This window comes from Paenibacillus sp. 1011MAR3C5 (assembly GCF_003591485.1).
Lineage (GTDB): Bacteria > Bacillota > Bacilli > Paenibacillales > Paenibacillaceae > Pristimantibacillus.
The window spans coordinates 1-115,343 of record NZ_QZCF01000012.1 but is presented as its reverse complement, the minus strand read 5'-3'; the positions used below and the strand labels follow the sequence as shown (position 1 = coordinate 115,343).

General features: G+C 48.0%; 111 protein-coding genes, 1 rRNA gene, 2 pseudogenes and 3 riboswitches (1 of these 117 running past the window's edge). Of the genes and pseudogenes, 7 read left to right on the top strand and 107 right to left on the bottom strand.

Translation table 11 applies throughout. The features are described from left to right. Both D3P07_RS25105 and D3P07_RS25100 read right to left on the bottom strand, forming a co-directional pair. On the bottom strand, positions 1–802 hold the 5' portion of the coding sequence (locus D3P07_RS25105) for an acyltransferase family protein (protein ID WP_119803506.1). The gene continues 245 nt to the left of window position 1, outside the view; only the first 802 of its 1,047 coding nucleotides appear in the window; it begins with the start codon at positions 800–802; the stop codon falls past the left edge of the window. A 994-nt stretch (positions 803–1,796) separates the two neighbouring features. Continuing rightward, positions 1,797–2,600, bottom strand: a complete 804-nt coding sequence (locus tag D3P07_RS25100) for a transglutaminase-like domain-containing protein (RefSeq protein WP_119803504.1) — start codon at positions 2,598–2,600, stop codon at positions 1,797–1,799. 13 nt (positions 2,601–2,613) lie between these two features. Further along, positions 2,614–2,692: riboswitch (cyclic di-GMP riboswitch) on the bottom strand. Positions 2,693–2,771: 79 nt separating this feature from the next. Further along, a riboswitch (cyclic di-GMP riboswitch) is annotated at positions 2,772–2,850 on the bottom strand. Between the two features lie 272 nt (positions 2,851–3,122). Between D3P07_RS25100 and D3P07_RS27725 the strand changes: the two are divergent. Together D3P07_RS27725 and D3P07_RS27720 are read left to right on the top strand one after the other, a co-directional pair. Beyond that, positions 3,123–3,311: pseudogene (locus D3P07_RS27725) on the top strand (helix-turn-helix domain-containing protein); the annotation flags it as partial. Between the two features lie 74 nt (positions 3,312–3,385). Beyond that, positions 3,386–4,270 carry an IS3 family transposase gene (locus D3P07_RS27720; RefSeq protein WP_119803500.1) on the top strand — a complete coding sequence of 295 codons (885 nt, stop codon included), beginning with the start codon at positions 3,386–3,388 and terminating at the stop codon, positions 4,268–4,270. A gap of 65 nt (positions 4,271–4,335) precedes the next feature. On the opposite strand, the gene D3P07_RS27245 is transcribed toward D3P07_RS27720, so the two are convergent. From D3P07_RS27245 to D3P07_RS27240, 50 genes and pseudogenes are all read right to left on the bottom strand, one after another. After that, entirely contained in the window at positions 4,336–4,503 is a 168-nt protein-coding gene (locus D3P07_RS27245; RefSeq protein ID WP_182914508.1) for a hypothetical protein, read from the bottom strand. 45 nt (positions 4,504–4,548) lie between these two features. Further along, positions 4,549–4,633, bottom strand: a riboswitch (cyclic di-GMP riboswitch). A 158-nt stretch (positions 4,634–4,791) separates the two neighbouring features. Beyond that, on the bottom strand, positions 4,792–5,754 hold the full coding sequence (locus tag D3P07_RS25085; protein WP_119803498.1) for a copper amine oxidase N-terminal domain-containing protein: 963 nt from the start codon (positions 5,752–5,754) through the stop codon (positions 4,792–4,794). A gap of 33 nt (positions 5,755–5,787) precedes the next feature. After that, entirely contained in the window at positions 5,788–6,540 is a 753-nt protein-coding gene (locus tag D3P07_RS25080; protein ID WP_147384573.1) for a hypothetical protein, read from the bottom strand. A gap of 137 nt (positions 6,541–6,677) precedes the next feature. Then, positions 6,678–7,204 (bottom strand): annotated as a pseudogene (locus tag D3P07_RS25075) (UDP-glucose 6-dehydrogenase family protein); the annotation flags it as partial. Positions 7,205–7,315: 111 nt separating this feature from the next. Next, complete coding sequence (locus tag D3P07_RS25070) at positions 7,316–8,740, bottom strand: lipopolysaccharide biosynthesis protein (RefSeq protein ID WP_119803494.1); 1,425 nt, start codon at positions 8,738–8,740, stop codon at positions 7,316–7,318. Next, entirely contained in the window at positions 8,733–9,692 is a 960-nt protein-coding gene (locus tag D3P07_RS25065; protein ID WP_119803492.1) for a hypothetical protein, read from the bottom strand. Before D3P07_RS25065 ends, D3P07_RS25070 begins: the two co-directional genes overlap by 8 nt. A gap of 518 nt (positions 9,693–10,210) precedes the next feature. Beyond that, positions 10,211–10,594 carry a hypothetical protein gene (locus D3P07_RS25060; RefSeq protein WP_147384572.1) on the bottom strand — a complete coding sequence of 128 codons (384 nt, stop codon included), beginning with the start codon at positions 10,592–10,594 and terminating at the stop codon, positions 10,211–10,213. A 344-nt stretch (positions 10,595–10,938) separates the two neighbouring features. Then, the gene (locus D3P07_RS25050) at positions 10,939–12,072 is read right to left on the bottom strand and encodes a glycosyltransferase family 4 protein (protein WP_119803486.1); all 1,134 of its coding nucleotides are present in this window, start codon (positions 12,070–12,072) and stop codon (positions 10,939–10,941) included. 24 nt (positions 12,073–12,096) lie between these two features. Beyond that, positions 12,097–13,410 (bottom strand): nucleotide sugar dehydrogenase, encoded by a 1,314-nt coding sequence (locus D3P07_RS25045; RefSeq protein ID WP_119803484.1) that lies wholly within the window; start codon positions 13,408–13,410, stop codon positions 12,097–12,099. Between the two features lie 253 nt (positions 13,411–13,663). Continuing rightward, positions 13,664–14,884, bottom strand: coding sequence for a nucleotide sugar dehydrogenase (locus D3P07_RS25040; RefSeq protein ID WP_119803482.1), 1,221 nt, complete (start codon positions 14,882–14,884; stop codon positions 13,664–13,666). Further along, a complete protein-coding gene (locus D3P07_RS25035; protein ID WP_259391687.1) occupies positions 14,877–16,262 on the bottom strand; it encodes a glycosyltransferase family 4 protein in 1,386 nt (461 codons plus the stop codon). The genes D3P07_RS25040 and D3P07_RS25035 overlap by 8 nt, the downstream gene beginning before the upstream one ends. A gap of 416 nt (positions 16,263–16,678) precedes the next feature. Then, positions 16,679–17,266, bottom strand: a complete 588-nt coding sequence (locus D3P07_RS25030) for a sugar transferase (protein ID WP_310732578.1) — start codon at positions 17,264–17,266, stop codon at positions 16,679–16,681. A gap of 70 nt (positions 17,267–17,336) precedes the next feature. Further along, positions 17,337–18,452: a DegT/DnrJ/EryC1/StrS family aminotransferase gene (locus tag D3P07_RS25025; protein WP_119803480.1), complete on the bottom strand. Its 1,116-nt coding sequence runs from the start codon at positions 18,450–18,452 to the stop codon at positions 17,337–17,339. A 348-nt stretch (positions 18,453–18,800) separates the two neighbouring features. Beyond that, a complete protein-coding gene (gene galU / locus D3P07_RS25020) occupies positions 18,801–19,685 on the bottom strand; it encodes a UTP--glucose-1-phosphate uridylyltransferase GalU (RefSeq protein WP_397334622.1) in 885 nt (294 codons plus the stop codon). A gap of 35 nt (positions 19,686–19,720) precedes the next feature. Next, on the bottom strand, positions 19,721–20,314 hold the full coding sequence (locus tag D3P07_RS25015; RefSeq protein WP_119803475.1) for a hypothetical protein: 594 nt from the start codon (positions 20,312–20,314) through the stop codon (positions 19,721–19,723). A gap of 37 nt (positions 20,315–20,351) precedes the next feature. Further along, positions 20,352–22,175 carry a polysaccharide biosynthesis protein gene (locus D3P07_RS25010; protein WP_119803473.1) on the bottom strand — a complete coding sequence of 608 codons (1,824 nt, stop codon included), beginning with the start codon at positions 22,173–22,175 and terminating at the stop codon, positions 20,352–20,354. A 36-nt stretch (positions 22,176–22,211) separates the two neighbouring features. Further along, on the bottom strand, positions 22,212–22,904 hold the full coding sequence (locus tag D3P07_RS25005; RefSeq protein WP_119803471.1) for a CpsD/CapB family tyrosine-protein kinase: 693 nt from the start codon (positions 22,902–22,904) through the stop codon (positions 22,212–22,214). Continuing rightward, positions 22,885–23,652, bottom strand: coding sequence for a YveK family protein (locus D3P07_RS25000; protein WP_119803469.1), 768 nt, complete (start codon positions 23,650–23,652; stop codon positions 22,885–22,887). The genes D3P07_RS25005 and D3P07_RS25000 overlap by 20 nt, the downstream gene beginning before the upstream one ends. A gap of 99 nt (positions 23,653–23,751) precedes the next feature. After that, positions 23,752–25,863, bottom strand: a complete 2,112-nt coding sequence (locus D3P07_RS24995; protein WP_119803467.1) for an S-layer homology domain-containing protein — start codon at positions 25,861–25,863, stop codon at positions 23,752–23,754. Between the two features lie 113 nt (positions 25,864–25,976). Continuing rightward, entirely contained in the window at positions 25,977–26,762 is a 786-nt protein-coding gene (locus tag D3P07_RS24990) for a tyrosine-protein phosphatase (RefSeq protein ID WP_119803465.1), read from the bottom strand. A gap of 361 nt (positions 26,763–27,123) precedes the next feature. Then, on the bottom strand, positions 27,124–28,635 hold the full coding sequence (lysS, locus tag D3P07_RS24985) for a lysine--tRNA ligase (protein ID WP_119803463.1): 1,512 nt from the start codon (positions 28,633–28,635) through the stop codon (positions 27,124–27,126). Between the two features lie 76 nt (positions 28,636–28,711). Further along, a complete protein-coding gene (gene greA / locus D3P07_RS24980) occupies positions 28,712–29,188 on the bottom strand; it encodes a transcription elongation factor GreA (RefSeq protein WP_119803461.1) in 477 nt (158 codons plus the stop codon). A gap of 285 nt (positions 29,189–29,473) precedes the next feature. Then, entirely contained in the window at positions 29,474–30,502 is a 1,029-nt protein-coding gene (dusB, locus tag D3P07_RS24975) for a tRNA dihydrouridine synthase DusB (protein ID WP_119803459.1), read from the bottom strand. An 8-nt stretch (positions 30,503–30,510) separates the two neighbouring features. Beyond that, entirely contained in the window at positions 30,511–30,723 is a 213-nt protein-coding gene (locus D3P07_RS24970) for a helix-turn-helix domain-containing protein (protein ID WP_119803457.1), read from the bottom strand. Continuing rightward, positions 30,675–31,229 carry a 2-amino-4-hydroxy-6-hydroxymethyldihydropteridine diphosphokinase gene (folK, locus tag D3P07_RS24965; protein WP_119803455.1) on the bottom strand — a complete coding sequence of 185 codons (555 nt, stop codon included), beginning with the start codon at positions 31,227–31,229 and terminating at the stop codon, positions 30,675–30,677. Before folK ends, D3P07_RS24970 begins: the two co-directional genes overlap by 49 nt. Further along, positions 31,207–31,593, bottom strand: coding sequence for a dihydroneopterin aldolase (gene folB, locus D3P07_RS24960; protein ID WP_119803453.1), 387 nt, complete (start codon positions 31,591–31,593; stop codon positions 31,207–31,209). The genes folK and folB overlap by 23 nt, the downstream gene beginning before the upstream one ends. Positions 31,594–31,649: 56 nt before the next feature. Beyond that, entirely contained in the window at positions 31,650–32,498 is an 849-nt protein-coding gene (gene folP, locus D3P07_RS24955; RefSeq protein ID WP_119803451.1) for a dihydropteroate synthase, read from the bottom strand. 79 nt (positions 32,499–32,577) lie between these two features. Then, positions 32,578–33,480: an aminotransferase class IV gene (locus D3P07_RS24950; protein ID WP_119803449.1), complete on the bottom strand. Its 903-nt coding sequence runs from the start codon at positions 33,478–33,480 to the stop codon at positions 32,578–32,580. Next, the gene (pabA, locus tag D3P07_RS24945) at positions 33,477–34,058 is read right to left on the bottom strand and encodes an aminodeoxychorismate/anthranilate synthase component II (RefSeq protein ID WP_119803447.1); all 582 of its coding nucleotides are present in this window, start codon (positions 34,056–34,058) and stop codon (positions 33,477–33,479) included. The genes D3P07_RS24950 and pabA overlap by 4 nt, the downstream gene beginning before the upstream one ends. Before the next feature lie 25 nt (positions 34,059–34,083). Then, positions 34,084–35,700 carry an anthranilate synthase component I family protein gene (locus tag D3P07_RS24940; protein ID WP_119803445.1) on the bottom strand — a complete coding sequence of 539 codons (1,617 nt, stop codon included), beginning with the start codon at positions 35,698–35,700 and terminating at the stop codon, positions 34,084–34,086. Between the two features lie 131 nt (positions 35,701–35,831). Further along, complete coding sequence (gene cysK / locus D3P07_RS24935) at positions 35,832–36,770, bottom strand: cysteine synthase A (protein ID WP_119803443.1); 939 nt, start codon at positions 36,768–36,770, stop codon at positions 35,832–35,834. Positions 36,771–36,909: 139 nt separating this feature from the next. Next, positions 36,910–37,872 (bottom strand): peptidylprolyl isomerase, encoded by a 963-nt coding sequence (locus D3P07_RS24930; protein WP_182914507.1) that lies wholly within the window; start codon positions 37,870–37,872, stop codon positions 36,910–36,912. Between the two features lie 19 nt (positions 37,873–37,891). Then, positions 37,892–38,794: an Hsp33 family molecular chaperone HslO gene (gene hslO / locus D3P07_RS24925; RefSeq protein WP_119803439.1), complete on the bottom strand. Its 903-nt coding sequence runs from the start codon at positions 38,792–38,794 to the stop codon at positions 37,892–37,894. A gap of 3 nt (positions 38,795–38,797) precedes the next feature. Further along, positions 38,798–39,568 (bottom strand): type III pantothenate kinase, encoded by a 771-nt coding sequence (locus D3P07_RS24920; protein ID WP_119803437.1) that lies wholly within the window; start codon positions 39,566–39,568, stop codon positions 38,798–38,800. Further along, positions 39,565–40,449, bottom strand: coding sequence for a carboxylating nicotinate-nucleotide diphosphorylase (nadC, locus tag D3P07_RS24915; protein WP_119803435.1), 885 nt, complete (start codon positions 40,447–40,449; stop codon positions 39,565–39,567). The genes D3P07_RS24920 and nadC overlap by 4 nt, the downstream gene beginning before the upstream one ends. Further along, entirely contained in the window at positions 40,442–42,055 is a 1,614-nt protein-coding gene (gene nadB, locus D3P07_RS24910; RefSeq protein WP_119803433.1) for an L-aspartate oxidase, read from the bottom strand. The genes nadC and nadB overlap by 8 nt, the downstream gene beginning before the upstream one ends. A 75-nt stretch (positions 42,056–42,130) precedes the next feature. After that, the gene (nadA, locus tag D3P07_RS24905) at positions 42,131–43,069 is read right to left on the bottom strand and encodes a quinolinate synthase NadA (RefSeq protein WP_119803431.1); all 939 of its coding nucleotides are present in this window, start codon (positions 43,067–43,069) and stop codon (positions 42,131–42,133) included. Positions 43,070–43,356: 287 nt separating this feature from the next. Next, positions 43,357–43,749 carry a VOC family protein gene (locus tag D3P07_RS24900; protein ID WP_119803429.1) on the bottom strand — a complete coding sequence of 131 codons (393 nt, stop codon included), beginning with the start codon at positions 43,747–43,749 and terminating at the stop codon, positions 43,357–43,359. A 14-nt stretch (positions 43,750–43,763) separates the two neighbouring features. Continuing rightward, on the bottom strand, positions 43,764–44,237 hold the full coding sequence (locus D3P07_RS24895; RefSeq protein WP_119803528.1) for an SRPBCC family protein: 474 nt from the start codon (positions 44,235–44,237) through the stop codon (positions 43,764–43,766). A 106-nt stretch (positions 44,238–44,343) separates the two neighbouring features. Continuing rightward, entirely contained in the window at positions 44,344–44,661 is a 318-nt protein-coding gene (locus D3P07_RS24890) for an ArsR/SmtB family transcription factor (protein WP_259391686.1), read from the bottom strand. Positions 44,662–44,849: 188 nt separating this feature from the next. After that, the gene (locus tag D3P07_RS24885; RefSeq protein ID WP_119803425.1) at positions 44,850–45,812 is read right to left on the bottom strand and encodes an ABC transporter permease; all 963 of its coding nucleotides are present in this window, start codon (positions 45,810–45,812) and stop codon (positions 44,850–44,852) included. Position 45,813: 1 nt separating this feature from the next. After that, a complete protein-coding gene (locus tag D3P07_RS24880) occupies positions 45,814–46,896 on the bottom strand; it encodes an ABC transporter permease (protein WP_119803423.1) in 1,083 nt (360 codons plus the stop codon). Positions 46,897–46,901: 5 nt separating this feature from the next. Further along, positions 46,902–48,437, bottom strand: a complete 1,536-nt coding sequence (locus D3P07_RS24875; protein ID WP_119803421.1) for an ABC transporter ATP-binding protein — start codon at positions 48,435–48,437, stop codon at positions 46,902–46,904. Positions 48,438–48,569: 132 nt separating this feature from the next. Continuing rightward, on the bottom strand, positions 48,570–49,610 hold the full coding sequence (locus D3P07_RS24870) for a BMP family lipoprotein (protein ID WP_119803419.1): 1,041 nt from the start codon (positions 49,608–49,610) through the stop codon (positions 48,570–48,572). Positions 49,611–49,860: 250 nt separating this feature from the next. After that, entirely contained in the window at positions 49,861–51,876 is a 2,016-nt protein-coding gene (gene ftsH / locus D3P07_RS24865) for an ATP-dependent zinc metalloprotease FtsH (RefSeq protein ID WP_119803417.1), read from the bottom strand. 99 nt (positions 51,877–51,975) lie between these two features. Further along, on the bottom strand, positions 51,976–52,515 hold the full coding sequence (hpt, locus tag D3P07_RS24860; RefSeq protein WP_119803415.1) for a hypoxanthine phosphoribosyltransferase: 540 nt from the start codon (positions 52,513–52,515) through the stop codon (positions 51,976–51,978). A 50-nt stretch (positions 52,516–52,565) separates the two neighbouring features. Then, positions 52,566–53,981 (bottom strand): tRNA lysidine(34) synthetase TilS, encoded by a 1,416-nt coding sequence (gene tilS, locus D3P07_RS24855; RefSeq protein ID WP_119803413.1) that lies wholly within the window; start codon positions 53,979–53,981, stop codon positions 52,566–52,568. Positions 53,982–54,001: 20 nt separating this feature from the next. Next, complete coding sequence (locus D3P07_RS24850; RefSeq protein ID WP_119803411.1) at positions 54,002–54,931, bottom strand: serine/threonine protein kinase; 930 nt, start codon at positions 54,929–54,931, stop codon at positions 54,002–54,004. Beyond that, entirely contained in the window at positions 54,915–55,649 is a 735-nt protein-coding gene (locus D3P07_RS24845; protein ID WP_119803526.1) for a vWA domain-containing protein, read from the bottom strand. The genes D3P07_RS24850 and D3P07_RS24845 overlap by 17 nt, the downstream gene beginning before the upstream one ends. 5 nt (positions 55,650–55,654) lie before the next feature. Continuing rightward, a complete protein-coding gene (locus D3P07_RS27240) occupies positions 55,655–55,825 on the bottom strand; it encodes a hypothetical protein (protein WP_182914506.1) in 171 nt (56 codons plus the stop codon). 130 nt (positions 55,826–55,955) lie between these two features. Between D3P07_RS27240 and D3P07_RS24840 the strand changes: the two genes are divergently transcribed. Next, the gene (locus D3P07_RS24840; RefSeq protein ID WP_119803409.1) at positions 55,956–56,555 is read left to right on the top strand and encodes a DJ-1/PfpI family protein; all 600 of its coding nucleotides are present in this window, start codon (positions 55,956–55,958) and stop codon (positions 56,553–56,555) included. Positions 56,556–56,643: 88 nt separating this feature from the next. On the opposite strand, the gene D3P07_RS24835 is transcribed toward D3P07_RS24840, so the two are convergent. Together D3P07_RS24835 and D3P07_RS27235 are read right to left on the bottom strand one after the other, a co-directional pair. After that, entirely contained in the window at positions 56,644–56,895 is a 252-nt protein-coding gene (locus tag D3P07_RS24835) for a hypothetical protein (protein WP_119803407.1), read from the bottom strand. Between the two features lie 13 nt (positions 56,896–56,908). Next, a complete protein-coding gene (locus D3P07_RS27235; protein WP_182914505.1) occupies positions 56,909–57,067 on the bottom strand; it encodes a hypothetical protein in 159 nt (52 codons plus the stop codon). A 185-nt stretch (positions 57,068–57,252) separates the two neighbouring features. On the opposite strand from D3P07_RS27235, the gene D3P07_RS24830 reads away from it, so the two are divergent. Next, positions 57,253–57,477, top strand: a complete 225-nt coding sequence (locus D3P07_RS24830; RefSeq protein ID WP_119803405.1) for a helix-turn-helix domain-containing protein — start codon at positions 57,253–57,255, stop codon at positions 57,475–57,477. A gap of 191 nt (positions 57,478–57,668) precedes the next feature. Here D3P07_RS24830 and D3P07_RS24825 read toward each other — a convergent pair whose 3' ends face one another. From D3P07_RS24825 to D3P07_RS24630, 42 genes are all read right to left on the bottom strand, one after another. Further along, complete coding sequence (locus D3P07_RS24825; protein WP_119803403.1) at positions 57,669–58,454, bottom strand: hypothetical protein; 786 nt, start codon at positions 58,452–58,454, stop codon at positions 57,669–57,671. Beyond that, entirely contained in the window at positions 58,438–58,962 is a 525-nt protein-coding gene (locus D3P07_RS24820; RefSeq protein WP_119803401.1) for an RNA polymerase sigma factor, read from the bottom strand. Before D3P07_RS24820 ends, D3P07_RS24825 begins: the two co-directional genes overlap by 17 nt. A gap of 175 nt (positions 58,963–59,137) precedes the next feature. Continuing rightward, a complete protein-coding gene (locus tag D3P07_RS24815; protein ID WP_119803399.1) occupies positions 59,138–59,422 on the bottom strand; it encodes a hypothetical protein in 285 nt (94 codons plus the stop codon). A 19-nt stretch (positions 59,423–59,441) separates the two neighbouring features. Continuing rightward, positions 59,442–60,479 carry an RHS repeat-associated core domain-containing protein gene (locus D3P07_RS24810; RefSeq protein ID WP_310732577.1) on the bottom strand — a complete coding sequence of 346 codons (1,038 nt, stop codon included), beginning with the start codon at positions 60,477–60,479 and terminating at the stop codon, positions 59,442–59,444. Positions 60,480–60,645: 166 nt separating this feature from the next. Continuing rightward, on the bottom strand, positions 60,646–61,044 hold the full coding sequence (locus D3P07_RS26770) for a hypothetical protein (RefSeq protein WP_147384571.1): 399 nt from the start codon (positions 61,042–61,044) through the stop codon (positions 60,646–60,648). Positions 61,045–61,805: 761 nt separating this feature from the next. After that, a complete protein-coding gene (locus tag D3P07_RS24805; protein WP_119803395.1) occupies positions 61,806–62,447 on the bottom strand; it encodes a hypothetical protein in 642 nt (213 codons plus the stop codon). Between the two features lie 86 nt (positions 62,448–62,533). After that, positions 62,534–67,078: an RHS repeat domain-containing protein gene (locus tag D3P07_RS24800; RefSeq protein ID WP_119803393.1), complete on the bottom strand. Its 4,545-nt coding sequence runs from the start codon at positions 67,076–67,078 to the stop codon at positions 62,534–62,536. 12 nt (positions 67,079–67,090) lie between these two features. After that, positions 67,091–70,282, bottom strand: a complete 3,192-nt coding sequence (locus tag D3P07_RS24795) for a glycoside hydrolase family 78 protein (RefSeq protein WP_119803391.1) — start codon at positions 70,280–70,282, stop codon at positions 67,091–67,093. A 440-nt stretch (positions 70,283–70,722) separates the two neighbouring features. Beyond that, a complete protein-coding gene (spoIIE, locus tag D3P07_RS24790) occupies positions 70,723–73,197 on the bottom strand; it encodes a stage II sporulation protein E (RefSeq protein WP_119803389.1) in 2,475 nt (824 codons plus the stop codon). Positions 73,198–74,195: 998 nt separating this feature from the next. Beyond that, positions 74,196–74,690, bottom strand: coding sequence for a S1 domain-containing RNA-binding protein (locus D3P07_RS24785; RefSeq protein ID WP_119803387.1), 495 nt, complete (start codon positions 74,688–74,690; stop codon positions 74,196–74,198). 231 nt (positions 74,691–74,921) lie between these two features. Further along, entirely contained in the window at positions 74,922–75,230 is a 309-nt protein-coding gene (locus D3P07_RS24780; protein ID WP_119803385.1) for an FtsB family cell division protein, read from the bottom strand. Then, positions 75,230–75,847: a spore cortex biosynthesis protein YabQ gene (gene yabQ / locus D3P07_RS24775; protein WP_259391685.1), complete on the bottom strand. Its 618-nt coding sequence runs from the start codon at positions 75,845–75,847 to the stop codon at positions 75,230–75,232. Before yabQ ends, D3P07_RS24780 begins: the two co-directional genes overlap by 1 nt. After that, entirely contained in the window at positions 75,844–76,128 is a 285-nt protein-coding gene (gene yabP, locus D3P07_RS24770) for a sporulation protein YabP (protein ID WP_119803383.1), read from the bottom strand. Before yabP ends, yabQ begins: the two co-directional genes overlap by 4 nt. Positions 76,129–76,487: 359 nt before the next feature. Next, complete coding sequence (locus tag D3P07_RS24765) at positions 76,488–76,775, bottom strand: RNA-binding S4 domain-containing protein (protein ID WP_119803381.1); 288 nt, start codon at positions 76,773–76,775, stop codon at positions 76,488–76,490. 3 nt (positions 76,776–76,778) lie between these two features. Next, complete coding sequence (locus D3P07_RS24760; protein WP_116050095.1) at positions 76,779–77,051, bottom strand: HU family DNA-binding protein; 273 nt, start codon at positions 77,049–77,051, stop codon at positions 76,779–76,781. A gap of 185 nt (positions 77,052–77,236) precedes the next feature. Further along, positions 77,237–78,745: a bifunctional methyltransferase/pyrophosphohydrolase YabN gene (yabN, locus tag D3P07_RS24755; protein WP_119803379.1), complete on the bottom strand. Its 1,509-nt coding sequence runs from the start codon at positions 78,743–78,745 to the stop codon at positions 77,237–77,239. A gap of 31 nt (positions 78,746–78,776) precedes the next feature. After that, positions 78,777–80,450, bottom strand: coding sequence for an oligosaccharide flippase family protein (locus tag D3P07_RS24750; RefSeq protein WP_119803377.1), 1,674 nt, complete (start codon positions 80,448–80,450; stop codon positions 78,777–78,779). Positions 80,451–80,602: 152 nt separating this feature from the next. Beyond that, entirely contained in the window at positions 80,603–81,145 is a 543-nt protein-coding gene (gene spoVT / locus D3P07_RS24745) for a stage V sporulation protein T (protein ID WP_119803375.1), read from the bottom strand. Positions 81,146–81,594: 449 nt separating this feature from the next. Continuing rightward, positions 81,595–81,768, bottom strand: a complete 174-nt coding sequence (locus D3P07_RS27230) for a type II toxin-antitoxin system antitoxin (protein ID WP_182914504.1) — start codon at positions 81,766–81,768, stop codon at positions 81,595–81,597. 13 nt (positions 81,769–81,781) lie between these two features. After that, complete coding sequence (locus D3P07_RS24740; RefSeq protein ID WP_119803373.1) at positions 81,782–82,654, bottom strand: SPFH domain-containing protein; 873 nt, start codon at positions 82,652–82,654, stop codon at positions 81,782–81,784. Between the two features lie 69 nt (positions 82,655–82,723). Further along, complete coding sequence (locus D3P07_RS24735) at positions 82,724–82,918, bottom strand: CLC_0170 family protein (protein WP_119803371.1); 195 nt, start codon at positions 82,916–82,918, stop codon at positions 82,724–82,726. A gap of 60 nt (positions 82,919–82,978) precedes the next feature. Then, a complete protein-coding gene (locus tag D3P07_RS24730) occupies positions 82,979–84,229 on the bottom strand; it encodes a Ger(x)C family spore germination protein (protein ID WP_259391684.1) in 1,251 nt (416 codons plus the stop codon). Next, entirely contained in the window at positions 84,226–85,326 is a 1,101-nt protein-coding gene (locus D3P07_RS24725) for a GerAB/ArcD/ProY family transporter (protein ID WP_119803369.1), read from the bottom strand. Before D3P07_RS24725 ends, D3P07_RS24730 begins: the two co-directional genes overlap by 4 nt. An 18-nt stretch (positions 85,327–85,344) precedes the next feature. Further along, entirely contained in the window at positions 85,345–86,952 is a 1,608-nt protein-coding gene (locus tag D3P07_RS24720; RefSeq protein ID WP_182914503.1) for a spore germination protein, read from the bottom strand. 162 nt (positions 86,953–87,114) lie between these two features. Then, a complete protein-coding gene (locus tag D3P07_RS24715; protein ID WP_119803367.1) occupies positions 87,115–88,230 on the bottom strand; it encodes a peptidylprolyl isomerase in 1,116 nt (371 codons plus the stop codon). Between the two features lie 373 nt (positions 88,231–88,603). Next, complete coding sequence (gene mfd / locus D3P07_RS24710; protein WP_119803518.1) at positions 88,604–92,164, bottom strand: transcription-repair coupling factor; 3,561 nt, start codon at positions 92,162–92,164, stop codon at positions 88,604–88,606. Between the two features lie 174 nt (positions 92,165–92,338). After that, the gene (gene fin / locus D3P07_RS24705; protein WP_119803365.1) at positions 92,339–92,569 is read right to left on the bottom strand and encodes an anti-sigma-F factor Fin; all 231 of its coding nucleotides are present in this window, start codon (positions 92,567–92,569) and stop codon (positions 92,339–92,341) included. A 63-nt stretch (positions 92,570–92,632) separates the two neighbouring features. After that, positions 92,633–93,196 carry an aminoacyl-tRNA hydrolase gene (pth, locus tag D3P07_RS24700; protein WP_119803363.1) on the bottom strand — a complete coding sequence of 188 codons (564 nt, stop codon included), beginning with the start codon at positions 93,194–93,196 and terminating at the stop codon, positions 92,633–92,635. 225 nt (positions 93,197–93,421) lie between these two features. Beyond that, a complete protein-coding gene (locus tag D3P07_RS24695; protein WP_119803361.1) occupies positions 93,422–94,075 on the bottom strand; it encodes a 50S ribosomal protein L25 in 654 nt (217 codons plus the stop codon). 94 nt (positions 94,076–94,169) lie between these two features. Then, a complete protein-coding gene (gene glmU / locus D3P07_RS24690) occupies positions 94,170–95,564 on the bottom strand; it encodes a bifunctional UDP-N-acetylglucosamine diphosphorylase/glucosamine-1-phosphate N-acetyltransferase GlmU (RefSeq protein ID WP_119803359.1) in 1,395 nt (464 codons plus the stop codon). Between the two features lie 135 nt (positions 95,565–95,699). Next, positions 95,700–95,981 carry a septation regulator SpoVG gene (gene spoVG / locus D3P07_RS24685; RefSeq protein WP_087571183.1) on the bottom strand — a complete coding sequence of 94 codons (282 nt, stop codon included), beginning with the start codon at positions 95,979–95,981 and terminating at the stop codon, positions 95,700–95,702. Between the two features lie 130 nt (positions 95,982–96,111). Then, positions 96,112–96,510: a RidA family protein gene (locus D3P07_RS24680; protein ID WP_119803357.1), complete on the bottom strand. Its 399-nt coding sequence runs from the start codon at positions 96,508–96,510 to the stop codon at positions 96,112–96,114. Between the two features lie 16 nt (positions 96,511–96,526). Continuing rightward, a complete protein-coding gene (gene purR, locus D3P07_RS24675; RefSeq protein WP_119803355.1) occupies positions 96,527–97,354 on the bottom strand; it encodes a pur operon repressor in 828 nt (275 codons plus the stop codon). An 83-nt stretch (positions 97,355–97,437) separates the two neighbouring features. Next, positions 97,438–98,292: a 4-(cytidine 5'-diphospho)-2-C-methyl-D-erythritol kinase gene (gene ispE / locus D3P07_RS24670; protein ID WP_119803353.1), complete on the bottom strand. Its 855-nt coding sequence runs from the start codon at positions 98,290–98,292 to the stop codon at positions 97,438–97,440. A gap of 123 nt (positions 98,293–98,415) precedes the next feature. Beyond that, on the bottom strand, positions 98,416–98,601 hold the full coding sequence (locus D3P07_RS24665) for a small, acid-soluble spore protein, alpha/beta type (RefSeq protein WP_119803351.1): 186 nt from the start codon (positions 98,599–98,601) through the stop codon (positions 98,416–98,418). Between the two features lie 156 nt (positions 98,602–98,757). Continuing rightward, the gene (gene veg / locus D3P07_RS24660) at positions 98,758–99,030 is read right to left on the bottom strand and encodes a biofilm formation stimulator Veg (protein ID WP_119803349.1); all 273 of its coding nucleotides are present in this window, start codon (positions 99,028–99,030) and stop codon (positions 98,758–98,760) included. A 183-nt stretch (positions 99,031–99,213) separates the two neighbouring features. After that, positions 99,214–100,086 (bottom strand): sporulation peptidase YabG, encoded by an 873-nt coding sequence (gene yabG / locus D3P07_RS24655; RefSeq protein ID WP_119803347.1) that lies wholly within the window; start codon positions 100,084–100,086, stop codon positions 99,214–99,216. Between the two features lie 63 nt (positions 100,087–100,149). After that, positions 100,150–101,076 (bottom strand): 16S rRNA (adenine(1518)-N(6)/adenine(1519)-N(6))-dimethyltransferase RsmA, encoded by a 927-nt coding sequence (rsmA, locus tag D3P07_RS24650; RefSeq protein ID WP_119803345.1) that lies wholly within the window; start codon positions 101,074–101,076, stop codon positions 100,150–100,152. Positions 101,077–101,080: 4 nt separating this feature from the next. Then, positions 101,081–101,629: a ribonuclease M5 gene (rnmV, locus tag D3P07_RS24645; RefSeq protein WP_119803516.1), complete on the bottom strand. Its 549-nt coding sequence runs from the start codon at positions 101,627–101,629 to the stop codon at positions 101,081–101,083. A gap of 151 nt (positions 101,630–101,780) precedes the next feature. Then, on the bottom strand, positions 101,781–102,881 hold the full coding sequence (locus D3P07_RS24640) for a resuscitation-promoting factor (RefSeq protein ID WP_397334623.1): 1,101 nt from the start codon (positions 102,879–102,881) through the stop codon (positions 101,781–101,783). Between the two features lie 503 nt (positions 102,882–103,384). Continuing rightward, entirely contained in the window at positions 103,385–104,164 is a 780-nt protein-coding gene (locus tag D3P07_RS24635) for a TatD family hydrolase (protein WP_119803341.1), read from the bottom strand. 32 nt (positions 104,165–104,196) lie between these two features. After that, positions 104,197–105,498 (bottom strand): HD domain-containing protein, encoded by a 1,302-nt coding sequence (locus tag D3P07_RS24630; RefSeq protein WP_119803339.1) that lies wholly within the window; start codon positions 105,496–105,498, stop codon positions 104,197–104,199. Between the two features lie 268 nt (positions 105,499–105,766). On the opposite strand from D3P07_RS24630, the gene D3P07_RS24625 reads away from it, so the two are divergent. Next, on the top strand, positions 105,767–106,021 hold the full coding sequence (locus tag D3P07_RS24625) for an AbrB/MazE/SpoVT family DNA-binding domain-containing protein (protein WP_028609554.1): 255 nt from the start codon (positions 105,767–105,769) through the stop codon (positions 106,019–106,021). Between the two features lie 138 nt (positions 106,022–106,159). Here the strand turns inward: D3P07_RS24625 and rsmI are convergent, their stop codons facing one another. The 10 genes from rsmI to D3P07_RS24575 all read right to left on the bottom strand — a co-directional run bounded on the left by rsmI (position 106,160) and on the right by D3P07_RS24575 (position 113,828). Further along, positions 106,160–107,044: a 16S rRNA (cytidine(1402)-2'-O)-methyltransferase gene (gene rsmI / locus D3P07_RS24620; RefSeq protein ID WP_182914502.1), complete on the bottom strand. Its 885-nt coding sequence runs from the start codon at positions 107,042–107,044 to the stop codon at positions 106,160–106,162. Next, complete coding sequence (locus D3P07_RS24615; RefSeq protein ID WP_119803512.1) at positions 107,041–107,799, bottom strand: tRNA1(Val) (adenine(37)-N6)-methyltransferase; 759 nt, start codon at positions 107,797–107,799, stop codon at positions 107,041–107,043. Before D3P07_RS24615 ends, rsmI begins: the two co-directional genes overlap by 4 nt. Positions 107,800–107,891: 92 nt before the next feature. Then, positions 107,892–108,293 (bottom strand): initiation-control protein YabA, encoded by a 402-nt coding sequence (locus D3P07_RS24610; protein WP_119803510.1) that lies wholly within the window; start codon positions 108,291–108,293, stop codon positions 107,892–107,894. A 65-nt stretch (positions 108,294–108,358) separates the two neighbouring features. Then, positions 108,359–109,162 (bottom strand): PSP1 domain-containing protein, encoded by an 804-nt coding sequence (locus D3P07_RS24605; RefSeq protein WP_119803337.1) that lies wholly within the window; start codon positions 109,160–109,162, stop codon positions 108,359–108,361. A gap of 3 nt (positions 109,163–109,165) precedes the next feature. Further along, positions 109,166–110,143: a DNA polymerase III subunit delta' gene (gene holB, locus D3P07_RS24600; protein WP_119803335.1), complete on the bottom strand. Its 978-nt coding sequence runs from the start codon at positions 110,141–110,143 to the stop codon at positions 109,166–109,168. 35 nt (positions 110,144–110,178) lie between these two features. After that, complete coding sequence (locus tag D3P07_RS24595) at positions 110,179–110,622, bottom strand: YaaR family protein (protein ID WP_119803333.1); 444 nt, start codon at positions 110,620–110,622, stop codon at positions 110,179–110,181. A gap of 15 nt (positions 110,623–110,637) precedes the next feature. Further along, positions 110,638–110,967, bottom strand: a complete 330-nt coding sequence (locus D3P07_RS24590; protein ID WP_119803331.1) for a cyclic-di-AMP receptor — start codon at positions 110,965–110,967, stop codon at positions 110,638–110,640. Between the two features lie 223 nt (positions 110,968–111,190). Beyond that, entirely contained in the window at positions 111,191–111,826 is a 636-nt protein-coding gene (gene tmk / locus D3P07_RS24585) for a dTMP kinase (RefSeq protein ID WP_119803329.1), read from the bottom strand. Between the two features lie 109 nt (positions 111,827–111,935). Next, entirely contained in the window at positions 111,936–113,441 is a 1,506-nt protein-coding gene (locus D3P07_RS24580; RefSeq protein ID WP_119803327.1) for an aminotransferase class I/II-fold pyridoxal phosphate-dependent enzyme, read from the bottom strand. A gap of 195 nt (positions 113,442–113,636) precedes the next feature. Then, complete coding sequence (locus D3P07_RS24575) at positions 113,637–113,828, bottom strand: sigma factor G inhibitor Gin (RefSeq protein ID WP_119803508.1); 192 nt, start codon at positions 113,826–113,828, stop codon at positions 113,637–113,639. 223 nt (positions 113,829–114,051) lie between these two features. Here D3P07_RS24575 and D3P07_RS24570 point away from each other — a divergent pair, with 223 nt between their 5' ends. Beyond that, the gene (locus D3P07_RS24570; RefSeq protein ID WP_119803325.1) at positions 114,052–114,582 is read left to right on the top strand and encodes a transposase; all 531 of its coding nucleotides are present in this window, start codon (positions 114,052–114,054) and stop codon (positions 114,580–114,582) included. 260 nt (positions 114,583–114,842) lie between these two features. Continuing rightward, positions 114,843–115,010, top strand: coding sequence for a hypothetical protein (locus D3P07_RS27225; RefSeq protein ID WP_182914501.1), 168 nt, complete (start codon positions 114,843–114,845; stop codon positions 115,008–115,010). 209 nt (positions 115,011–115,219) lie between these two features. Here the strand turns inward: D3P07_RS27225 and rrf are convergent. Beyond that, positions 115,220–115,336: ribosomal RNA gene (rrf, locus tag D3P07_RS24560) — 5S ribosomal RNA — on the bottom strand. Positions 115,337–115,343: the final 7 nt, after the last annotated feature.

The window sequence follows — 115,343 nt, the reverse complement described above, 5'->3', positions numbered from 1 at the left end:
ATGGTATTTTACTAAAAATAATAGATATATAAATGACTGATAAAGAAAGAGTTATAGGGATCAATAGGTCTAAGAAAAAATTATTGTAATGTAAATATTTCATATCAAGGGAATATTGAAACACCCCAATATATCCAAGATAAAGAATGAGTATGGATGCAATAACAACTGTCGGGGCGATAATCTTATGGTTTACCTTATTGTCCAATAATTTCATATAGTAGCCAAAAAAGAAGTAAGTAATCGCAATTAATGAGACATCAGCATTCCAAGGCAAGGTTATTCTTATGTAATTGTTAGAAAACCATGATTCGATATGAGCAATGAAAAATAGTGATCCTATTATTACTATTTGGATTTTTAGATCTTTGGATAATAATAAAATGATAGATGAAATAGCTTGAGTCACCAAGAGACATGTGATAAACCAGAATGTTGCGTAAAATCCTGTTAAGGCCTGTCCACCGTATACCATCTTAATTACATCCAGTATAGATGAGGTAGGATTGAATTCATTGAATGATATTTCATATATTACTTTCAAAAAAAATACTAATATGAAGAAGGAGATATATGGTATTAGTAGTTGTTTTAATCTTTTTATCACATTTTCTTTCAAATCCGGCCAACTTGTCGCAGGTTTCATCAGAAAACCACTGATAGTGAAAAATAATGGCATGTGGAACCAAAAAATATAACTCGATAAGATAGAACTTCCTGAATGTCCGATAACAACGGCGACTATTCCAATTCCTTTTGCTGTGTCAAGCCAATCTAGTCTGGTATATTTATATGTAGTCAACCTTCAATACTCTCCTTAATAGTAATTAGTTGCTTCTGTTATATTACTTGAATTTAAGTATGCAGTAAATAATGATTTTGAAAGGGGATTCTATGCTCACGCTACAGCAAACCATAGCCGACAAATTGACTCAATTTATGTGATTAAAATGCGGAAGGTAGCCCGCTTCCATGGTGTTCTCGGTCAGGAAGATTACAGTCTTCCGCTGGAAGTACACGAGAAGACTTCGACCTTATAGTAGGACTGTTGAAGTTCCTTGATCTCGTGGGTGTTGATGTTAAACCCAACTTAGAACAATTGGAGCTACGACGACAATAGCAAGCTCTTATGCTATCTCCTGCACCGTTAAAACGATTAGTCGGGGATTGTTCTATATAAATGTATTACGACTACAACCTTCATTTCCGGCATTCTGTTGACACACGAGAAGCTCTAGCAGAGTATTAATGGACATATGTTCCTGCTATCTGCACATGGCGCTTACACAACATAATGCAAGTAAAGTAACCCTTTATGAGACACAGTACAATAGTGCATGGAACATAATTGTAGAAAATAATCAGAAGTCGATGAGGGCTTGAATTCGATCCAGTATTCCATTTCGCGGCCTGAAGATAGTTCTGGCTATCTACCACCAAGCACAATTACAATATGTAAGTGGCGCGGTACACGGCTTGGATCCATTTAGCATTGCAGATGGTTTTTGACTGACACCGCAAACGGCATGACAAACGACTTCCCCGTATTGACAACATGCCCAAGGTATTCGGTGCCAGGGACAAAGATCATCAGATCTATGTGATAAGCTTAGACGTCTGGCAGGATACAGAACTGCATGCCGTCATTAATGATGGGACATAGAGACTATGGACAGGTACAGTGTATAGCTCGCCGCTTGCGAGCAGATTAAATACAACTGCTATATGGTCGTTTGCGAACTTTGAAGGGGGCGGTTGTAACGGCGTCAACGGTTTAGGTATTATACATAGATTCATTAGTATTGCTTGAGTTTCGTATATCTATTGTTGTCTTTGATCATTTTAGGATTTTTTTTGCTTTGTCTCGTTCCTGCATCGAGAGTTGTATCGATCGTGACCCATTTGTCCTCCAAATACACTTCATTCCAAGCGTGATAGACATCCACATATTCCGTACTGCCCATTACAAGCTTCGTCGGTATATTCAGGCTGCGTAGCATTGCGGCGAACAATGAAGAATAACCGTAGCAAATATCTTTTTTGGTCGATAGTGTTCGTTCTATGTCGGGCAAATAATCAGTTGGCACAGTTTTCGCCAAATTGTTATCATAAGCGATATTGGCCGTAATAAAATCATAGATCGATTTCACTTTTTCTTCAACTGTCTTCTTTCCCTTAACGAGCTCTTTCGCTTTCGTAATGGCTTTATCCGTGCTTGTCCAGCTGATATTTTGAACAGAGTTCAAATAGATGACATTCTCATCCTTCAACTTCAACTGAAGCTTGTTTTGTTCCAGCACCCTATAGGACTTTCCGGACGTGTTCTCAAGCAGGGATATCGTATACTCGCCATTGCCGAACTGTAGGGGGAATTGCTCCGAATCCTTGCCACTCAACAAATTGTAAGTATAACTTTCTTTACCCTTTGTAATCATAACCTTAATCTTAATGTTTTTTATTTTATATGAAATCGAAATTATACCGCGGGAAATGCCGGACGTATCCAGCCAGCTATTGCTGGTACTAGCATACGACTCTGTAGCCGGAACGGTAAGAAAAATGAATACTGCTGCAATGAGTATTAGTGTGATCCTACGCACGAACAACACTCCTTTCGGTAGCTGGCTGCCATCATTCAGAAGGCCCTATAGCTTTGCGTCCCTGACTTTCGGCAGGTTTGCCATTATCGAGTCTACTATTCGACGATTCGTTCGATATAGACCTATTATTTGTTCGATATAGTCCTATAAAAACAAAAATAAGCATGTCCATTCGGTAGCTGGCTGCCATCATCCGGAAGGCCCTATAGCTTTGCGTCCCTATCTTTCAATAGGTTTGCCGTTATCGTGTATTGCTTATATGGTTCTATACTACCACATTTTTCTAGTAAATCAATAGATGACTTGTCCAAATGTGGAAGATTGGCATTAAGATTGGGCTTTTCTGTCGCGTGAGTGAACTTATACGTCGAGGAGGTGAACGAGCTTAGCATTTCTAGTAAAGCGAGAACTACATTGCATATATTTAAAACGCCATCCTGCGTAAAGTGCACCCCTTATAGTGGACATTGGAAAAACACCCTAGTGTTTAAACCGATGAAACTATAGGGGGTGCTTTTCGTTATGGCGAAAGAGGGGCAGAAGTTTCTAACGTACAGCATGGAAACGAAGAGGAAAGCCATTGAGATGCGTTTACAAGGAATGACAGCAGAGAAAATTGCAAAGGAACTGGGGATCGTTGATGTGGGGCGGGTAAAGGTCTGGATGTGTCGCTACAAACAGATGGGCGAATTCGGCTTAACAGACACCCGCGGAAAGCGTAAAGAATATGTCGATGAGAACCGTTATGTGAAACGGTTCGAAATGGAGAATGCCGTCCTAAACAAGTGGTTGACCATTACGAAGGCGGAGGTGTACCAGAGAAGTGTAGGCTCGTTGAAGAGCTCAGAGAGCATTTCACCGTTACGGAGCTTTGCAAAGAAGTCGGACTCTCTAAGAGCGGATTCTATACCTATCTTGAACGAAAAGCAGTAGATAAAGACAAACCATCCAAAGAGGTCATTCGTGCCACCTATGAACGCTATAAAGGCATTTATGGCTACAGGCAAATTCAACTGTTTATGTATCAAGTTCATCAGGTATGGATGAACCACAAGAAGATCCTGCGCCTCATGCAAGAAATGGGACTGCAAGCTAAGATACGCCGCAAATTCCGTCATCATCGCACATGGAGTTTAGGCGATAGGGTTGTGAGAAATGTGCTGGATCGCAATTTTAAAGCACATGCACCCAATCAGAAATGGGTCACAGACGTCACACAATACCGAGTGAAAGATAGCTGGTTGTACCTCTCCACGATTAAAGACTTGTGTCAAAACGAGATTGTCGCCTATCACATGAGCTTACGTATTGATAAGGAACTCGTACTCCAAACGTTTGCTAAAGCGTTTGAACAGGAAAAGGACGTGGCTGGGCTAATCGTTCATAGCGATCAGGGATTCCAGTACACGTCCAACGACTACCACGACATGCTGCCAAAGGTTGGCGCCCAAATCAGCATGTCTCGCCAAGGCAATTGTTACGAGAATGCCTCAATGGAGAGTTTCTTCTCCCATTTGAAGACGGAAGCACTCTATCTTTATGATATCCGATCGATCGAGGAAGCACAAAGCAGAATTGAAGAATATATTCATTTTTACAACAACCATCGTCCGCAAAGAAAATTAAATAAGCTGTCTCCGGCACAATACCGGAAACAGCTTATGGGATAGGGCTTTTTCTAAATGTCCACTAAATGGGGTCTTAACCAGAAATTTACAAACAAAAATAAGATCGTTTATCCAGCTTGGAAAAACTCCAGATCAGCTAATTTGTTTTTATGCTGATTCAATTTAATAGAGAGCTTGAATCGCTGAGATTCATCCAAACAACTTTCCAACAATAGCCTGTAGTAGACAACGCAGAGATAATGCCAATTTCTCGCAAGTTGGATTCGTTTTTTCATGGTAGACCTCCTGTTATGCACGCAACCCTTTCGGGAGGCACGATATTCGGAAACTGGCTGGCATACTCGATTAGGCTTAGCCCCTGTAGCTTTGCGTCACCATTTTTCAATGGTTTTGCCTTTATCGTTTAGGTTGCTTTGTAAGCGTATCTTACCAGAATTTTGTGACCTCAACATGATGTTTCAGTCCTATATTCAAAACTTTTATGAGCCTATGAGACTATGAACGACCTTATAAGACGCCAAAAATCCCTGGTCATTATGACCAGGGATTCATACTTTAAAGATTTAGCCCATTTTCTCGACGATTTTCTTACCGGCCTCGATTTCTGCTTCAAAAGTCTTACGATACTGTGCAATCACATCGGTGCTGTACTCATTCGCTTCTAATTTTGCAGTAACATCAGAAATGATCGCTTCGAACTTTGTTGTGCAGCTATCTACTTTTTGCGAGATTTGTGTCTTTATTTTTTCTTTTCCTGTATCATCTGCATCTAAATACTTATATGCCAGATCAAATAATTCATTTTCGCAGCTATTGCGTAGTGCATCCAATCTGCTTTCTGCGTTTGCGGTTATTTGCTCATAGGTTTGTTTTGAAGTTTCACCGCCAGGCACACCTGGAGTAGTCCCTCCATCACCGTTTCCACCTTGCCCGGGATTAGATGGAGTCCCGTCTTCTGAACCATGCTCTTCACGATAAGCAGCCGATTCCGATTTTACGGTTCTTGTCTTATCGTCCCAAGTAATCTCAGAACCTACCGATTCCGAAAGGAAGCGTAGTGGCACATAGATCGAGCCTTTATAGATAAAAAGAGATTGGCCCGTTGGCAACGTCTTATCTTTGCCATTAAAAACAAGCTTTGCTTCTACAGGCTTCATAGCCAATGTTTGAGTTGGTTGAGTTTTCTTTTCACCTGAAGTGACAAGCAGAAGCTCTTTCTTCAGTTCAGCGAGCTCTTGCTCATTCGGTTCGTCAATGCTTACCATGAACTTCTCTGCATTCCATCCTACCGTCTTCTGCAAAGCGTAGGACATATACCGGATCGGTACATAAGTGCGTCCTTGATAAATGAAGGAGTATTGGCCTTCCGGAAGCTTCAGCTCTTGACCATCAAAGATCAAATTAATAAGTTGGGTCTTGATAGAAATGGTCTTCGGAGCTGGCGTAGCAGCCCCTACCCCTGCAGGAACAATACCAACGAGCAGCATGACAACTAATGATACTAATAAGAAACGGTTTTTTTTCACTATTAATCTCCAGTCTGTAAATAGTAGTGGGGTCTATCTCATAGCACTAGCGATAGCGGTAAGCGCACTGGACCTAGCCTGGGATTTGGCACTTTCATACTCCGAGCCCCAATCCGGCAAAGACTGTTCATCAAGACCGGCGGCTTCGTATTGTGCTTTAGCTTGTCCGATCAGAGCATTAAATTGAACGTCGCATTTAGCTTCAGCTGCCATAATGTCCGTCAGAAAGTCTCCTTGAATAGATTCCGCTGTCGCATCTTCATCAGCCTTCAACTGCTTCACAATCTGATTAACCAGATTGTTACTTGTTGCTGTACATGAAGCTCGCAACTTCTCCATTCCTGTCGTTGTTGCTGCGTCGATTTCCTTTTTCTTTTTATCTTTGTTATCAGTCGGAGGTGTTGTTGTGGGCTTGGTGCCTCCATTCCCACCAGGCGATGTAGGCTTCGGTGTCGCCTCAGGCGAAGTGCCTGTATTCCCTAGTGTGACACCTGAGTTATTATCAGGTTGATTTGTGCCCCTTGCTGGTGGCTGCTGGCTCTCCGACGGATTCGTCGTCTCTGCCGGTTGTTCTGAACTATCAGGATTATTCACCGAGTCACCAGGTTCGGATGGGGTAGGCTCTTCCGGCAGCTCTTCCTCTCCCGTCTTTTCTGCATCAGCAATTTTGCCATTCAGCTCATCTACTTCATTCATTTTTGAGACTAGATTAACTCCTCCATAAGTCAATAGGCCAAGAAGGAGAATTGCTGAGATTGCTATCCATACTCTTTGTTTTTGTGTCATACCCTCGTCTATGATTCTATTATTTTCTTGCGAATCATATCTCCTTAATGAAATATAAACGTACTACTCATTTAGACGCTCTTATGGTAGGTTTTGTTTCGACAAGATCATGTTTTTTCCGCAATTACATCTATGAATTAGTCACAACTGTATAAATCTCTAGTATATACCTTGTGCTTAAAAGGCTTTAAATCATCAGATAAACGATTAGCTACAATTACATCACTACTTTGAATAAAGACTTCAAAGTTATTGATAACTTTTGAAAAAGGTATCCTCTTGAAGCGCTGGTTCATATACAAATACCTCAATACCTTTTGCCTTTATTCGCTTCATAACCCCCTGAATTGCTGATCCATTTTCATAGTCAGTCGATAGATTCCAACCATTTTAGGATTTCTATATATAATCAATTCGGCAATACAGTCTTTTCTGTCCGATTCGCATCGACTATTGCACCCATATTATTAATAGGTGCATCCGAACAATTAGTAGGAAGCTGTTTGGTATCTTGGGGGAGACACTGCCTGCCATAACCAAATGATGGTTTGTTGTAATGTGTTCCAAAAAGGGGGTCAAGACCTACCCCGTCTCTGATATGTTGCTTATTGAGCCTCCTAACCTCAGCATAGGAGTCAAGCTCATTAAATAAAGCAACCCGCATAATATTGCATTTGATAGGTCCAAATATCCCGTTTCTGCTATTGCAATCTTTAAGCAACCACTCTTTCTTTTCGTTATTTTTTAAATAATAAATTCACCTTCTTCATTTACTCTATATTTTTTTTCTCTTATACGCTTTGTATTCACCTATTAAAAAATTTCTATAAATCAATGTTATGATAAACAATGAAATCATACCTGCAATTATCTGATTTAAAAGCCTTAATTCAAACAATACATACCCTGCGTATAGAGCAACTATTAGTACGGAACTGTAAATTTTCTTCAATTCATAATTAACTTTAAAGTACTTTAGTGATATAAACGTTCTAAGTGTAAAGAAGAGAATATACGATATTCCAGTAGAAATTGACGCCCCGACTCCACCATATTCTGGGACTAAAAGATAATTCCCAGCTATATTACATAAACAAACAACAAGAGCTATTCCAACATGCCACTTAACCTTTTTACTAAAATTAATCCCAAGAACTGTGGTTTCGGATATAGTATACATGACAGGTATAAATACTAGAAATGATAACATCAGTCCAGCCTCTACATACTCATTACCAAGTAATAATATTATTAAATCTTTAGACATAATCACCAATATTGCGAGAGCCAACATTAAAAAAGAAACAATTATAGATACTCTTGAAAAGAAAGATTTGTTCTGAGGATTTTTTTCGTATGTTTCGTATGCAACGGGAACCCAAAAGGTACTGAAGACGCCTTTCAATATTGTTAATAAAGCAATTATTTTAAAAGCTGCTGAATATAAACCAATTTCCTGAAAATCGGACCATTGCCGGAGTGCGATTTTATCCATTCCTTCAAAAAGCCATGTGAGTAACATCGTCATCAATAATGGGTAACTATATTTAATTATTTCCTTTTTTGAATGCTTAGTACCCTCAATTTTTAGATTTTTTAAACTCCAAAAATTTTTTTGCCCGATAAATTGAAAAATAATTAATATCCCGTAGGATATGACAGTCGCAAATACTAATACAGTATAAGAACTACCGTATAAGGCATAAAAAGAAATTACGCCCACTAGTATAAAAATTCTATTTAAAACTTCAAATGTTGAATAGAGTTTTCCCTTTTGTTGCATTCTTACAACTAATAATGCAAACCTATTTAACACTTGTAGCAAAACACCAACAAGCAATAAAACTATAACTACAAAACTATATTCCCCAAATAATAAAATTGATACTGGCTCTCTATATAAAATGAAAATAATAAAAAATGGCACACTAATTACGGCAGCTATTTTTAAACAATTGAATAATAGCGCGCCTCTTTTCTTTTCATTCTCTTCATAAAAAAAACGAACAAATGCCTGATCAGTACCAAAAATAATAGTAATCATGCAAATGCTACTTACTAAAGTAAACATAGAGGCTTTTCCAAATTCCTCCGGACTTAAAATGCGAGTTGTTATCATAGTCGTTATAAACCCGATAATTGCTCCTAAAAAACCACCGTAAGAATAAGAAAGAAACTTTTTCAATAAATTATTATTCATGGCCTTCTCTTTCTACTTGCTTCTGATTAGAATTATAGTCACTAAAATCTATATTGTACTTTTTTAAAATATTTTGCATCTGTATGTCATTACCATCATTTTCAACATTTAAACTGGTCAATTTCGTTTTTTGTGTAGTAATTATATCAAAAAAACTAATCATATTGACATCAGTTTTTACAGCTTTTGTGTTTACTCTTAAACTCATTAATTTCAACCACAAATCATCAGCATTAAGGCAAAGATTATAAATATCATCTTTGTTAAATACATCTAAATGCAATGTATTTGGTGGATATAGTACTCCATCACAACCTATAGGACATAACGCATAACTCGGCTCATTCGTATCTGAATTATTTGTCCATAGCTTGTAGGGTGCTATTGAATTATTTTCATTAAATTTCATAAAGCGTCCTCTGTTGCATATAATTGCACCAGGGTATGCTTTAGATTTATCTATAAGCATTTCTACCAAAAAGTTTGGGTAGTACATATCATCGTCTACAATGATTACATTTGCATTAGGGTTCTCTTTAATAGTGTAATAATATTTTTTATGAGGTCTTAAGTCTTCACAAAACTTAATAGTAAGACCACGTTCTTGTTGCTTAATTAGATTTTTGGGAAGTTGATCTATTGATTCGAATTGAGAATCAGCTAGCCACAATACTATCTCATCAGGTTTTTTTTTCTGTCTTAATAATGTCTCAATACATAACCAAACAGTATTTATTCGTGCAGGAAAAGTAGTTAAAGAAATTATTATTTTTTCATCACTTTCGTTTTTATTGATGTTTATACCCGTTTTACTAGTTGGGAAAATGTTGTAGTATATTGGATAAATTATATTGACCAACAACTTCAAAGCTCTTCTAATATAAAAAAGCATCTTTCCGTTAAAATTTCTTCTTCTTATTCTAAGCAAGAAGGTATAGGCTAATTCGAGCATGTAAGTACTCCTTTAAGATAATATTATTTCTCCTGATTAAGGTAATATTATGTTTTTTCCTCAAACCCTTTAACGAGTTACAAAAAAAGCGTCTATCCGTTCCTCGATGCTAGTAGGGTTACACAAACAGGATTGTCCTTTAGCTCTCTTATTTGTCTGAACAAATAGATAAGGATAACTAGAATTAATCCGTATTGTAATAGAAATCCTACTGCCCCGTAGAGCACGAAAATATTCACAGGTTCGACTTCCAAGTAGAATATAGATCCACTATGGCTCTGTATCGCTTTTGATATGCCAAAAATATATTCGAGATAGTTATTTATTATTGAAAGCCCCTACTTGATTTGATCCACCCTTGCTCCACCTGAACATTCAGACAGTACATTCCAGCGATATACAATTTGCTCTACAAAAGGATTGCCTTTAGAGTTTAACCATACTCCAGTAAAAATCACTAAAATAATACCCGCTAAGTATTTAACTATGTGTTTAAAAGAAGTTTTAGCAATATATAATTAAATAATACATAATAAAATTATTGCAAACACAAAAACCAACATGCCAGCCCTTGCTTGGCTCACAATTAAATTCAACACGGCTAGGAACATTAGAGCCAATGCAGCAACTCTAAACTTTCCCGAAAAATTATACACTGAAAAGCCAAATACAAAAGCTAACATCGCAAGCCCACCGTTAGCTGTGGCAAATTGAGCCCATCCATGCACTCTAATTGAATGCAACTCCCGAGTTAAATGTGAAAGTTGTAATTCTCCATCCCTAAATGGATAAAGATTAATAAACATAACTCTTCCTGGCCATGGAAGCCACTGCATTATACCGATTAGCATACCAGCTATTAATATGATCATAAACAGCTTTATAAATTCAATCGGCTTCATTTCTCCGTAAAACATGAAAGTAGATATATACAATACAAATAGCATTCTTGCCACATATTAAATTGAATCACCAGGGAATATGAAATGACCACATGCCAATGTTGTCCCAAAAAAAGTCGATATATAAATCTCAATAATTATTATCACAAACAGAAATAATATAACCCTTGAAACTTTAAGGATTTTTACTTTTCCTGCTAACATGAAAACAAAGAAAAATGCCCGTATAGGCATAAAGAAATATAAAGCCGGAATCTCAAAGCTTTGCAAGGGAATTAAACTAGATAATAAGGTAATTACAAAAATTAATTTATGGATACTGAATTTCGCATTTAACATTAGAGTCAAACTTTGTTTTTATAGATTTCAATAAACTCTTTAGCTAGTGAAGGCCAATTGAATTTACGAGATTGCTCAATTGCATTATTAGACATTTCATAGTACTGAGATTTTATTGTTGAGAAAGCACCGACAATGTCCTGTACTTTTGAAGGATCTACTGCTACCCCAACAGGGTCTCTGTCAAAAAAGCCATCTACTCCTTGATCTTTTGAATAAATTATGGGAAGGCCCTGTGACAATGCCTCTATATATACTAATCCAAAAGTTTCATTGTATGACGGCATTATAAATATGTCGCATGAAGTCAGTATTTCTAGAACTGCATTTTTATCTGATATATATCCATGATGTTTAACTTCTTCTGTCAACCCAAGTTTGGTGACTATCTCCATTACTTCAATAAGGCACGGACCAGTGCCTACTATATCTAAAGTAATCTGACCGCCATGTTGCTTGTATTTTGACATTGCATATATAATATTATGCACATTCTTATTTTTATCAATATTTCCTATAAAAATGAGCTTCAACTGATCGTTACTTAATTGTCTTGGTTGTTTCACAACATTTTCGATCCAATACTGATCTATTCCATTTGGCACAACTTGAATTTTTTCTGCGATTTGATTAGCTATCTTCTCAGGAATTAATCTCAACATTTGTTTTTTATAAGCATGTGAGATGAATATAATTGCGCTTGAGTTTAGAAGAATTTTATGCATAAACGGTCTTAAATGATAACCATACTTATAAAATTTATTTATGTCTGTATTACGGATAGTAACAATATATTTGACTCCGTATTTCTGATGAAGTTTATATGCTGTACCTCCATCACTAAAGACCGTATGAGCATGTATGAAGTCGATTTTTTGATTCAATAAAATACTTCTTTCAACTTCTTTCATTTGCTTCTTTATTTTATGGAAATATAGAAACCTATCCCATTTCCTCAACATATGCCTGTAGTAAAAATGCACATTGTGATTTGAAATTTGGTGTAACCCAAGTTGTTTCTCATCTTTTACCGGCACGAATATATGCTGAGTAGTAATACGCTGACTCGACAGTTCATTAACTAAATTTTTGTACAATTTACTACTGATATAATAAGAACAAATATGTAGGATACTCATTACCAGGCCCTCACTTAAGGTTTATTATAAACTCCAATAATGGTACCCTCTTTTTTCGTATACATTTTTGTTTAGTATACTCTTAATATCTACCAATACTTTATCTCCAGTTTCTTTGAATAAGGTATCCACATAGGAGACTTCTAATTGCGTAAATTCACTATGGGCAACAGAAACCACCATTCCATCCAGTTCCCTCAGATTATTGCGTTCAACTAATGAAATATTATATTCATGCCATACTTCTTCTTTATCAGCAACAGGATCATACACTAGAATCTCTACACCATATTCTTGTAGTTCGTTTATGATATCGATTACCTTGGTATTTCTTACATCAGGACAATTTTCTTTAAAAGTAATTCCTAAAATAGCGACTCTAGAGCCTTTAACATGTTTATCAGCCTTAATTAGGCTCTTAATAATGTTACTCGCAACATACTTACCCATGTCATCGTTTATTTTTCTTCCTGCAAGAATAATTTGCGAATGATACCCTAGTAGTTCAGCCTTATAGGTGAAATAATAAGGATCCACTCCAATACAATGTCCACCGACAAGACCTGGAGTAAATTTTAGGAAGTTCCATTTTGTTCCTGCCGCTTCTAACACAGCCTTTGTGTTAATATTCATTTTGTTGAATACAATAGCCAACTCATTCATAAATGCAATATTAATATCACGTTGTGAGTTTTCAATAACTTTAGCTGCTTCTGCAACTTTAATTGATTCCGCTTTATGCACACCAGCATCAATTATAGCATTATATACACTGGATATTATATTTAATGCTTCATCATCCGATCCCGAAACTACCTTTGTGATTTTAGTTAATGTGTTTACTTTATCTCCCGGATTGATTCTTTCAGGAGAATAGCCTACTTTAAAATCAGTGCCAAACTTCAAACCTGAGGTTTGCTCAAGTATTGGTATACAGATTTCTTCTGTTGTACCTGGATATACAGTTGATTCAAATACAACTATTGATCCCTTAATTAGATTTTTGCCTACTATTTCACTTGCTCCAATGACTGGGGACAAATCAGGTGTTTTATCACTATTAATAGGAGTTGGTACTGCTACGATATGAAACTTGCATTGTTTAATTTTACTTTGATCACTTGTAAAGTCTATTTGCGATTCTTGAATGGCTTGGTTTCCTACCTCGTTAGTAATGTCTACACCTTTTTTGTATTTATCTAATTTAGCCTCATTAATATCGAATCCAACAACACTAAATTTTTTAGATAACTCAATTGCAAGAGGAAGACCTACATACCCTAATCCAATTACGGATATCCTCTCTTTCTTAATGCTTATATCTTCATACAGTCCCATTAATAATCACCCCAGTTGAGTTCTTAAGACTCGTCATCAGTTTTGTCTATAATACAATTGCTTTGTAGAATCTGCTTAGTTTGTCTATTAAATTTCTACAGATTGGAGAATAAATATTATACGTCCGGAGTCCAGTCTAGCATCATTTCTCTATGACGACCAGTGACACAAACGATTGTATTATGGTTTCCTCTTGTCTCCAGTTCTTATACTAATGGGCATCATCTCTATTGCTTCAGGTTTGTTCCAAGACTTAGAGTTTGTAGACCCCATCAAAATTACATATATTTTTTGTGTCAAGAATCAATTTATTCTTGATAAATTCAAGGTTATTCTTAATGTGATCGTGAGCCGTAATAATAACCAAAATCTCTATTTCATCCAAGAAATCTTCAAAGTTCATGACCTGATGATCAACCATTCTTTCTTTAATAAAAGGATCAAATACTTTAACCCCAACGGCCAAATGCTCATCCATTTTTTCGAGAAGCTGTAAGGTTGGACTTTCTCTTGTATCATCAATATTTTCCTTATATGCGAGTCCATACACACCTATTTTAGTAATATCCGTTATGCCATGCTCTCTCATGATATCTCTAATTCTTCTTAGAACGTGTGAAGGCATAGAATCATTGATTTTTCTTGCTGTTAGAATTAAGTTCGTAAGATCAGGATAGTCTCCTACTAAGAACCAAGGATCAACCGAAATACAGTGTCCGCCTACTCCAGGACCCGGTTGAAGAATATTCACTCGGGGATGTTTGTTAGCAATTTGGATAATTTCATAAACGTTCATATTATCCGCTCTACAAATCTTGGCTAATTCATTTGCAAAAGCAATATTTACATCTCGATAAGTATTTTCAACTACTTTTGACATCTCAGCTGATCTTATATCTGTAACAACAATTTCCGATTTACAGAAACTTGAATATATTTTTTTTACTTGCTCACCGATAGCTGGATCATCTGCACCGATGGTTCTTGAATTATGTTCAAGTTCATAGATCATATTTCCAGGAATAATTCTCTCTGGGGCATGTATGAGATGAATATCTTTCCCAATGGAAATTCCTCTGTTTTCTATTTCAGGCCTGACATATTTATCAATCGATCCCGGTGATATCGTTGATTCAATAATAATCACAGCACCTTTTTCGCACACATCAAGAACCCTATTTACTGCCGATATAACATACTTAGGATCTAGTTTCTTACTTGAATTTATATAAGGTGTAGGAACTGCAACTATGTACGTATCAGTCTTTTGATACTTAGTTGTGAATTCAATGCCACTTTCAATTGCTGCATTAAACAGGTCCTCTAATCCTTTTTCTTCAAAAGTAAGTTTTCCTTTTGAAAGCGAATCTACCAACTTTTCATTCAAGTCTGTTCCTACAATCTTGACTCCACTTTTAGCAAACATTAAAGCAGTTGGAAGGCCAATATAGCCTAACCCTATTACATTAATCATTTTTATTCTCCTCCATAACTGTATCGATTACATTTATCAGTTTTTGAGTAAGAACTGTATAGTCAAAATCTTTTGCCCCACTTTTTGCATTGGTTCCAAGAAGCCTATACTCGTGTTCAGGCATTTTTTTAATATCAACTATTGCCTTTACCAACTCTTCTGGGGTACTATTTTCTAATTCCATTCCACACTTGTATTTTTCAATTATTGAATATCCCATCTTTACAGTAGATATGATTGGCTTACCGGAAGCCATATACTCAAACAACTTATTTGAACTATTACCTCTTGCCCAGTTGTATTGAGTTTGAGAGTAATTTAGTATATTCACAGATGACTTGCTTAAGATATAAGGAATATACTGTTTATTCACAAAGCCCTTTATTTTTACATTGTCTAAACCCTCATCTACAACTCTCTTTTCAAGCATCTCTTTTTGTATTCCATCCCCGTAGATTAAGAATTGAATATCTTTATCACCTTTTAAAAGCTTTGCTGCATCAAGAATATTCCCAACATTATTAACTGGTCTTATAGCTCCTACATAAACAACATTAAACTTTCCTGACTCTAAGTCTTCATCTTTAATGACTTTTTCATTTACAGATTTATTAAATGCCTCAACATCTACACCATTATTTATGTAGTGGGCTTTATCTAATTTGATATCGCCACCTTGTTTGATATCCCATTTTTTCTCCTTAATATAATCCGTATCACCTTCTTTGGTGAATATTAAAGCATCTGCTTTTTTATAAATCCAATGTTCACCAGTCACTAGGATTTTACCTAGTATGCTATTTTCTTTGGCTTTATTAAAAGAAAAAATGGCTTCAGGCCACAAATCACGTATTTCACAAATACAAGGCACATTCATTTTCTTTGCTATTTGTATTCCAGCAACCATTGTAAGCGGATGAACACTTGAGGCAACGATTACATCCGGTTTTCCATTTTCTTTTTCAAATGCTTTAGCAACAGAAAATAAATTCCAATAAAATAGCCCCATATTTTTTACTCTATCTAAACCATTACCTAATGCCGTAGATGTTTTGACAAATACAAATGGAATACCATTTAAATTTTCCGTTGCATATTTCTTCCTACCAGTATCAATAAACTCTGAATTGTTATGATATGTATTAGCGCAGAATACAGTGGCTTCATATTCTTTATTAATTAAATTCTCAGCAAACCAATAGTGTCTTCCACCTTTATTCTTATACATATCAGTTGCATAATGGTTCCATAACCAGATTTTCTTCTTCAATTTAAGTACCTCAAATTCAGTAATATTTAGTTTATTTCCCTCAACGGAACCCCAACATAAATCTTGCTTCCAGTAGTAATCTGTATAATCAAAAAAGAATAGAGACAAAGCGCTCTCCTAGTGGTAAAAACCACGGCAACTCATACCAAAGGAGAAATTGCTATGTCCCTTACCGCCATCGTAACCGATCATGCACTTTTCGCAAATACTTTTTGCAATATCGTTTGCCACTTTATTTTTTCAAATTGGTTATTGGACATTGGAAGGTATATTGCAGCCACGTATTTCTCTAATCGCATCATTTCCACTAGCAACTAAGAAATCAGTATCATATTTATATGTAAAAGCATCAACGGTCTTACCTCGTCATCATTGAGGATTGCGATGCTTTACCACTTATTTTTTATTGCGATTTCAGCAACTACCCTTCAGTATTCACTGGCACTATATAATCAATTTGTCTTTCATGATAAGTACATCCCTTTTAGGACTAATAAATGTATGATTGCAGCATTTTCAGTATCTTAATGCTTAATTTCACTTCTTCTAAATGGCTCCATCGTAACCGAGTTATTTGAATTGATGCCTTCCTTAACAAGTACCTTTTTTATGGTTAGAAAGATAATCTTCCAATCGCCTAAGAAGCTAATATTATCTACATACTCAACATCAAGATTGAATTTATCTTCCCAGCTAATAGCATTACGCCCATTGACTTGAGCTTGTCCTGAAAGACCAGGCCTCACTTCATGTCTTCTCTGTTGATGTTCATTATAGAGATCTAAGTATTGAATAAGTAATGGCCTTGGCCCCACAATACTCATATCACCTTTTAGTATATTGAATAACTCAGGAAGTTCATCTAAAGATGATGATCTTAGCATCCTACCAAACTTAGTAAGCCTAACTGAGTCTGGAAGCAGCTCACCCTTTTCGTTTTTCTCATCCGTCATCGTTCTGAATTTATACATGGTAAAGATTTTCTCATTAAGTCCAGGTCTTTTCTGCTTAAACAGTATCGGACTACCGAGCTTCAACCTAACAAGAATTGCTATGGTTATAAGTATAGGACACAAAACGATAATCGCCATCAAAGACAAAATGAAGTCCATTGGTCGTTTGAGAAATTTTCTATATATACCTTTACGTAGTTTAGCTTCAGTCACATTCATATCATCCACTCTATTTCCATAACAATTTAATAATCCCGCATATTCTCTCAAGATCCTCATCAGTCATCTTCGTATCAGATGGCAAACACACACCATTCTCAAAAAGCCTCTCACTTACATCTGAACCTACATAATCATACTCAGCAAAAAACGGCTGCATGTGCATCGGCTTCCATACTGGCCTTGATTCGATATATTCCTCTTCGAGTTTTTCCATAATCTCAATGGGTCTTACTTTTCCATTCAAAGTAATACAGGACAACCAATAGTTCGGCTTATTCCACTCATTTATTGGCATAAACTCTATGCCCTTCAATTTACCAAGCTCGCTTTTATAAAACTCAAAAATATATTTTTTCTTTGCAACTCTCTGATCCAACACCTTAAGCTGCCCTCTTCCAATTCCAGCCGCAACATTGCTCATTCGGTAATTGAAGCCTAATTCGCTATGCTGATAGTGCCTAGCTTTATCCCTGGATTGGGTTGCCCAAAACCTCGTTTTAGCAATTTTCTCTTCATTATCAGATACGAGCATGCCACCGCCCGATGTTGTTATTATTTTGTTTCCGTTAAATGAAAAAATCCCAAATTCACCAATTGTTCCGGTATGTTTTCCTTTGTAGTATGTACCAAGTGATTCCGCAGCATCCTCAATTAATGCCACATTGTGCCTCTTACAAATAGCTGCAATTCTGTCCATATCTGCAGACAAACCATATAAATGCACGACTAGTACTGCTTTTACCCGACTCCCATATTTCTCAAATGCCTTCTCTAATGCGTCGGGATCCATATTCCACGTTTCATAGTTGCTATCAATAAAAACTGGGGTGGCTTTCTCGTATACAATTGGATTAGCTGTAGCAGAGAAAGTTAAGGACTGGCAAAGGACGATATCATCTTCCTTAACCCCTGCTGATCTAAGAGCTAGTTGTATTGCAGCTGTGCCCGTGACTGTTGCGGCAGCTGATTTACTACCAACTTTTGCAGCCAACTCCTTTTCAAACTCATTTACATTTGGTCCTAACGGGGCAATCCAGTTTGTTTCAAACGCTTCTTTTACATACTCCATCTCGTAGCCCTCAGCGCTCATATGAGGCGAAGAAAGCCAAATCTTAGAAGCCATAATTTCAACGCTCCTTCTAATTATATGTCTAGTAGATTCGGCCCTATCATGTTTACTAAGAATTAGGGAACTTTCCCCTATTCTACCTCTTATCTTGTCAGAGAAGACAAATAACCAGTAGTATCCTTGTTTGCTTAAAACCACCTACACTAACACTCGATTCGAGCACAAGCAATAAAGTTAACAAGGTGGTAGAAGGGCTAGCGCATTCCACTGTTCAACCGAAACGTGCTAGCCCCCAATAAAAATCTAAACATACTCATATTCATAACAGGTTATTATTAAAATTGCTTAACTATTAGTTTGGAGTTGGTTTAAATGTACAAAATCAGTCCATTAACCACAGTATTATTTCTTATTTACCAGGCTAGTCTTCAACAATTCTTGCAGATACTCCAATAATTCATATTGCAAACCTGGATTCTGCAAAGCAATCTCAATTGTTGTCTTTATAAACCCAAATTTTTCACCAACATCATATCGAGTGCCCTCGAAATCATAAGCATATACCGCCTCAAAACGATTCAACTCAGCAATAGCATCCGTTAATTGAATTTCTCCACCAGCACCGGGCTTTTGAGATTCCAGTATGTTGAAAATTTTAGAGCTAAGAATATATCGTCCCATAATAGCTATGTCCGAGGGGGCCTCTTCTACTTTAGGTTTCTCGACGAGCCCACTCACACTATATAGCCGCTCATGAATCTCTTTCCCCGCAACTATGCCGTATCTGGAAACCTCTTTCTGACCTACTCGCTGTACGCCTATAATGGATGACTTATAACGGTCATATTGTTCAATCATTTGTTTAAGGCATGGCTTCTCAGCCTGAACAATATCATCACCTAGTAACACCGCAAATGGCTCATTACCAATAAACTTTCTTGCGCACCATATGGCATGCCCTAAACCTTTTGCTTCCTTTTGCCGAATATAATGTATATCAACCATTTTAGATGACTTCTGAACCTCACTCAGAAGCTCCAGCTTGCCCTTCTCTAGCAAGTTTTGTTCAAGCTCGAAGGAGTTGTCAAAGTGGTCTTCGATCGCTCTCTTGCCTTTACCCGTGACTATAATAATATCTTCAATGCCTGACTCAACTGCTTCCTCCACAATATATTGAATGGTAGGTTTATCGACTATTGGAAGCATCTCTTTAGGCATAGCCTTGGTAGCAGGAAGGAATCTCGTTCCGAGTCCTGCAGCAGGTATAATAGCTTTCCTGACTTTCAATACAATTACCTCCATTGGCTGTAGACGGGTTATATTTACTCCTTGATAACCTCTTCATAGCTTTTCCCTTGGCTCATACCATACTTCTTTGCAATTTGAATCAATTCATCATATTGTTCTGGAGACAATTTTTCTAATATAATACTACGGGCTTCTTTCTTTTCTTCAAGATTAAGCCCTCCACTTGCCAACTCTTGGAGCAATTTCATATCATCAACACTTAATTGTTTTAAAAGAACCCCAGCTAGCTGTGCTTTTTCACCAACTGTAATTTTCTCTTGTACATCCTTTGCTTTATCAGTAGAGATTTCAGCCGTATATCCGTCGTTAGAAGGTTGTTTAGACGGTTGAGTTGTGGAGTTTGTGCCTTGACCAGAATTTCCATTATTAGTTGACTCACCTTGGTTATTCACAGGTTCATCTTTATCTGAATCTTCTTCTCCACTTGTTTGACTATCATTTGGCTCTACATTCCCTTTATCCACTTCAGCTACCAAATCTGTCTCTAGACTATTTGCCAAAGAAGCAATCATACGATCCATGGCGTAATTAGCTGCGAACAAACCACCTACACCCAATACTACGATAATAGAAGCGACCCAAATCAGGACCTTTTTCCACTTCTTCACTCGTTCTCACCTCTTCTGATCAAATGATAGTGTGTCTTTACGATACATGAGAATAGAAAGGTACTAGCCGCTCAATGGCAGCTTTTACGGAATGATGATCCTCGCCCAATACTTTCTCAAATCTTCTAAACTGCATGTCTAGCTCTGCCCGATTAATTTCCACCGGCTTGCCGATAAAAATTCGTTCATGCTGAGTAACTGTTGTTTCCTCTGACTCTGTCAGTAGCTCTTCAAACAATTTTTCTCCCTCACGCATACCACTAAACTGAATTTTAATATCCACATCTGGTTCAAGTCCTGATAGCCTGATTAGATCTGTAGCTAGGTCCATAATACGTACTGGCTTGCCCATATCCAAGATGAATATCTCTCCACCCTTTGCAAAAGCACCAGCCTGAATCACTAGCTGTACAGCCTCCGGTATCGTCATAAAGTATCTCACCATATCTGGATGAGTTACGGTAACCGGACCGCCAGCCGCAATCTGTTCCTTAAACCTTGGTATAACGCTTCCCCGGCTTCCAAGCACATTGCCGAATCGAACAGCAACGAATTGCGTATGGCTTGTTGCATTAATGCTTTGAATGTACATCTCTGCGATTCGCTTGGTAGCCCCCATAACACTGCTTGGATTAACTGCCTTGTCCGATGAGATCATAACAAAACGTTGCGCCCCATACTTGTCCGCTGCATCTGCAACATTTTTTGTTCCGAACACATTATTTTTAACAGCTTCCGATGGATTTCGCTCCATAAGTGGAACATGTTTATGCGCTGCTGCGTGAAATACAACCTGTGGTTTAAATCTGGCGAACACCGCATCTATTCGATCGCGATCCTGAATATCCGCAATTACGGTCTCTAGTTGCACTTTTGGAAACTTATTTCTTAACTCCATCTCAATTAAGTAGATACTGTTCTCTCCATGGCCTAGCAATAACAGCTTAGATGGTTGGAAGGATGCGATTTGCCTACTAAGCTCTGATCCAATCGAACCTCCTGCGCCGGTAACTAGAACAACCTTATCGGTTACATAATCCATAACGCCCTTCATATCAATGTTGACAGGCTCTCTGCCTAATAAATCTTCAACTTCAACGTTACGTAAAGTTTGAACAGCCAATCGCCCAGATATAAAGTCATTAATGGCAGGTATAATTTTAACCTTGGCTCCAGTTAACTTACATATATTAATTATATCTGAAATGTCCGACCGCTTAGCAGACGGCATAGCAATGACAATGTCATGAATATCATGTTTCTGTACTATATGCCCTATGTTCTCGCGGTTACCCATTACCGGAACCCCTACGACCTGCATACTACGTTTATAACTATCGTCATCAATGAAACCAATTAACCGACTTCCCTTGAAACGATCGCTTGTCATAATTTCTTTTGCAATAAGAGCTCCGCAATCCCCTGCTCCTACAACTAATAGATTATGAGATTGCTCCGATTTAATGGATCGGTTTACTCGTATTAAGCGCCACAAAAATCTGGACCCGCCCATTAGAAGCAGCATAAGCTCTAAAGTTCTAGAACCTATTGATAGCGGAATACGCTCGCCAAAGATCAGTGAAGCTACCGCATAAGATAATATCATTCCAATTGCAATTGCTTTAAAAAGCTCAATAATCTCTCCGATGCTGGCATATTGCCACATTCTTCGATACATTCTGAAGAAAGCAAGGCTGCTACCGCATATGATCGTCGTTACGATAGCAAATAACAGCATTTGCTCCTCATAGCGGGGAGGAATGCTTCCATTAAAGCGGAACAGATAGGATACCCCTATGGCCACCCAAATGATGATAATATCAACCACCAGAATAATTAGCATCCTTCTTCTGTAACTCATATGCTCATTCCCTCCGCCGTCGCAACCATTTATGTCTTATTTCTCTTGTGTACCGTAATAATAATAATAGGCCTCTTCTTTGGCCTTGCGCTTCACATTATTTAGTACAACACCTAGTATGCGAGCATTGACACTTTGAAGATTCTGTACAGCCTTCTTAGCAATTTCTCGCTTAACCCGTCCTTGATCAACAACTAACACAACACCGTCACTCTTGGTGGATACGATCTGTGCATCTGTAACCGCGAGTAGTGGCGGAGTATCAATAAGAACAACATCATATTTTTGCCTGAGCTCATCAATGAGCGCAGTCATCCTTTTGGAATTCAACATCTCCGCTGGATTGGGCGGAATTGCTCCAGATGTAATAATATCCATGCCTGGAACATCCGAATGTTGAATTGCTTCTTCCAGTGAGCATTGCTGTGACAAAACTGACGATAAACCAAATCGATTAGAAATTGAGAACGTATGATGAGCCGTTGGCTTACGGAGATCGGCATCAATTAGAACAACTTTACGCTCAGACTGAGCAAAAGTAATCGCTAAGTTTGTAATCGTTGTCGACTTTCCCTCACCTGGGCCGGCTGAGGAAACCATAATAACCTGCATCTTTTCATCGATTGACGAGAAGTCAATGTTTGTTCGCAGCGAACGATAAGACTCTGAAATAGGAGACTTAGGGTTGGTCAACGTAATAAGCTGACGTTTATTTTTCAATAGTGACACGCTCTAATTCACCAGCCTTGTAAGTTCGGGTAGTTGCTTGAGTTTGAGTGGACTTCTGCTCCTCCGGATTCATTCGTGAAATCATAGCAATAGTAGGAAGGCCTAAATGCTCAAATACATCCGATTCTGTCTTAATGGTGTCATCCATATACTCAAGCAAAAATACAATGCCAACGGATAACATCAGTGAAACAATAAAAGCAATTGCGATATTCAAAGGCACGTTAGGAGACACTGGTCCCGGCTGCGCATTGAGATCTGCTTCATTGAGAATAGAAACATTCTCTACTTTAAAAATATGTTGAATTTCCTCACGAAACACATTGGAGACAGCATTCACGGTTTGAGCGGCTCTTTGATAATTCACATCTTCTACAACAAGTGTCATAACTTGAGTATTATTTACAGAGCTTACTTGAATGTGCCTGCCTATTTCTTGAGCTGTATATCCGAGTTCTGGATATTGAGTTACAACCTTATCCAATATTGCCGGTGTCTTAATAACTTCTTTATAAGTATCAATCATGCGAATATTCGTATTTATCTGATTCAAATCGAGTTGTTGGGTCGCCGATTGCGACGGGGTTTGGTTGACGATTATTTTTGTCGAAGCTTCATAGATAGGATCTTTGAAATATAGGCTGTAAGCTGCTGCCACTGCAGAACAGATAACAACAATAGATAGGATTAACGCTAAACGCTTACGAATAATGGACAGGTATTGCCGCAAATCTAATTCATTAGTCACTCTGACTACTCCTCCGTTGACTATAGTAAGCTCGTGCTTTTCAAGAAAAAATCTTCCTCCCATCTGCATGAGAGGAAGATTTCAATTGTTTATGCAATATTAGTTAGCGTTAATTGCACGGTAGATAATGACTGCCGCTTGCGCGCGAGTCGCACTTGCTATCGGATCGAACTTGCCATTGTTCCCTACAACGATTTCCTTGTCAGCTGCAAATGCAACGCCAGCTTTCAATGTTTCGTTGATTTGAGCTGCGTCAGAGAACACAGCCAGAGCTGCATCAACATCAGCAACATCCTTAGAACCATTCACCAGTTGCAGTGCACGAGTGATCATGGTAGCCATCTCAGCACGTTTGATCGGTGCGGATGGATCGAACTTTGTAGCGGATTTACCTTTGATAATGCCTTTTTCCGCTGCAGCTGCTACATAAGGAGCAAACCAGTCGTTTGCATTTACGTCAGCGAAGTTTTCAGTAGAGGAGCCGTTCTCCAGGTCAAGAGCACGAACCAGCATTTTAGCGAACTCAGCACGAGTTACTTTGGCATTCGGGTCGAACACGCCTTCTGCTTTGCCGTTAATAGCTCCTTTTGCTGCTACCACTTCGATCGCACGGCCAGCCCACGAAGATACGCCAGCAATATCGCCAAAGGATACTTTGTTCTCTACAACTACGTAAGAGGAGAAGCTGTCACGGGATTCGATGACCGAAGTATCCGTCACACGTCCGCCATGAATTTCAAGACCGCCTTCAACGATTTTCACTACGGACAACAATTCTTTGTCCAGACCCGCCGTGTCACCCAATGGCAGGCTGATTACGATAGGACGATCGAAGCTTGTAGTTGTAACGCCACCTACGGAAAGGCTGAAGTCATACACTTGAGAAGCAGCTTTCAGGCCGCCAAGTACGTCTTCTTTTGCATCGGATTTCTTGTATCCAAAATCAACCTGTTTGGAGAATGTACCGCCGAATGGCAGCTCAACACCAAATGCTCCGATTTTCAAGGAGATTGCAGGGATTTTTGCTTTGATTGCTGCTGCAACAACGTTAGCAGATAGTTTAACAGCAACTTCATTCTCTGTTACATCTCCAGCATTTCCTGCTACTTTCGGTGCGTTATAGGACACGTTCGCAACTTCTTGCAGCTTCGCAATAACTGCGCCAATGCTGTTAAGTGCAATTACAGCATTCGTTTCGTCAAGAGTGACAGTAGCTTTACCATCAACAGCATCAACTTTTACAGTGATAACAGCCAATTTCTTCACAAGCTCATCCACTTGCTTAATAGCGTCTTCGATCAGCTTAGCTTTCTCTTCCTCAGAAGCAGCAGCAAGCTTAGCTTTCAGTTCAGACAAGTTGTTGATCAATGTTTGAGCTTCAGCTGAGATCGAGTTGTCGATGATTGGTCCAGCTTCGCCACTTCCGCCGCCTGAAGTGCTATTGATTCTCTTGTAAACTTCATATAGTGCTGCTGCAGCTTTATTGAACAAGCTATTATCATTAACCGCCGCTTTTCCAGCAGATACAACAGCCACAACATCTTCAGTTGTTACTTTATATTCCAGGAATACTTTTTCAATCGCGTACTTATTATTAGGAATAGCAGCCAACACTTCTTCGAACAGGCTGTTCACACTCTCAGAATCACCCAAAAGGTCTAGCAATTGAACAAGAGACTTTTTGTTAACAATTTTGAAAGTTTCATTTTGAATAGCCAGGAAATAAGCAGCAATATCATCAACTGTCAGATCAGGCACGCCAACTTCTGTAGCATATTCTTGAATCAGATCGTGATGTTTTACCCGGAACTCTTCAAGCTTCGCTTCGGATGGTGCGAAAGTCAGTGCTATTGCATCGATAAACACATTTTTCAAAGCATCCTTCTTTTCTTGTGCATCTGGAGCATCAGCATCGACAAGCTTATTAACGATTGGAGCTACAACCTGTCCTTTTACAGAATCCTCAAGACCATTCAATGCATCGCGGAGATCTCTAAGAGCTTGTTTTTCCAATCCACTAAGGGCTTTCTCAACCTTTTGCAATTGTTTAATAATGTCTTGATTCGGGAATGTAGCGGAAGCTGCATAAGCAACATTACTTACTCCCAACTTCTCTGCCAAACCTTTGTTGCTAAGCGGAATGCCTGCGAATGCAGACATAGCAACGCTTGCCGCAATTGTAGTTACTGCTAATTTTCTTCTTAAAGTCACTTTCTCTCACCTCTATAATTAGTTTAGGTCCCCATCGCAAAGATGAAAGACTAGTAAAACCGTAAGCCAACTTCCCTATGTAGGAATCTAGTAGGTCTTGGATGCCGTTCCTTCTACTTCTTGAAGAAGAAAGAATAGAACTTTTTTATATGAAAACCTGTCGAAGTTCCCACTTGCGGAGGTGCCTCGAACGGGTTGTCCACCAAGACGGCGGCCGCGTTTCTCTTCAGATACTCGGACCATTGTTCACCCATGGATCTCTCTATGGCCTGATAGGCCTCTTGCATGCGAAATCCGCGACGTTCTACATGATGCGCGTCGGAGGATACGATGTGGATGCTGCCGCTTCTCAGGAGCGACCATGCAGCCTGCTCGATTCGTTTGCCGAATCCGCCAAGCAAAGAGTGGGTGGTGACCTGGGTATAGGCCCCCAGTTCAATTAATTCAGCCAATCTGCCGGGATGCTGCACAACCTCTGCATTACGCTCTGGATGTGCGATAATCGGCTTTAGCTTCAGAATGCCAAGCTCGTGAATGAGTTCTGACATCACCCTCGGGATACGAGATGAGGGCATCTCCAACAATACGTAGGCAGAACCGGCCAATGATAACAGCTCGCCCCTATGCCACGCTTCCAACAAATCGTCATGTACGCGAATTTCTTGCCCCTGTTCGATACGAAGGGACATTCCCTCTGCAGAAAATCTGTCATTCAATGTCTGCACGTGCCTGGACACTTCTGCCGCAGCATTGATATAGACTCCATTTGCATGATGAGGAGTTGCGATAATGACGTTGATTCCCTCGTCGATGGCGGCATGAGCCATCTGAAGCGAATCCTGAATATCTTGGGCGCCATCGTCTAACCCGGGTAGAATGTGAGTATGGATATCTATCATTTGATTCACGTCTTCCTGCTAGAAAATAGGTGTCAATCTAGTTATCGGCATAATAGACCAACAGTTTAACATAGACAGACATCCACAGCAGCAGGCAACTTATCCCGGTATTCTTAATACCTATCAGTATATCCCACTATTTCCATCCTGGTAAAGTCATAAATTGTAAAACGGACGCCCCAGCTATGCTTTTTTTCAGAATTTGTTGAGATTTTGTCGAAAATCTATTTAGGACTCACTCTATTATATAACGCTATGAGAAGGCATTTGGTTGCACTTTCCAGAAAACTTTTTTTTGAAAAACACCCCACTGTTGTGGGGCATTGATTTTAACCTGCAATATGATGCTGTTATGAGACAGCTATAGCTCTCTCATATGCGGGAACAACAGGACATCGCGAATGGACGGGGAATCTGTCAGCAGCATAACCAGACGGTCGATGCCAATGCCCAGACCGCCTGTCGGCGGCATACCGTATTCCAGCGCCCGGATGAAGTCGTCATCCATATCATGCGCCTCGTCGTTGCCCTGCTCCTTCTCCTCCAGCTGCGCTTCAAAGCGTTCGCGCTGATCGATCGGGTCGTTCAGCTCCGTGAACGCATTCGCGTGCTCGCGCGCCACGATGAACAGCTCGAAGCGGTCCGTAAAGCGCGGATCGGCGTCGCTCTTCTTCGCAAGCGGCGAGATGGCAACCGGATGGCCCGTCACGAATGTAGGTTGAATAAGAGTCGCCTCGCAGCGCTCCTCGAAGAAGGCATTCAGAATATGGCCGAACGTCATGTGCGGCTCTACCGGAATTTTATGTTCTTTCGCAAGGGCATGCGCCTCTTCATCGGTCATTTGAACGCTGAAGTCAACGCCTGTTACCTCTTTGACAAGGTCAACCATGCTGACTCTGCGCCATTGCGGTGTCAGATCTACGTCTTGTCCCTGATACTTGATCTTGGTTGTGCCGAGAACCTCTTGGGCAATGTGCGCAATCATATTTTCGGTCAGTGCCATAATATCCTTGTAGTCGGCATAAGCCTCGTACAGCTCAATCATCGTAAACTCAGGGTTATGGCGTGTGGAGATACCCTCATTGCGGTAAACGCGTCCGATCTCGTATACCTTCTCCAAACCGCCGACAATCAGGCGCTTCAGGTGAAGCTCAATCGCAATACGCATATATAGCTGCATGTCCAGCGCATTATGATGCGTAATGAATGGACGTGCAGCAGCACCGCCAGCAATGGAATGCAGCGTAGGCGTCTCCACTTCCAGGTAGCCCAGGGAATCCAGGTAACGGCGCATTGATTGAATGATTTTGGAACGGGAGATGAATGTCTGTTGAACATCCGGGTTCACAATCAGATCGACATAACGCTGGCGGTAGCGCAGCTCCACGTCCTTCAGACCATGATGCTTGTCCGGAAGCGGAAGAAGCGACTTCGTCAGAACGTCCACTTCAAGCGCCTTGACCGACACTTCGCCCGTGTTCGTCTTGAACACAACGCCCTGCACGCCTACGATATCGCCGATATCGAGCAGGTCGAATGCCGCAAACTTGTTCTCGGCTACAGAATCCTTGCGGACATAGATTTGAATGCGGCCTGACAGATCCTGAATATGAGCGAAGGCAGCCTTGCCCATGCCGCGCTTCTGCATAATACGGCCGGCGATGCTGACCTTATTGCCTTGCTCCTCCAGCTCTTCCTTGCTGAGGCCTTCGTAGGCGCTCAGAATGTCCTTGGCATTGTGGCTCCGCTCGAATTTCTGACCGAACGGGTCTACGCCTAGCCCGCGTAGCTCATCCAGCTTGTCTCTGCGAATTTGTAGAAGTTCGCTCAGCTCCTGCTCGCTGTTCTGGTTGTTATCATGTTCCACTTTCATTCATCTCCTTAATACATTAGGCAAACGTTCAAAAAGCTTCCGGCAAGGAAGCTTTCGAAATCGTGAATCGCACACCTTATTTTTTGATATCAATAATCTTATATTGAATAATGCCCGCCGGTACGTTAACCTCTACGACTGTGCCTCTCTTCTTGCCCAGAATCGCTTTGCCAACGGGACTTTCATTCGAAATTTTGTTCTGGAGCGGATCCGATTCCGCTGTGCCGACGATTGCGTATTCCATTGTGTCGCCGAACTCCAGGTCTTCTACTGTAACAATCGATCCGATACTGACGGTATCAATATCAATCTCATCATTATTAATGATGCGGGCATTGCGAAGCATCTTCTCCAGCGTAATAATACGGCCTTCGATAAAAGCTTGCTCGTTCTTCGCATCCTCATACTCCGAGTTCTCGCTAATGTCGCCATAACCGATCGCGACCTTGATCCGCTCAGCTACTTCACGACGTTTGACCGACTTCAGATTCTCAAGCTCCTCTTCAAGTTTCTTCAACCCGTCCTGAGTCAGAATGATTTGCTTATCGTTCATCTTTCCGATTCTCCTGTCGTGTGACTAATTTTTCATACGTTGTATGAATTCACTGTTACTTAATATATTACGCATGATGACCATCATACCTGCTGGTGACTATGGTGTACTGCAACCTATTGTTAGATTATATTGCACGATTATATTGCATGGTAACTTGAATGTCAATCGAAGCCAGCCCCGTCATTGAAACCGTTTCACTTCCCCTCCAAAAAGGAAAGACGACGACAAGCGGTTATTGTCGACCATTGTCGAATAACCGCCTGACGTGTCTTTCCAATGGGGTTAATGTACAACTTCTTCTTCCGTTCTGCGGTCGGAGGCGGCCGGTGCAGGCTCCTCGCTCTCCAGCGAGTGGATGTAATTCTCCAGAATCGCAACCATACGGTCGCGGCCGGTCTCCTCCATGATGACATCCTTCACGCGCGCGCCGCCCGGCAGTCCTTTCAGATACCAGGCCAGATGCTTGCGCATCTCCCGAACCGCTACCGCTTCGTTCTTCAGCGCAATCAGCCGGTCCATGTGAAGAATGGCTACTTCCATCTTCTCGCGCGGGGTTGGATCCCCGAGCAGATCGCCAGTAGACAGATACTGAATCGTACGATACAGCATCCACGGATTGCCCAGCGCTCCGCGTCCGATCATAACGCCATCTACGCCCGTCTGCTCCAGCATACGCTTGGCATCCTCCGGAGAGAATACGTCGCCGTTGCCAATAACGGGAATGGATACCGCTTGCTTGACGTCTTTTATAATATCCCAATTCGCCTTGCCGGTATACAATTGCTCGCGCGTACGGCCGTGCACGCTGACGGCACTGCCGCCTGCTTTCTCGACCATCCGTGCGTTCTCGACTGCATAGACATGCTCGTCATCCCAGCCGATCCGCATTTTCACCGTTACCGGCTTGTCGACAGCATCCACGACCGCGGACACCATCTCATATATTTTATTAGGGTCCAGCAGCCAGCGCGCGCCTGCGTCGCACTTGGTCACCTTGGGCACCGGACAGCCCATGTTAATATCGATAATATCGGCATTCGTCTGCTTGTCGACCACTTTGGCCGCCTCGATCAGCGATTCACGGTCGCCTCCGAAGATCTGCAAGCTTAGCGGCTTCTCCCGTTCGTCTACAAACAGCATCTCCATCGTGCGCTTGTTGCCGTGCAGAATCGCCTTGTCGCTAACCATCTCTGCACATACAAGCCCCGTGCCGAATTCCTTGGCAATCAGTCGGAAAGCGGGGTTGCACACGCCTGCCATCGGCGCCAGCACGACTCTGTTTTTCATCTCGATGTCTCCGATTTTCAGCATGTCGCTCCTCATTCCTCCTTCATGCTCATAAGTTCCTCGTAGCTGATCCCTAGCGTCTTCGCGATATGGTTGAGCAGCTTAGGATCATTCTTCCGTGTGCCTCGCTCCAGCGATCCCAGCACCGCCACCGATACGCCAAGCTCCTTGGCCAGCTCTAGCTGTGTGTAGCCCTTCAGCTTTCGAAAGGCTCTGACGCGCTGCGCCAATTGATTGTTTTCCATAATGTGATGCCTTCCTTTCCTTCCCGAAGCGCCGCATAAGACGCAGCCTGAACCCCTCCGTGCAAAGAATGCGAATGCGAGATCACATCATGCAAGGGAACAAGCACGAACGCCCGCTCCATCATGCGCGGATGCGGCAGCGTCAGCTCCTCTTGATCCATTCTGACATTATCGTATAGGAGGAGATCGAGGTCAATGGTTCTTGGTCCCCAACGTTCATGTCGAATTCTCCCGAGGAGGCGTTCCTGTTCCAGCTGCTCGCGCAGCAGAGCCAAGGGCTCTAAGGTCGTGGACACGGCAATCACCATGTTCAGGAAAGAAGGTTGATCGGTATAGCCAACCGGCTCCGTCTCATATATACCGGATACGCGCAGCACCCGAATCTCCGGGTGAGCGTCTATGCGCTCGATCGCATCCATCAGCAGCTTGTCACGCTCCCCCATATTCGAGCCAAGAGCAATGTAAGCTTCGACTGCAGCGGCATTATGCGCGTACGATTCGGCCATCGGCATCCCGCTTTCTCGCCAGCTCGATTGTCACGCCGTCAAAGTGAATATCGAACGGCGGATGCGGCTTTGTCACGCGGACGGTAACGTCATTGATCATATTATAAGCTTCGAGAACTCGTGATGCAATGTGCCCCGCCAGCGCTTCGATCAGCTTGAAGGGAGTCCCTTCCACAATCGACTTCGTCAGCGCATGGAGCTCCGCGTAGTTCACCGTATAAGCAAGATCATCCGTATTGGCGGCCTGTTCCAGGTCGATACCCAGGTCCAGATCGATATAAAATTGCTGCCCAAGCTTGTTTTCTTCCGGGAAAACGCCGTGATATCCATAAAAGCGCATGCCCTTTACTTTCATTCGGTCCATATTGCCTCTTGCTCCTTCCAGTTCGCAACCTCGCTCATGCGGCTTGGTCGCTTTCATTATCCGCGATAGAGGATCGCATCTGTCATTAATGCCGTGCGCTTGATCGCCTCCACATCGTGCACACGGACAATTTGGCAGCCTCTCGCGATGCCGAGAGCTACCGTCGCCGCCGTTCCCTCGACGAGGTCATCTACCGGCAAGCCCAGTGTCTGCTTAATGAATCGCTTGCGCGACGTGCCAAGCAGCACCGGGTATCCAAGCTCGTTCAGCTCGTCCAGACGGTCAAGCAGCTCCAGATTATCGTCATAGGTTTTGGCAAATCCGATGCCAGGATCCAGCCATATATGCCGAGGATCAACTCCCGCTCTGCGGGCCAAGCCAACGCTGGCTTGCAGATCCGCCAGTACATCAGGAACAAAGTCATTATAATCCCGTGCGTGTCGGTTGTGGCTAATGATGACCGGCACACCATACTCCGCGGCTACAGCCGCCATATCGGGATCGCCCTTCAGCCCCCAGATATCATTAATGATATGAGCGCCCGCTTCCAGGCACTGACGTATCGTCGCGGCTTTATAGGAATCTACCGAGATGGCGACCTCCGGAAGGGCCTCGCGAACGGCCGCGATGACCGGCAGCACCCGCTTAAGCTCTTCCTCCGCGCTGACTGCCTCAAAGCCCGGTCTTGTTGACTCTCCGCCAATATCCAGAATATCCGCTCCCGCAGCCACCATCTCCTTGGCATGAGCAACCGCCCGTTGCACATCGTTATAGCGGCCTCCATCCGAGAACGAGTCCGGTGTCGCGTTCAATATGCCCATAATTAGCGTACGCGTACCCAGTTCGAGCTTCACGCCGCCGCATAAGTCGTAGGATCGCTTCCAATAGGTCGGTCTATTATTCATATTTGTCACATCTCCCTCCTGCTCAGTCGCCTCTTCCGGCTAGCATGCCCCAATCCGACTGTCACCCATAACCTTATGATTACTTCCCAGTGTCCGCCTGGTATAAGGCTTGCAGCTCCATCGTCATCGGTCCTGCAGAGCTGCCGCTCATCTCGATTCTCTCATCAGAATCATAGCGCGTTAACTGCGTAATAGGTATCAGCTCTTGAATGGAGTTGGTCATCCAAATTTCATCGGCTTCAACAAGCTCTTCCCACCGATAGCGGCCTTCCTCCACTTCATATCCTGCATCTGCAGCAAGCTCCAATACGCGTTGCCGGGTAATGCCGGGCAGGATTCCCGTGTCTATGGCAGGCGTTCGGACGATTCGGCCGCGCAAGAAAAAGAGATTGCTCACAATACCTTCAGACAGCCAGCCTTCCCGCGTCAGCATCAGTCCTTCCGCTCCCGGATGCGCCGGCATCAGATGTGCGCTCCCTTCACCAGCCAATCCGAGCAGCTCTCTCTTCGCCATTATATTGTTCATATAATGAAGAGATTTGAATCGCACCGTTCCTTCCGGTGTATTACGCACGGTACGGAGAAGGCGCAGCTCTTTGCCCAATCGCATTGCTTCTCCATTCACTAGAGGCAATTCCTTTACTAATAAAACGATATTCGGCTGCTCATAATCTCCGGTCGGCAGGCCTAGCACACCTTCCCCGGCGCTTACCGTCAATCGCACGTAGCCATCCTTCAGCCCATTCTCCCGCAATAACATGCTTATCCAAGACTCCAGCTCTCCAATACTCATGCCGAAAGGGATGCCCAGCTCCGCACAGCCCGCCTTCAATCGCGCCATATGCCGCTCTAGCAGATAGGGTCTTCCCTGATAGGTACGGAACGTCTCAAATAAGCCCAGACCGTACAAAAAGCCGTGATCATAGACTGAGATCACAGCTTCATGCGCTTCAACCACTTTACCGTTCAGACCGATTTTCATTGCACAACGCCTGTCCGATGGCGCAGGAAATTGCGAAGCATGGTATGCCCATGGTCTGTAATAATGGACTCCGGATGGAATTGCACGCCTTCGATCGCATATTCCTTATGCCTTAGCCCCATAATCTCGCCCTCTGCCGTCTCTGCGCTGATTTCCAGGCAATCTGGCAGCGTCTCACGCCGAACAATAAGCGAATGATAGCGCGTAGCCGTGAATGGCGATTCCAGCCCATCGAAGATCGTCCGCCCGTCATGCAGAATCGGGGACGTCTTGCCGTGCATCAGCTTCTCCGCGCGTACGACCTCGCCTCCGAACGCTTGTCCAATCGACTGATGGCCCAGGCAGACGCCGAATATCGGGATTTTACCCTTAAAGTGATCAATCAGCGACAGGCTAATTCCCGCCTCGTTCGGCGAGCACGGTCCCGGCGAGATCAAGATATGATCGGGGGCGAGATCCTCAATGCCGGCCAGATCAATCTCATCGTTCCGCTTTACGACGATCTCTTCCCCCAGCTCGCCCAAATATTGCACCAGATTGTACGTGAACGAATCATAGTTGTCGATTACGAGTATCATGGCTCCACATCCCCTTTGTCCAAACCTATTGTAGCAGCTTAGCTGCGCTGTCCCGCTCCCGCGATTGCCCGGCTGCGAACCGTTCGCTGTATTGAATAGCCTTCCACAGCGCCTTCGCCTTGTTCATCGACTCCTCATACTCGCGCCCCGGATCGGAATCGATGACAATGCCCGCTCCGGCCTGAATATAGACGATCCCGTCCTGTATAGCCATTGTTCTAATAATAATATTAAATTCCATATCCCCGTTATAGTCAATCCATCCCATCGATCCCGTATAGGGACCTCTGCGCACAGGCTCCAGCTCTTCAATGATCTCCATCGTCCGGATCTTGGGAGCACCGGTAATCGTGCCGCCGGGGAAGGTCGCCGCTATAACGTCATAAGCATCCTTGCCTTCGGCTAGCTCGCCATCCACCTGCGAGACCAGATGCATAACGTGAGAGTAGCGCTCAATGACCATCAGTTCCTTCACCTTCACCGTTCCGTAGGTGGAGATACGGCCCAGATCGTTGCGCTCCAGATCGACCAGCATAATATGCTCGGCCCGTTCCTTCTCATTCGTGCGCAGCTCCTCGGCGAAGAGAAGATCCTCCTCCTCCGTGCGTCCTCTTCTGCGTGTACCCGCGATCGGCCGCGTCCCAAGCTGGCGGCCCTTCAGCTCGACCAGCAGCTCCGGAGAAGCCGATACCAGCTGGAAGTCCGGCGAGCGCAGCATGCCCATATAAGGAGACGGGTTAAATAGTCTGAGCCATTCATACAGCTCCTCTGGCGGCGTCGACACGGCTTTGGACTGGCGCTGGGCCAAATTAACCTGGAACACGTCTCCTTGCCCGATATAGCGCTGCACAGCCCGCACAGCGTCCATGTACATCTCCTTGGTAGTAGGCGATTCGATGCCTGATATCGTCTTGACGTCAATATGAAGCGATTCTCCGTCCATATGGGCAAGACGGCTTGCCCGCAGCTTCTCCGCCCTCTCGCGCGCCTTCTCTTCCTCGAACCAAGTCAGCCAGTAGTCCGCCATTCCCTCCGCACGCAGCGAGGCTTGTTCATAGACGGCTCTCAGCTCTTCATCCGATTGGCCGAACGACACCGGACTATGTACGACACAGTAGACAACGCTGCGCTTGTGATCGACGACCCAGATTTCATTCATTCTCATGAACAAATAATCCGGCAAGCCGGAATCATCCTTCGCAAGCTCCGGCAGACGTTCGATGCTGCGCACAATATCATAGCTCCAGAAGCCTGCGCAGCCGCCCAGCCACTTCGGCCCGTCCGCATCAGTAAGCCGAGGTCCATTGCCGTCGCTCATCCAAGCCCGCACAACCTCCAGCGGCTTGCCCTTCCACTTCCTGCGCTCCTGCGAATGCTCGTCCAGGCCGCGGAAGTCAATCGACTCCGCTTGCATGCCTTTGCCCTGAATGACGCTATCGGGATGCAGTCCCAGATAAGTGAATCTCCCGTCCTTGCCGCTCTCCAGCACGAAGGCATACGGCGATGCGTCCTGCCAAGCTTCCTCCCAAGAAGCAACCTTGCCCCCCGTCTCTCTCTGGAGAGGCAGCTCCTTCACTAGCGGCAGCGTCGTATAGGTTTGTTCGGCGCGCCACCGAATCCACTCTTCCCAAGCGGTGACCATCTTGTCAGTCCCCCGATCCCTGATGCTTATTTCGCTCAGTATACAGAAATGCCCGGCAAAAGAAAAGCGCCTTCCATCCCGAAGAATGAAAGGCCCTTCTTATCGTAAGCTTTGTAGTTGCGACAAAGCTCTTAGTTCTCGAAATTGAATAGAGGCGTACTCAGGTAACGCTCGCCATTGCTAGGCACGATAGCAACAACGCGCTTGCCTTTGCCCAGTTCCTTCGCTACCTTCAGCGCTGCATAGATCGCCGCACCGGAGGAGATCCCGCACAGAATGCCTTCTTCCTTCGCTGCACGACGCGCGTATTCGAATGCATCATCATTCTCAACCGTAATGATACCGTCATAGATCTCACGGTTCAGGATATCCGGAATGAAGTTCGCGCCAATCCCTTGAATTTTATGAGGACCAGGGTTGCCGCCCGACAGAATGGGGGAAGCCGCAGGCTCAACTGCATAAATTTTGATATCCGAGTAGTTTTGCTTCAATACTTCACCAGCGCCGGAGATCGTTCCGCCTGTGCCGATGCCTGCGATGAAGGCATCCAGCTTGCCGTCCAGGGAATTGATCGCTTCCACGATCTCAGGACCTGTCGTCTCGCGGTGAATTTTCACATTCGCCTGGTTTTTGAATTGCTGAGGAATGAAATATGAAGGATTCTCTTGAACCAGCTCTTCCGCTTTGCGTACTGCGCCGTTCATGCCTTCGGAACCCGGTGTCAGCACCAGCTCTGCGCCGTAAGCGCGCAGCAGGTTGCGGCGCTCAATACTCATTGTCTCAGGCATGACAAGAATCGCTTTATAGCCTTTGGCAGCCGCTACAAGTGCCAGACCGATGCCTGTATTGCCGCTCGTAGGCTCAACGATGGTATCGCCCGGCTTAATGCGTCCTTCTTGCTCAGCCGCTTCGATCATGCTGACCGCAATACGGTCCTTTACGCTGGCACCCGGATTCTGGTACTCCAGCTTCACATAGATTTCCGCGCTATCTTCCGGCACGAGACGGTTTAAACGAACAAGGGGTGTATCTCCGATCAGGTCTGTTACGCTTTGTACAATTTTCGCCATGGAATGAAAGTCCTCCTTATTCCGACTAAAATAGTTGGTTTTTGACTAATTACATCTTAACAATGTCGCGCCAATGTTGTCAATAGTCACTTTTGCTTTCTATTGGAAAAAAACGACCGCGCTCCCGGCACGGTCGTCTTCACTTCATAATCATCGCATCATATCGCTTCAGCAGCTCGTCTTCCATGACATTCAGCGGCTTGGCACGCTCCAGCGCAAGCTGCTTGCGAGCCTGCTCGAACAGCCGGTCGCTCGCCAGATTGGACGTGGATTTCCTGCCCGCCAGCTCGATAATGGCGTAGCCTTGTTCCGTCAATTCAATGGGACCTGCTATCTCCGCAACCGACATCCCTGCCGCAGCCGCAAGCACTTCTCCGTCGTAGAACGGATCATCCGCGTCAATCATGCCTAGATCCCCGCCGTCTTCAGCTGTAAATTCATCCTGGGAATAGAGCCTGGCCATGGCAGCGAATGATTCCCCGTCCATCAGCTTCGCAAGCACGCTCTCTGCCTGCTCTCTCGTATTCGTCACAATCCAGCGCAAATGGAATTGCAGCTGCGGCTCGAATTGCTCTGGATGATCCTGCATATAGCGATCCACCTCATGGTCGGCGACTGTAATATCCTTAATTGTAATATGCTCCAGCAGCAGCCGGTAGCGGTACTCCTCTTGAATCTGCTCCTTGGACAATCCGAGCTGCTCTCTCATCATGGAGTAGAAAGCTTCTTCATCTCCGTAGCCTTCCGCTACCGAGGCGATCTCCCGGTCCAGCTCTTCCTGCGAGATGCGAAGGCCGGTTGCCTTCGACTCCAGTTCAAGAGCGCGACGGAGCATCATGACCCGCAGCACTTCGTCTCCATATTGCCTGTACAGCTCGCTCGTTAGCTCTGCACCGGTAATGGGCTGACCTCCTACCGTTGCAACAGCCTTCTGCCCGCTTCCCTCCGAGCCGGTCGGAGCCGGCGGAGATGTCTGCTCACCCTGCTCGTTTCCTCTTAAACCAGGCAGGGGCCATACCTTAACCATCACCATGCCCGTCAGAGCAATCATACAGACGGCTTGAAGGATGACCACAGCCTTCAGAACCTCATATCTCTTCATGGCCTGGACTGCCTTTCTATTATTGAACCGGCTTCGGCTTTGCTTGAACCAGCAATTGCTCCAACCGATCCTTGCCGAACGAATACTTCTCATTACAGAAGTGGCATACCACTTCCGCCCTTGCATCATCCTCAATAATCATGCGCAGCTCGGATTCGCCGAGACTGATCAGCGTCTGCTCCACTCTCTCCTCGGAGCACTGGCACTTGAACACCAGCGGCATCGTATCATGGATAACCAAGTCCTCTCCTACGAGCCACCTTAGCAGATCCTCCGGCGTTTGGCCTTGAGCCAGCAAGGTTGTGACCGGCGGCATTTTCGCCACGGCTTGCTCCAGACGTGTGATCTCTGCATCCGCAAGACCTGGCATAAGTTGAACGATATAACCGCCTGCATGCAGCACGGAATTGTCGTTCTCCACCAGTACCCCAACCCCGACCGCCGATGGCGTCTGCTCGGATACAGCAAAATAATACGTGAAGTCCTCCGCCAGCTCGCCGGAGATTAGCGGAACGCTGCCCCGATAAGGTTCCTTAAGGCCAAGGTCCTTCGTCACGTGAATATAACCTGACGTACCGACCGCTCCCGCAACATCCAGCTTGCCTTTATCATTGCTGGCATGATGCGCCTGCGGATGATCGACGTAGCCACGGATTTCTCCGTTTGCATTGGCATCGACCACAACCTGTCCGATCGGACCGTCGCCCTTCACTTGAATGGTCAATCTTTCCTTGCCCTTCAGCATCGCACCCATCATCGCGCCTACTGAGAGTGTCCGGCCCAGTGCGGCCGTCGCAGTAGGAAAAGAATCATGTCTGCGCCGCAGCTCCTCCACGATATTGGTCGTGCGGACCGCGAATACGCGAATTTTCCCGTCCCATGCCGTGCCTCGCACCAATATGTCCTTCAGCTGCTCTTCCATCTATTAGCCCTCCTGGTTGCGTTCATAAATAATTCTTAAGCCTTCCAGCGTCAGCAGCGGGTCCACTTCTTCAATGGTATCTGACTCAGCGGCAATTAGCTCTGCAAGCCCGCCTGTAGCCACGACACGCGGATTCACGCCGAATTCGGCACGAATCCGATTCACGATACCGTCAACTTGCCCCGCATAACCAAATATAATACCTGCTTGCATCGAAGTCACCGGATTCCGCCCTACGACGCTCTTTGGCTTGGCCAGTTCAATGCGCGGCAGCTTCGCCGCGCGCTGATAGAGCGCTTCCGTCGAGATGCCGATGCCTGGCACGATCGCTCCGCCGAGATAACTGCCGGTTGTATCAATATAATCGAAGGTGGTCGCCGTACCGAAGTCTACGACAATAAGCGGATAGCCGTATTTCTCAATACCCGCTACCGAATTAACAATCCGATCGGCTCCGACCTCTCGCGGATTTTCGTAACGGATGTTCAGCCCTGTCTTAACACCAGGTCCAACGATAAGCGGCGTCTTGCGCACATATTTCAGGCATAGCTGCTCCAGCGTCCTCATCAGCGGGGGAACAACGGAGGAAATGATGACACCGTCGACCTGCTCGATCTTGATCCCTGCGTACAGGAACAAATTATGAATGTTCATGCCGTATTCATCAACGGTTGCCGAACGGTTCGTGCTCAGCCGCCAATGATACAGCAGCTCTTGGCCGCGATAGATGCCCAGCACGATATTCGTATTGCCTACGTCAATGACCAGAATCATCCCCGTCCGACCTCCTTTTTCTCGTTCAGATCCAGGCTTATGTCAAGCGCTTGGAACGAATAAGTGAGTCCTCCTACAGAGATGACGTCTACGCCGCAAGCGGCAATGCCATGAATGGTGTCGAGCCTCACCCCGCCGGAAGCTTCCACAATGATATGCGGGGTTTTTCCTTTGATCAGAGCGACGGACTCCCTCATTAATTCATGCGTCATATTATCGAGCATAATGATGTCCGAGCCGCAAGCGATTGCTTCCTCTACCTGTGCCAGCGATTCCGTCTCCACTTCAATCTTCATCGTATGCGGAATTTGCCGCCGCGCCGATGTGACTGCGGCAGTAATGCTTCCGGCACCTTTAATATGATTATCCTTGATCATGACAGCATCATACAAGCCGAATCGATGATTGGAGCCCCCGCCGACACGTACCGCGTACTTCTCCAGCATGCGGTGTCCAGGGGTTGTCTTGCGTGTATCGACCAGACGAACGGGAAGCCCTTGGAGCGCGTCGACATACGCTTTTGTTTTCGTAGCAATGCCAGAGAGACGCTGCATCAAATTAAGCGCAAGCCGCTCGCCTGTTAGAATGCTGTGCGTGCTGCCCTCCAGTTCGATCAGTACCGTCCCTTTGGTGACGTAATCGCCATCCATCACCCGTGCTTCGAAGGAAAGCTCAGGGTCAACTACGTCGAACACCAGCTTCGCAAGCGGAACACCGGCAATGACCCCGTCTTCCTTCACATGAATGACAGCTGTCGATCGGGAGCCTGCCGCAATCGTCGTCTCGGTCGTAATATCTCCGCTACCGATATCCTCGGCAAGCCAGCTTCTGATCTGATCCCTAATCTGCGCATCATATCCGCCTGTCGTCCACTCAAACATCTTCAATTCGCTCCTCGGTCATACCTTTTGTGCGGTGCAGCACCGTATGTTTTCTCCATACCAGATCGTCGCGTGCCGGGAAGTCCTCTCGGTAGTGCGCGCCTCGGCTTTCTTCCCGCGTAATCGCCGACTCGGTCATCAGCAGCGCACAAGTGAGCATATTTGCGAATTCGAACTCCTCGCGCTCCGTCAGAATGGACTGGAAGATCGGCAGTTGGCGCTTCAGCTCCTCTAGTCCTTTCCTCAGGCCAATCTCATTCCGCTTCAAGCCGACATACCGAACCATGATCTTCTGCAGCTTCAGCCGCCGTTCGACGACAGCCTGCATAGGAGCGCTGCTGCGCTCCACTTCATTATAGAATTTCGGCTCCATATCAAGCGGCGGCGAATTCTCAATCCGCTTCACGATGCGGCGGCCGAATACGATTGCTTCGGAAAGTGAATTGCTCGCCAGCCGGTTCGCGCCATGCACACCGGTCGAGGACACTTCGCCGCAGGCGAACAACCGTTTAATATTCGTCTCGCCGTTCAAATCCGTCTTCACACCGCCCATCATGTAGTGCATGGCAGGCGCAACCGGAATCCAGTCGGAAGTGAGGTCCAGGCCATATTTCAAGCAGTACTCATAGATCGTTGGGAAGCGATGCCTCACCATATCTGCCGGCTCATGGGTAACGTCAAGATAAACAAAGGTTGATTTGGTCGCTTCCATCTCGCTGACGATCGCACGTGCTACGATATCACGCGGCGCAAGCTCCAGCTGCTCATGGTAGCGTTCCATGAAGCGCTCGCCCCGAATGTTGCGCAATACCGCGCCTTCCCCGCGCACCGCTTCCGAGATCAGAAATCGCGGCGCTCCGGGATAACATAGCGCCGTAGGGTGGAACTGAACAAACTCCGCGTCTCTTATGTAGGCACCCGCTCGATAGGCCATTGCAACGCCGTCTCCTGTCGCCACTTCCGGATTGGTCGTGTAGCGATAAAGCTGGCCCGCACCGCCGGAGCAGAGAATCGTGGCTTTCCCGCGAACGAACAACCGCTCGCCATTCGGCTTCTGAACAATTGCGCCGCAGCATTCCCCGTCCTGCGTAACCAGATCAATAACGAAATGGTCGTCCCATACTTCAATCTTCTCGTTAGCTACAGCATTCTCGGACAGCGCACGCACGATCTCATAGCCCGTCGCATCGCCATTCGCATGCAGGATGCGCCGCTGGCTGTGTGCGCCTTCCTTGGTCAAGGCGAACTCGCCGTTCTCCAGATCGAATTGCGTTCCCATCTTAATGAGGCTTTGCACGCCCTTCGGTCCTTCATGCACCAATACATCGACCGCTTCATCCGAGCATAGCCCTGCGCCTGCAATAAGCGTATCCTGCCTATGATACGCAGGGGAATCCTCATCGGAGATCACCGCGGCAATCCCGCCTTGCGCATAACGCGTATTGCTGTCGAGCAGCGACTTCTTCGTGATCATTAGCACAGAATGCTGTCTGCTTGCCCGTATAGCGGTAAAAAGACCGGCAATGCCGGCCCCAATAACGATGACATCTTTATCTAAGACTGGCAGCTTGTCCAGCTCCACGTCGACCAAATATCTAGGAATCATAACGCTAGCTCCTCCACCTCGGGGTCATCTTGATATGCAGCCTGCAACTATCGCTTATAAGTGAAGCAGCGCATGCTACTTCACTTGCAGCATGCGCTCGAGCGACAGACGGGCTTTGTCCGCAACAGCCGGCGGAACGTAAATTTGCGGCTGCATCGTCTCAAGCGCTTTGACGAGCTTCTTCAAATTGTTCACCTTCATGTTCGGACATACCAAATATTTCGATGCGAAGTGGAACGTCTTGTTCGGGCTGTCGAGTCTCAGCTGATAGCCGGTTCCATCCTCAGTTCCAACGATAAACTCTTGAACATCGGATTCCTTGCAGTATTTGATAATAGCGGTTGTGCTTCCAACAAAATCACCAAGCTCCACGACCTCCGGGCGGCATTCCGGATGGACGACGAACTGCGCGTTCGGATACTTGGCTTTCATCTCCTCTACGTCTTTCACCGTCAGCATATCATGCGTATTGCAGTAGCCTTCCCAAATGATCATCTTTTTGTCGGTGTTCTGCTGAACGTAGTGACCTAAGTTTTTGTCTGGTACCCAGATCACTTCGTCTCCTTCAACCGAGTTGACGACCTTCACCGCATTCGCGGAAGTACAGCATATATCCGTCTCCGCCTTGATCTCGGCCGAAGAGTTGATATACGTGACAACCTTCGCGTTCGGATGTTGAGCCTTCAGCTTGCGCAGGCCATCCACATTCACCATGTCCGCCATCGGGCAGCCAGCGCGCTCATCTGGAATGATAACCGTCTTGTTGGGAGCCAGAATCTTGGCGCTCTCACCCATAAAGTGCACACCACAGAACACGATAACCTCGGCATCCGTCTGAGCAGCCTTCTGCGCGAGCAAGAAGGAATCCCCACGGAAATCCGCTACTTCCTGTATTTCATCCCGCTGATAATAATGAGCAAGAATAATGGCATTACGCTCTTTCTTCAATTGCAACAGCCTCTCACGCAGCTCGCGATTCTGCTCCGCCTTGCGCTCCAGTGCCAATGCTTCCACGATAGATCCTCTCCTCTTATGAGGGATGGGCCTTCCCTTGACGAACGATGGTCCCATTCCGTTATGCGGCATAGCGACTTTGTGAAATGATGCACAAACTTAGGGATTCGCTTGCCTATAGTTTAAACCAAAAGGGATAAATTCATTTGATTAAGATTTAATTTACACTTGGCAGATGGCTCTGTCAATGGATGTTTCCTCATTTTATAGAAAAGAAGCCCGTCCTTTGCCGGACGAGCCCCATTCATCGCTATATGCTATCGCCATATGCCCAGCAGCATCTAACCTTATGCCAGGTTCAACTGCCACGTGACCCCGAACCGGTCGGCTATCCAGGCAAACTTCCGGCTGAAGCCGTATTCGCCAAGCGGCATCAAGGCTTTCCCGTCTTCCGACAGCTTCGCACATAACGTCTCAATCTCGGCCTCGGAGGAACAATTTACATATAACGAGATCGAAGGCGTAAAGCTGAACTGGTGTTTGACATGGCTATCGATGCACATATAAGTGATACCAGCCAGCTTGAACGTCGCATGGATGACCGTGCCCTCCTCGCCTGGTCCCTCCGGGCCGTACCTGGAGATGCTTATGATCTCGGAATCCTCGAATAGCGCTATATAGAAGTTCATGGCTTCTTCTGCTTGTCCTTCGAACATCAGAAACGTATTGATTTTTTGCATACAGAAAATCCTCCTTAAGATTTAGGAATGACAGGCGTAATGCCATCCTCTACAAGCCCTTTCAAGCCAAGGAACATATAATGCCAGCCATGCTGGGACTGGTCGTGGAATTCTTGGACTGCCTTGAGCGTGTCCCCCTCCGTCCAGTTGTCCTCATGAGGCACATAGATATGCTGCGTGAATACCATCTCGCACCCTTGAGCGTTCGGCTTGATCTCGACCGTAATCGTATCCTCGGCGTCACTGAATTGTGGCATCTTGAATGTAAAAACAAGCTTCACAGGAGGCTCCACTTCTACATATCGACCCGTTGCCAAATATTCCTTCCCTTCGCGAATGCTAATAATCTCCCAAGTTCCGCCCACATGCGGCTCGCACTTGGCCGACTTGTTCGTATCCGCCGTTGTCATCAGCCACTTGCGCATCATCTCCGGCTTGGTCCAGGCCTCAAAAAGCTTGTCCGCCGGCACCCTGAATTCGCGTACCATTACAAGCGTCGTATGACTTGCTTGTTCCGTCAATTTCCTCACCCTTTCTTGCTATGCTTTCCTTCCATAATAGTCTGCCTGCATGAGGCATGCTCTCATACGCATCTTACTCATCTTCAGACAGACCACCCATCAATTCTCTCTCCAGCGCATCGAAGCTGGCTGTCCAGATACGCTCATAGAACTTCAGCCATTTCATGGCCTGAGCCATCGTGTCGCTCTCCAGCCGGCAGTGGTGGGTTCTGCCCTGAACGGTCCGATGGAGCAAACCCGCATGCTCCAGCACCTTCACATGCTTCGAGGCCGCAGCCAGAGACATCGCGAACGGCTCCGCCAGTTCCGAGACGGTACGCTCCCGCTCAGCCATCAGCTTCAGCATCTCTCGGCGCGTGCCGTCGGACAAGGCGTGAAAAATGCGATCCAATTGTTCGTTATCATCGATATATTCAACCATGTGGTTAACTATAAAACGATCAAAACAAAAAGTCAACCATTTGGTTGACTATAATTGTCCGCGCGAACTAAATAAGACCGCAATCCATTCGCTGGCTGCGATGGATTGCGATCTTTTAAGGGCGGTCATATCGACTGCTTGTGATTCAAGCGGGCTGCTTACCTTCTTGCCGGGTCATAAGGCTGTCCGAGCGCCGATGGTGCACTGGAACGGCCGACTGCCGCCGCAAGAACGATAAGCGTAAGCACGTACGGAAGCATGTAGAACACTTCCGTCGGGATTTGCTTGGAGAAATCGAACAGCTGCGCGAAGTTCCGCAAGGCTTGAGCAAAGCCGAAGAATACGGCTGCGCCGGCAAGGCCAAGCGGATTCCACTTGCCGAAGATCAGGGCGGCAAGCGCGATAAAGCCTTGGCCTGAGATCGTATTGTGCGCGAAGCTGCTTGTCGTTGTCAGCGTAATCGTAGCCCCGCCAAGACCGGCAAGCGCGCCGCTTAGCATAACGCCGATATAGCGGTACTTCGTTACGCTGATGCCTACCGTGTCTGCCGAGCTTGGATGCTCGCCTACCGCGCGAAGACGAAGGCCGAACGGCGTCTTGAACAACACAAAGTAACTGATAATGACGAGCAGAATGACGATGTACGTCGTCGGGTATGAACGGAAGATGCCTTCCCCGATAATCGGAATATCGGACAAGAATGGAATAGCCACCTTATGGAACACTTCCGTCAGCTGGCTCGTTTGAGCCGAGCCGTCATAGAGGCTTCTGGTGAAATAGATCGCCGTTCCGAGCGCCAGGATATTAATAACGACGCCGACAACGGTCTGATCCGACTTGAACGTGATCGTCGCCACCGCATGAAGGAGCGAGAACACAACGCCGAAGACCGCTGCCGCAATCAGGCCAATCCAAGGCGAAATGCCGCCAAGACCGGCCTGCGTTGCATAGTCTGTCGCGACCGCTGCCGCGAAGGCGCCGGATACCATCAGGCCTTCCAGACCAATGTTGACTACGCCAGAGCGTTCCGAGAACATGCCGCCAAGAGCAGCGAAGATAAGCGCAGTAGAGAATACGAGCGTAATATTAATGAGCTGGCCGGATATTTCAATAAACTGCATCTTACGCCGCCTCCTTCCGCTTTGCTCGTTTGCTCATGAACGGTTTAAGAATAAACTTCACGATGCCATGCGCAGCCACGAAGAAGATAACCGATCCGATGACGATGCGGACAATCTCTTGAGGCACGCCCGCGCCGAAGCTCATGCCGGCGGAGCCATAGCTGAGGCCGCCGAACAGAACAGCAGCCAGCAGGACACCAATCGGCGTATTACCTCCAAGCAAAGCAACGGCGATACCGTCAAAGCCGTAACCAGGCGATGCCGCCATAATGGTCTGATTGCCGAATACGCCAAGCACCTCGAACACACCGCCAAGACCCGCGAACACGCCGCTGATCATCATCGACTTCACGACCGTACGATTGACGTTCATACCGGCATATAGCGCGGCATCCGGATTGTGTCCGACTGCGCGAAGCTCATAGCCTTGTTTCGTACGCCACAAGATGATGTAGAAGATCATCACGCATGCCAGCGCCACGAAGGTCCCCCAGTGAATCCGCGCTTTGTCCATCAACTGAACCAGCCATTCGATATTCATCAGCGCCGATTCATGAATCGCTCTGGACTTCTGCTGACCCGGATCAGTCAGGAACCGCGTCACAATGAAATTGGCCAGATACAGAGCCGTCCAGTTCAGCATGATGGACGAGATAACCTCGTTCACGCCGCGCTTGGCCTTCAAGTAACCTACAATACCAGCCCAGATACCGCCGAAGACCGCTCCGGTAATGACGGCAAGCGGACCGTGAATGTACCATGGCAAGTCGAGCAATACACCAATCAGTGTCGCGCCTGTCATCCCCATGACAAACTGTCCTTCTACCCCGATGTTGAACAAGCCGGTGCGGAAGGCAAAAGCTACCGCTAAACCTGTAAAGATCAGAGGTGTAATCGCACGAATGGTCTCACCCATATGATAGGAGCTGCCGATTACCCGATTGAAGAGCGAGCTATACGCCTGAATCGGATTATAGCCGCCTGCCAGCATGGCAATGGCCCCGATCAGCAAGCCGAGCACGATGGAGACAACCGGCACCAGCAGCGATCTTTTTTCATTAAAAATCTTCTTGATTACGTCCATAGCCGCTAGCCCCTTTCCCCATCATGATCGGAATTGCCGGCCATCAATAAGCCGAGACGCTCATCGTCCCGATGATCGGCATCCACCGCTCCAACCAGCTTGCCCTCATACATAACCTCAATCCGGTCTGACAAGGCATACAGCTCGTCCAGCTCGAAGGATACAAGCAGAACGGCCTTGCCTTCATTGCGCGCCTCCATGAGACGCTTATGCACAAATTCAATCGCCCCGATGTCCAGACCCCGTGTAGGCTGTACCGCAATTATCAGATCTGGGTCCTTATTCAGCTCGCGGGCGATGATTGCCTTCTGCTGGTTGCCGCCTGACAACGCACGCGCATGCGTGTAAATGCCCGATGTGCGAACGTCGAACTCCTCCACCAACCGGGTTGTCAGATTGTCCATCGCTTTCTCGTCAATCAGGCCCGACTTGCCGTATTCCGGCTTAAAATACGTATTGAGAATCATATTCTCGCTCAGCTTGAAATCAAGCACAAGCCCATGCTTATGCCGATCCTCCGGGATATGGCCGACACCTGCATTGGAGATTTTACGAGGGGTATCGTTGGTTACATCTGTACCGTTCAGCTTCACATGACCGTCCTGCACCTTGCGCATGCCCGTTATGGCATAGATCAGCTCGCTTTGTCCGTTTCCGTCTACGCCTGCAATACCGAAAATTTCACCGGAGCGCACTTGGAAGCTGGTTCCGTCCAGCACCATTTTGCCCTGATCGCCCTTCATGCGCAGATTTTCAACCGATAGCACTACCTCGCCAGGCTTGCGTTTTGTCTTCTCTACCTGGAAGTTGACATCCCGTCCTACCATCAGCTCCGCCAGCTGGCGCTCGCTTGTCTCGCTTGTGCTGATTGTGCGGATGACCTTGCCTCTGCGGATAACCGTTACCGCATTGGCCAACGCCATAACTTCCTTCAGCTTATGCGTAATAATAATAATGGACTTGCCTTCAGCAGCTAAGTTACGGATGATTTCGATCAGTTCTTCGATTTCTTGAACGGTCAGAACAGCTGTCGGTTCGTCGAAGATGAGAATCTCCGCGCCCCGATATAACGTTTTCAAAATTTCAACCCGCTGCTGCATGCCAACCGTAATATCTTGAATCCGCATCTGCGGATTTACTTTCAGACCATAGCGCTCGGAGATCGACTTAACCTTCTCGTTCGCGAGCTTGTAATCAATCGTAAGCCCCTTCTTCGGTTCATTGCCAAGAACGATGTTCTCCGCTACCGTGAAGGGCTGCACAAGTTTGAAATGCTGATGCACCATACCAATGCCCAGCTCAATCGCTTTGGAGGCGCCGTCGATTACCGTCTGCTCTCCGTTAATCCAAATTTCTCCTTCATCCGGCTGATATAAGCCGAACAAGATATTCATAAGCGTAGACTTGCCTGCACCGTTCTCGCCAAGCAAAGCGTGAATTTCGCCTTTCTTCAGCTCGAAGTTAATGGAATCATTCGCAACCAAGCCAGGAAACCTCTTGGTAATGCCCTTCAGTTGTACGACTGCCCCGCTCTGATCCATGCGTTCATCATCTCCCGGGATCACATATAGTTATTCGCTCTTTCTGATCAGAGAAACAGGACAAGACCGGCTCATGCCGGTCTTGCCTCTGTGACCCATGCCAAGCTTTATCGTGAGTCCGATCCTTCGATCTTATTCAGCCGGAACTGTAATTTCTCCGCTGACGATTTTCGCTTTGTACTCTTCTACTTTTTTCAGAACGTCTTCTGGAACGTTCTTCGTAGAGGTCTCAGGCAGACCTACTGCGTCGTCTTTCAGACCAAGTACTTGATGCGATCCGCCTTTCCACTCACCGTCGATCAGGTCTTTGGATACTTTCGTTACCGCCGCTTCAACGCCCTTCATCATGGAAGTCAGCGTTACTTCGTCGCCGAACTCCAGCGATTGGTCTTTGTCTACGCCGATAACCCATACTTCTTTGCCGCTTTTCTTGCGCTCGATAGCTTCATTGAATACGCCATTGCCTGTACCGCCGGAAGCGTGGAAGATGATGTCCGCGCCATCGTTGTACATAGTAGCTGCAATGCTCTTGCCAAGGTCAGGCTTATCGAAAGCGCCGGAATACGTAATATTTACTTTAGCATCCGGATTCACGGCTTTGATACCAGCTTCAAAGCCTTTCGCAAAGCGTGTAATTACCGGAATTTCCATACCGCCAACGAAACCGATGTTGTTCGTTTTCGTCATCAGGCCTGCTACAACGCCTACCAGGTAGGAGCCTTCTTGCTCTGCGAAAGTAACGGATGTTACGTTCGGAGCTTCTACAACAGCATCAATTACGGCAAGCTTAGCATCCGGATTCTCAGACGCTACTTTTTTCAGCGCGTCTTCGAACAGCATGCCGATGCCCCAAGTCAGGCTGTAGCCTTCACGAACGAAGTTGTTCAGGTTCGGCTCCATGTCCGCTTCGCCTTTGGATTCCAGGAACTTCGTCTCCGCGCCAGTGGAGGCTTTCAGCTTCTGAAGAGCTTCCCATGCGCTTTGGTTGAACGATTTATCGTTAACTCCGCCTACGTCTGTTACCATGCCGATCTTGAAGTCTTTGCCGCTTCCGTCAGACTCGACTTTGTTTCCACCCTCATTTGTTCCGCCGTTTTTGGCTTGTCCGCAAGCAGACAATACAAGCGACAGAGCGACTACTAGCATGAGCATAAAGCTGAATGTCTTTTTCATGCTTCAATTCTCCCCTTAATTAAATTGTTTTTGAACATGACAACAACAATCACAGCATTACATACAGTATTGCTGTTTCATGCCGCTATTATTTCATTATAGTTACAAAAAAATTTACGTCAATCAAATTGTGTTAGATACATTAACACCACTACTGCATGTTTATGTAATGAATTGCATGAATAATCACACTAGTTTAAAAAAAATGAAACGTCCCGCGGCTCCATAAGGAGCGACGGGACGAGTATGGTTATTTTTTATCTGGATCGTCGGAATCGTTGCCGGATTGATCAGGTGGCGTCGCGTCTTTCACTTCCGCCTCGTCACGAGGCTGGATGCGAACTTTCACATCGCCAATCTCGTCGATGATCGGTTCAGCAGTTGTAACCTCTGCCGAGGAGGAGCCTTCGCCAGATGGCGAATCGCCTTCTGCCTTCAGCACGCCTTTTTCGATCAAGGACTTGATTTGTTCCATCTCAAGCGTCTCTTCCGTAAGCAGCGTATTCGCGATCAGATGCATCTCTTTGCTCTTCTCTGTCAGAAGCTTCTTCGCTCTGGCATAGCAATCATTGATGATGTTCTGCATCTCTTGGTCAATCTCGTACGCAATTGCGTCGGAGTAGTTCTGTTCATGGCCTATGTCACGACCCAGGAACACTTGACCTTGCGAGCTGCCGAACTGCATCGGACCAAGCTTGTCGCTCATGCCGTATTCCATTATCATGCTGCGCACGATGCCCGTTGCCGACTTGAAGTCGCTGTATGCGCCGGTTCCAATCTCACCGATGAATACTTCTTCCGCTACGCGGCCTGCTAAGAGACCCGTTACTTTATCAAGCAGCTCTTGCTTCGTGACCAGCATGCGGTCTTCCTTCGGCAGCATAATGACATATCCGCCTGCGCGTCCCCGCGGGATGATGGTTACCTTGTGCACAAGATCGGCATGTTCCAGGAAGAAGCCAGCAATTGTATGACCTGCTTCGTGGTAGGCCACGATACGCTTCTCGCGATCGCTGATGACACGGCTTTTCTTCTCCGTGCCGACAATCACGCGGTCAATCGCATCGTCGATATCCACCATGTTGATTTCTTTCTTGTTGCGGCGTGCCGCAAGAAGCGCCGCTTCGTTAAGCAGATTCTCGAGGTCCGCGCCGCTGAAGCCTGTCGTACGCTTCGCAATAACGTCCAGCTTCACTTCGCCGGTAAGCGGCTTGTTGCGCGCATGGACTTTCAATACCGCTTCGCGGCCTTTCACGTCTGGACGGTCAACCGTAATCTGACGGTCGAAGCGGCCCGGACGCAGAAGTGCAGGGTCCAGAATATCCGCACGGTTCGTCGCTGCGATAATGATAATGCCTTCGTTCGCGCCGAAGCCGTCCATCTCAACCAGCAATTGGTTGAGCGTCTGCTCGCGCTCGTCATGCCCGCCGCCAAGTCCGGCGCCGCGTTGACGGCCGACAGCGTCGATCTCGTCAATGAAGATAATACATGGCGCGTTCTTCTTCGCGTTCTCGAACAGGTCGCGTACACGGGATGCGCCGACACCGACGAACATCTCTACGAAGTCGGAACCGGAGATGCTGAAGAACGGCACGCCCGCTTCACCCGCAACTGCCCGGGCAAGCAACGTCTTACCTGTACCCGGAGGACCTACAAGCAGTACGCCCTTCGGAATACGCGCGCCGACGAGATTGAACTTGCGAGGATCCTTCAGGAAGTCAACGACCTCCACGAGCTCCTGCTTCTCCTCGTCTGCGCCTGCCACGTCTTCGAACGTGATACGCTTCTTCTCTTCGTTGTACAGACGGGCACGGCTCTTGCCGAAGTTCATCACTTTGCCGCCGCCGCCTTGAGCCTGATTCATCAGGAAGAAGAACAGCACGATCAAGAGAATGAACGGAATAATTGACGTCAGGAACGTCACCCAGAAGCTTGGGGTATCCATCGGCTCGGCCTTATACTCGAAGCCGTGCTCCTCCTGCCAAGCACCCAGATTCTGCTGTGCCGTGAAGGTATTCATGCGGGTCGTGAAGTTGTCACTCTCCGCCCCCTCCGGCTTTGTCTTATATTTACCCGTAATGTAATACGATTCCTTATCGTACTTCGCGGTAATCGATGCTACATTTCCCGCTTCCACAACTTGGCGGAATTCATCGTATCTCAGCGGCTTGGTGGAATCCCCTTGACCGCTAATATATTGAAAAACACCAACGGTAACCAAAAAGATGATCAAATAAAAACCAGTATTTCGGATGATCCGATTCATCCCCTACCTCCTCTCAGACGCTTTAGATATTTTACCATAGCATGACTTTCCATCACAATAGAGGCTATCGGAGGGTGGACATGTACGGCTCCAGCGCGATTACTTTTCGTAAACCTGCGGCTTCAGAATGCCGATATAAGGAAGGTTGCGGTATTTCTCCGCATAATCCAGACCATAGCCGACGACGAACTCGTCAGGCAGCGTAAAGCCTTTGTAATTCGGCTCCAAGCTAACCGTACGGCGCGCTGGCTTGTCGAACAGCGTGACGACGGTCACGGACTTCGAGCCTCTGCGCTCCAATACGTCGATCAGATAGCTGAGCGTCAGGCCGCTGTCGATAATATCTTCGACGATGAGGACATCGCGTCCTTCTACCGACACGTCCAGATCCTTAATAATCTTGACGACGCCGGATGATTTGGTGGAAGCCCCGTAGCTGGAGACGGCCATAAAGTCGATCTCAAGCGGAACGGTAATAGTTTTCACCAGATCGGACATAAAAATAAACGCGCCTTTGAGGACGCAAATAACGAGCGGATTCCGCCCTTCATAATCAGCGCTGAGCTTAGCCCCCAGTTCTCTTACCTTGGCGTCAATCTGCTCTTCGCTGTATAACACTTCTTTGATGTCGTTCTGCAATTCAAAAGCCTCCCACGCGTTACCTATGTTTATGTGTATTCCCTTGTTCCTTATTCGTTGAGTGCCGTAATACGCAGAACTTGTGCGCTTCCGCTCCCTGGAAGGGCATGCGCGGATCGGCGGATGCCGGGAATCCACAGCAGCTTGCCGTCGCCGTCGCTAAGCAGCGGATACAGCTCTCTACGGGAGGGCGGTACCTTCTCGTCAACGAACATATCTTGCACTTTTTTCGAACCATTTAATCCTAAAACATGAATCCTGTCTCCCGGCACGCGGTTGCGCACATGCAGCGGAAAGACGAGACCGGCCACATCGAAATACGCTTCCATGCGGGATGATGGCTTCTCAGCCGCAGTCTCCAGCCACTCGAGCTGGAAGCTCCATCCGCTTGGCGCCGCTTCAATTCGTTCATCGCTTCCCTGTTCGATGACATAATCGTACCCGCCTGCCATATCCTGCCTTGCATTCGTATGTACCCATCTCATAACACCGTATTCGCGCAAGCATTGGATCCCGCCTGCAGCGTCCATCCGCCATGTAGCTGGGGCATGCGAAGATGCCGCCTGCCGCATAGTCTCGACGGCGCCATAGGTTATGTTTTCCGTATCCTGAGACAGATAATTTAATATTAGTTTAATCAATCTCCTTTGTAAAGCGACGTGCAGGCTGGACAGCTCACGGCATTCTACCTGGCATTCACGTTCTCCGCAACGTACGATGCGACTGAACCATTCAGATGCCTGCTGCTCCATCCACTCATCCTCCGCACCGGCTACTTCAGCCAGTCTTTGGAGAGATTGAGGAAGCTGCGGGTTGAACTGCATCAAATACGGAATAACGTCCAGACGAATGGTATTACGGAAGTAGTACCGTGCCAGATTGCTGCTGTCTACGCAATAAGGAATCTCATGCTCCTCGCAATAACGCAGAAGGTCTGACTTGTTCATACGAAGCAGAGGGCGTATGAGTTGCACATTTTTTTCGCGCCGGACGCTGCTCATGCCCGACAGCCCCGAGAGCCCTGCTCCCCTTATCAGTCGCATCAGCACCGTCTCCGCCTGATCATCGGCATGATGGGCAAGCGCAATGCGCGACGCGCCGTACTGGAGCGCTGTCCGGTACAGGAATTCGTATCGCTTCTGCCTTGCGGCAGCCTGCAGATTCAATCGGTTTTCTTCTATATAAGAAGGCAGATCCATGACAATGGTCTCGCATGGGACCCCAAGGCTCTCAGCGATTGATTGAACAACCTCCAGCTCGAAGGCGGATTCTTCAGCCCGAAATCCGTGATTCACATGAGCGGCAACCAGCTTGATTCCTTGCTCAGCGGTCAGTCCCTGGAGCATATGAAGCAATGCCATGGAATCGGGGCCTCCCGACACGGCGACCAGAATGGTGTCGCCCTTCTCCCACATGCTGTGGGCAGCCGCTTCCTTAGCGAGTTCCATCTGAAGCGGTTCATTCATTATTCTATTGCCCTCCTCTGCTACATCCATACATTGCGAAGCAGCCAGACGAAGATCGAAGCCGCAAGCAGAATTCCGGAGGTCGCAACGAGCCCCTTCAGCCAGCCCGGCATTGCGGTGGATCTGCGCGTCTCCTTCCGGTGCATCAGCAGTCGCCATGCAGCCGCGCCTTCATCTGCGTCTCTGAATTCGCCTTGCAGCGCCTTACGCAGCCAGCCGGCGACCGGCTTAAGCGCCGCACAGCCCTCTGCGGTTGCCATAAGCTCGACCGTTGACCGGTTCTGCGGCAGAAGCTCCCTGGTCAGCTGATGGAGCCGTTTGGGATCATGCAGCTGAATGCATAATACGCTGTACGAGAAGAGATCATACTTCGGATCAGCCGCGCGCGAGCCGCTGTTCCAGTATCCGCGGTCATAGATCTCCGTGAACTGGCGAATGCTTTTGCCGGCAGCCGTCACACCCCCGAAGTCCACCAGCTCGACATGGCCATAATCGGCCACCATCACGTTCTCCACCTTCAGATCGCCGAATACCCATCCTGACCGGTGCAGCCTGCCGAGCTTGCTCAGCAGGTTCAGCCCGACAAGAGGGAACCATTCCGCCCCCTGCTCCTTCAGATAACTGGCCAGCGTCGTTCCGCGCACATATCTCATCACGTAGAACGGATATTCCTTCCCGCCCGGTCCGTACAGATCATCGACATCGAACAGAAACGGCTCCATCCCTTGTCCCTTCTGCTGAGCAAGCGACTTTAGCACGTTCACCTCGGATTGCAGATCTACCGCATCCGCTCCTACCTTGAGCGCGTACCAATCCCTGTCCTTCTGGACCAGATAGACTTTCCCGTTGGCCCCTTCTCCCAGCAGCCGTTCCACCCGGTACTTGCCTTGCCTCCACTTGCCGATTACGACGCTTCCGCGCCGCAGCTCCAGCTTAAACGACGTAGTCACCCATCATCCCATCCGTTTCATGTCTGCCTCTGCGGCCGTAGTCCCCCGCTTCGCCTTGCCTGTAATAATCGACCGCCTGCATAATCGCAGGTCCTGTCGGCGTTGTCCCGCCCATCTGCAGCTTGGGAAATATCGAATGCACGCCACTTAGATGGCTGGTCCAAGCCAAATCCATAATGCAGTCGTCGCCATGACGCGAGCCTGGGAAATGGAACACCGCTATTTCACTCTTACCCTGTCTGGCCTGCAAGCTAAGCATCAAATCATGAATCGCTTCCTCCACAGCGGCGAGCTTCGGCTTCATACTCGCGCTGGCATCGATCAGCAGCGCCACTCTGAGACCTGACGATTCGCCAAGCTCATCGATCACGCGTACCACTTCGCCCCGCTTCTCCGGCGGCAGCGCTTCGATGGAGCCGTTGCCCAGCACCTGCTGCAGCTCCTTCTGCACCGCGATCTGAATCGTCTGTACGACGGTCTTCCTCGTCATCATCTGGACGGTCTGCGATAATTGCCGCGTATTGACCATACGGCTCATTCCCCCGCCGGCACGCGCAATCTCTTCAATCTCTGCCGCTCCCAGCTCGCCTACATCACCATGGTCGAGCACACCCACCACATTGACATGAATGCCTTCCGACTTAGCATGAGCCGCGGCCACCACAGGACTAAGCCCCACATTCGAGCAGCCATCCGTTATTAGCAATATTTGCCTCATCATCGTTATCCCTCCGTATTAGCAAGATCAAAAGCCTTTTCTATCAGCTTTGCCTTTTTTGAGAGAGATAAACGCTTATTTCCTATCATTTCCTTATCCTTACCCGTATTTATCGGCTTTCTGCCGCTGAAAGGTAAGTTCATATTAGTATAGCCCATCCCTCTTTGCGTTGCCATCGCCCGAATCCGACAGCATTCGAACTAGGATTGGGCAGAAGGACACGGTGACTTCGGATAGATTTACAGACCAGGATGACCAATAGATAATAGGAGTGTATGCCAAAAAATTCCTTGAAGGAGTGAGCGCATGTCGAACAAGGTTCTGCTGATTACGGGTGACGGAACAGAGGTTTTGGAAATCTTTTATCCCTATTACCGCCTATTAGAGGAAGGTTATGATGCCGTCATTGCATCCCCAGAGAAAAAAGTGCTGAATACCGTCGTTCACGACTTTATCGAGGGCTGGGAGACTTACACGGAGAAGCCTGCCCATCTGCTGCCGTCTCATGCTTCCTTCGCGGATATCGATCCGTCGGAATATATCGCACTTGTCATTCCCGGCGGCCGCGCCCCGGAATATATACGCAACCATCCTGAGCTGCCGCGCATCGTCGAGCATTTCCTGAATGAGGATAAGCCGATCGGTGTCATCTGCCACGGCGCGCTGGTGTTCATGGCTCTGAAGGATACGAGCTACTTCGAAGGCCGCACAATGACGTGCTACAACGCCGTGAAGCCGGATGTTGAGCGCCTGGGCGCCACATACACGACGGACACGCTGCATGCCGACCGTAAGCTGGTCAGCGGCCATGCCTGGCCGGACCTGCCGGGCTTCATGAGAGAGTTCATCCGCCTTGTTCGGGAGGAGCAGGCTGTACGTCAAGAAGATGAGACATTAGTGCTATAAGAAGGTAGGCTATTCTAGCGGGGTCATGGGCCTGTTGGGGTAGCCTTTTTTGATGGGAGTAAGAGCTGCGGCGGTTCCATTATTGCGGTTAGCTATGTTTCATGTCATAGGCCAGGAATGCCTTGTCCAGCCGTAATTGCAGCAGCTCCAGGCGTACGCTTACTTCCAGCTGATGAACGCTCCGCAGCACTTCCCAGGCCATGGCTTTGTTGAAGCGCTCACCATAACGGAAGATATGGTCAAACACCGCAACCTGGCATTGCTCCAGCGTTTCCAGCTGCTGATAGAACGTATCCTCCTGCTCAACGTAGTGATTGTAGGTGTCCATTGGTTTGGTCATGGGCGCCACCGATTTAGTTGAATTTAGGGAGCAAAGCAGCTATCAAAACCTTATGATGATAGCGCCATCCTTGCTCCATAAAATCAATTTTTTTACCCTCATGGTATGAAAATGAATGCTTGTCATTAGCTTGTCTGCATAACGATGCCCTATCCTTTAGAACTTCTCTCACATAAATTCCTCCTCTGAACAAGATAGCACATATTGAAATTACCTTTATGAGTATTACTCTTTAGAGTATGTAAATTATTGTATTACTTTTAAGCGTAAGTTTCAATGATATTCTTTAACGCTTATGATATATTACTTTCAGATGCTACTGTTAAAAGTAATCTTTTCGTTGGTGGAGGAATTATATTGAAAATCAAAATCCGCTTAAAAGAGATCCTTGAAGAGCGAGGTATTAGTCAACGTCAACTCTCCCTTAAAATGAATATGCGTCCCGCAACCATTAGTCATCTCTGTTCAGATTCCGTAGACAGAGTCTATATCCGTACGTTAGAACAAATATGTACGGCGTTAGATATTACCGTTGATCAGCTAATTGTTTCTGTTGAAGATGATGAGGATTCAAATAGTTAAAGTAGCATATACCTTTGATTTACACATAAAAACAATCGGCCTTAGTCCTAAACACAATTGGACTAAGGCCGATTTCTTATATTTGTATATAGTGAAATCATAAAACTTGGCATAGTTGTTCAAGGTATGTCGTGTCTCAGTAAAAGTAGCCTTATGGTATTATGAGAAACTATATAAACTAGCTGCCCGAGTTACTCCTCTGCCAATACCTTGAACTGCTCCAGCGTCTGCGTAAATCTCGCCCCATGGCCTTCAGCCGCCTCCAGGAAATAGTTCATCGTCAGGATGAAGCTACCTTGCCGCTCATTACTTGTGACGTATACCGTGATGATTTCACTCAGACGATCATGACCGTTAATCGCGTGAATTCGATAACCTCTTACAGGCTCGCTCACTTTCTCGATATCGCGCACCTCTGTAAACTGGTCGGCCAGCTTGCCTGCGATCTCCGCAGCCAGCTTCTCAGGCAATGCATCAACATTCTGTTCAATCGTCAGCGATACTTGCGGGTACGGCTCCGGCAACGGGTCAATAGTCGTGATGACGTCTTTTCCGTCTTGCTGAACGAGCTTGTAGCGCTCCTTGTCATAATAGATGGCGTAGCGGCTTTCTTCATTTACATGCACCTGTCCGTTCGTCTCTTCCTTGTTCCCTTCGACCTCAACCTCGATTTTTTTCTCCGGCGCAAACCAGTTCTGCACGCTTTTCATGAACGCCTCTCCTGGCGGCAAAGCCAAAAATGCTGTAACAGCTATGACCGCTGCTGCAAGTCCTGTAGTTGCTTTGATAATGCTCATCGTCCGTTTTCTCCCTTTCCCATGTGGCTGTTCTGTGTTGTTCAATTGCCCCTCTATTGAATTTGCCGGCAACGGAGAGCCGTTCTCCAGTTGCGACTCGATCTGCGCCCACATCTCTTCCTTCAGATGGGAAGAATAAGTCGATTCTTCCTCTAGGCGCTGCTTAAGCTTTTGATCCATATGGCTCCCCTCCCAATCGGTCTCTCATTTGCTCCCGCCCCTTGAGGAGGCGCGACTTCAGTGTATTGACGTTAAGCTCCATAATGTCGGCGATTTCCCGCTCGCTGTAGTTATGAAGGTATTTCAAGATGAGCGGTATCCGGTACATATCTTGGAGCGATTGGAGAGCATCGTACAGATCGACCTTGCCATCCGGTATGTTCGCATCCACCGCCACTCGCTCCAACTGTTCACCCATCGGCACAACCTTCTTCTCCCGCTCCATTACCCGGTAGCACTCGCGAAGCAAAATGCTGTAGAACCACGGCTTGAACGGCTTTGCTTTATCATATTGCCAGATGTTCCGGTATACACGGAGAAAAGTCTCCTGCACCGCATCCTTCGCCCACTCCCGATTCTTCGCCACCAGTGCGGCCGTCCTCATCGCATAATCGAAGTACTCGTCATACAGACTGCGGAACGCCTCCCTGTCACCCTGAACAATCCGGCTGATCGTATCAAGCTCCACCTCATTCACCTCTTTCTTGCTGTTCTATAAGTATTACCCGGCAAGTTCGGAGAAAGTTTGCTCATATGAAAATATTCGTGAAGTAAGGAAAAAACCAATTAGAACACAAAAAGGGCCACACAGAACATATTGCTCCTATGTGGCCTATTATTAATTTAGTTACCCTAACGCTTCTTCAATCACTCTTTTTTACATTACCTAAGTATTTTTTTACGTACTCAGAGCATTCCTGAACTAACGCATGTAATTTATCCGACTCTACACATCGTTTTTCGATCAATGGCTTCTCCCAATCATAATCTTTAATTACAACCACCTTAAAATGCCTTCTATACCAGCCAACATCAATAATAATATTAATATCATCATTATATCTGACTTGAAAGATGTCTTCTTGATCCAAGAATTTCGTTCCATTATAGGCAACAATTCCAGGTGAGAAATCAATGTCATCAAACATTAATTATGCTCCCCTCCTTTTACGCATTTTTTAAATATTGCAATGCTTCTGATTCATTTATAGGATGGCCATGTATAACTGGAGTTGCATTGCCATTTTTACTCATTTTTACAACGACATATTTTGTTTCCTTTCCTAAATGAGCCCCAACCACGTCATCAAACTTCATTATTTTCCACATTTGTCCCTCCTCATTTTTAACAATTGTCCCTTGATCCCAACCTATACGTTCTAACATTTCATTATCTATACCTGACTTATATTTTGCATTACCGGATTTTGTTGCTTTTATAGTTTTCTTATCCCACTTCACCTTCTTATTCAGTGTGTGTTTGTTCCCATGAGCATCCCATGTCAGATTTTGTGTCTTCTTAAGTTTATTATAATACGAAGTAGCTTCTTCACCACTTCTGAAAGTCAACTTTCCTACTTTTACTACATACGAACCTGGAGCAAAAGGTACAATAGCAGCAGCAATATCCCAGGCTAAAAATCCTGCATTGCTCCAACTTGGTTTATTCCAAAACTCAACTGCACTCCATCCTATACTTATAACATCTGCGATTGTTTCCCAGAAATGCCCTGAAGGATCTACATATATGAGAGGGTTATTACCAACATATGTATAAAGATTTAATGTCAGCGGATTATCAATCTGCCCGTCATACGTATCCTCCCCTACAAACCTTCCAATAGACGGGTCGTACCATCTAGCTCGAAGATATTGCAGCTCAGTTGTTGAGTCTGTCATTTCACCCGAATATTTAAAAGGCTGAGGAATGAGCTCATTCTGAACCGTCATATTGCCAAAGATATCATAGTCATACTGATTCAGCCTCAGGGTTCCTGATGAATCCCGTAACTCAATAACATCACCATGACCATTCTTTAGGTAATAAGCTTTTCCTTGACCATCTTCTCTCGCTTCCAGTCCGTTGCCTCTGATGTAACGAGCGTGGAACTTAGCTGTGCCATTAGTGACTATAGCTTCCGCTATAACTGGGTCACCATCCCAATAATAACGGGTTGTCTTGCCCCCTTCACCTCGTTCCCACAACTGACCGTCACCATTAAGACCGTTATAAATACTATTACTGATTTTTTAAATATAATTAGGAAAACCACATAGAGTTCTGAACCGCACCCCTTTCGTTAGATACCATCTAAACAAGTGGAATTCAGTTCATACTCACAAGTGGTTTTTATAACAGTTATATCCAAATTTATTGTGTTAAACGGGTTGAGTTTGCATCTTCAATATCTATTAGGAACTCTAGTTGGGGCAAAGGTTCCATGCGCCAAACACTCAATTGACGATAATTATTGTCAGTTATGCCTGACAATGAAGACCATATCCATATCTCTCCTTCACCAACCCAATTTCTTTGGACTTCGCTTGCTTTAGCATCTATTGGTATATAGAAATCTTGTCCCGTACGGTTATCATGGATGAAAAGCCGAACATGACTATTTTTTTGATACAGGTTTATTAACTCTAGACGATAATCTAACAGACCATCTGATGTTGTTTTAACAGGTTCGCTTGACACTGCATTTATTAACCAGCCTTCAATCTCTACAGATTTATATAATTGTATGGCTAGAAAAAAATGTACAATCACTAGCGGCCATATTAGAATTTGAAATGCCGTTCTCTTTCGACTTTTTATGATTAGTAATGGAACAACGAACTATAAAATAGCTGGAACCCAAATCACAATAAACTTAATTGTTGTGACTAAATCTATTCCCCGTTGAAAATTAGCAGTGGTTCCAAGCAAAAACCAAATTATAGATGCTCCAATTGTTAATGTAGAAAATATGAACATTCCTTTTTTGAGGTTCTGCACAGTCTCCCTCCCGGGATAATAAGTTATATTGAGTTATTCTTGCTTAATAAAACTATACCGATTATTGCAGTAAATACATAAGCTCAATTTAAAATGAACCCTTCGAGCCCTTAGAGTATATACCTAACGCAGGTTCAATATATTTCCTCCAGATTTTTATATTACTATGCATGTATGAATGATTAGAGATTCCATGCCAGGTGTTTCTTCGATATGCCCACCATATCAAGATGTAATTTTTTGAAACGATTTACATCGATATTACAGTAAGAACGTCATAAATACTATTACGATTCCTATGCAAACTGTATTTCAAAAGCTCTATCCCCTCACAAACCCATTCCCGTGATAATAAAGAAAGCCACTTGCAAAAAAATGAACTGTACCCCACCTGTTAGACATCATCTAACAGGTGGGGTACAGTTCATACTCGCCTGTGACTCGAACAATTTATTACTCACTTAGAGAACGCGTAGGGTCTTTTTCCAATTCCGACTAAGTTCCCAGCAACTATTTAAACAGCGTGTTGCTTTTTAAATGAAACTTCTATCGCTTCTTTTAAATTGAGGGCACCAATGAAACGCATTTACATACGGAATTGCATTATGAAACTCTTCCACTCTTTTGAACCAAGGAATATCTTTTTCTCGTTCGGAGAGTTCTCTTAAACAGTACCATCCGTACCTCAAATCTTCATTTCCTGTTGACATAAAATCAGCATTTTCACAGAATGCACAAATGTTATACTCTGCTTTCATTTGATTCTTCAATAACTGCAAAGGAATAGTAAAATCCTCTTGGCCAGATGATTCACAAATTGTTTTTCCACTAGGAGCCCTAGTAGAGAGGTGGAATTTCAAATAATATTCTTCATCAGAATGATCATATACAACAGAAATTATTTCTACTATTGTTTGAATACTATTCCGATTTTCTTGCTGAATACGGACCTTATTATTAAAATTCAATTGTACATCAGTTGAAATTTGCAGCATTATCTGAAGCAAACAATCGATATAACTAAAAGAAGTTTTATTATAGGTATTTGTTTCCGTTACAAGGGTTAGTTCCACAGACTTGTTTTCAATAAACTTGATATACAACTGAACTTCTTGCATATGTCCATTAGAGCCAAGAAGTTCAGGATAGAGTACGACTTCTGCCAAACATTTCATCCCTTTCCCTCCTCATAAGTATATTTCATATCAACAGATTTAAATAGAGACTTTCAAATTGGACCATTACGACCTTCATGCCAATACTACTTGTTTTTAACGACAATTGACTTTAAAAGTATTGTTAAATAATACGGATTGTTTTCTGAATCTGGTCTCGAAGCTATCCATGCTTGATGATGTTCTGGATTGGTAGCATAGACACTCACATGACCTGTTGTTGGGTTATCAACCACAGCTCTTAATACCCCTGTTGCATTAATTGCTTCAATGGTAGTATATACATATTTATCAGATGAAGACATTGTAAAAAAAGATAGTCCGGTTGTATCTTGGGGTCTAGGGGTTAGATTCATATTACTTCCAGACCCATTTCGAAATATCACGGTTTGTCCCTTTGATGTCTGTAGCGACGTTGCTACTGGATCAACCATCTCAGATGACAGTGCGTTAGCAATAATTGTACCCGCTAGAGTAATTACTCCAGCTATTCCTGGGGCACCAGGCTTTGCAATTCCTCCTGGGGCTGCCACTGTCGATCCTGCAGCGTATATGTCAGGTACAATATACCCAATATTATTCGCTAAACTCGCTCCTAAATTACTCCAATAGGTAGTTCTTGCATGATCAGCCTGTGATTCTGCAAATTTTTTCATTGCAGCATTATCTTTGTACATTCCGTTGTTTGCATTGTCCCATACTTTACTCCAATATGCTATGTTAATCCATGAACTGGAATTACTAGGGATATACTCATCCCCATCCTTCCAATGTCCTGTTGGGTCCCTATATTTCAAGGGGTTATTCTCCACATAAGTATAAAGGTTCAAACTGAGCGGATTCGTCAGTTCACCTTCATACGTATCCTCCCCAACAAACCTTCCAATAGATGGATCGTACCATCTAGCTCGGAGATATTGTAGCTCAGTAGCTGAGTCTGTCATCTCACCTGAATATTTAAAAGGCTGGGGAATAAGCTCATTCTGAATAGTCATATTGCCGAAGATATCATATTCATATTGATTGAGCCGAAGGTTACCTGATGAATCCCTTAACTCAACTACATCACCATGGCCATTCTTTAGGTAATAGGCTTTACCTTGAGCATCTTCCCTGGCTTCCAGCCCTTTGCCTCTGATGTAACGAGCGTGGAACTTAACTGTGCCACCAGTGACCATAGCCTCCGCTATAATCTGGTCACCATCCCAATAATAACGGGTCGTCTTGCCTCCCTCGCTTCGTTCCCACAACAGACCGTCACCATTATACGTATAAGAAACGGTCTTGCCATCTGTAGTCGTCACCTGAGTGAGGCGATTGCGGGTATCATAGGACAGATCAGACGCCGCACTATCAAAAGGATTGCTGGTGGACATATTGCTGCGGTTGCCGCGACTGTCATATTGGTAGCTCTCATTAAACTGGGAAGAAATCGATATCCGGTTCAATGAATCATATTGGAATACATCTGATATACCATTCGTTGTACGTGAATTAATATTGCCATTAGGATCATGCTTATAGGAGTACGCATTAATGACGCTTCCATCGCTCTTCTTATGCTGCAACCCCTGCATACGGAGTCCATTGTAAACTACATCTGTGACCACTCCGTTGCCTTGCGTAGTTTGCTTTAACAAACCATTCGAGTAGTACTGGTATTTGGCGACATAATCGCGATTAAAGTTCAGAGAAGAAGATACCATCTCTAGCTGATTATTCGCATTGTAGCGGTAATACGTATTGAACCCGAAAGGATCCTTCATCGCAACCCGGCTGCCATTTGCATCATAATCGTACTTGATCGTCTTGCTATCCGGGAGCTGTACTTCCACTAGTTGACCTGTGTTCGGATTGTACGTATAGGATGTTGTTCCGGTCACATCGCTCATCTGCTTTCGTTTGCCTGCCAGGTCATACTGATAGGCCACCTTCTCACTAATCGGAAGTGGATTACCCTGAACATTGACCAGCTCGGATGAAAGCATCATGTTGCGGTTGTTGAAGGAATACTTAAATCGATTGCCTTTCCGATCTACTGAGCCAATCATATTATTATTGGCATCGTAGTAGAACGTTTCAATCTGATTCTTGGCATCAATGGACTTAATGAGACGTCCCCATTCGTCATATTCCTTGCGCAGGCTATTCCCGTCTGGATACAACAATTGAATCATATTGCCCTGCATATTGTACTTATAGGCTGTCGTCTCATTAAGGGCGTTGGTAACGCTTGTCAGTCGGCTCAGTGTATCATACGAATATTTCGTCGTGTTCTGTGTACTATCCTTCGCCTGCAAGACATTTCCGGCCAAATCATAGGTGTAGGTTCCTAGGATAGTTACAGTACCCGTGCTTGTAACCTCTTCTTTCTTCAGCACATTGCCCGCAATATCGTAGTATTCCTTTAGCTGATTACCCACACTGTCAATAGTGGTCATAGTACTACCGATATCGTCGTAAACAACTCTAGAGGATGTGTTGTCCGGCATCACAATTTTATTCTGACGGCTCCACTGGTCGTACCCGTAGCTTGTCAGGTTACCCCGTGCATCCTCTGTTTGTGTCACACGCCCGAACGCATCATAACGATACTTCGCTTTTGGCTTAAATACATGGTACTCAATGATGCCCGTCTCGGTCTTCCAGCCAAACGGATTCCATCTTGTCAACATTTTAATACCCGTCTCATCGGTCATCTCAATCTCATTTTGCTTATCGCGATAGCTAATTGTACGAGCGCTCGAGTCGGGATTAATGACCTTGATTGCCCGGTTGAGATTATCATACTGATAGGCTGTCGTATTGCCCTTCCCATCCGTATAGCTAGTTAGTATCCCGTCAACCGTCTGGAAATTCAGAACTTCCGATACCGTGATCGCTTTGCGATCTACATCATAACCAGAGGTCGTTATTTTGGTTGGAAAAGCTCCGTTATATGGCGCAGTCGCTTTGAACTCTGTGTTGACCGTAATGTAGCCGCCTGAGCTCTGAAGCAGCTTCTGCTGTGTAACATTGCCGTATGAATCATACTGGCTGTTCATGGTTTCTTGCAATATGTTTCCTGTCGGGCTGCCTTCTCTAACCCTCTGGGTCAAAATATGCCCATGAACACTGTCTCTAACGATCTCATTGTATACATAGCGAGATGGATCAATCTGGGATTGAACCCCCACTAGCAAGTGTGAATTCTCATCATACGTATTAATGGTGATTCTTCCGTTAGGAGCAACGGAAGACACCACATTGCCATAGGAGTCGTACAGCATGCTGTTCTGGCTTACTTTTGTAGCGGATACTGCTGAATTGGAAGTTGTCTCGGTAATCTTGATTGGCACCGGCCATCTTCTAATTCGGTCGTATTCATAATCTACACGTGAAGTATAAGTGACTCCACTCTGAACCGCAGTGCTCGCACGATTGTTATTATAGAAGACCGGTGAGTAATCCTCGTTAATGTAGTCCTTCTCATTCGTGTAGGTTGTAACTGACAGACCGTCATTAATCGCTACCGAGAAATTATAATCGGTATCATAAGACGATCCCATGTCGCTGAGCGGGTATGTGACGTCTTTTCGATTCGCCTTGAAGATAGTCCCGCCCTGCTGAACGAATTGATCCTCTCTCGACTTTACCCGATACACTTGGTTAACCATCGTTTTGCCAATATACCGGGTTGTTGGGGTGCTTTCATACTCAATAACGCTCTTTGCACCCGTCGGATACGTAATTCCTGTTAGCAATGCATATGGATTGGATACGGCGGGCGTCGTATGAACAAGGCTGAATTTTGCTTCCTTTACGCTATACTCATAACCTATCTCACGTCCGATTGGGTCCGTTACCTTTTGCAGCAGATCCTTGCCATTTGTTTTAATCAACGTATAGGTAACCGTCTTAGTCCCTGTAGTTAGTACAACAGTACCCTCGCCATAGCTTATGTTAATCTTGTTGCCGATCGCATCAGTAATGGAGATAAGTTTCCATCCTGAGTACTCAAACTTAATGGTATTGTTGTAGGAATCTGAAATTTGAATCAGCTTGCCTTGCGAATCGAAGTATTGGTTGACCTTGTGAATGGACTTCACTGCATAAGCAGAGGTAAGAGCCCCCACCGTTACCGTCTTGTTCTCTTCGAAGGTATAGTCCTTCCACGGATAGCCCATAAATTCATTATCTTTGTTAATCTTGAATACACCTGCACCCGCTAAGTGAAGATATTTGCCGCCCTCGTTAATTTCCAGGTAGGAAATATCCCAGCTCCAGCCTTTGCCAATCGGAAACATTTTCTCCTCTTGAGACTGATCTGTTCCGTTAGTCGTGCTTGCTCTCGTCATCTGGTACAGCTGAGAGCTTCCGCTATCGTATACGCGACTAAGTGTGAAGCCCAGACCATTACGCCCTGGCAGACTCAGATCGCTGGCTCCCAAGGAAATGCTGCCGGATAGAGTAGATATTGTCTCATTGCCCAGCTCTACTCGGAAGGGTGCCTCGTCAGGCTTGGTATTGACATGGCGATAGTCCACTCCCTGCGCGGCAGTAATCGTATATTGAATGGTATTTGATAGATCTGGGAATAGAAGGACGCTAAGCAACAGAATAATGAGCGTCCGCTTTGCCGATATCTTCAAGAAGCTTCCTCCTTAATTCTTTTGGGTAGTTGTTTTGCCCACAATATTGCCGTTCGCATCGTACTGGTAGACCGTCTCATATTGAAGATTCAGCTTCTTCAGAATGAAAGAATACGGCACTGTCGCGCTGAAATGGCCATCCATGCCAAATACCTTGATGAAATACGTTTTTCCTTTGGTTACTTGGTAAAGTACGTTTTCGACAGCTCCAACACCCTGAATGCCTGCTGCAATCAGAATCATATTGCTATCATATACATGCACATCGTAGTTTTTACCGGCTGGTACGTTCAGCGTAAAGGTATCTACTCCGTTAGAAGCAGCTACGTACTTGAAGAAGTCAATATCCGTGCTTGTATCTATTACCGTCGAATAGCTTTGGTTATAGTTAATCGCGAACGCCTGCGTAGACGTATTATTAGGCTCGAAGGATGCCGGTAGAATCAGATTTCTAACCCCCGGGTCCGACCATTCCATACCGTCTTTGGCTAGAATTCTAAAGCTCCAAGCCCCATTTGCTAGCGGCGTAGTTGTAAAAGTCGTTGCATTGCCTGCAAGCGGACCAGAGTCGTATCCGACCGTCTGCCAATTATCTTGGGAACCCATGATGCGGTATTCCGTTTGAGCTTGTGCTTCACTATCCGTATATGTCCATGTAAATTGTGGCGTGTTGGTTGTCAGCGTTGCCCCATTCGTATAAGACGTTACATTAACTACAGGCAGGCCGTTGATCTTTATATAGCTCTGAGCGGAATAGGCTGATTCCGTTCCGACATTATCCTTAATCCTTACTTGCCAGCTATACGTGTTTTTTCTTGTTAGCAGACCTGAAGGAACGGTATAGGATGGGTTGGAAGATTGAACCCAGCCGCTATCATGTACAACCGTTGCACCACTGAACAAACGAACCTGATACTGGGACTGGAAGCTTCCTGCATTCGGAGCGGAGAAGGTCCAGCTTAGAACAGGAGTCGTGCTTGCAGCCAGCATAGGCGTAGCTGAATTCGTACTGCCTGGCGTCAATCCTGTCGGCTGATTCGGAAGCTGGTGAATAATGAACACATTATCACTTTCATCCCATGCTCCGTATAATTGTCCGTTGTACGAGCGAATTCGTACTTTGGCATTAAAGGTTTGTTTAATTGGAGTGAAATTATATTGGTATGACGTCACCCCAGGGGACGTTAGAGCAACAATATTAGACCAAGTTGCCCCCGCGTCTGTTGAAACTTGAATTTGATAGCGGAGATTGGATTTGGTGGTTTCTATTGAAATATTTAAATACTGGTTACGTACCTCGGTATAATTACCAGTGCCTGACTTCCTTACAATTGATCCCACCGCTCCAGAAAACGCATTATTTGTTGATTCTAGTGAAACGCTAGTCTTGGAATTAGTAGTGCCAAATACAACAGCATACGTTGTGTTAGGCATTAAAGTATACGTTAAATTTGCTGTATGCTTCCCCGTTGCATTTACAGAAACGGTAGTAGTAGCAAGCGGTGAACCTGTAGGTACTCCACCCGATGTTGAAAATAATTGAACGGTTAAATCTCCAAGAGCAGAACCACCGCCAACCATAAAATCTACCTTAGATAGGGTTTCTTGCCCTGTTGTCCCTGTAGTAAAGGTTTGCCCTGATAATTGTGTAGTACTAGAAAGATATTCAAAAGAAGTTCGTTTGCCCATAAAATCATAAGCATCCTTAGATGCCCTCCAGGTAATGGTATTTGTTCCTGTCCATATTTCCCCTCCATTTGGGGCAGTTACTTCTGGTGCACTTGGAGGCTGTGTGTAAATGATATCCAAATAAGGACGTTGTGTGGGGTCGGTAGAATTAAAATTACCATAACTGGCTAAATTATTTGTTCCATTATCAGTTTTTGCTAAAAATCCATAGTTAGGTATAGCACCTGATTTCCATCCTTTCACAATATCTGATATATCAAAAGTATCCCTTCCACTTGAGCCTGCTTGTATAAGAGTTCTCATGAATCTAGTCTGTTCCGTTGCTGGGATACCCGCATTATTTAACACATTAGAAGCTACCCAGGGTTGAGTTATTTTATAAAAATCAATATTTATAAAATTAGATAGACTACCTCTAAACATACTTAAAGAAGCATGGTGAATAGTACCTATATCGTCAAAATTAAATTGTAGTAAGTATTTGTACTCAATGTTGTTTATATTTCTCCCAACTCGAAGTGATGATAAAGTACTATTATCTTTAGTTGTCGTTCCCTCTATTACAGTACTTTGGTACGCTACTTTCTCTGAAGTAATTTTTACTGTCGGATCAATCGCAATCGGATAAACCAACTCCGACACATCCGCCGTCAATTCCACAAACGTTTGTCCATTCTCTTCGCTAATCACTTGTTCTACATCGCGAGTCGTACCGTTCGCGTCAATTAACCAGGCAGGCTGCAATTCAAAAGTTTGAGAACCTGCAAGATCACCCTCTACTTGAAAGCGGAATGTTGTAGGCGCTTGCTCATCTTTTAAATAAATTGTCTCTTTAATGCCATTCTCCATAACCTCCAACTCTACATCGGAGCTTGTCCATACATCGTTGTACAGCATTTTGTTGCCTAGGACTTCTCCCTTTGTATTCGAAGCCTCAAGCGGAATAAAGGTTAGTGACTCAGAACCTTTTCCAATGGTGTAGCCTTTGGAGATACGCTTAGGGAGCTTTACATCAAAGGGAACCTTCAGCGCTCTCATATCCGATTCAGACGTATCAGCTTTTTTCCGGGAGCTTGCCGAAAACGACGCCGTTAACGTCTGGGCTGCCTCCAACGAAATAAGCGGATCACTTACGTCAATTTCCGCTTCATCCGTTAAGCTTGTGTCAATATTTCTCCAAGTGCCTGTCTCGTCCAAATAGTGCTGGTCGGTAAACGTTACCCTAGCCATATAAGTATTATCCGATAATAAGAAATGCTTGCTATTAGAAGTCCTTAAATCAACAGCTTCTCCTAGAACCATCTCTCCATATTCACTAGCGCTCTCAATAACGTCTGCAGGAGCTGCTTCTAAGATCGGTTTATTATCATCGACTACCTCTTCCGTATCTTGAATCGATTCAATGTGTTCTTCAATTATCTCTTTCTCTTCTGCAGAAATCGATGCTGGAACTCCGATTCCAAGAATTAGACAGAAGCAGATGATAAATATAAAACTTTTTTTGAGTTTATTCATCTCGTTTCCTCCTAGATAATAACTTATAAATGGTATGTAACCCTCGATATAACGTAAAGTCTTTTGATACGCTCCTAAATCACACTCTCAGGATACTTCTGATTGTGCTTTACCACTCTCATCGAATAAAAGAAAATTCCGAGCCAATTTATAATACATTCCTCCACTCCTATAATTTCACTTTTTTCGCACAACAAGATTAATTATATTCACCGCGACCATGTCCGTATATAACTATTTCTTTAGTCTCAATTTCTCCAAAATAAATGCCCCCGCTCTAAGAACGGAGGCTAGTTCCAATCTATGGACATTCAAGTTCATCCTATCAGATGAGCAATGTACATTGTCTACCGTGAGGGGACTATAATCAACATTCTAAGTTATCCTCTTACTACCTAGACCTCCTTTGCCTTATCAAATCAAAGCTTGTCCACTCTCCATCAACTCACCGTCCGCGGACGCTCCATCCGCGTCACGCCCGGCCATCTGAACGACGCCCATTCCGGCAGGTGCTTGTCCACGCGGGCGACGAGCACGGTCATGTCGTCTACAATGTCGCCTTCGTGATAGCGCACGACCGTCTCCAGCAGCGTATCCGCAATCTCCTGCGGGTCCTCCGTCTGCATCTCGCTAATGATGCGCTTCATCCACATCTCCTTATTCACCGCATGGCCGGGCGCATCGTAGATACCGTCGCTCATCATGACAAGCGTATCACCCGGCTGCAGCTGCATGGAGACGAAGTCAACATCGATATCCTGAATAATACCGATCGGCAAATTGTTGGCGGTTACTGGAATGACCTCCTTGCCGCGCTTGATAAAGCTTGGTGTAGAACCGATCTTCATAAAGGTCGTATGAGCCGTATAAAGATCGATAATGGCCAGATCGACTGTGGCATACATCTCCTCTGAAGAACGAAGCAGCAGCACCGAGTTAACCGACTTCACCGCCAGCTTCTCGTCCATACCAGATTGCAGCAGCTGCTGCAGGATCGACAGCGCCGCACTGCTCTCCTGGCGTGCCCGCTCGCCATTGCCCATCCCGTCGCTAATCGCGACCGCAAATTTACCGTTGCCAAGCTCCACCAGACTGAAGCTGTCTCCCGACAGCAGATCCCCGCCCTTGGCTGCTCCGGCCACACCTGTCTCCAGCTCATATTGCTTTGCTGAACCGAATGTGACCATTGTCGGCTCACCATGCTTGGCTGGAGGCACCTCCATCTTCACCGCGATATGCTCACCTAGGATATCACTTAGCAGCGGCGCGATAATTTTACGGCACTCATCGAAGCCCCTTTCGAACGAATGATACACCTCGATCTCGACATTCCCCTCCTCCAAATTCACAATATCTACGCCTTGTATAGACAGTCCGAGTCCCTCTACCGCCTCTCTAATTTGTTCCTCCTGCAAATGAAGTGTCTGACCCTCCCTCTTAATCTCTCTCGACAGGTCCTCCATAACCTGTGATACGCCCAGCAATTGATCTGCGACCAATTGACGGGAGTCCAGGATCTGCTTCTTCCAATGCTTATTGTTCTGATGCAGCTCATATTGATGCTTCATCACCGTCAGCACCTGAGATGACTTCACACAATGAGATGTCCACGTGCGCGGTTGTTCCTTTGTCCCTGGAACCTGGTTCTCCTCTACGGTCGTCATCATGTCAGTCATCATTTTGTAGGTGTGGAAGAACTTGTCCTCCCAGCAAGCCTTCTGCCGATGGCAGCTCGCGCAGCTTCGCTCCGCTACCGCATTCATGAAATGCCCGATCTCCTCCTCGCGCTTCACCTCCGCTACATTTTGATTCAACTGGCCGAAGCTGCGAGAGAGCTGACGGAATACATCCGAGAATTGGGATACCCGTTCCGCCGTTACCTCCCGTACCCGCTTCGCATACTCATGCTGCGACTTCACATGCTCGTTCGTTCCCGGCACATAACGGGCAATCGTACGAATGACGCCCCTCGGGGTCAATAGAAGCAGCGTAGCGGCCGCTACGGACTCCCATGTTGAACTCATGACATCCGCTCCCGTGCCTATATATATAGAAAGAATGGATGTGCCAAGCAGCAAGCCAAAAGCAGCTGCCATCTTGCCTCCATCTCTTAGCAGCCCCGCCAATAATCCGGCAAAAGCCAGCATACTCATCTGCACTAGCGCGCTGAAATCCGCCAGGCTCAGAATCAGCCCTCCAATGACGCCAACAGAGGCTCCTAGCGGCGCCCCGCCAGCCATTGCAAACAGGAGGATCATATACCGCGACATCACATGCTCAGCCGACATGCCATATACCAGCCATCCCACAGCTCCTGTCATGACGGATGCCAGCAAAATCATGACGCAAATGATCTCTTCATGCTTGAGCGCCGCCGATTTCTTGGTCATCGTAAGCACCGGTATCGCATGAATGAATACCAGCGTCAGTACAAATGCAAGCGCTGCCTCTACCACAACGAGCATAAAGCTGTACCAGCTCAGCGTATCTCCTATGAAGACGCTGAACATCTGGACGAGCAGCGTAGCGGTGAAGACCAGAATAGGAGCGGTTGACAGCTCCGCCTTCTCGTACGCCTCCAATCCCTTCATAAGCAGGAACAACACCGCAATCTCCATCGCGATCCATAACGGAGCAGGATCAACTGCGAACCAGCTTCCCGCTACCAAAGAGACAGCTACCCAGCCATAAATGTCTCTTCTCATAAAATATAAGACGGCAAAATAAGCGACGGCAAAAGGCATCAATGATTCCAAGATGACAGCTCGTCCGAGCAAAAATCCAATAGCGACAAGCAGTATGGTCCACTTCTTGGCGAGAAGCATGCTTACCGCCCCCTTGACGGCACGCATATCCTTCCCTCTCTGTACGGCTGTTTGAAACCATCCCGCACGCTTCAGCGCCGGGATTCCCATCACGTTTTCCTTCTTCACTACTTGACACCACCAATCCGGGTTTGTTGTGTTTCCCATTATAGGAGCTTGTCCGTATGAAGTTTGTCACTTATCGTAATACGCCTAAAAGTTTTTTCCGACAAAATCGCATGGCCTTGCAGTCATTGTCACGTCAGTGTCAATCGTACGCCCCCACTGGCTTTGACCAAGGTCTGCGTTGTTCGCCGGTGTGTTCTCAGTCAACAAAAAAGACAGATAGCGCTTCCAATTTGATGGCGAATGGACGCGGTAACCTGTCGGGATTAGCGGAGGATGGAAGAAAAGTATTAGTTTCCAATAGGAATATGGCTCAAACCGACTTTCGTGCTGCCGCACTCGACAGGTACTGAGCATTTGCCTAGCTCTATCCCCATTGCTGACAGCATCTGGCGTAAGGCGGGAACATATATAGACCAGAAGCCGAGAGTATTGGCTATAGTGACACACGCAGTTGCTGCGTTTCTGAACTTAAGTCGGTTGTACCGACTTATTCCGCACATACCGCCTCCAAGCCAGTCTGTAAGTCGGTCTTGCCGACTTAATGCACTCCACGCACTACCAATCCAACCTTTAGGTCGGTCCTATCGACTTACTTCACTCCGCCCACCCCAGCCCAGCCATTAGCTCGGCCCTACCGACTTAATTCAATCCGCCCACCCCAGCCCAGCCATTAGCTCGGCCCTACCGACTTATTTCACTCCGCCCACCCCAGCCCAACCATTAGCTCGGCCCTATCGACTTAATTCACTCCGCGCACCCCAGCCCAACCATTAGCTCGGTCCTACCGACTTAATTCACTCCGCGCGGCACCAGTCCAGCCTAGATCGGTCCTACCGACTTACTCAACATCCGTGGACTTCAGCCTGCCCGACCCATTCTTGGGTTGAGGACAGTTCGTGGGCAGCCCGCCCCAGCGCAATAAAAAAAGCAGAACCGCGTAGGTTCTGCTTGATCTATAGGGTAGTAAGTAACGTAAAGGTTTATACTCGCTTGGCACCGCGTCCGCCGCGTTTGCCTTCCGTATTCTTCTTCAGGGAAGAGATACGCTCCTCACTATCTTTCAAGAAGCGAGACATTTTATCCTCGAATGACGGTTTGCCGTAGGCAGGTCTGCCAGACGATTGCTTGTTGAAGGGACGTCCGCCTCGGTCTTGGCCTCCGCGGTTGAATCGTTCTCCGCCTCCAGGTCCGCCTGAGCTGACACGCTCGCGTTGCGGTGGTGGCTGATGGCCTTCTGGCCGGTCAATGGCTTGCTTAATGGAGAGTCCGATCTTTCCGTCTTTATCAACGTTGATCACTTTGACCTTCACGACGTCGTCGATCTTCAGATGATCCTTCACGTCCTTGACGTAGTTATCGGCAATCTCTGAAATGTGAACTAGACCCGTGACACCTCCCGACAAGTCGACAAATGCCCCAAAATGCGTGATGCCCGTCACTTTTCCTTCTAACTTGGCGCCCACTTCAATTGCCATAAAATAAAATGTTCCTCTCTCAAAGTTTTGTGATAATTCAATTGCCCGACGCATCGAGCTTGATTCGAACAAAACTTATTTCGTCATTAAGCCGGGTTTAATCGATATTAAACACGATTATCGTATTTGAAACATCCTCTAACCCCGCCATAAAAAAGTCTTGTATCTATCGTGATTATAACCGAACCGCCGAAGCAAGGTCAACAGACGTTCACCCGTTTCAGTGCCCCATTATTCGCTAAATATTTGCTGTTCTCCCTCTTTTACCATTCCCTGCTCCTTGGTAGCCAGCTGGGAGATATATTCCGGATCGTTAAGGCGCTCCACTTCGCGCTTCAACGCTTCTGTCTGAGATCTGGTTTCCTCAATCCCGCTCTCGATCGTCGTCAGCTTCTCGAACGTCACCTTTTGCTGCTGCATTTGACCGAATAAGGTATAACCCGCCCAGCCCATAAACAGGACAATGAACATCATCCAGATCCTGTACCGGCGCTTCGCGGCAGATCCGCTTACTGATTTTTTTGCAGCTGCTTTCGACATTAACGCTGACCCCTCCTAAACCATTGATTCCAACGCCCGGTGATGGCAGCTAGTCCCTTCGCGAGACGCTCCTCTACCCTCCATCGCTCCCAATGAGGCTTCAGCCAGCGCCCCAGCGGGCGAGTCACAGGCTTTAACAGCCATAACAGCAATAGCCAAATTGGACGAACCAATTGTACCACAATTTTTAGAAGGAAAATAGTGAGCGCAGACCCAAATCCTAAAATGACCATCAAGGCTTTGTAAAGCAGCAGGATCGGCTTGACGATCATCATGTCGAATACCTTCAAAATGAACGAAATGAAAGCTCGTACCGCATCGATCGCCCACTTGACTATGCCGATCACAGGTTTGCTTAGCAGCCAATAATAGAGGATTACCCCGATAGCCAGTCCTAGAAACACGTATGCCCGCACCTCGCCATTGTTGCTGGCATACAGCATTCGGAATACGACGACCGCAGCCGCCATCCAATAGATGATATCAAGCACTGGCAGCCACCATCGCGGGAATCGCAGCTCATTCGACACGACACGATATCCGTCGAAGACAACGCCCATTCCAAGACCGGATAGCAGCATGACGGCTACCGTCAGCCATTGTACGCTTAACGTCACTTAAACAGCTTGCCGAACAGCCCTTTGGACTTGCTGGCGGCCGCTCCGTCCAGATAGGCGAGAGAATGAACCAATCCTTCAATCGCAACCAAGCCCTGCTCCAGGCTCAGATGCTTAATATGCAAATTTTGTCCTGTAACCGTCAGAAAGCCCAGCTCCGTCTCCAGCAGAAATTCCTCGCTGTCGAAGCTCTCCACATTCACGACCCCGGTAAGCTCCAGCAGCTTCCGATTAATCAGCCTTACATCCTGATTCTTCTGCCCCTTGCCCGCTTCAGCCATAGACTCGTCCCCCGCTTCGTTAATTTCTCTATTACTGTATGGGGGAGGGACAAGGTTTAGAACCTGCGAATCTAGGGCGGAGAGAACATAACGGAGTGTACTCCCTGGCGCCTGTTCTGCGGTCGTGCAAGTGCCGGGCTTCGATATAGACAAGGTACAGAGTTGTATTAGGACAAGCGTCCCCTGAATGCGAATACACTATGCAAGCAAGACGCTGAGAATCCCGGAATTGAACATTCCGTATTGAACCCAGCCTCTGCCTTTCAGAATACGGATTAGCCATAGCCAGCTTTATCACCGACAAGGAAGGCTAATTGCAGCAGAAAAGGGCCGCCCGGCATAGCCGGACAGCCCTTCTATTATTGCTTCTCCCAGTCGAGACCATTCTCGCGAGGGCGCTGTTCTTCTTTCACCAAAGTATAGAGCTCACCGGCTTCATCCTTGCGGGTCGTCTCGGTGAGACGCTCCACGCGGACCGTCACGATCTTCTGACCGTACTGGATCTGGAGCTCGTCCCCAACCTTGACGGCGCTGCTTGCTTTCGCTTCGCGGCCGTTGATCCACACGCGCCCTTGCTCGGATACATCCTTCGCAACGGTACGGCGTTTGATCAGGCGGGACACTTTGAGAAATTTATCTAAGCGCATGTATTACTTGATCGCTTCTTTCAGCTTGTTGCCTGCTTTGAATGCAGGAACTTTGGATTCTGGGATCGTGATTTCTTTACCCGTTTGCGGGTTGCGGCCCACGCGGCCGGAACGTTTGCGAGTTTCGAAAGTACCGAAGCCGATCAATTGTACTTTGTCGCCGCTTGCAAGCGCGTCAGTTACTTCGCCAAGAAAGCCGTTCAGGACAGCTTCAACGTCGCGTTTCGTTAGCCCGCTCTTCTCTGCAATGTTGTTGATCAGGTCTGTTTTGTTCATGTGAATATCCTCCTAATAAATGACGGTTATTTGTGGCTGCCGCGTCGAGGCGGCTCACCCATTAGCAAAATCTGCTCTCACGAAGAATACTTATTCTGCTCCAGAGAACAAAATCCTGCCGCGTACTTCAATTTTTTTTGGGAATAGTGCGGAATTAAGGCGAATTGTGGCGAAAATCATGCAAGCTAAAGTCTCTTAGCCTCTTCCCACCATCGATCCATCTCTAGTAAATCAGTTTGGTCAAAAGTTTTGCCGTTTATACGAAGCTGCTCTTCAATATATTGAAATCGGCTCTTAAACTTTCGATTCGTTCGAGAGAGAGCTTCCTCGGGATCAGCGTGAATGAACCGCGACGCGTTCACAACGGCGAATAAAAGGTCGCCCAGTTCGTCGGCTTGCTTCTCTTCGTCACCGGAAGAGATGGCTTCCCGCAGCTCTAGCAGCTCTTCCTCGATCTTTGATAGGACAGGCCCCAGCTCATCCCAGTCGAAGCCGACCTTCGCCGCTTTCTTCTGCAGCTTGTATGCCTTCATGAGCGCAGGCAAGTCCGGCGGAATGCCGTCCAGCTGCGACACCCTTGCCGCGTCCGTTCCTTTTCTCCGCTTCTCCTCCGCTTTCATGCCTTCCCAGTTCGCCAGCGCTTCATCCGCATTCTGTGCACCGGTCTCGCCGAACACGTGAGGATGACGGAAGATCAGCTTCTCGTTCAGCGTCTCTATGACGTCATAAACCGAGAATGCGCCTACTTCCTCTTCCATCTGGCTATGCAGCATCACTTGCAGAATGACATCTCCAAATTCCTCTTGCATGCCGTCAGGATCGTCGTTATCGATGGCTTCCAGAGCCTCATAGAGCTCTTCAATGAAGTTCTTGCGAATCGATTGATGCGTCTGCTCGCGGTCCCACGGGCAACCATCGGGACTGCGCAGAATGGCCACGATCTCATGCAGCCGCTCGAACGTCCGGTTGCGCAAGACCGGGTCCTCGGAGCGCGGCACATAAATGATCGACAAGTTGCCGTATTCCTGATTGCGGTCGAGCTCATAGATCGGAACGGAGATGATCCGCTCTTCACCTTGTACACCCAGCGCATGGCCGATAACGACCTCATAATCCTCCGGATACCGCTCCATCAGCGCCAGCTTCACGTCGGAAGCCGTAAAAGCATCATACACCTGACCGATGATGGTATGCAACTCCGGTTGTAGAAGAGATGCCTTCAGCTCTGCCGCATCCAGCAGGGAGAAGCCCTCAATCGGATCCATGCCAAGCGAGGCGAAGGCTGCGTCCAGGAAGCTCTCGCCGCCCAACACGGTCAGCTCTATGCCCTCTGCTGCGCAGCGCTCGCGAAGCAGCTGTACAGTGCGCTCCGCCACCATCGGATGGCCGGGAACGGCATAAAGAATCGCATCGTCAGATGCCGAAGCCTCACGCTCGCTCCCGCCTTGCAGCGCTTCCTCCAGCAGTCTTGAGGCAATCGCTTCGTAGACCTCCGGGAAGGATTCATGCTGCTCGTACAAGCTGTCGAATGTAGTGTATGGAATTGTATGTTCTTGAAGCAGAGCCATTACGGGATGATGCTCAGTACGGACGAAGATACGCTTCGCCGCCTGCAGCCGCCGCCAGATGCCCAGCGTAAGCTGATCAGGGTCGCCGGAGCCAAGTCCAACAATTACAATTGGCGAATGTGCCACCTTGAATCCTCCTCCTTATGTAACAGACGAGCTACCGCTCGTCCAGCGGCGGGATCAGCCGCAGCCGCCGCAGCCGGGCGGCCAGCCGATCGCCGCCCGGAATCGCGCGCCATTCGTGCGCGTCTATCGCGCCTGCGCGCAGAGCGGCGACGGCGAAGACGATCACGCCGACGGCTGCGCCCGCCAGCGACAGGGCTGCCGCCAAGCTTCGCTGCGGCAGCCCGTACCCGAGCGCGGCGCCTAGCACGCGCTCGGCAAGCAGTACCGCGCTGGCCATAGCCGCCAGCGCGACCACGCCTGCGGCGGCGGGGCTAATGCTCGCCCGCCGCTTCATCCGCTCGTGCGGCGGGCGGAGCCCCGCAGCCGCACGGCGCAGCGCCGCCGCGCCCAGCAAGGCGGCGGCGCTTAGCGCGATCACGCCGGAGAGCGCTGCTCCCTCGATCCCGAGGGAGGGCACCAGCGCGGCGTTCAGCGCGCCTTTCAACAGCGCTGCGAGCAAGAGCAGCGCCGCAGGCACCCGCGCCGAGCCGAGCGCTTGCAGCGCGGGCGCGACAATCGCGTTCACGCAGCCGGCCAGCGCGGTGCAGCCGACAAGGGCGAAGGCTAGCGTCCCCTTCGCATCCTTGTACAGCATAATGTTGAGCGGCTCAGCCAGCAGCAAGAGGCCGATAGCCGCCGCCCCGCCCATCATCCAGGCCATCCGCAGCTGCAGCGACAGACGGTTCTGCAGCTCGTCCAACTGGCCCCCGGCTTTTGCACTCACAAGACCCGGCACCATAGCCGCTGCCGCTGCCGCAGCAACCATCGTAACAAGCTGCACCAATGGACCGCCCCGGCTGTATACGCCAAACAGGCTCATCGCCGTCGATTCTGCCATGCCGCTGTCTCCCAGGAGCCGCGGTACCATAAATGCATCGACCACTCCTACAACCGGCACAACGATGGATGCCAGTGCCACCGGAGCGGCCAAAGCTGCCAATTCTTTGATCTCCCGCATGAGACGGAGCCTGCCTATAGGGGCTGGCACGGTGTCGCTTCTTATGGTCCGATCCCGCGATTTGCCTATCAACAGAAGAATAAGCGCGACAATCGCACCCGCGCAAGCTCCGCTCATGACGCCCGCAGCCAAGGCGGAATCGCTCCATCCTGCGCTCAGGCCTATCTGCAGCACAAGAATCATAATCGCGACGCGCGCACATTGCTCAGCCACCTGGGATGCGGCAGACAGGCCCATCCGTCTCTTCCCTTGCTGATAGCCGCGAAGCACTGCGGCGAACGGCGCAAATAATAATGCAGCCGACAATACCCGGATAGCCAGGGCCGCCGAATCATCGCCAATCCACGATGCTGCCAGGTCTGCGGTAAGCCACATCCCCAGAAACGCAAAGACGCCTGTCGCTCCCAGCAGGATCGATGCGGCGATAACCGTACTCCTTGTCCCCTCCAGAGGTTCAGCTTCCTTAAGCTTGCGCGCAATAATGATAGATACTGCCGTAGGCAGACCCGCTGTAGCCAAGACCGCAATCAGCTGATAGAACGGATAGACGGCATTGTAGATGCCGAATACGCGGTCCCCGGCCAAATTCTGCAGCGGGATCTTCTGCAAAGCGCCTACCAGCTTGGAGACGAGTGCAGCCCCTGCCATCAGGATTACGCCGTTCCGCCAGATTCCGCCTCCGCGAAGTCTCGATGCCGTCCGGCTCATATGATAGTCCCCTGCTCCCTATGATTGGTTATGATTAATGATTATACCGTAAACGGGAGCAGATACAAAAATAAAGCCTCTCCGCAAGACAAATGCCGTGCGGAGAAGCCGTGACCATTGGTGCTTATGTGTAGGCGGCAATAAGGGCTCGCTTATTGCTCCATCTGCTTCGCCAGGAAGCCTGCAGCCGTCTCGGCCATCTTCGTCTCAAGCTGTCCCATCTTGACGGAATCGTCCTTGCTCAGCAGCACAACCGCGCCGATCGGGTCTCCGCCTGCAATAATAGGGGCCACGACGAACGAACTGTATTGATCCTGTACGTCCTTCACAATTTCATAAGCGCCGCCATTCGTTTCCGCAAGCGTCTTGCGATTCTCCATGCATGACTCCAGCGTATTGCCGATAGCCTTGTCCATCAGTTCTTTCTTGGATGCCCCCGCAACCGTAATAATGGTATCGCGGTCGGAGATCAGCGTAATATGTCCGGTGCTCTCGTACAGCGATTCCGCATATTCCTTAGCGAAGTCGCCCAATTCGCCAATCGGAGAATATTTCTTCAAGATGACTTCACCATCACGGTCAACGAATATTTCCAGTGGGTCGCCCTCGCGTATACGCAACGTACGGCGAATCTCCTTCGGAATCACCACACGCCCGAGATCGTCGATACGACGTACAATTCCAGTTGCTTTCATTTCTTGTTGCCCCGCTTTCCCTAGAGGATTTTGAATCGACTGGATTCCTGCATCACTTTTTTATAAAGAAACATCACTGAGAGCTCCACGAGGACTTTCGGCGTCCTCGAATTTCTTCCGGGTAGCGCTAAGCCGGCGGCTTGGCAGATCATATCCCATACCAGAACATTCGCAGCAGGCCGTTGTTATCGTAGGGTCTTGGTGCTGCTCCGGTACCTGAAGTGTTAAGATCCTTCAATGAAGAATTTGAATCTGACCATAGTATTCATCCGCTCCCAATTTCTTATGCACGTCTCCAATACGACCCGTTGTTCCCTTGAAGAACCGCCTGATGGGAGCGGCCCCTCACGGCCCAGAGCCTTATGATGCCCTGCCCAGCCGTATGTATCCAGAGTTGTCCAATCTACGTCAAAGACGGCATACGCCGCTAGCCTGCGTATGCCGTCCGGTTATTCCTCTTCTTTGCGGGGCTTGCCAAGCCGCCCTGCCTTGCTTAGCGCTTCGCGCAGCAGAAATTCAATATGACCGTTCACGCTGCGGAATTCGTCAGCGGCCCATTGCTCAAGCGCACGATGGATGTCGGGATCGAGGCGCAGCGGGAACGCCTTCTTCTCTTTCCCCATTATTCAGCGTTCCTTAGCTGTACAGAGAGCCCGTATTGATGACAGGCTGCGCCGCCCTGTCGGATACGATCGAAACCATCAAATTGTTGACCATCGCGGCCCGCCGCTCGCTGTCCAGTTCGATTCCGTTCTCTTCCAGCTTCTTCAGCGCGGCATCTACCATGCCGACTGCCCCTTCGACGATCTTCTGACGCGCCGCTACAATCGCAATCGCTTGCTGACGCTGCAGCATCGCGCTTGCAATCTCCGGCGCATAAGCGAGGTGCGTAATGCGTGTCTCGATCAGTTGGACGCCTGCTACTTCCAGCCTCGTCTGAAGATCGCGCTGCAGTTCAGCTGCCACTTCATCCGCATTCCCGCGCAGCGATACACCATTCTCGTCATCGAAGATATCGTACGGGTATTGCGCCGCAATATGACGGATTGCCGTCTCGCTCTGAATCTCGACGAACCGCTCGTAATGATCGACGTCGAAGGTGGCCTTTGCCGTGTCTACGACCTTGAAGACCACAACCGCGCCAATTTCCACAGGATTGCCTTCCGCGTCGTTCACCTTCAACTTCTGGCTGTTGAAGTTCCGCACCTTAAGCGATATCGTCGCCTTCGTCGTAAGCGGCAAGGCCATCCATAGGCCGCTCTCGATAATCGTACCAATATACGTGCCGAAGAAGGTAATGACCTTCGCTTCATTCGGCTGAACAATAACTAATGACGTCGTAATCAGAAAGGCAACAAGAAGCAGCACAACTCCGAGTAGAATGCTGAATGCCGATACAGACGACGAGGACAGTTGGAGGATGATCAGCGCCGCACCGCCTACAGCTGCAACAATCGCGATCAGAAGCGCCAAATATCCGCTGACATATAATGCTTTTTTCTCCCTCATGAGATCCACTCCCATATCATTATGATATGATCATGATATCACTTTTTACAAATATAAGCAATCGTTATTTTAAGACAGCCAAAGCATCATCAGAATGAACACTCCTAGCGATAGATGGAGCCAGCCGAAAATGTTGGACAGTCGATATTCTTTTTTGGTTACGTGGGTTTCTCTGGCGTCAATGAACAGCAAGAACAAGCCGCACAAGACGCAGATGAAAAAAAGGTAACCTGACAGTCCAATCGTGACTATACTCAATATCATGCTTTCCATCCCTCCTGCTACAGCCCCAATCGCGCTCCAACACTGTCAAAAAACGATGCGTCACGTTGCTTTCATACCAATACGGCGAATCCGTACCGCTACCTCAATATCGAAGGTCGTCTCCTTGTACATGTCCTGCCACTTTTCCTTCGTTCCGATATACTGATGCCAATACCCCGGTTTTTTGGCCCGGACCATCTCGCCAAAGCCAAATATATCGGAGCCTTTGCTTTGCGTCTTCTTAATAATGTTTTGATAGAATTGAACAGAGCCCTTCTCCTGCTTTCGCTCGATCGCCGCAATCGTTGCAGGATCGTCCAGCGCAATGCTCTCGCTCATCTTCTCATCCAAGTTCGCCTCCAGCTCCACTCTAATCTGAAAATACGGTTTGCCGTCCTTCACGCTCAGATTGATCTTGGAATGTCTATGCGTCACGTTCGTCATGACGGAAGTGGACAGATCCTCCGAATCCAGCAGGATGACCGCGCGATAGCCGGCCGGATTAATGCCGCGCAAGCCCAGGAACCCGGAAATCTCCAGAGGCTTCGTAATGCCAACCAGCTTCTCCCCTCGGAAGTATGCCAATCCCTTAATCTCGACATTGTCCTGCTCCTTAATCTCCACAAAGGGCAAGAAGCCTTCCTGCCCTTTCTTCGAGGAATTGCTCCAGTACTGCCCGATATAGTCCTTTGGGAATTTACCCATCTTAATCGCATTATCGAGCGTCGACATTAAATACAGCGTCGGGATCCGCTCCAGCCTGGGCGCCGCATTCATGAGCTCGAATGCCTTTCCTTTAGATACCATCATCCATGCCATTCTGCGCACTTCCGGATTGCGCCGGAAGTAATCGTTAATGTTGCTCATATCCTTCTTTGCCACCTCCTCCGAGATGACAATGATGCGCAAATGTCCAAAAAACAATCGGCTCGATACCTGCTGCTGCAAATTCATGAACGCATCGTTAATGGAATGCCCTACCACATTAATCACCCATACCGTTCGATTCGGATTGCCGCCGCCCATGCCGCCCGATTCGCCGGGACCGAGGGGAATCTGCCCCGGCAGGGCAATTTGCACCCCCACTCTTACCATACCTTGCTTGGGCGGCGGAAGAGAGCCTCGTACATGGGTGACCTCGTCCTCCTCTCGTGTCGCCTTTGCCTCGCTGTCCACCTCATCTATCGATACACCCAGCACAACAGCACGGTCATCGATCTCCAGCCGGTCCCAGCAGCCGCTTAACAGAGGGGTAAGCACGAGTACCGTACAGACTAACCGTATGAAGCGGCACATCTTCCTGCTTGTCACTGCTGCTGCCCCCTTTTCTTGCGCATCATCGCCATTAGCAGCAAAGCCGCCGGGTACGCTATCGTGATGACAAGACCCAATCTGCCGACTTGCTCGATGATGCCATAGAGCTGGGTCACATTCTGCGGAATCATCGCCATGAAGAATATAAAAGGAAACAAAAAAAACGAGAATACCCGATGCTCGCGCAATCGGAATAGCTGTTTCATTGCGTAAGCTGTCAGAAAGTAGCTGGACAACAATGTCGTAAATACCGCCGTTACCCATACGGCGAGAAAAGCCGCATCCAGCCGCTCCAATATATTAGCCGGCAAATTGGTGCCTTTCGCCAGCTCCAGCGTAGGCCATAGCAGCTTCTTGATCTCCTCGGCGCCGAAGACGCTAACCGCTGCCGCTACGATAACCAGATAGAGTCCGCCTGCAATTAAGATGCCGTATACGCTTGCCTTCATAGCCTTTTTGGGCCGCTTCATAGATGGAATAATCAGCGTTAAAATGAAGGAGCCCTGGAATAGCGCGGCAATCGTGAACGTTCCTAGGAGAACATGATTAGACTTGGTCCATATAATCGGTTGCAGGTTAACAATTTCTGCATTACTGAGCGACAGAATGGCGATTAACAAGCAAGGCACCAGCAGCAAAGGGAAATAAAAATTGTGAATATACGCGAAGGTTGTCAGCGACTTCCGCGCTGATATCGCAGCCAGCATGAGCATCACGATAACGGTTACTTCAACCGGCGTTTTTTTCAATACAGCGGTAACGACCACTTCACCGAACTCTCTGGCGGTTAACGATGTTAACACGGCGAAGAATACAATGATCAATACGCTGCCTAATCGGCCGAGCCACTTGCCGATAATTTGCTCGCTGTATTCGATGATGGTATGGTCCGGGAAGCGCATGCCCAGCCATGTGATAAGCGCTAGTCCAATGAAAGCGACGATAATGCCAAAGAGAGTCACAATCGGGGCAGCCGAATCAGCCGCCCTGGCCGCAAACAGAGGAAGCGACAGCACACCTACGCCAATAATCGTACTGACGAGGATAGCCGCTGTCTGAAGAACGGTAATTTGTCGGGTCTGCGTATTGTCCATGTCGAGATGCTCCTTCCGCTATCTTTTTTCTGGACTGGTTTCTTCAGCGCTCGGGGATGGAGCCTGATCTTCCACTTGCAGCTTTATATTATCTTGGGGATGGAGAAACGCCGGTCTGTTCTTCATCCATTTGATCGGCGCCCGTATGAGAAGATCCTTTATTCCTTCCTTATCCCCCGGCACGAGCGGACTCAGATAAGGCACGCCGAACGACTTCAGCGACAGCACATGGTTCGCGATCACGATAAGGCCGACCATGATGCCGTACAAGCCGAATATCCCAGCCATAATAATAAGCGGAAAGCGCAGCAGCCGAAGCGCTAGAGCGGCGTTGTAGGCCGGCGTTGCGAATGAACCGATCGTAGTCAGCGCGATAATGACGACAGTGATCGGACTGGCGAACCCTGCCGCTACAGCTGCTTGACCGATGACCAGCACGCCGACAATCGACAGAGCTCCGCCGACCTGCTGGGGCAACCGGATCGTCGCTTCCCGAAGCACTTCCATGGAAACTTCCATGATCAGCACCTCAATGACAGCCGGGAACGGCACACCCGCTCTTCCCCCTGCTACAGCCACCGCGAATTCGGTTGGAATAAGCTCAGGATTGAACGAAATAATGGCGACATACAAGGACGGAAAGACAAGCGAGAAGATCAGGGCGACCAGACGCGCCATTCGAATCGCACTCATGAGTAGGAATCGCTCGGTGTAGTCTTCGACCGTCTGATAGAACTGCCCGAATACAGTAGGAATAACGAGGGCTAGTGGCGAGCCGTCCACGAGTATCGCAATCCTGCCCTCCAGCAGATTGGCCACGACCTTATCCGGCCGTTCCGTATACTGCACTTGAGGGAAAGGAGACCACTTGTTGTCTTCGATAAATTGCTCCAGATAACCCGAATCCAGCACACCGTCAATCTTCACTTCCGATAACCTGCGATCCAGCTCCTTCAGCAGTTCAGGATCTGTAATGCCGTCCATATAACATATAGCTACCTTGGACTTTGTCCGTGTCCCGATCTCTCTGGATTCGACACGCAGCTCAGTGGATTGCAGCCGATAACGGATGAGAGCCAGATTCGTGCCCAAAGACTCGATGAAGCCTTCACGCGGTCCGCGGATGACTTGTTCTGTAGCCGGTTGTTCAATGCCTCTCTTGTCGATACTGCGCGTACCGATCAGGAAAGCCTCCGGCATGCCTTCAATGGCAACAACCGTATCCCCGCCTAGCACCGCCCGAATTAAGAGATCGATTTCTCCCTGCAATTGGACTTCCCCGTGATATAGCGTCTCGTACAAAAGGATGTCTGGCAATTGTGCCAGCTCGATGTTGCGGTCTTGCAGATGCCTAGGGACATGCATAAACGGTCTGATAATATCTTCATTGACCACTGCCTGCTGAACCATATGGGAGAAGCTGTACATGACAGCAGGAAACTGGCCGAATACCTGGAATTTGCGAGTGGCCAGATCGGCACTCGTGCCCAGCGTACTGTTCATAATCTCCTCCAGCTGCCGCAGCGAGCCGTTCAGTCTCGTTCCTTCAAATTCGGACAAGGTATGGTTGGTAGGGAGCTTCTTCGCTTGCTGCTTCGTTCGCTTGTATCCCTTGATCAGCCTCATGCTGTCACCGCCCTTCATCAATAGCTGCAGCCCATCTCGCGCTGTATCCGTTTTATTGTTTTCAATTCAGGGAAAATCTATCCAAGCATCCCATAGAAAAAGACCGTTTGACCGGCATAATGCCGGTCAAACGGTCTTTATGATATTGCTATAAGGCAGAAGTTATTCTGCGGCTTTCTCGTCACCTGCTGCTGCGTCGCCATCGGCTGGCGTCTCCGATGGAGTCTCGCCGTCTGCCGGTGCTTCGCCTTCGCCCGCGCCTTCTTCGGCCTTAGGCAGTGTAATTTTCAGTTCTTGCTTCGGCATCTCTTCTGTCATGAATTTCTCCATGTACGTGTAAGCCGCCGCGCCCTTCACTTGGTTCTTCTCTTCTTCCGTCAGTTGATCCAGCGTTTTGTCTTCACGCTTCTCCACTTTAATAACATGGTAGCCGAAATCGGATTTCACCGGCTCGCCGATCACACCGATTTCCTGCTCATAAGTCGCGATTTTGAAAGGCTCTACCCACTTGCTGCCTGGGCTGGCTTCATACAAGCCGCCGTTTTCCTTTGAACCGCCGTCATCGGAATACGTCTTAGCCAGCTCGTTCCAGTCGCCGCCTGCATCCAGCTTCGCCTTTACTTCCTTGGCGCGAGCCAGTGCTTCTTCGTCTGTACGAAGCTCTTTCGTTTCTTGCGTATTTGGATCGGTCTCTGTCGTTTGAACCAGGATGTGGCGCACGTCGGATACCGCAAAGTCTGCTTTCATCGTTTCAAAGGCTTTCGCCATATCTTCATCTGTAACCAGGGAATTCATATGCACGACCGCTGCGGAATTCAGCAGCAGGAAAGTCGCGATGTCTGCATCCGAGATTTTTTTCGTCTTCAATTCGTCTGCAAAGGTCGTGTCCGATCCTTTCAGCTCCTTGAATCCTGTCAGTTGCTCGTCTACTTGCTTGCGTGCTTCCTTCAAGGACTCTTCGGAAGCTTGAGCACTAAGCAGCTTGAAGCTTACGTATTGCTCTAGCAGCATCTCCTGGAATTGCGGGATCTCAACGATCGACTCGTAAGCCGGTTGAGCCAGCACATAGACGTCCAGATACTTTTTGAGTTCATCCTGCGTAACTTGTCCATCCTTGAATGTCGCGACTACCTCGCCCTTGTCTACGTTTTTGAACTGCAAGGAATGTTCACCCTTCCCCTTGCCTCCGCATGCCGCCAGCATCGTCATGACGAGCACCGCTGCAAGGACGAGCAGTGCGCTTCTGCGCCATGTCGATTTGCGTGTACTGTAAAACATGTAGAATCCCCTTTCAGATTATAAGCTATTAGAGGTTGTTCAAAAAATCGTCTTTTGATCACGAAGCCAGCCAAGAAACGTATTCGACATCGAATCTTGCGTTCACCTTCGAAGTCCGGTGCTCATGTAGGTTTGCCTACACTCCGCTCCTCCTTCTTCAGGTTCTCGCAACCTTCCCGGATGCATGGGCGAGCAGTTCGCCGTCAGGCGAACGACCAGCCTCGGTGCTGAAAATCCGACTTTTAGAACACGCACTATATTAGAGGCTGTTCAATAGTCACTTCTGATCACGAAGCATGACATGATGCCAACCGACTTTGAACATAAACTGTTTTTATTGTATCAGAAAAGGAACCCGAAAAGCGAATCTGTCCTACGACGTCGCGTTCTGCAGCTCTTCCTTCTTAGGCAGGGCTTCGCTGTAGCCCTCCATGAATTTCTCCGACAGATGGAGCTTCTGCTCCATATTCAGTCCTTTCCCGCGAAGGAGAACGGTCGGCGGCGACTCTTGCTCCGCGCTTTGCTTGAAGCGGTTCTCCAGCTTCAGGCAGAGCTGGTCCACCTTCTTCCGGGCGATGCGGCTTCTTTGGGCTTCGGACATACGGAAGATAAGATCGTCTCCCTTCTGGGTGATCATCTCGATTCCGTATAGGCTGCCATAGATCTTAAGCCTTGCTACCGACATTAGATTGCTGACCGCCTGAGGCAGGTCACCGAATCTGTCGATCAGCTCGTCGATCAAATCGTCGCACTCCTCGAACGTACGAACAGCCGCCACTTTTTTGTAAATTTCGATTTTCTGAATACTGTCATATATATAGTCGGAAGGCAGGTACGCATCCACGCTGATGTCGATGACCGTGCTGACCGTCTTCTCCTCCACGACTTCTTCGCCAGACATCTCCGCTTTGCGCTTGGCAATCTCCTCCGCCAGCATCTGCGAATACATATCGAAGCCGACAGACGCAATGAAGCCATGCTGCTCCGCTCCAAGCAGATTCCCGGCACCGCGTATAGACAAGTCACGCATGGCAATCTTGAACCCGGAGCCCAGCTCCGTAAATTCCTTGATAGACTGCAGGCGCTTCTCCGCCACCTCGGTCAGCACTTTATCCCGCTGATACGTAAAGTAGGCATATGCGATACGATTCGAACGGCCTACGCGGCCTCTTAGCTGGTACAGCTGAGACAGACCCATTTTGTCAGCGTCATGCACGATGAGCGTATTCACATTCGGGATATCGACGCCCGTCTCGATAATGCTTGTGCTGACGAGCACGTCGGATTCTCCGTCCAAGAAGTCCAGAATCGTCTTCTCCAGCTCCTGCTCGGACATCTGGCCATGCCCTACGGTCACCTTCGCATCCGGCACAAGCGCGTTAATCGCTTCGGCCATCTGGTGGATGCCTTGAACCCTATTATATAGGTAGTAGACTTGCCCGCCTCTGGCAAGCTCGCGCTCAATTGCTTCGCGTACAAGGGCAGGGCTGTATTCCACGACATACGTCTGAACCGGGAACCGGTTCTCCGGCGGCGTCTCAATGACGGACAAGTCGCGTACGCCCAGCATGGACATATGCAGCGTGCGCGGAATCGGAGTTGCCGTCAGCGTAAGCACGTCCACATTGGTTTTCAGCTTCTTCAGCTTCTCCTTATGCGATACGCCGAACCGCTGCTCCTCATCCACAATCAGCAGGCCAAGCGACTTAAAGATAATATCCTGAGACAGCAGTCTGTGCGTACCGATGACCACATCAACTGTTCCGTTCTTCAGTCCCTTAATCGTCTCATTCTGCTCTTTGCGAGAGCGGAATCGGCTTAGCACCTGCACGTTGATCGGGTAACCAGAGAACCGCTCGCGGAATGTCTCATAATGCTGCTGCGCCAGAATCGTCGTCGGCACGAGAACGGCTACTTGCTTGCTCTCCATCGCCGCCTTGAACGCTGCGCGCACCGCCACCTCTGTCTTGCCATAGCCAACGTCGCCGCATAGCAGGCGGTCCATCGGCTGGCCCTTTTCCATATCTCTCTTAATCTCTTCTATCGCACGAAGCTGGTCTCTCGTCTCATCATACGGGAACATCGCTTCGAATTCCTGCTGGTAGGACGTGTCCCTTCCAAAGGCAAAGCCTGGCGTCGACTGGCGCTGTGCGTACAGCTTGATCAGATCGTCAGCTATATCCTGTACGGAAGCTCTCGCTTTGCTCTTCGCCTTGGTCCACTCGGCACCGCCCAGCTTGCTGACCTTCGGCTCCTTCTCTTCGGAACCGACATACTTCTGGATCATATCAACCTGATCAATCGGCACGGACAGCTTGTCGCCGCCCGAATACAGAATATGCAAGTAATCGCGATGAATGCCGCCGATTTCCAGCGTGCCGATGCCGACATATTTGCCAATACCATGATTATGGTGAACGACGTAATCGCCGACCTTTAGCTCGGTATAGCTTTTGATTCGCTCGGCATTGTCCATCTTCTTGTCGATGCGCCGCTGCTTGCGCTGTTTCTGAGAGAACATCTCGCCTTCCGTAATGACGACCAGATGCGAAGAAGGCAGCTCAAAACCCTGCTGAAGATTACCCTCCAGCAGATTAGGCGGCTCTATGCCGTAATCATCCAGCACGCGGCGCATACGATCCATACGCTCCGCATTGCCTGCAAGCATAATGACGTTCGCGCCAATCTTTTTCCACCGCTCCATCTCCGACTTCAGCACGTTCATCTGACCGTGGAAATTCTGCATGGAACGGCTGGTCATATTGAGAATATTCTGCGGCTGGCTGTGCGGAATTTGTCTTAAGAACAAGGATAAGAACAAGGTCGGGAACGGACGTTGATGAAGAATCTCCTCCGTATCACGCGCAAGCGTCAGCCCAGGGAGCGACTTGCCGCTCTGCAGCAGATGCAGTGCCCACTCGCTCTCGTCCCGCTCCAGCTGCTTCGCCGTCTCAATGAGACGCGTCGGCTCATCGAGCACAAGAAGCGTATCGCTTGGCATATAATCCAGGATCGTCTGGCGTTCCGGATAAAGCAGTGCAATATATTTATAGATTTCAGGAAAGTAGACTTGCTCTCTCAGCTTCTCCAGCTCACTGCCAATCTCGGAGCGCAGCCGGTCCTTCGCTGTGCGGTCTGTCATCTTCTCCAGCTGCTTCTCCAGCAGATCGGCAGCATGCCTGGCCGCAACTGACATACGGGTAGCGTCGGCGATAATCTCTTGGCATGGCGGGATCACATACGAATCCATACGATCCGACGAACGCTGCTCAGCCGGATCGAAGGCCCGAATGGAATCGATCTCGTCGCCGAACCATTCTATCCGGTATCCTTGCGATGCTGTAAGCGGATAGAAATCAACGATGCCTCCCCGTACGCTCATCTCCCCGCGCGATTCCACGCGGTCTGCTCTCACATAGCCAAGCGCCGTCATCTGGAGCAGGAAGCCCTCCATCGGAAGCGTATCGCCGACCGCGATCTTGATCTGCGCATCAGCCATAACACTGCTAATCGGCAGAAAGCGCCGCACGCCGGAGAACGGCACGACAATAATCCCGCGATAGCCTTTGGACAGCTTAATCAGCACATCCATGCGCTGCGCCAGCGTCTCAGGACTCGAGATCGCTGCTTCCGCAGCCATAAGCTCATTCGCAGGATACAACATCACTTTATCGGGCGATAGACATTCTTGCAGATCCTCCGCAATCTTCTGAGCGGAGAACATATTATGCGTTACAACCAGCATCGGACGCTCTACCGCTTCTTCCAGCGCTGCGATCAACACTTGGCGGGAAGAGCCGGCGAGCCCGGATATCATCTGCTCACGCATCCCTTTGCGGATACCGGACAAAACTGACTGGACGTCCGAATCCGCGGCAAAAGCTTGAATTAGCGCTTTCAACGTTTGCGGCACCTCTTTTCTATACACAACCATGTTCGGGTAAAAATCTTTGTATGTCATAGATTAGGGACTCGCAGCATTCCGCCAGCCGATCGACTCGCACCAACTGGCCTGCTTGGAAGCTTCAGTCCGTATTGATCTGCCCACGCAAAAACAGCTACATCCGGCCAAAGGGCGGCATAGCTTGTTCTCGCAGTTTCCTATCGGTTATTGAAGAGGATTGCTGATCAGCAATAGGTCTGGATTCGTAGTCAGCGCTTCGTTGCAATAGTCGCAAACAACCTTGACCGTAACATCACCGTTCGAGTCATACGCTATTATATCGCTGCGCTCCTCGGGGGTCAAGAAATGGAAACCCAACTGCTGCTCTGTCACCGACGGTCTGTCAATGGAGCCAATCGACGTCTTGCAATGCCTGCATATATAGTTTACAGCCATATGTATGCCTCCTGAAGAGTGGTTATACCCTTCAGTATGCCCCGCAACCTCACAATTTAACGGTTACCGGTTAAACTTTGCCATCGTTTCTTCGAAAGGAGCCTTCAAGCCGAATTCGACGGCATCGCAGGCCTGCTCAATCATATGCGACAGCTTGTCGCGCTCCGCCTTCGGAAAATTCGCCAGCACGTAATCGGAGATGACGATGCCTGGCTGCGGACGAGAGATGCCCATCCGAATCCGGTTGAAGCTTTGCGTATTCAGGTGCTGGATGAGCGACTTGATGCCGTTATGCCCGCCTGCGCTGCCTTGATAGCGAAGCCTCAGCTTTCCGATTTCCGTATCGAGATCATCATAGACGATAATGCCATCGGCCAGATCAGCCTTGTAGTAATCAAGGAACGAGCGTACCGCTTCACCCGACAAGTTCATATACGTCATGGGCTTGATAAGCGCCACCTTCTGGCCGCCGACATTGCCCTCGCCGATAACGGCTCTATGCTTGCCCTGTGGTGTCAGCGTGATGCTCCATCGCTTCGCGAGCTCATCCACGACCATAAATCCGACGTTATGCCGCGTATCCTTATATTGAGCGCCCGGATTACCGAGCCCCACAATCCATTTCATATGAATCCTCCTAAAAGGTTTTCAACCACAACCTAAGCGTAAGCTTAAGTTGAAGAAAACCTACTTCGTAAGCATCTGCTTAGGTTTTCGATAATACCTTCCGCAACCACATCACTTACTTAATGTAGCACAATTAGCGTTAATTTGCGAAGCGCTCTCCCCGAACGCAAGCAAGCCACCCTCCATATGGAGGGCAGCTTGAGATCTTTTATTCATAGGCCCGCTTTACGAGCTTGTGGAGATTTCCTCATGAACCGCATTGTCGGAACGCGATTCCGCTTCTTGCGCCTCCACATCCTGCGCTTCCTTCTCTTCTTCGCTCAGCTCTTTCTGCGGTGCCAGCACCGTAACGATGAGGAGCTGCGAATCGGATTTGGCCTCTACGCCCTTAGGCAGTGAAAGGTCAGAGACGAGAATGCTGTCGCCGATGCCAAGTCCGGATACATCAACCTCGATCACATCCGGAATGTCGCCCGGCAAGCATTGAACCTCCAGCTCATGAAGAATCACTGACAGGATACCGCCCTCGCGCACGCCTGCAGAATCGCCTGTCGCATCGATGCGAACGTTCGCCCGTACATTCTCGTTCATATTAATCTGGTGGAAGTCTACGTGAAGCAGTTTTTGACTCAGCGAGTCGCGCTGAACATCCGCCACCATGACGGAGTGCACACCAGATTCGGGCAAATTCAGCTCCAGCACCGCATTGGGATGAGAACGCAGCAAGGTAGACAATTCCTTCTCGCTAATGCTGATTGCAGCCGAAGACTGCAGTTGCTTACCATATACGACGCCAGGTACCTGGCCGCTAATGCGCAGCTGGCGCAAATCGCCCTTGGTAGCTCCAGTCCGTTGTTCCGCTTGTATTGCAATTGCCATATGGAACCCTCCTCGAAGAATTGGATGTCCATATCACTTTACCCACAACTACCAAAAATTAATCATATATAAGGCCGTATCGAACCGACTATGACTACTCTGTACGTTCTTTCTTCGCTTTCGCGCGAGCACGAATCTTGTCCGCATAACCCGGCTTGTTGACCTGGCGTTCACGGGCAATGGCCAAATCCCCGTCCGGCACATCATGCGTAATGGTCGTTCCCGCAACGACATATGACCCGTTACCCACCTTTACTGGGGCAATCAGATTCACGTTGCTGCCGATAAAGGCGCCATCGCCAATCTCGGTTACCGCTTTATTGAAGCCATCATAATTTACCGTAATGGCGCCACAGCCAATGTTGACGTCCTTGCCGACAACAGCGTCGCCTATATAGCTCAGATGCGACACCTTGCTGCCGTCATCCAGCGAAGCGTTTTTCAGCTCGACGAAATCGCCTACCTTGCACGCACGGCCAAGCTGCGAGCCAGGACGAAGGTTAGCGTAAGGACCGACTGCGCTCTCTTCGCCAATGACCGATTCCGCCGCAGTGGAGTACTTAATGGAAGCGCCATTATGCATAACGGTATCTACCACTTCCGCAGCCGGACCGATAACGCAATCCTCGCCAATAATGGTTGCGCCGCGAAGAACCGTTCCGGGATAGACGATCGTATCCGAGCCGATCTGCACGCTAACCTCAATGTACGTATTCGCCGGATCGATAATCGTCACGCCATTGAGCAAATGCTTGCGGTTGATACGCTCGCGCATATAGCGCTCCGCTTCCGCCAGTGCGACACGGTCATTGACACCGATGGCTTCCGCCGTATCATCCGTGCAATAGCCTTGTACGATCTCTCCCGCTTCCTTTAACAGGCCTATCACGTCTGTCAAATAGTATTCGCCCTGCGTGTTCTCATTGGTTACTCTACCCAAGGCGTCGAACAGCTTGCGGTTGTCGAAGCAATACGTACCCGTATTAATCTCCTGTACCGCCGCTTCTTCTGCCGAGCAGTCCTTATGCTCGACGATCCGCTGTACCGTGCCGTCCTCTCCGCGAATAATCCGTCCGTAACCAGCCGGGTTCTCGAAGGAAGCCGACAGTATCGTCGCAGCTGCGCCGCTATCTGCATGCAGCTTCAGCATTGCGTGCAGCGTAGAGGACTGAACGAGCGGCGTATCGCCACAGATTACAATTGTCGTACCTTCTTCCGTGCCCAGCAGCGGCGCAGCCTGCAGAACCGCATGGCCCGTTCCAAGCTGCTGCTCTTGCAGCACGTATTCCGCAGCATCGCCCAAATACGACTTCACCATCTCCGCTCCATGCCCGACCACGACTACCGTACGCTCGCTGGACGCTTCCTTCACCGTATCCAGAACATGGCCTACCATCGGCCTCCCGCTGACGGGATGCAGCACTTTATATAATTTCGATTTCATCCGTTTGCCTTGACCGGCAGCCAGCACAATCGCCATCACTTTCATTTTTTGAATACCCTCCCTATCTCCTAGCAATCCTCACTAGAATATAGCTCAAATTGAAACAAAAGAAAAGAGAGCCTCGGCTCTCTTTTCCATACGTTACCATACCTTTTTGCAGAAGCTGAAATCGCTCCGCTATTAAGCCCCTTCTTCAATCGCAACTTCATCAGCCGCGCGCTCATATTCTGCCAAAACAGCAGCTTGAATCTTCTCACGAGTCGTGGAAGAAATCGGATGAGCGATATCACGGAATTCACCATCTGGAGTCCGCTTGCTAGGCATAGCTACAAACATACCATTATTACCATCGATAACACGAATATCGTGAACGACGAATTCGTTGTCAATGGTTATGGAAGCAATAGCCTTCATGCGACCTTCCGAGTTCACACGGCGGAGTCTGACATCAGTAATTTGCACTTGTGTTCACCACCTTTGCCTATCTGAGACTTGGTGTATACTTCCACGTTTTTGTGCCAATTCCTTCTACATTTTTGGTAAAATGATACTCAATTTAAAATATTTTTTTTAGTATGAATTTTTTTCGTTTTCATTCGACATATGTCGATGCAATCACTTCTATTTCGACAAGCACGTCCTTCGGAAGCCTCGCCACCTCTACGGCTGAGCGAGCCGGCTTATGGTCGCCGAAATAGGAAGCATAAATGCCGTTGACCGTTACAAATTGATTCATGTCTTTCATGAATACAGTTGCTTTCACCACGTCCTGGAACGTCGCTCCCGCTTCTTCTAATACCGCTTTCAAATTGCGGAATACCTGATGCGTCTGTTCCTCGATGCCGCCCTCTACCAAAGCGCCCGATGCATCCAGAGGAATCTGACCGGACGTGAAGAGCAATCCGCCCAGCTTGATCGCTTGCGAATAAGGACCGATCGCCGCCGGCGCCTCGCTCGTCGAGATGACTTCGAGCTTCGTATTTGTTGTCATGACGGATTCCTGCCTCTCAGCTTTTGAAATAATTGCCCGGAACAACCGTTGTGTGCTTCGTCTTCATATCTACGGCTGTCAGCTTGGCAAGCGATACATAGTCCTCCAGCAACCGCTCCTCCAGCTCTACCTCGCCGGACTCTACGAATACGCCGACTCCCGCTACCGTCGCCTTGAATTCATAGAGCAGGTCCATCATGCCCTGAATCGTGCCGCCGGCCTTCATAAAGTCGTCTATAATCAGAACATGAGACTGCTCCTTCAGCGCTCTTCGTGCAAGCGACATCGTCTGAATGCGCTTGGTCGAGCCTGACACGTAATTAATGCTCACCGCGGAGCCTTCCGTCACCTTATTGTCCCTGCGGACAATGACAACCGGAATGTTCAGGCAAGCAGCCGTCGCGTATGCCAAAGGAATCCCCTTCGTCTCTACAGTCATAATGACATCGATCTTGCGGCCCGAGAATGCCGTCGCAAACATGCGGCCAACGTCAGCCAGCAGCTCCGGCTGTCCCAGCATATCCGTCATATACAGATAGCCGCCAGGCAGAACCCGATCCGGCTGCTCCAGCTTCAGACAGATTTCCTTCATAATAGCGAGAGATACCGATTCCCGCATCTGAGGCATATATCTCACGCCGCCAGCAGCGCCGGCAAGCGTCTGCAGTTCGCCGATGCCCTCTTCCTCGAACACTTCTTTTATAATTGCCAAATCCTCACTAATGGATGACTTTGCAGATTGATAGCGGTCAGCAAATGCTGTCAACGAAATTAACGTGTGGGGACGAGATAACAGGTACTGCGTCATTTCTACCAATCTCGAACTTCGTTTCAACTTCCTCATTTCCCTCTGCCCCCCACTAAATCCGAATAATATAAACACAATATAACATTTTTATACGGATTTAATCAAGAAGAACGTCACCATTATGTAAGCATTCTTACCACGTATACTTCCTTGCAAAATCCGCGAAGTCCATTATAAATGCGAGGAAGCTTCGCTTCCTTCGATACCAGCCCGAATACGGTAGGTCCGCTTCCGGACATGAGCACCCCGTCGGCACCCAGACGAAGCATGCTCTCCTTCAATTGAAGCACCTCTGGATGCAGATCCAGCGTGACCGTCTCCAGCACATTGCCAAGTCCCGCACACATGTCCTGGAACGAGCCTTTCGCGAGCGCCTCCCGCATCGCCGGGATGGAAGGATGCTGCTTCAGCTCATTCGCGCGCAGCCGTCCGTACACATCGGCGGTCGATACGTTAATCGGCGGCTTCGCCAGCACGACCCAGCATTGCGGCGGCGGATCGATATGCTCCAGCTTCTCTCCCCTGCCCCGCGCAATCGCTGTCCCTCCAGTCACGCAGAACGGCACATCAGAGCCGAGCTCCGCCCCAAGCTCGCATAGCTCGTCCTCTGATATACGCAGATCCCACAGCCGGTTCAGACCGCGAAGCGTAGCAGCTGCATCGCTGCTTCCGCCCGCAAGACCGGCGGCCACCGGAATTTTCTTGTCCAAATGAATATAGACGCCTTTCCTGACGTCGTAGCGTTCCTTGATCAGCCTTGCCGCTTGGAAGGCGAGATTCTTCTCATCCAGAGGGATATAGCCGACTTGGCTCGATATGATAATCGTGTCACGCGGCAGCTCTTCCATCTCCAGGCGATCGGCCAGATCGACCATGGTCATGATCATCTCAACTTCGTGATAACCATCATTCCGTTTGCGAAGCACGTCCAGCAGCAAATTGATTTTGGCTGGTGCTTTTTCATAAATTTTCATCCGATATGTTCACCCGTTCGTCTCTAAGCTTAAGCCTCATTATAACAAAGGAATACAATAAAAGCTAAACCATGGCAACTGCATCTTTGCAGGCTGCCCAGGTTTAGCTTCTACGCACCTTCATTATGGCTGCTGTGACTTCGACGCTGCCTGCTCCGCTAGCTGAATCGCTCGTTTGACCATGTTGCCGGCATCCTTCGCTTTAATGCCGCCCCAGCCTTCCTGCTGGACGGTATCGTAAAAACCCAAGTCTTTGGCCAGCTCGTACTTAAGCTGTTCTGACATCACGCTGCGCCTTCTGCGTCCCATATCCCTATCCCTCCGCTGGCTAGAATTTGCTCATCTTATGCTGCAATTACGGCTTGACGAAGGTAGTATGTGTCCCCTACAGGCGATTATGCGCAAAAAAAAGCACAGATTGCTCTGCGCCAGATGCCTTATCGGCCTTATGAAACTGATGTCGATCTATTGTTGAAAAGCGATGCGTACTTGACCCTCATCATTGCACACGGTCACTTCCACGGATTCTGTCAGGATGTCCGCATAGCTGTAGGAAACGCGTTTGAAAGCGTGCTGTTCCTCATCCAGCTTAACAATGAACACAGAAGGGTAGATTTCTTCCAACGTGCCGGTCCGTTCAATGGTCTTTCGGCGACCACCGTTTGCCCGAAGACGGATCTTGGCTCCCACATGGGCTTCCAAGCTGCGTTTTATATCCAACAGCGCATTTTTTGCCATTGTCAGCTACCACCTCTTTCCTTGTCCATTATAACCAAAAAAAGAGGGTTTGTCAAATGAGGCAAAATATTATATCAGTCCAATATTTCTCTTGTCAACGGTGATTTCACCCATTTTTTTAAAAATGAGAAAATCTAAACAATAGTTTGTGCATTATTCCCTTGATTATACCTTCCATTCGACCTACGGCGCGGACGTTACCTTGGGTTTGGGCAAGCCTACCCTGTACCGCCCCATCGTCTCAATGCCGCCTACGCCATCTATTCCGCTGATCGTACCATGTATTACATCAGGCAGATTGATGGCTTCTTTTATGGACGTATAGCTGGCCTTGATCGCGATATAGACCGGGTCGAGCGCATGAATCAAGATGCGGCCCGGAGAACTGGCAAAGTTGGAGCCCGCCTGCAGGAGCGCCTCAAAATGCGATTGGCAAGCGCCGGCCACTACTATGAGGCCGTCCCGATTCTTCTCATATTCCCTGGCCACTCGCACCGCATTCACAAAGTTCTGCGAATTCTTATAGCTCGTAAGGCTGTAGACTTCGTTCGGAGCGCGATTCTTAAGGACACCATCATGTCCGGTAATCACGACGATATCCGGCTTGATCTGGGGCAGCAGCCGATACAGCACATCCGCCATCTGAGATTCGTGGATATGCAGTCCGTGAGCAGGAACATGCATCGTATTATAGAGCTGCATGCTCTTCTTCAGATAGTTGCCGTCTCCGTCCAAATGAAGCACCTTTCCGGGCACCTCAAAGTAATGGGCATTCTGCTGCTGCTGAGCAAGCCTGATGGATTCCTCTGTGCCTAGCGCTTGCCGCTCTCTATCGGTGTGCATTTTCATTAATGATTCATTCACTTTAATCCGTACCTGCTGTACTGCGCGCGTAGATTCGGGATCGCGCACGACCGACAGATCAGGAATTGGCGCATCCGCCAGCAGCCGGTAGTCCGTGCCCTTCAGGACGGCATTATGGGTACGTACATCTTCGACACGGAACAACACGTCACCGCCATACGATTTGCGGACGACCAGGTCCCCTTGCTTCATAGGTTAATCACCTCTTCGTCTATCCTATGGGCGGACCCTTCGAATGGTGATCAAAAATGTAGGCTAGCGATTCCAGCCCGCTTCATGCAAGCTTGTCGATAGCAAGGCGAATTCATCCAGGGACAGCGTCTCGCCTCGACGACCTGGATCGATTCCGATACGGTTCAGCATGGCCGTCAGCTCCTCACGGCGCTCCTTGCCTATGAACGCGGTCAGATTGTTCGCCAGCGTCTTGCGGCGCTGTGCGAAGCTGGCTTGCACGACACGGAAGAAATAGTCCTCATCCGGCACATCAACAGCAGGCTTATCCCTTACCGTCAGCTTAATGACTGCAGAGTCGACATTCGGCTGCGGGATGAAGACCGTATGAGGCACGGTACAGACAAGCTGAGGCACACAGTAATATTGAACAGCCACACTAAGGCTGCCATATTCCTTGCCTCCCGGCTTCGCTGCCATCCGCTCCGCCACTTCCTTCTGGATCATGACAACGATATGCTGAAGCGGCAGACGCTGCTCCAGCAGCTTCATCAGAATCGGGGTCGTGACGTAATAAGGCAAGTTCGCTACTACGCTTACGCCCGTGCAATTGGAGAATTGCTGCTGGAACAGCTCCTGAAGGTCCAGCTTCAGCACATCACCGTGAACGACCGTTACGTCCGGCTTGTCGGCGAGTACCTCAGCCAATATCGGAATCAGCCGCTGGTCGATCTCGATGGCCGTTACCTTGCCAGCTGTCTCCGCCAGCTTCTGCGTCAGAGAGCCAATGCCTGGACCGATCTCCAGCGCGCCCTTATGCTCGTCCAGCTCAGCCGCAGCTACAATGTTATTCAAGACGTTGCCGTCAATCAAAAAATTCTGTCCAAGACTTTTCTTGAACGAGAAGCCATGCTTTGCGATAATTTCCTTCGTTCGTCTCGGCGTGCCAATATCCGGGGCGCCCGACTTCTTCGGCGCCTTGGCTTGCTCGCTTCCGCTCTCTATGCTCATGCGTTTATTCCTCCAGTTTCTTCTCCATCTCGCGCAAGGCCTCTTCGAATTCTGCCTTCGATATGCAGAAGCTCGTACAGCGCTTATAGAACTGCTTGCCGTTCGCATAGCCAATGCCCAGCAGCTTGCCCATAATCAGTCTCCGATTGGCCGCATCGTCATGGACGATCAATCCCGCTCCCATCAGATCCTCCCATTGAATTTCGCCCACTTGCGCTGACGATTCGGTACGCAGCTCCGATAAAGCCTTCACAATCGCCTCCGGACTTGCGTTCTCAATGCCGATATCGCCTTTATAATAAGCCAGCTCCTGCGGCAGGAAGGCATGCTTGCAGCCGGGAGCACGGCGTGCCACAATCTTGCGAATCCGCTCGCCGGCATGGTCCGGATCCGTAAAGATGATCACGCCTCTTCGTGCGTTCGCAAGCTCGATGCGGCGCAATACATCCTCGCCGATAGCCGATCCGTTTGTTTCGATCGTATCGGCTTCGACAGCCCGCTTGATCGCCGCCGTATCGCTTTTGCCTTCCACCACGATTACTTCCTTAATCAACGTTCCCATTCCTTCCTGTTCGTTCCCTTAGCTTCAGCATATCCTACCTTCCTTAATCATGCAAAGATACACCATCCATTGTTCAAGGCAAACGGGGCTGTTCCGGTGGTCATGTGACCCTCGGAACAGCCCCGCTTCGCCTTGACGCAGGTTAGCTAGCCGTCGGTTTGTTCGGACCAAGAATGTAGACGGTATATCCCGTCTTCTTGCCGAACTTCGTAGCATGGCTATTGCTGTCAAAATAAACATCGATCTTATTGCCCTTTATGGCGCTGCCCTTATCCTCGGCACGGCGGAAGCCAATGCCCTCGATATAGACCCACCAACCGATCGGTATAACCTTCGGGTCAACCGCAATGGTGCGGCCTTCCTTCACACGAGTGCCGGAGGCGGTAATGCCATAGTCCGGATGATCCTTATCCTTGCCGGTAGACGAGACGCCAGCCGAATAGGCTGTCAGCGTAACATTCTTCAGCATCTTCTTGGCCTTGAATGTCACATCGTCTTTCGTCACGGTCATCACACTCGGACTATTGTTCGACAGTACGGTTACCTTCGGCTCAGGCTTCTTGGTGCCTACCGCAACCACCTGATCCACCGCTGCTGTCTGAACGACTTTGTTCACAACTTGGTTCGATACCAGTACGCCATCCTCGTACATTTCTTTCTTCTGCTCAACCACAACGCCTTCCTTGCCGGTCTGCACGACCTTCTCCTTGCCTTGTTCCAGCGTCGGGTCTTCTTTCTTCACGATAGAGAATGGCACAGTTTTCTCGAGCTCTGACACTTTCGTGTTCACTCGAACTATAGTTATCATCTCTTCCGCCTCAACCGATTCGTGTAGGGACGGACTAATTTTATCTTCATTGCGTAGCGTTAGATTGAGTTCCTCTATCGCCGCCTGTACCGTCTTCTCTGTCGTGTACACCGTTGATGTCTTGCCATCAGCTTTTACAACGACCGGAATCGCATGATTCACTTCGACCCGGTCCCCATTCTTAATCGGTGAATTAAGCGGGACAGACACCTCATCATGAGGTCCAATTGTAATAGCTTGTTCATCCAGTAGGCGTTGCAGGACCCATTGTTTTGTTTCCACAACGGTTTCTTGTCCATTCACTACTACGGATACGCTTTTGACAGCCGTTCCGTACAACAACACCAAAAACATGAAAGTCATAGCGATTGAGATTACAGCGCTCAACATAATCAAACGCAAGTTTCCATGCTTCCATCGCATTGCGAAAGTCATGCTGGATGATCGTTTCCCATGGGTGTCCTTAGATGACTGGATTAATCCCACTTCTTCGGTCCTCCTTCATAGCCCCGCCGCCAAGTGTTACGCATGTTACAACTGACGCGACTATAATATATTGGCGTGCAAGCACGCGCTCCAGTAAAGCAGTCCCTCTCACCTCCCTGTTTATCCCTATGACGACGTTTTACCGTTTATTCAAACTTGGGATGGATGTCGCCCTTGTGAAGGATGTGTGTGGTAGGCGCCGAAGCGTTCACAGATGGGATGGGAGTGAGGAGTGTTGATGAGGCTTATGATGGGTTGCTAGACTGGAAATCCAATACAAAACGAAAAGCTCTGATTTGAATGATACCTTCATCAGAGCCCAGTTGTAAAGAAGCGATAAAATGCGATTTTCACGAAAAAAGCAGGAAAACTTCAAAAATATACGTGATTTCGGCTACAAAAATCAGTTTTATTGCGCGAAAGGTCTTTATTTCTCGGTTTTAAACCGACTTTCATACGATTCCAAAACATTTTTTACCGTTTTCGGTTGTGATTTGAGCAATTTCCTCCACCGTTTTCCCCTTAATTTCGGCTGCCGTCTCCGCCACAAGTGCCACATAAGAGGTCTCATTTCTTTTGCCACGATATGGATGAGGTGTTAGATAAGGGGAGTCTGTTTCGATCAAAAGTCGGTTCATTGGAACCCTTTCCAAAACCTCTTTTGGCACCCTTGCATTTTTGTAAGTGACAGGTCCTCCGAATGAGATATAGAAGTTCATATCGAGACAAATTTTGGCGGTTTCCCAGCTTCCGGAGAAGCAATGCATCACACCGCCAACCTCCTCGGCCTTCTCTTCCTTCAATATGCGAATTATGTCCTCATGCGCATCGCGGTTATGGATGACAATCGGCTTTCCGATCTTGCGCGCGAGCCTGATCTGCTCCCGGAATACACGATGCTGCACGTCCTTTGGCGATGTATCCCAGTGATAATCCAGTCCTATCTCGCCGATGGCGACGACTTTCTCATGCTTGCACAGCTCCTCGATCCAATCTAGATCCTCCGGCTTCATATGGATGCTCTCCACCGGATGCCAGCCGACAGCTGCGTAGATGAAGTCATATTTCTCAGCCAGTGCCATCGTCGTCGGAATCGTCTCCCGGTCAAAGCCAATATTAACCATTAGCTCGACACCAGCCGCGCGCGCGCGTTCGATAACCGCCTCACGGTCATCGTCGAATTTGTAAGAATCAAGATGGGTATGCGTGTCAAAAAGTACCGGTAAAGTCATGTATCGTTTCACTCCTATAATCATTCATTTCATTATAAGTCGAGCTTGAACAATTTCAGCATCCGCTCAGACAGAAGCTCCTTATTCTCCCTCAGCGGCTCCTCCGGAAAATAAAGATGATACTGCCCTTGATGCAATCCTGTAATAGAACGAACAATGTCGGATTTCATGGAAATCTCGCTGATTCGTTCCTCGCTGTCCAGCAACAAAATCGGCGCTTTTTCACGCTTTTCCCCATTGTTCTGATCCGGTCTATATAGGTCATACGGAAGATCGAACGGGTAATCAATCTCCATATGATAATCGGGATTGAGACCAACCGTCTGCAGCGCATTGGCTACCTCTAATAGAAGTGATTCATCCGGGTTATCGATGGTTACATACTTATATAACTGTCTGTGCTGGAAGCGACGGCACAGATCGCTAAGCAGCTCATCCGATTCCTCGGCCCATTCGGCGAACGCCGTCTGGGCAAGCGGTTCGTCCAGCTTCAAGTAGTCGCCCAGTGAAAGCGTATTGTTCAAGAGCTGCTGAAGCGGTCCCGCCATCCAGCGGAACGTATAGCCTTGCTCATTCAATTCCTGCGCCCGCCGGAAAATTTGCCTCAATATAATTTCTGAGCTGCGCGTAACGGGATGGAAGTAAATTTGCCAGTACATTTGGTAACGTGACATCAGGTAATGCTCGACGGCATGCATGCCGCTTTCCTTCACGACAATTTTGCCTTGATACGGCCTCAGCACCCTTAGTATTCTCTCCAGATCGAAGGTGCCGTAGTTAACCCCGGTGAAATAAGCGTCCCGAAGCAAATAATCCATTCGGTCCGCATCCATCTGGCTCGATATCAGGCTGACGACAATCGGCTTCGGATATGTCTTGCGGATGACTGCGGCTACCTTGTCCGGGAAGTCATCGGATACTTGACGGAGCACCCTATTGATGTCCGTGTCGCCCAGCAGGATGTTGCAGGTCCATACTTCATGGTCGGTGTCGAATATTTCTTCCAAAGAATGCGAGAAGGGACCGTGACCCACATCATGAAGCAATGCGGCACAGAGCGAGACCAGCCGTTCTTCGGACGGCCAATCCGGGTAACCGCTGCGCTCGAATTGCGATATGATGCGCCGCGTAATTTCGTATACGCCGAGCGAATGGGAGAATCGGCTATGCTCTGCTCCGTGGAACGTCAGGTACGTTGTACCGAGCTGCCTGATCCGGCGAAGCCGCTGAAACTCCTTCGTATTAATAAGCTCCCATATCGTCTGGTCTTGGACATATACATAATCATGAACCGGATCCTTGAATACTTTTTCTTCCGTTAACGGCTCTCTCATCTTCTCATCTCCTTTGTTCATAGTTTCGACACAAAACGCAGTTCTAATGTCGAATAGTGTCGTAAAATAGTTTCCAAATTGTCGAAGCTGTTGTATTCTATTACATAGCAATTGTCGGAAGATCTCCCGAGATCGCTTGTGGTTACAGCAATCTGGCAGAAGATTCTAGGTTGACTGTTTTGGGAAGAGTTGGTATTATAGTAACATAGAATCTACAAACATTGTCGAATGATGACGAAAATACATTTTGTGAGAGGATTGATAGATTATGATGAAATCAACAGGTATCGTACGTAAAGTTGATGAGCTGGGCCGTGTGGTAATTCCAATTGAGCTGCGCCGTACACTGGGTATTGGCGAGAAGGACGCGCTTGAAATTTATGTAGACGGAGAGCGCATTATGCTGAAGAAATATGAGCCTGCTTGTATCTTCTGCGGCAATGCAGAGAACGTTTCCTACTTCAAAGGAAAAATTGTTTGCCATATTTGTTTATCAGAAATGCCTACTCCTGTGACAAAATAAAAAAAATCGGTTATAATCAATTTATACCTACTTGTTAATTCTAACCTTTTTATACTCCTTGTTGCCTTCCTGCGCTAGAACCCGGCCAGGAAGGTCCTTTTTTTTCTCCGGCCATTCTATTGGACCCTCCCTCGCATCCTATCGATTTACTTCATTATAGACGTCTCGCTTGGGTACTCCCCGGTCGATGGCCGCCTTCTTAATCGCTTCCTTCCGATCCATCGTTGTCTCGTAGTGAGCGACATGCGCAGCTACATCCAGCTCAAACCACCACATATCTTCATTGGACGACTGCACCGCTTCTGCGCCTTCCACGACGATACAGAACTCGCCCAGTGGGTCATGGTCCCGAAACCAGTCCTGGCATTCAGACAACGTTCCTCTCACTGCTTCCTCATGCCGCTTGGTCAACTCTCGGATGACTGCCGCTCTTCGGTCGCCAAGTTGCTCAAGCATCGCATCCAGCGTCTTCGTCAGCCGATGCGGCGATTCGTACATAATAAGTGTCACAGTTTGTCCCGACAGATCCTTCAGCCACTTTCCAAGTGACTTCTTCTCCCTAGGCGGAAATCCGGCGAACAGGAATCGATCCGTCGGCAATCCTGACATGATAAGGGCCGACAAGGCCGCATTCGCACCCGGTACAGGGACTACCGGTATTCCTTGTGCTGTCGCATCCGCAACAAGATCGGCACCCGGATCGGATATGGCCGGCAATCCCGCATCGCTCACGAGGGCAATGGATTGTCCCTCGGTCAGCAGGCGTATAAGCTCAGGACCGCTTGCAGCCTTATTATGCTCATGATAGCTGACCAGACGCGTATGAATGTCGAAATGGGTGAGCAATTTGCGGGATTGCCTCGTATCCTCGGCTGCAATCAGATCCACTTCCTTCAGGGTACGAATGGCGCGCATCGTCATATCCTCCAGGTTGCCAATCGGCGTCCCCACCAAATAAAGCGTCCCCGCTTCTCCATTCATGCCATTGCTTGCTTGTATCGAATAGCTTCGCTGTGTCCTCATACAATCTGAACTCCTTCGTCGTTGTATACCATAATAGGCGGCAGCAGCTTAATATCCGGCTTCCCGTCACGCATGGCTTCGATTAATACCATATTCGCTTCCGCACCTGCATGGGGATGGACGAATTGGATTCGCTTCGGCTCCAGCTTCCAGCGTCTAAGCGATTCTACAATATCAAGCAGCCGGGATGGCCGATGGACCATCGACAGCTTGCCGCCCGGACGCAGCAGCCTGCAGCAGGCTTGGGACAAATCGTCCAGCGTGCAATGAATTTCATGGCGTGCAATGGCATAATGCTCATTCTCATTTTTATCGCCAGCCGTAACCGGCATATAAGGCGGATTCACCGTAATTGCATCATAGGCGCCATTGGCCACAATTTTCGGATAAGTCCGCAAATCTTGCTCCAGCACAGTAATCTGTTCCTCAAGACCGTTCAATGCGACGCTTCTTCGCGCCATATCGGCGAGTCTCGGCTGAATTTCAATCGCATCGATGGAAGCTTGCGTCCTTGACGAGAGCAGAATCGGAATAACGCCGTTGCCTGAGCATAGATCGGCAATCCGGCCGTGCTTCGGAATATTCGCAAATCGCGACAAGAGCACTGCGTCGAGCGAGAAGCTGAACACTTCACGGCTTTGAATAATCATTAGCCCTGTATCCGTTAACAAATCGTCGATTCTTTCACCCTCGGCAAGAGGTATAGATGGTTGTTCAGACACGTTCAAGGTCTCTCCTTTATATCCTTCGTTCATTTTTTCCATTTTTAGTCTGTTTCTTACCCCAAAATTATTTAGAAAAAAGGCCGTCCTCAGCGGTAAGGACGACCTGTCGATACGGATTCCACTTATTTGTTCAAGAAGGAGAGGCAGAACAGACAGTCGCCCTCCGTTCGCAGATGTCCGTAATATACGTTGCAAATATGGAATCCTTCATGATATAGCCGCGTGAGATTGTCATGACCCTCGCCTACCGCAACGCTGCCCTCTTCGAGGCCAGCCTCATGATTCGGCGACAGCTCCGCATCCGCCGTACGGATCTCGCTCTGTACGGCAACTCCCACCGCTTCGCGTTCGGATGTCGTCTCTCGCCTGAATACCTGCCGCAGCTGATGATTCTCGATGCTAAGACGCTTGTTCTCCTCCAGCAGCTCCTTTACCTTTTGCTTCAGAGCGCTGAGCTCGGCATGGAACACTCCCATTCGATTATCCAATTCATCCATTTGAACAAAAATATCTCTCTTCTCCAAGTTCCCACCCCAGAACTTCAAGCGTGAGCGTTACCTCACCTATCAGAATGACTTCTGCCGCTTGCTTACTTCACAACGACGTCGTCTAACGGCAACTCTTTTGGCTTGCCTGGTAAATCGAACAGCTGCACATACACACTCTTCGATCCGGCATTGATTCCTGTCACTTTGCCCTCACCATACGAAGTAACGACGATCTTGCCCACGGCAGGCAATTCTTCGCGCACGCTCTCATAATTGTCATGCTCATACTTCAAACAGCACATCAGACGTCCGCACAGGCCCGATATTTTCGTAGGATTCAGCGATAGATTCTGGTCTTTGGCCATCTTGATGGAGACCGGCTCGAAGTCACCGAGCCATGAGGAACAGCAGAGGACGCGTCCGCAAGGCCCGATGCCGCCAAGCATCTTCGCTTCATCCCGTACGCCGATCTGGCGAAGCTCGATTCTGGTCCGGAACACACTGGCCAGATCCTTGACGAGCTCCCGGAAGTCGACACGGCCTTCAGCCGTAAAGTAGAAAATGATTTTATTGCGGTCGAACGTAAATTCGACATCAACCAGCTTCATGCGAAGCTGATGGCTCTTGATTTTATCAAGACAGGTTGCGAATGCATTCTTGGCTGCTGCACGGTTTTCTTCCACAACCTGCGCATCAACCTCGCTTGCGATTCGTATCACCTTCTTGAGAGGGAGAACAACATCTGATTCACCGACTTGCTTCTGTCCCACCACCACTTTACCGTATTCGATTCCGCGGGCGGTCTCAACAATCACATGCTGTTCCTTATCCACGGGGTGCTCGACCGGGTCAAAGTAATAGATCTTGCCCGCCTTCTTGAAGCGGACACCGATGACATTATACAAGGATTAGCCCTCCTGTAAGTTTACCAATAGTTGCTCGAACGCAAGTTGTGGCGATACATTCGCCCGCATGCGCTTGCCTGCTTCCAAGACATGCTCCATACAGCTTACCCAACCCGCGAAGGAGCGGTTATAAGCATTGCTGCTTATCCATTCCAACTGATCTATAAAAACAAGCTTGTCCTGCCTTCCGGCCTGGACCTGTGTCAAATCTTTAAACCATAGTGTCAATAATGAAAGCAGCAGATCCATGTGATTCGCTAAGTCTGTCTTAAATAACTGCTGCTGGGCAGTGATCATCGCCGCGGTGAATCGGGACGTACTCTCCTTGCCTAATTGTATCACTAGGTTTCTGATTTCTGCAAACCCATTCTGCTGGAGAATTTGTCTAGCTCCATCAAGCCCGGACGATAACTGAACAGCCGCTCTAGCCAGCAGAGGCGAAGCACCTTCCGCCACCAGACGCTCCAGCATCGCCTCCGGCAGCATCGGAAGGAAAGGCACCCACTGCGTACGCGACCGAATGGTCGGCAATACCGCTTGTCCATTATCCGTAATTAAAATCGCAACGATCGGAGATACCGGTTCCTCCAGAAACTTCAGCAAGCTATTCGCCGCTTGAATCGTCATCTTCTCCGCCGCTTCAATAATATAGACGACGCGTCCTGTCTGCGTGCTGCGATAGGACAGCGAACGTTGCAATTCACGGATCTGGTCAATCTTAATGCTTTGCCCGTCCGGGGCAACCATAATCAGATCGCTCTGATTGCCATGGTCGAACTTCCGGCATTCCAGACATTCGCCGCAAGCATCCCAGCCATCGGTGCTGCAGAACAGCGCTTTGGCAAATTGCCGAGCCATCTCCATTCTTCCTGTGCCGGATGGACCGCTGAATAGATAGGCATGTGAAATTTTATCGCTTTGGAGGGCGTGCTTCAGTATACGCTGCGCCTTCCATTGTACGTCGGCATGCTCTAAGCTCATCACTATCGTTCCTTACCTTTCCTGGCATCGCAAGGCTAGAACATGAGATTGATCAGAATCCCTCTTATCTCGCCTATTTTGTTCAACAGCTCGATTCTTCCTTCCTCACTGTCGAGCAAGTCCTCCGCCATCGTTACAAGCGTGGCGTCGATTTCATCCAGAAGCTTGTAGCGTTTCACCCGCCCGCGGCGGTCGAAGCCTCTTACTTCCTTCAAGCCGACGCCGCGTCTGATTGTATCCTCCAGGAACCGCTTCACCATTTGGCGATATAGCATCAGTTCCCTTACTGTCATATTCTTGGCGAGCCGATCGCCTTGCCGATGAATATCTTGCAGCTTCTGATTCAGCTGCTCCTGCGTCCGCTGCGCATCCTGCTGCACCATCACATCAGCGAAGCTTGCGGGCTGCACCGGCTTCATGGATGAATCGGCGCTCGCCCGGTTCTGCCCGACCGGGCGCCAACCTTGGTCAACTCTCATCTATGTCACACCCAATCAGAAGTGTTCGAAGCGTTCTACCGGCATGACGAATACTGCTGCGCCTCCGACCTGTACTTCTACAGGGAACGGAATGTAGGAATCGGTCGATCCGCCCATCGGTGATACCGGCGTGACCAATTGGTCGCGCACCTTGCAATTAGAGCTGATAACCTGGAGTACCTCATGCACCCGCTCATCTTCAATCCCGATCATAAACGTGGTATTGCCTGCGCGAAGGAATCCCCCCGTACTAGCCAGCTTTGTCGCTCTGAATCCTTCCCGAACAAGCGCATTAGACAGTTTGTTGCTATCCTTGTCTTGAATAACCGCAATGACTAATTTCATCTTCATTCCCCCTTGGCTTCATTAGAATAGGTAAATGAGAAACCCACTATCGTGCCTTTCAGATTGAGCGAGTACGTTCAGAGGTAGGTTTTATCGCCAAATAGAATTTATATATCCGATACCCTCGGAAAACCTATATATTCTATTGTGGTAATAAATCACTTAGTCTTCCTCTGTGCTCTTGTTGTGATACTCCTTACAATTGACGCTGCAACGAAGCAAGCTATATCCTACTCAAGCGTTGTTCGACAATAGCCACAACCGCTTGCAGCACCCGATCCGGCGTTTCCTCCGCATCTACCCGGTGTATGCGATCCGGGAATTGTTGCATCACCAAGTGATAACCTTCGCGTACCCGTTCATGGAACGAATGTCTCTCCAGATCCAGACGGTTAATCTCCCGCTGAGGATTGCTCGCGATTCGCGACAGCCCTACCTCCGGTGAGACATCCATGTAGATGGTTAGATCAGGCATCGTACCGCCGATGGCAAATTGATTGATTTGCCATACTTCATCGATTCCAAGTCCCCTTGCATGGCCTTGGTAAGCAAGGCTGCTGTCGACGAACCGGTCGCAGATGACAATCTCTCCTGCGTCTAAAGCCGGAATAACCTTCTCCACCAGATGCTGTCTGCGGGATGCCGCGTAGAGCAGCGCCTCCGTCCTTGCATCCATCGTTGTATGCTCCGGGTCCAGAATCACGGTGCGAATCTTCTCCGCGATCGGGATGCCCCCAGGCTCTCGCGTCACGACTACGCGATATCCCTTATTCTGTATTGTATTCGCAAGCTGCCCAATGAGTGAGCTTTTGCCGGCGCCTTCGCCGCCTTCTATGGTAATAAACAGTCCCGTAGTCAATCTTCGGTTTCCCCTTACTGTAAGTAGCGTCCTTGTCCTTTCATTGTAACAAAGCGGTACTGCTACTACAATGAAATTTAAAGGGATATCCCCTGTATTTCGACCCTCTTCAACATTTCTCTTCTATTAATATAGCTACTATATCCATTGTGCTGTCCTCAGCTCCCTGGAACCTCGCACCCGCATCCGATAATCGCCGGATATCCGCAAGATGACGATCCGTGAATCGCTCTCCCGGATAGAGAAGCGGTATCCCCGGAGGGTAAGGAATGATCATCTCAGCGGATGGATGATGGAGGGCCTCATGCAAGGGAACACTCCTGCTTGTCTGCTTCTTCACTCTTGCGAAGGAGACCGGCTCGCTGATCCCTTCGTTTGGGTCCTTGGACTCCATCTGCTCCTGTCGTTCTAATTGACGGCATTCGGCAGAAGCATAGGCATGATGAATATCTGTCAAAGCATCCTTTAACCGGGATATAGCCCCTTCAGCGCAGACATGAGGACCTATGACCAGTACCGTATATAGAGGATCCGACATCTCCGCCCAGCAACCGCGCTTCTCCAGCTCCCGATGCAGCTCGAATCCTGTCAGCTTCCCGCTCGGTACCGTCAATATTAGTCTCAGCGGATCCGTCTTTTTGTCCGGATGAAGCTCAGTCTCCCCTACGGTGAATATCATCTTACTTTCCTTTACCCATATTCGGAAAGAATGTACCGCCTCGATTGCCGTATGGAAGAGATTGCCGCCAAGCTTATCCACTATTGCGCGGGAAATATCGAGTGAAGCCATAATGGGGAACGAAGGACTGGAGCTCTGCACCATAGCCAGCGCCTCCCGCACCCTACGTCGATCCAGAAGCTGTCCCTGCATATGAAGCATAGCTCCCATCGTTAGCGCTGGCAGGGTCTTATGCGTGGATTGGACTACCCCATCTGCGCCCGCCTGAATCGCCGAATTCGGCAGATCTGGATGCATCCCATAATGAGCTCCATGGGCTTCATCGATCAGAAGCGGCTTGTTTTGTTCATGGCAGGCCTCTACATATGCATCCAGCTTCACGCTCATCCCGTAGTAGTTCGGATTTGTAAGGAATACAGCTTTCGCTTGCGGGTATTGTCGAAGCGCCAGCTTGACCTGCTCAAGCGATGGAATCGTTGAGATGCCTGTACTTGAATCGATATGAGGTGTCAGGAATATAGCCTTGGCGCCTGCCAGCTTCATCCCATTAATAACTGATTTATGGACATTCCGCTGTACGATGATAATATCGCCGGGATCGCACACAGCGAGAATCATCCCCAAATTACCAGATGTGCTGCCACCAATCAGAAAGCAAGTCTCCTCCGCTCCATAACATTGCGCTGCCAGACGCTGCGCTGCCAGAATAGCGCCTTCCGGATGATGCAGATCATCGGTGGAAGACAGCTCCGTCAGATCCAACCGCATCACTGCGGATAGCTGCTTTCCTATTTCTAATGAATCATTGGGATCTATAGTATGGAGCGCATGCAGTAGAGCTTCGCCGTTATGATGACCTGGTACATGAAAGCTGGTCGGACTGCTTCCCGCATGTCTCATCAATGCCTCAAATAACGGTGCATTTATTCTTCCCATCGCGTTCTTTCACCCTTCCGTTCCAATCCCTTAGTCCCTCGAATAATTGGACATCTATTCATCTATTGTACGAAGTCATGTCCCAGACGTAAATAAGGCAGCGCTTATAACGCTTTGCACCCATGTATCTCTCATGCACGTATTGCTAATCGATTCAGCGGATATAAAAAAACAGCCTCTGTTCCCAGGGCTGTTTCAAGCATTTTTTTCAACAAACAATTGTTTCATCTGATGAATGAAGAACGGATATTTGGCATCCTTCACATCCGTATGGACCATCTCGGTTTCGCAGTCGGCGCATATGAAGCCGAGTACAATGCGGATACCTTCCCCTTCCGACTTCGGCTTGCCGCAAATCGTACATTGATGAGTGGTGGTTTGATCCATAATCATCCCCGCTTTCTCATTCCGTTAACTCTGTTCCTATTATTATGCCACGAATTCTAGTGAAATATACTTGTTTCATAACCTATTTCAAATATTTATATATCTTATGCGGCGTCTGGGCGAATGGTGATTGACAGCAGCGTAAAAGTTAAACTTCACGAACCTCCTGCATTTGCCGATATATGTAATGAAGTTTTAGCAAGATAACGGAAGGATGTCCTGCATGAAACAATCGTTAGCGGATCAAATGAACGCCACGATCTATCAATATCAATTGGTCAAAAGAGTCATCGTCAAGTCAGAGCTCATCCTGAGCCATCTCATCATAGCCGCTATTTTTCTCGGATTCCAAATGCTGAATTATGGCATTCACGGTTTATTCGCTTGGTTATTCGGATTTGCCGCTATACAAGTGCTCCACCTCATTATTATCGTCTTAACCTTTATCTCTGTCACTGAAGCAGCGGAGCGTCAATGGACATGGCGCATCACACCGCCCTGGATCGGATTTAAGCCGGCCAATGATATCTCGCTCCTGATCTTCAGACGCGTACATCGCCATCTATTCTGGCTTGGCTTGTGCATCATTGCTGTCCTGTATCCGTGGACACCACCGTCCATTATGATCAGTCTGATCTCTTGGCACATCTGGCTCATCATTCCCCGGCTCATGTTATCCTTTGCGTTCCGCAAGCAGCGCAAGGACGGTGTCCTGCGTCTTCAATGGAAAGAAGCATCCTATTATCATCGCTAATAATGTTTTAAGCCCTGTCGCATACAAGCAACAGGGCCCTTCACATTCTCCCGTAGAGAATGATCTTTTGACTTTATCTTTTAAGCTTTATCTTTTGATCTTTTTCATTTGCTCTTTAATCAGCCTACCGCATCCATACGATAGGCTCCTGTGCTTGGCGATGTCCATTCCGCACCGGATGAGTAAACTTCGTAGCTCTACATCACGGTCGGCGTCTGAACCTACCGCTAAGGCCGGGCCCACATCGTCGAGTTGCTTCGATGAAGAGGTTCGGACACTCTCCCAGCAGGGAGAGGAACGTCGCCGGGGACTTTGGGATGAAGGGCTTCGCCTATCCCAAAGTCCCCGAACGCACAAAAAACCTGCCGCAGATCACTGCGGCAGGCCATTTTGTGCTTGGCGATGTCCATTCCGCACCGGATGAGTAGGCTTCGAAGCGCGGCATCACGGTCGGCGTCTGAACCTACCGCTAAGGCCGGGCCCGCATCGCCGAGTTGCTTCGATGAAAAGGTTCGGACACTCTCCCAGTAGGGAGAGGAACGTCGCCAGGGGACTTTGGGATGAAAGGCTTCGTCTATCCCAAAGTCCCCGAACGCACAAAAAACCTGCCGCAGATCACTGCGGCAGGCCATTTTGTGCTTGGCGACGTCCTACTCTCCCAGGACCCTGCGGTCCAAGTACCATCGGCGCTGAAGGGCTTAACGGTCGTGTTCGGTATGGGAACGCGTGGTTCCCCTTCGCCGTCATCACCAAACGATCAA

Coding starts and splice junctions, on each gene's coding strand:
- dusB (WP_119803459.1), bottom strand. CDS start 30,502: ATGCTGAAAATCGGAGACATCGAGATGAAAAACAGAGTCGTGCTGGCG.
- D3P07_RS24575 (WP_119803508.1), bottom strand. CDS start 113,828: ATGGATCAAACCACCACTCATCAATGTACGATTTGCGGCAAGCCGAAG.
- D3P07_RS24835 (WP_119803407.1), bottom strand. CDS start 56,895: ATGACCAAACCAATGGACACCTACAATCACTACGTTGAGCAGGAGGAT.
- veg (WP_119803349.1), bottom strand. CDS start 99,030: ATGGCAAAAAATGCGCTGTTGGATATAAAACGCAGCTTGGAAGCCCAT.
- D3P07_RS25060 (WP_147384572.1), bottom strand. CDS start 10,594: ATGAAGCCGATTGAATTTATAAAGCTGTTTATGATCATATTAATAGCT.
- purR (WP_119803355.1), bottom strand. CDS start 97,354: ATGAGGAAGTTGAAACGAAGTTCGAGATTGGTAGAAATGACGCAGTAC.
- hslO (WP_119803439.1), bottom strand. CDS start 38,794: ATGGAAGAGCAGCTGAAGGACATATTGGTGCGAGGCACGGCATGGGAC.
- D3P07_RS24805 (WP_119803395.1), bottom strand. CDS start 62,447: ATGAAATGTTTGGCAGAAGTCGTACTCTATCCTGAACTTCTTGGCTCT.
- D3P07_RS27245 (WP_182914508.1), bottom strand. CDS start 4,503: ATGAAAAAACGAATCCAACTTGCGAGAAATTGGCATTATCTCTGCGTT.
- D3P07_RS24825 (WP_119803403.1), bottom strand. CDS start 58,454: ATGGATCAAAAGCTTAAGCAGCGCCTAGAGGAAGAATCGACTTATTCT.
- D3P07_RS24795 (WP_119803391.1), bottom strand. CDS start 70,282: ATGAATAAACTCAAAAAAAGTTTTATATTTATCATCTGCTTCTGTCTA.
- ispE (WP_119803353.1), bottom strand. CDS start 98,292: ATGAAAATTTATGAAAAAGCACCAGCCAAAATCAATTTGCTGCTGGAC.
- D3P07_RS24895 (WP_119803528.1), bottom strand. CDS start 44,237: ATGGTACGCGAATTCAGGGTGCCGGCGGACAAGCTTTTTGAGGCCTGG.
- D3P07_RS24875 (WP_119803421.1), bottom strand. CDS start 48,437: ATGGATCAGAGCGGGGCAGTCGTACAACTGAAGGGCATTACCAAGAGG.
- D3P07_RS24740 (WP_119803373.1), bottom strand. CDS start 82,654: ATGAGGGAGAAAAAAGCATTATATGTCAGCGGATATTTGGCGCTTCTG.
- D3P07_RS24665 (WP_119803351.1), bottom strand. CDS start 98,601: ATGGGACGCAGAAGGCGCAGCGTGATGTCAGAACAGCTTAAGTACGAG.
- tilS (WP_119803413.1), bottom strand. CDS start 53,981: ATGAATGAACCGCTTCAGATGGAACTCGCTAAGGAAGCGGCTGCCCAC.
- D3P07_RS24990 (WP_119803465.1), bottom strand. CDS start 26,762: ATGATAGATATCCATACTCACATTCTACCCGGGTTAGACGATGGCGCC.
- D3P07_RS24900 (WP_119803429.1), bottom strand. CDS start 43,749: ATGCAAAAAATCAATACGTTTCTGATGTTCGAAGGACAAGCAGAAGAA.
- yabP (WP_119803383.1), bottom strand. CDS start 76,128: ATGGCTGAAGCGGGCAAGGGGCAGAAGAATCAGGATGTAAGGCTGATT.
- D3P07_RS27225 (WP_182914501.1), top strand. CDS start 114,843: ATGAAGAGGTTCGGACACTCTCCCAGCAGGGAGAGGAACGTCGCCGGG.
- D3P07_RS24715 (WP_119803367.1), bottom strand. CDS start 88,230: ATGTTTTACAGTACACGCAAATCGACATGGCGCAGAAGCGCACTGCTC.
- spoVT (WP_119803375.1), bottom strand. CDS start 81,145: ATGAAAGCAACTGGAATTGTACGTCGTATCGACGATCTCGGGCGTGTG.
- D3P07_RS24765 (WP_119803381.1), bottom strand. CDS start 76,775: ATGCGCTTAGATAAATTTCTCAAAGTGTCCCGCCTGATCAAACGCCGT.
- D3P07_RS24570 (WP_119803325.1), top strand. CDS start 114,052: ATGAAACAATCGTTAGCGGATCAAATGAACGCCACGATCTATCAATAT.
- D3P07_RS24695 (WP_119803361.1), bottom strand. CDS start 94,075: ATGGCAATTGCAATACAAGCGGAACAACGGACTGGAGCTACCAAGGGC.
- D3P07_RS24815 (WP_119803399.1), bottom strand. CDS start 59,422: ATGTTTGATGACATTGATTTCTCACCTGGAATTGTTGCCTATAATGGA.
- D3P07_RS24590 (WP_119803331.1), bottom strand. CDS start 110,967: ATGAAATTAGTCATTGCGGTTATTCAAGACAAGGATAGCAACAAACTG.
- D3P07_RS24630 (WP_119803339.1), bottom strand. CDS start 105,498: ATGAGAGAGCCGTTAACGGAAGAAAAAGTATTCAAGGATCCGGTTCAT.
- D3P07_RS24940 (WP_119803445.1), bottom strand. CDS start 35,700: ATGGTCACCGCTTGGGAAGAGTGGATTCGGTGGCGCGCCGAACAAACC.
- D3P07_RS24680 (WP_119803357.1), bottom strand. CDS start 96,510: ATGACAACAAATACGAAGCTCGAAGTCATCTCGACGAGCGAGGCGCCG.
- yabG (WP_119803347.1), bottom strand. CDS start 100,086: ATGAAGCAAGGGGACCTGGTCGTCCGCAAATCGTATGGCGGTGACGTG.
- D3P07_RS24845 (WP_119803526.1), bottom strand. CDS start 55,649: ATGAGGCAAATATTGCTAATAACGGATGGCTGCTCGAATGTGGGGCTT.
- ftsH (WP_119803417.1), bottom strand. CDS start 51,876: ATGAATCGGATCATCCGAAATACTGGTTTTTATTTGATCATCTTTTTG.
- pth (WP_119803363.1), bottom strand. CDS start 93,196: ATGAAATGGATTGTGGGGCTCGGTAATCCGGGCGCTCAATATAAGGAT.
- D3P07_RS24625 (WP_028609554.1), top strand. CDS start 105,767: ATGATGAAATCAACAGGTATCGTACGTAAAGTTGATGAGCTGGGCCGT.
- folB (WP_119803453.1), bottom strand. CDS start 31,593: ATGGACCGAATGAAAGTAAAGGGCATGCGCTTTTATGGATATCACGGC.
- nadB (WP_119803433.1), bottom strand. CDS start 42,055: ATGATTCCTAGATATTTGGTCGACGTGGAGCTGGACAAGCTGCCAGTC.
- D3P07_RS24840 (WP_119803409.1), top strand. CDS start 55,956: ATGTCGAACAAGGTTCTGCTGATTACGGGTGACGGAACAGAGGTTTTG.
- lysS (WP_119803463.1), bottom strand. CDS start 28,635: ATGAAAGTGGAACATGATAACAACCAGAACAGCGAGCAGGAGCTGAGC.
- D3P07_RS24720 (WP_182914503.1), bottom strand. CDS start 86,952: ATGAGGCTGATCAAGGGATACAAGCGAACGAAGCAGCAAGCGAAGAAG.
- D3P07_RS24780 (WP_119803385.1), bottom strand. CDS start 75,230: ATGTCGAAAGCAGCTGCAAAAAAATCAGTAAGCGGATCTGCCGCGAAG.
- D3P07_RS25010 (WP_119803473.1), bottom strand. CDS start 22,175: ATGAGTTACAGAAGAAGGATGCTAATTATTCTGGTGGTTGATATTATC.
- D3P07_RS25050 (WP_119803486.1), bottom strand. CDS start 12,072: ATGAGTATCCTACATATTTGTTCTTATTATATCAGTAGTAAATTGTAC.
- folP (WP_119803451.1), bottom strand. CDS start 32,498: ATGAATAATAGACCGACCTATTGGAAGCGATCCTACGACTTATGCGGC.
- glmU (WP_119803359.1), bottom strand. CDS start 95,564: ATGAAAGTGATGGCGATTGTGCTGGCTGCCGGTCAAGGCAAACGGATG.
- nadC (WP_119803435.1), bottom strand. CDS start 40,449: ATGTTTGAGTGGACGACAGGCGGATATGATGCGCAGATTAGGGATCAG.
- folK (WP_119803455.1), bottom strand. CDS start 31,229: ATGGCCGAATCGTACGCGCATAATGCCGCTGCAGTCGAAGCTTACATT.
- D3P07_RS24725 (WP_119803369.1), bottom strand. CDS start 85,326: ATGGACAATACGCAGACCCGACAAATTACCGTTCTTCAGACAGCGGCT.
- cysK (WP_119803443.1), bottom strand. CDS start 36,770: ATGGCGAAAATTGTACAAAGCGTAACAGACCTGATCGGAGATACACCC.
- D3P07_RS24640 (WP_397334623.1), bottom strand. CDS start 102,881: ATGACTTTCGCAATGCGATGGAAGCATGGAAACTTGCGTTTGATTATG.
- D3P07_RS24615 (WP_119803512.1), bottom strand. CDS start 107,799: ATGAACGAAGGATATAAAGGAGAGACCTTGAACGTGTCTGAACAACCA.
- greA (WP_119803461.1), bottom strand. CDS start 29,188: ATGAACGATAAGCAAATCATTCTGACTCAGGACGGGTTGAAGAAACTT.
- D3P07_RS24635 (WP_119803341.1), bottom strand. CDS start 104,164: ATGACTTTACCGGTACTTTTTGACACGCATACCCATCTTGATTCTTAC.
- D3P07_RS24880 (WP_119803423.1), bottom strand. CDS start 46,896: ATGGACGTAATCAAGAAGATTTTTAATGAAAAAAGATCGCTGCTGGTG.
- D3P07_RS24785 (WP_119803387.1), bottom strand. CDS start 74,690: ATGGCAATTGAAGTGGGCGCCAAGTTAGAAGGAAAAGTGACGGGCATC.
- D3P07_RS25030 (WP_310732578.1), bottom strand. CDS start 17,266: ATGGACTTCATTTTGTCTTTGATGGCGATTATCGTTTTGTGTCCTATA.
- pabA (WP_119803447.1), bottom strand. CDS start 34,058: ATGATACTCGTAATCGACAACTATGATTCGTTCACGTACAATCTGGTG.
- fin (WP_119803365.1), bottom strand. CDS start 92,569: ATGGCTGTAAACTATATATGCAGGCATTGCAAGACGTCGATTGGCTCC.
- D3P07_RS24735 (WP_119803371.1), bottom strand. CDS start 82,918: ATGATATTGAGTATAGTCACGATTGGACTGTCAGGTTACCTTTTTTTC.
- D3P07_RS24885 (WP_119803425.1), bottom strand. CDS start 45,812: ATGCAGTTTATTGAAATATCCGGCCAGCTCATTAATATTACGCTCGTA.
- D3P07_RS25065 (WP_119803492.1), bottom strand. CDS start 9,692: ATGCTCGAATTAGCCTATACCTTCTTGCTTAGAATAAGAAGAAGAAAT.
- D3P07_RS24595 (WP_119803333.1), bottom strand. CDS start 110,622: ATGAGAGTTGACCAAGGTTGGCGCCCGGTCGGGCAGAACCGGGCGAGC.
- D3P07_RS24870 (WP_119803419.1), bottom strand. CDS start 49,610: ATGAAAAAGACATTCAGCTTTATGCTCATGCTAGTAGTCGCTCTGTCG.
- rsmI (WP_182914502.1), bottom strand. CDS start 107,044: ATGAGGACACAGCGAAGCTATTCGATACAAGCAAGCAATGGCATGAAT.
- mfd (WP_119803518.1), bottom strand. CDS start 92,164: ATGGTTGTGTATAGAAAAGAGGTGCCGCAAACGTTGAAAGCGCTAATT.
- D3P07_RS24750 (WP_119803377.1), bottom strand. CDS start 80,450: ATGAGCCGGACGGCATCGAGACTTCGCGGAGGCGGAATCTGGCGGAAC.
- D3P07_RS25080 (WP_147384573.1), bottom strand. CDS start 6,540: ATGACACAAAAACAAAGAGTATGGATAGCAATCTCAGCAATTCTCCTT.
- D3P07_RS24950 (WP_119803449.1), bottom strand. CDS start 33,480: ATGAAAATCGGTCTGAACGGTAAAGTGGTTGAAGCGCATGAAGCTGTG.
- spoIIE (WP_119803389.1), bottom strand. CDS start 73,197: ATGGGAATCCCGGCGCTGAAGCGTGCGGGATGGTTTCAAACAGCCGTA.
- D3P07_RS25070 (WP_119803494.1), bottom strand. CDS start 8,740: ATGAATAATAATTTATTGAAAAAGTTTCTTTCTTATTCTTACGGTGGT.
- rsmA (WP_119803345.1), bottom strand. CDS start 101,076: ATGAGCATAGAGAGCGGAAGCGAGCAAGCCAAGGCGCCGAAGAAGTCG.
- holB (WP_119803335.1), bottom strand. CDS start 110,143: ATGAGCTTAGAGCATGCCGACGTACAATGGAAGGCGCAGCGTATACTG.
- D3P07_RS24760 (WP_116050095.1), bottom strand. CDS start 77,051: ATGAACAAAACAGACCTGATCAACAACATTGCAGAGAAGAGCGGGCTA.
- D3P07_RS27230 (WP_182914504.1), bottom strand. CDS start 81,768: ATGGGGAAAGAGAAGAAGGCGTTCCCGCTGCGCCTCGATCCCGACATC.
- D3P07_RS25045 (WP_119803484.1), bottom strand. CDS start 13,410: ATGGGACTGTATGAAGATATAAGCATTAAGAAAGAGAGGATATCCGTA.
- D3P07_RS24580 (WP_119803327.1), bottom strand. CDS start 113,441: ATGGGAAGAATAAATGCACCGTTATTTGAGGCATTGATGAGACATGCG.
- D3P07_RS24930 (WP_182914507.1), bottom strand. CDS start 37,872: ATGAAGAGATATGAGGTTCTGAAGGCTGTGGTCATCCTTCAAGCCGTC.
- D3P07_RS24970 (WP_119803457.1), bottom strand. CDS start 30,723: ATGGAAAACAATCAATTGGCGCAGCGCGTCAGAGCCTTTCGAAAGCTG.
- D3P07_RS25025 (WP_119803480.1), bottom strand. CDS start 18,452: ATGGCTTCTAAGATTTGGCTTTCTTCGCCTCATATGAGCGCTGAGGGC.
- D3P07_RS25040 (WP_119803482.1), bottom strand. CDS start 14,884: ATGATTAATGTAATAGGGTTAGGCTATATTGGCCTTCCAACTGCTTTA.
- D3P07_RS24920 (WP_119803437.1), bottom strand. CDS start 39,568: ATGATTCTGGTCATTGACGTAGGCAATACGAATATCGTGCTGGGCATC.
- D3P07_RS27240 (WP_182914506.1), bottom strand. CDS start 55,825: ATGGCAACGCAAAGAGGGATGGGCTATACTAATATGAACTTACCTTTC.